This window comes from Anianabacter salinae, from assembly GCF_019061145.1.
Classification (GTDB): domain Bacteria; phylum Pseudomonadota; class Alphaproteobacteria; order Rhodobacterales; family Rhodobacteraceae; genus Anianibacter; species Anianibacter salinarum.
In genome coordinates this window covers 56,538-168,136 of record NZ_JAHQZS010000005.1, presented here as the reverse complement: position 1 = coordinate 168,136, position 111,599 = coordinate 56,538, and the positions used below count along the sequence as shown (strand labels likewise).

The following is a 111,599-nucleotide window of genomic DNA, read 5'->3' as shown; positions in this document are numbered from 1 at the left end:
ACCCCATGCCTTCGATGGTGGGCGTGATGATCTCGGCCAGGCGCCGGTCGATGGCGGCTTTCGCGATAAGGTCTGACATGGTTGCCTTGTGTTGAGGCACAAAAAAACGGGCGCGCGGCCCGTCATACTGATCCGGTGGAGCCTTCGGGGGTGGAGACCGACGCGCCGCTGTTGAGGTGGATATACGCACGGCGCCCCGAGTCTGCAAGGGCCTTGTCGGCGCCGATCAGGCAGACCACCAGCGTTCGGCCAGACGCGCATCGTCCAGCCGGTGCAGCGCGCCGATCTGATCGGGGCGCACCAGCGTCGGCCGCGCCGCCCCGGTGAACGGCGTGAAGACGGGAATCACCACGTTGCCCTCATCCGCGATCTCCTGCTGTGCCTGCGCGTAAAGGGCCTGCCGCGCGCCGGTGTCGAGCGTTTCCCGCGCCGCAGACAGCAGCGCGGTCAGCCTCGCATCCGACCAGCCACCGATATTCAGCGCGCTGCCCGCCCCATGCGCCGCAGACAGGATCCAGTCCTCGGTCGGGCGCCCGGCCCATTGCACCGCCAACCAGTCCGCCCCGTCGTCATCGGCGACGATCCTGATCCCCGCAGCGCGCGCAGCGGCGGCATAACTGTCCACCACGGGCCCCAAATCCTCGGGCGCCGCGACTTTCAGCGTCAAGGACGACAGGCCAGCCTGCCGCAGATTATACCTCGCGCGGTCCGGGTCATACGGGGGCGGCACGATGCCTGCGGCGAAGGGATTGAGCGGCCCGACGGGATGGTCAGCACCAAGGCTGCCCCGCCCGCCGAACACGTCCCGCAACATCGCGGGCCGGTCCACGGCGTATTTCAGCGCGCGGCGCAAATCAGGGTTCGCAAACGGCCCGGCATCGGTGCGCATGGTAAATGCGACATGGCCATTGCCCGCCGCCTCGAACGTCTGGACACCAGCGCTTCGCAGCCGGGCCGCGTCGGCGGGGGGCACATCCGGGATCACATCGACGCGCCCCGCCTGCAACGCCGCAATGCGGTCAGGCGCGCCGTTCATCACCGAAAGGTCGATCGCGTCGAACCACCCGGCCTGCCCGTCCTTGTAATGCGCCTGAACCCGCCGCGCCTGAAGACGTTGCCCGGGCACGAAATGCTCGACCCGGTAAAGCCCGGTGCCGATGCCCTGCTCCATCGCCTCGGCGATCTGCCCTGCGGGGTAGATCAACAGGTGATGATCCGACATCAGGTAGGGGAAATCGGCGTTCGGCTGCGACAGAGTGAACTGCACATGGGTCTTGCCCAGCGCCCGGATCGAGCGGACCTGCGCCATGATCGGCTGCGCAGGCGATCCGGCGGCCTTGTGCAGCTTCAGCGACGCTACAACATCTGCCGGTCCGAACGGCTTGCCGTTATGGAACGCCACGCCCTCGCGCAGCGCGAAGGTCCAGACGCGGGCATCGGCGCTGGCCTGCCACCCGGTCGCCAGCTCACCCTTGAGGGTGCCATCCGCCGCGACCTCGGTCAGGGTGTCGAACACCATGCCGATCCCGGCGACCAGCATGAACAGGTCCGGCGTCTGCCGCGTGTCCCAGGTCTGCACGCTGCCCGGCAGCGCCATGCGCAGCCGTCCGCCCTGGCGCGGCTGCGCGCGCAGCGGAAACCCGGTCGCCGCCAGCATGGACGCGGCAACACCGCTTCCGATCAGGCCACGTCGGCTTATCCGGGATCGCATGGCGCTTGTCATAGGCAAGACCTGCACATGGGGATGGCCGGGATCAAGGGCACCGGATCAGGCCAGACGCCGCATCGCGGCGTCGGCGCGATAACGGTCCATCGCGCGCACCAACTCGGCGCTGATCCCTGGTTCGGACAGGGCGTGGCCCGCCTTGGCGACGACGCGGATATCGGAACCCGGCCAGACCTTGTGCAGCGCAAAGGCCGACGTCGGCGGGCAGATCATGTCATAGCGGCCCTGCACGATGATCCCGGGCACATTGCGCAAGGCGCCCGCGTTCTTCAGGATCCAGCCGTCTTCCTCGAGGAACCCGGCATTGGTGAAGTAGTGGTTCTCTAGCCGGGCAAAGGCGCGCGCGTACTCCGCCGGGCTTTCGCCGCCCCCCGCGCCAGTGTTCTCAATTGAGGCGAGCGTGTTTTCCCAGGCAGCCCAGGCGCGGGCAAAGCGGGTCTCCTGCACCAGATCGCCCGAAAACAGGCGGCGGTGATAGGCGGCGATGAAATCGGTCTGCTCATCCTCGGGCACAAGGCTGGTGAAGCGCGCCCAGACGTCCGGCCAGAACTTGCCCGCGCCGCCGCCATAGAACCAGTCAAGCTCGGCCTGCGTCATCAGGAACACGCCGCGCAACACCAGCGCAGCGGCGCGGTCCGGGTGGCTGATGCCGTAGATCAGCGCCAGCGTGGCGCCCCAGCTTCCGCCAAAGACCATCCAGCGCTCGATGCCCAGCGTGGTGCGGATCGCCTCGATGTCACGCACAAGATGCCATGTCGTATTGGCCTCGACGCTGGCATGCGGACGCGACCGGCCACAGCCGCGCTGGTCGAACAGGATCACGCGGTAATGCGAGGGGTCGAAATAGCGCCGCATCGCAGGGCTGCAGCCGCCGCCGGGGCCGCCGTGCAGCACCACAACCGGCACGCCATTCGGGTTGCCGCACTGTTCCACATAGATCCGGTGCCCATCGCCAACGTCCAGCATCCGCTGGTCGAATGGGTCGATCGGCGGGTAAAGAAACTCTGCGGCGTTTTTTCTATCTGCGAGCCGGTCCATATCACTCCTATATAACGCCGGAGCGCGCGCCGCCACGGGCGGTCACACGAAATTATCAGGAGACGCAGAATGTCCCAGTCCGCGACGACAATCGACCCCGCCGAAGTCGCAAAATTCGAAGCGATGGCCGCCGAATGGTGGGACCCGACCGGCAAGTTCAAGCCGCTGCACCTGATGAACCCCTGTCGTCTTGACTATATCACCCGCCAGATCGAAGCCGAGTTCGACCGCGATCTGACCACGGATCGCCCCTTTGCGGGGTTGCGCATCCTCGATATCGGCTGCGGCGGCGGCCTGTTGTCGGAACCCATGGCGCGGCTGGGTGCCGAGGTGGTGGGCGCAGATGCCGCACCCCGCAACATCCCCGTCGCGCAATTGCACGCCGAACAGTCCGGCCTGACCATCGACTACCGCCACACCACCGCCGAGGCGCTGGCCGACGCGGGCGAGCAGTTCGATGTCGTGCTGAACATGGAAGTGGTCGAGCATGTCTCGGACCCGCTGGCCTACCTGACCGCCTGCCGCAAACTGCTGAAACCGGGCGGGCTGATGACCTGCTCGACGATCAACCGCAACGCCAAGAGCTTTGTCATGGCGATTGTGGGCGCCGAATGGGTCATGCGCTGGCTGCCCAAGGGCACCCATGACTGGAACAAGTTCATCACGCCGGACGAGCTGTTTGACCTTCTGCGCAACGCCGGTCTGGACCCAGTGGACCGCAAGGGGTTCGTCTTCAACCCGGTCAGTTGGAGCTGGTCGGTGTCGGACCGCGATCTGTCGGTGAACTACGTCACCACGTCGCTGAAGCCGCGTTAACCCGGCTCTCCGAACTGGGCGCGTAATTCGCGCAGCACGCGCAGGGCAAGGCGCACGGTGTCGGGGCCAAGCTTTTCAACCGCCTCGCCCAGCACCGGAGCGACGGCCTCGAGCGCCTGATCGCGCGCGGCGCGCCCCGCAGGGCTGACCGAGACGAACTTGCGCCGCGCATCGTCCCAGTCGGGCCGGATATGGACATATCCCGCCCATTCCAGCCGCGACAGCGTGTTGGTCATCGCCCCGCGCGTGACGTTGAAGGTGCGCGCCAGTTGCGCCGGGGTCTTTTCCTCGCCCGACCGCGCCAAGAGGTTCAGCACCGAGAAATGGCTAAGCTCCATCCCCTTCGGGAGGGCACGCGACACGCGGTTGCGGGCAAGCTGGTCCGCCATGAACAGCTCGCTGAACAGCGCAGCGCTCAGGCTGTCGGTCTGCTCGCTCATCGGTTTGGAGTGTCGGGTTCGGGCGGCGCATAGGCGCGGTCATGGTCCAGCGACGGAACACGGGCGCGGGCCTGCCGCACGGCGTCAAGATCGAGGTCCACAAGCGTCACACCAGGCGCTTCTCCGGCTTGCGCCAGAACCTCGCCCCACGGGGCGACGGCAAGGCTGTGGCCATAGGTGCTGCGCGTCTTGCCCCGGCTCGCCTTGTGCTCACCGGTCTGGGCAGGGGCCAGCACGAAAGCCCCGGTCTCGATGGCGCGCGCGCGCAGCAGCGGCTCCCAATGGGCGGCGCCGGTGACGGGCGAGAAGGCGGACGGAACGGTCATGATCTCGGCACCGGCGCGGGCAAGATCGCGGTAGAGATGCGGAAACCGCATGTCATAGCACACCGTCATGCCAATCACGCCGATCGATGTCCACACGACGACGGCCCTGTCGCCCGGCCGATACCCCTTTGATTCGCGGTAGGATTCCGTTTCCGAGATCTCGACGTCGAACATGTGGATCTTGTCATACCGCGCAAGAATGCCGCCGTCAGGCCCGATCAGGAACGACCGGTTTGCGAAACGACCATCGGCGTCATCCGTCTTGAGAGCGAGCGAGCCGATCAGGATGTGCACGCCGTGCCGCGCCGCCGCGTTGCGCAGTCCCTTGAGCGTGCGGTCCTCATCCTCGGTCGCCAGAACCTCGATCTGCCGGGTGCGGCTGGTGGACACGCAATTCGTCACCTCTGGCGTCATCACCAGATCGACACCGCATTGCGCCGCCGCGTCGACCATGCCCAGCGTCACGGGCAGATTGGCCGCCGGATCGTCCGACGCGCACAGTTGAAGAAGCGCGGCGCGCGTCACTCGGCGGTCAGCAGCGGGTCAAGCTTTCCCGACTGCTCCAGCGCATACAGCTCGTCACATCCGCCGACATGGGTGTCGCCGACAAAGATCTGCGGCACCGTGTGCCGACCATGGGCGCGCGACATCATAGCCTGCCGCCGCGACGGATCGCGCGACACGTCGACCTCGGCATAGGCGACGCCCTTCTTGTCGAGCAGCCGCTTGGCCATCATGCAGAAGCCGCAGGTTGGGGTGGTGTAGATTTCGACCGATTTCATCGCCCTGATCCTTTTGCCGTGGATCATAGGGATTTAGTCATCCTTCGCAACGCGCGCCATGACCGCGATGGCAACCGGGCCTGACCCTGATGCAAGGCAGACCTCGGCGGCAGCTGCAAGCGTCGCCCCCGACGTCATCACGTCGTCGACCAGAAGGATCGGGCGCCCGTTCAGCCGCGGCGCACGGTCGGGTCGCAGGCGCATGGACCCGGCCAGGTTGGCGAATCGCGCGTCGCGGCTCAGCCCGTCCTGGATCGGCGTTGCGCGGGGCCGGATCAGCGCCAGCGGATCGACCTCTGCGCCCGTTTCCCGCCCGAGCGCACGCGCGATCAGCGCCGCCTGATTGTAGCGGCGTGCGATCCGGCGCCGCCAATGGGCGGGCACCGGCAGGATGAGCGTATCCGGTGCCAGCCGCCCCTGCAGGCGCACGGCAAGCCAGCGTGCGGCGGGACGCGCCAGATCGGTCCGGTCGCCATGCTTGAGCGCAAGGACCAGCTTGCGCCCGGTATCGCGGTACAGCATCGCGGCCACACCAAAGCTCCATGGCCGCGCGATGGTCAGGCAGTCGTCGCAATGTTCCTCTGCCGTGCTGTCGCCGGGCAGCGGGACGCCGCAGGTGCGGCAGGTCAGCCCGGCGATGAACGGCGTGTCGCGCCAGCACGCGGCACACAGCGCGAAATCCTCCCCCACAAGACCGCCGCAGGACAGGCAGCGCGGCGGAAACGCGAGGGCGACGAGGCTTTGCAATCCCATGGCATCCCCTTACATACGCGCCGATGACCGATCCCGTCCCCCTGACCGACCGGCTGGCGCTGAACCGGCACCGCGCGCGCGCCTTGTCGATGGCCGATCCGGCTCTGTTCCTGCATGAACAGGCGGCGGACGATGTTCAGGAAAGACTGGATTTCGTTAACCGGCGGTTTACGGACGCCGCCGTCGTCACGCCTTTTCCTCAGGTCTGGACGCCACGTCTTGCAGATGCACGCATGGTTCCTGACGACGAAACGCTCGATCTGCCCGTGGCCGCGCATGATCTTGTCGTGCACGGCATGGCCCTCCATTGGGCGAACGACCCCATCGGCCAGCTGATCCAGTGCAGGCGCGCGTTGCGGCCTGATGGCTTTTTCCTTGCGACTTTTCTAGGAGGCGAGACCCTGTCCGACCTGCGCACCTGCCTTGCAGAGGCAGAGGCGTCCGTGACGGGCGGGCTGTCGCCGCGTGTCGCGCCGATGGCGGACCTGCGCTCTGCCGGGGCGCTTTTGCAGCGGGCCGGATTCAGCCTGCCCGTCGCAGACAGCACCACAACGACCGTCAGCTATGACACGCCCTTTCACCTGATGCGCGACCTGCGCGCGATGGGCGAGACGAACGCCCTTGCCGCGCGGCACAAGGCCCCCGCCCGCCGCGCCGTGTTCGCCGAGGCCACCAAGCTTTACACGGACAGGCATTGCGATTCGGACGGCCGCGTGATCGCAAGGTTCGAGACGATCGTCCTGACCGGATGGGCGCCCGACGACAGCCAGCCAAAGCCGCTGCGCCCCGGTTCGGCAACGACCCGGTTGGCCGACGCGCTGTCCACCGATGAACGCCCGCTGCGCGATGACGCAGCCCCCGGCGATTGACCACAGAGTAATTGCCTATATGTCCAACGCAACCTTCGACAGACCTCACAAGACCGGGACCGACGCCATGCTGGATGCCAAATCGGGGACGGGCGTGTCCCTTGCGGATGCGCGCTGTCCTGCCCATGCGCCCGCCGATCACCCGAAGATCGCCCCGGCCAAGGTCGGAATCCTGCTGGCGAACCTCGGAACGCCCGACAACTACGACTACTGGTCGATGCGCCGTTACCTGAACGAATTCCTGTCGGATCGCAGGGTGATCGACTACAGCCCGTGGATATGGCAACCGCTTCTGCAGCTCATCATCCTGACCAAGCGGCCGTTCTCGTCCGGCGCCAACTACAAGTCGATCTGGAATCACGACAAGGGCGAGAGCCCGCTGATGACGATCACCAAGGACCAGACCGCGAAGATCAAGGACCGCATGGCGGCGCGCTATGGCAGCGATGTCATGGTCGATTTCTGCATGCGCTACGGCAATCCCTCGACCGAATCGAAGGTGCGCGCGATGATCGAGGCGGGGTGTCAGAAGATCCTCTTCTTCCCGCTGTATCCGCAATACGCGGGCGCAACCTCGGCCACGGCGAACGACCAGTTCTTCCGGGCGCTGATGAAGGAGAAATGGCAGCCGCCGGTGCGGATCGTGCCGCCCTATTTCGACGATCCGGTCTATATCGACGCGCTCGCGCAGTCGGTGGAACGTGCCTACGACCGGATGGAGGACAAGCCGGACATCCTGGTGACGTCCTACCACGGCGTGCCCAAGCGCTACCTGATGGAAGGCGACCCCTACCATTGCCAGTGCCAGAAGACGACGCGCCTGCTGAAAGAGCGGCTTGGCTGGGAGGATGAGCGCATCACGACGACGTTCCAGTCGCGCTTTGGCCCCGAGGAATGGCTGCAGCCCTACACTGTCGAGGAAGTCGCGCGGCTGGCGGAACAGGGCAAGAGGAAGATCGCGGTGATCGCGCCTGCCTTCTCGGCCGACTGCATCGAGACGCTGGAAGAGATCAACGAAGAGATTCGCGAAAGCTTTGAGCACGCCGGCGGTGAGCAGTTCACCTACATCCCCTGCCTCAACGATGACGACGCGCATGTCGCCGCGCTGTCGGGCGTGATCGAGCGCAATCTCAAGGGTTGGCTGGACTAGGTCTTCGCCAAGTCCTTAATTCACAAAGAAAAACGGCGGTGAATTGCTTCACCGCCGTTTTCCGTTCTCCCGAAGGAGAGATATCAGCGTGCGATGGCTGCGGCTGCGACTGCCAGAACGAGCAGGGCAACGACAAGGCCGGGTGCCGACGAAGAAGCGGTTTCTTCGACAACGATCTGCGGCTCCATGACGGGTGCTTCGTAGCCGCCAGCGAATGCGGTCGAAGTGGTCAGTGCGAGAGCGGCAGCGAGTGCAACTTTTTTCATGTTAACCTCCGGTTAGGCCCGATGGACATACCTATCACGGGCTGTGACTGTACCTGGTATCTTCCGTATACATAGCGCCATTCTGCCGATGCAAACGTCGAACACGGGTTCAAACGCAAACTGGCCCCAACGTCGTCAAATTAGCAACACTTGCGTGCCGACCTTTGCCATTCCGAAAAGCTCGGCGATGTGCTCGTTGTAAAGCCCGATGCAACCGTTCGATGATCGGCGGCCGATCTTGCGCGTGTCATGCGTGCCGTGGATGCGGTAATACGTCCACGACAGGTACAGCGCATGCGTGCCCAGCGGGTTGTCCGGGCCGGGGCCGACAAAGTCCGGCCACGCGGGATTGCGCTTTTTCATCGCAGGTGTGGGCCGCCAGGACGGGCCTTCCACCTTCTGCACCACCGATGTGCGGCCACGACGGGTCATGTCCTCGGTCAGCGGCACGCTGGTCGGGAACAGCTTGTAGATGGTCTGATCCTCGTTCCAGTAGTGCAGCGCGCGGCTTTGCACATCGACGAGAATCGCACCGTTGCGCAGATTCGAGAAATACGGCTGCCATTCCAGAGCCCGGAAGCTGGAAATGTTGTGCCGGGCCGTCGCGGAAAGATCGCCCTCGAACTCGATCGTCCCGGCGCCGGTCACGCCACCGTCCTGCGCGAACGCAGGAGCAGAGATCGCAGCGGCCCCGGCAGCAAGGAAGCCACGGCGGCTAAGGCCAGAGAATTTGTCTTGCGTCATTGGTCGCATCCCGGAAGCTTTGATTGTTGCCATTTTATTGCGTAAATGCCTCAGTCGCAAATCAAACCAGCGTGGTTCCGCCGATCCCGGCCTGTGGCGTTTCGCCCGGTCGCTTCAACGGTATAGTCGCGCTGGATTCGCTAAGGGCAAACTTACTCATGAAACGACTTTCGCTTGCCGTAACGGCACTTGCACTTCTGGTCTCGGCTTGCGGTCCGACGGTGACAGAGCCTCGGCTTGGCCCGGACGGCAAGCCGTTGCCGCAGGTGTATCGCCTTGGATTCGGGGAACAATCCCGCGTGCAGTTCCGGATGCTTGACGCCGTAAACGCGCTCCGGGCGTCGAACGGGCTGACGCAAGTCCAGCTGAGTGCAGAGTTGAATGCAGCCGCCGCGACCCACTCCCGCGACATGGCCGTGCAGAACCGCCCCTGGCACTTCGGCTCTGACGGATCGTCGCCCGTCGACCGGGTTCGCCGCGTCGGATACAATGGTCGCCTTGAAGGTGAAGCGATTTCCGAGACCTTCGAGACCGAGCTCGAGACGCTCGGCGCCTGGATGAACGAGACTGCCACGCGCGAAGTGATTCTCGACCCCGACGCGAACGACATGGGGTTCGACTATTTCCAAGAAGACGGCGGCAAGATCTGGTGGACTCTGGTGATGGGCTCGCAGCGCGCGCCGCAAGCGGTGTCAGAAGCGACGCCTGCCGTAACCTTCGGCCAAGGCTGACGCCTCTAAGGCTGACTTTGGCGCCGATCGTTATGGATAGATGTCGATCGGCGTGCCGTCCCGCACCATCGCATAGATCCACTCGATCTCTTTGTTCGAGACCGCGATGCATCCCCAGGTCCAGTCGCGTGGCTTGTCGGGCCGCGCTTCGCCGTGGATGAAGATGTCTCCGCCCGGCGAGCGACCGGCGGCGCGGGCGACCTCGACATCGACCGGATTGGGATAGGAAATGCCGATCGACAGGTGGAACGCCGAGTTCGGATTGCGGCGGTCGATGTAATAGGTACCTTCCGGCGTGCGACCGTCACCTTCGAACGCCTTGTGACCGTCGGGCGCGAATCCCAGCCCGATGTCGTAATCCTTGAGCACCTTGTAATGGTGCATCAGGAACAACTTTCGATCCTCCTTGAAGACGAGGACGCGCGTGACCTCTGGGCCGCGATAGGTCTTGAACTTGGATGGAGCGCACGCCGTGATGCCCAGCAGCAGCACGACAGCCAGAAGAAGTTTGATTGACCGCATTGTCCCCTGCCCGACAGGCGCCATTGTTTTGCCGACCTTTTACCGCAAAAATGGGCGTCAGAACAGCCGCTTGATTACGGCTCGGCAGGGCGACACCGTCACACGCGCGTGATCCGTGCCACCAGCTCGACATGGGGCGACCAGCGAAACTGGTCCACGACGTCGATCCAGTCGATCCGGTATCCCGCCGACACCAGACGTCGCGCGTCGCGGGCAAAGGTGACGGGATTGCAGGACACCGCCGCGACGACAGGCACATCGGACGCGGCAATCTGGTCCATCTGCGCCTCGGCCCCCGCACGCGGCGGGTCGATCACCACGGCATCATACCCGGCCAACTCGTCCGGCAGCAGCGGCCTGCGGAACAGATCGCGCTTTTCCTGCCTGATCGTGCGCAGCCCTTGCGCCTTGCGCCACGCGGTTTCGAGCGCGGCCAAAAGCGCGGCATCGCCCTCGACAGCAAGAACCTCGGCGCCGCGCGACAGCGGCAGCGCGAAGGTGCCGCACCCCGCAAACAGGTCGACGATTCGGCGGGCGGGGCCGACGGCTTCCTCCACGGCACGCCGCAGCGCGTCTTCGCCCTCGACAGTCGCCTGCAGAAACGCGCCCGGAGGCGGAACGACGGCTATGCCGTCCATCGACTGCACCGGCGGCGCACGTTCCGCGATCCATTCGCCGTCCCAGGTCAGGCGGGCCAGGCCGTGCTTGCCCACCTCCACCGCAAGCGCGGCACGCAGCGGGCCGTCAAGCGGCTTGCCGCCCCACACGGCGATATCCGCGCCCAGGTCGGACCATGTGATGGCAAAGCCAAGCTCGGCCTTCCGGCTGCCGCCAAGGATCGTCAGCCCCTCAAGCACCGGGCGCAGCGCGACGATCTGCGGCAGCAACAAAGTGCAGCCGGGAATATCCACGATCACGTCCGAGGCGCGGGCATGAAACCCCACCAGCGCGCCCTTCTTGGTGCGGCGCCCCGACAGCGTGGCCCGGCGACGCGACGCAGGCGGCGAGGTGTGGACGCCGCGAATCGGCGCATCGAGCCCCTGCGCGGCCAGCGCCGTGCACACCACTTCCGCCTTCCAGTCCGCGACAAAGCCATCCGAGGCATGTTGAAGCGCGCAGCCGCCGCAGGTCTTGAAGTGCCCGCACGGCGGGGAAACCCGTTGCGGGGAAGGCGTGACGATTCGCGGCGAAGGCATGCGGTCGCCGTCGATCTCGCCTGCGACCCTCTCACCCGGCAGGGTCAGGGGCACGAAAACGGGACCAGAGGCGATGCCGTCCCCCAGATGCCCCAGCCGTTCGATCGTCAGGTCTGTCACTCGGCCGCCTCGGTCAATCCGATGAAGCCACCCGACTGCCGGTCCCAGTAGCGGGCGTAAAGACCGCGCTTGGCCAGCAGCTCTCGGTGGGTGCCTTCCTCGACGATCCGCCCTTCGTCCAGAACCACGATCCGGTCCATCCGGGCAATCGTGGACAGCCGGTGCGCGACGGCCAGCACGGTCTTGCCCTCCATCACCTCGTCCAGCGCCACCTGGATTTCGGCCTCCACCTCGGAATCGAGCGCGCTTGTCGCCTCGTCCAGCACGAGGATCGGGGCATCCTTGAGAATGGCACGGGCCAGCGCGATGCGCTGGCGCTGCCCGCCCGACAGCTTGACCCCCCGCTCACCCAGATGCGCGGCATAGCCGGTGCGACCCTTGAAATCCTTCAGACCCAGGATGAACTCATGCGCCCGGGCGCGTTCCGCGGCGGTGACCATTTCTTCCTCGGTCGCGTCGGGGCGGCCATACAGGATGTTCTCGCGCGCCGAGCGGTTGAACATCGCGGTTTCCTGCGTGACCATGCCGATCTGCCGCCGCAGGCTTTCCTGCGTGACGCTGGCGATGTCGTGCCCGTCGATGCGAATGGTGCCTTTCTCGGCGTCATAGAGCCGCAACAGCAGCGCAACGAGGGTCGATTTCCCGGCGCCCGATGCACCGACAACGCCCAGTTTTTCGCCCTTGGCCACAGTCAGGTCGATGTCGTCGATGCCGCCGCTTTCCCTGCCATAGGTAAAGGTTACGCGATCGAAATGAACCTCGCCCGCGCTGGGCAGATCGACGGCATCTGGCGCATCGACCAGCGTATGCGGCGGCGTCAGCGTCTTCATGCCATCCTCGACCTCGCCGACATTGGCGTAGACCGCCATCAGGGTGAAGCTCACCCAGCCCGTCATTTGCGCGATGCGGATGGAAATGGCGCCGGACGCGGCGATATCGCCGGGGCTCGCCAATCCGCGCGACCAAAGGAACAGCGTCCCGCCGATCAGCATGACCGGAAGAATGCCAGCCACCGCCATCAGCGCAAAGCGAAAGCCCGCCGCCATCCAGCCGAAGGCAAGCGCGCGGTCACGGAACGTCGACATCGCGCCCAGCGCCGCGCGATCCTCGTGGTCGGCATGGGCGAACAGCTTGACCGTCTTGATGTTGGTCACAGTATCGACGACCTGGCCCGACACCATGGCCCGCGCCCCCGCCCGTGCCATCGACCGCGTGCGCACGCGCGGCATGAACCAGCGAATCATCCACAGATACCCCACCAGCCAGACAGCCAGCGACAGGGCGATCCAGCCGTTGATCGAGGTCAGCAGAACCGTCGAGGCCACCAGCGACGCCAGCGCAAAGGCGACGACGTTTATCATCTCGTTCGTCACCTCGGTGACGGCACGGGCGGTCTGCATCTGCTTTTGCGCGATCCGGCCCGCGAAATCGTCGTCGAAGAAGGTCACGGCCTGCCCCAGCGTCCAGCGGTGCAGCCGCGACAGGACCAGCGGGTTGAGGTTGGGCACAACGACGATCGAGTTCGCGGCAGAGGACAAGCCAAAGGCGATGGGGCGCAGGATCAGGAAGAAGGCGGTGACGCCCGCCACGAGGCCCCAGTTGGTGCTGAAGAAACTCGCGGGCGAGCCAGACCCCACAGCCGCGTCGATGACGATGCCCAGCAGCATCGCCGTCATCACCTCAAGCGTGCCCGCCACTGCCGAAATGGCGGCAGCCACCCAAAGCACAGGCATCGCCCCGCCAAGGCACCACAAGAAGAACGCGCCCAGCGTGCGCGGTGGCGGACCGTCAGCGGGACGGAAAGCGTCGATCAGATTTCCAAGTTTCATGAATCCTCGCCGGGCGCTGCATGCCCCGTGTCCGGTTCGATATAGCGTTCAAGGCGTTGAGGCAAAAACTGCCCCTGCGTCATTGGTCCTTTGCCGCTGCGCGCGCCAGCAGCGTGTCCCGGTCGAGCGTGAAGCCGGACGCGATCCAGTCGTCTTCAAGCTGCCGCAACCGGTCGCCCAGCGCCTTGCCGGTCCAGTCCGGCATCAGGTCCGCCGCCTCTATGGGAAACCGGGCCTTGGCGCCCTGTGCGATGTCCTCGGCCATGCGCGCCGGGAGCGGCGCCTCGTACAGCGCGGACCGCACAAGAATCGCGTCGCGGGCCAGATCGGCGCCGTGACGATAGGCGATGTCCGCTGTCCCCGTCTCGCCCAGCGCCATGTCTCGCACCAGCGACAGGCGCCGCGCATCGTCCTTCGACAACCGCAACCTGTCCACCGCACCTTCGCCGCCGAGGCTCGCAAGACGTCGGATCGCGTCCGGCACGGCCCCGACCGCGCCTTCCAGATGGACAAGGATTGGCAAGGCGCGCGACGACGCCCCGGGCAGGACCGGCAACAGACAGCCTGCCATCTCCATCGCGGCGAGGGATGGGGCGGGATCGGGCGCGGCCATCAGCTTGCGCATCTCGTGGCCGATCCGTTCGCGCGAAAGCGTCTCTATCCCGGCTGAACGCGCGGCGCAGGCGGCCAATCCTTCGGCGTCCAGTCCGGCAGACGGATCGCCATACCAGGCATGGAACCGAAAGAAGCGCAGGATGCGCAGGTAATCCTCGCGGATGCGCGCCTCTGCGTCGTCAATGAACCGCAACCGCCGCGCGGCCAGATCGTCCAGTCCCTGCCCCAGCGGGTCGATCACCGAGCCGTCAGGCCGCGCATAAAGCGCGTTCATGGTGAAATCGCGCCTGCGCGCATCCTCGGCCACATCACCGGTAAAGGCGACGACGGCGCGGCGACCATCGGTTTCCACGTCGCGCCGGAAGGTCGTGACCTCGTGCGGGACACCATCCGACACCACCGTCACCGTGCCGTGGTCCACACCGGTCGGAACCGGCTTCAGGCCCGCGGCGGTCGCCAGGGCCATGACACGGTCCGGCAGGGCATCCGTGGCGATGTCGATATCGTCCACCGGCGCGTCCAGAAGCGCGTTGCGAACGCAGCCGCCCACGAAGAGCGCGGCGTGCCCCCCTGCGGCCAGAATGTCGCACACTGCCCGCGTCTCGGGCCGCTGCATCCAGTCGGCCACGATCCGGGTCATGGCGCCATCCGGTCGGCCAGACCACGCAGGATACGCGCCGTGGCGCCCCAGATGTAATAGGGTCCCCAGGGCACGGTAAAGTAATACCGCCGCTGTCCACGCCAACGGCGCGATTGCACAAGGAAATTGGCTGGATCAACCAGATGGGCCAGCGGAACCTCGAACACCTCTTCGACCTCGCCCGCCTCGGGAATCGGGGTGAACGGCGCTGTCACCCGGGCGACCACTGGCGTCACCTTGAACCCGGTCACGGTCTCATGCGGCGCCATGGTGCCCAGAACCTCGACCGACCCGCGCGGCAAGGCGACTTCTTCCTCGGCCTCGCGCAGGGCGGCCGCGACGGCATCGGCATCGCCGGGATCGACCTTGCCGCCCGGAAACGCGATCTGACCCGGATGATGCTTGAGCGCCGAAGACCGTTTGGTCAGGATCACGCGCGGCGGATCGCCGACGATTGCGACCAGCACGCCCGCCTCGCGCAGCACCCGTCCCTCGGGCAGAACGACCTCGGGATTCAGGTCGAAATCGGACGACGCCGGTCGATCTTCGCCCAGCGCCGCAACGATCCTTCTGCGCCAGTCCGGCGCGCTATCCGTCGTCACCCGGAGCCTCCACCCCGTCAACGCCAAGCGTCGCGGGGTCAAACTCGTAATGTGCGCCGCAGAACTGGCAATCAGCGGTAACGATGCCGTCCTCGGTGACCATCGTCGCGATGTCCTCGGACGAATAGATCGACAGGCTTTCGCGGACCTTTTCCGCCGCACAGGTGCACCCGAACGCGACAGGCTGCGCATCGTAGACGCGCGGTCCTTCCTCGTGGAACAGCCGCACCAGCAACTCGGTCGGCGCGACCTGCGGGCCGATCAGCTCGAGCTCATCCGCGGTGTCGAGCAGCATGTTCGCGCGGTTCCAGTTCTCGTGCTCATCGCCGTCAAGGATATCCTCGGCCTCCAGCAGGCCGCCCTCGCCCGACCCGCCGCCGCTTGCGAAGGGCGATGCCTTGGGCATGTGTTGCAGCATCACGCCGCCCGCCCGCCACGCGGCGGGATCGCCGGGCGACTGCGCCTCGCCAAAGCTGAGCGCAAAGCGCGTGGGCAGCTGTTCGGACTGCGCGAAATAGGTCTGCGCGCAGTCGGAAAGGCTGGAGCCGGAGAGCGGCGTGATCCCCTGATACGGCATCATGCCCTGTCCCTGGTCGATCAGGATGGTGAAATATCCACCGTCGATCTGCTGGAACGGGGTCTTGGCAGGATCGAGTTTGTCCTGATCGAAGGCGGCATAGGCGCGGATGCGCGCAGGCTCTCCCTCGGCGGCGGGGGCGTAGTAGTCCGTCGCGATCAGCCGGATCGCGCCGCTACCCCGCACCTGGATCGACAGCCGCCAGCGCAGCTTGATCGTCTGGCCGATCAGCGCGGTCAGAAGCGCGGTTTCCGCCACCAGCGCCTCGACGGCGGGCGGATAGTTGTGCTGCTCCAGCACCTTTTCCAGAACTCCGTCAAGCCGCGCGACGCGACCCCGGATGTCCGAGCGGTCGAGTTGAAAGGGCAGGACGGTGTCATCCCACGCGATACGGGCACTGAGGCTCATGGGCACTTCTCAAGCTGTCTGGATTGGCATACCGCAGCCATATATGTGCGGCAACCGAGGCTGAAAGGGGGTCTACATGATCCGGCGCTATGGCGAGCCACCCGTGAAAGGTCAACGCTACTCCCACCGGCCCGGCGTGTATGCCGTGCTTTTGCGGGGGCGCAGCCTGCTTGTGACCCATCAGGCCGACCCCGATGACGAGTTCCAGCTTCCGGGCGGCGGCGTCGATCCGGGCGAACAGCCGCTGGCCGCCCTGCACCGCGAGGTGTTCGAGGAAACCGGCTGGTCCATGGGCAAACCGGTGCGCCTGGGGGCCTTTCGCCGCTTTGCCTACATGCCGGAGTACGACCGCTGGGCGGAAAAGCTGTGCACCATCTACCTTGCCCGTCCGTTGCGTGACCTTGGCCCGCCAACGGAACCCGGTCACACCGCGCTTTGGATGCCGATCGAGGTGGCGTGCGACAGGCTGGACAATGCAGGCGACCGCGCCTTCGTGCGTCAGGTCGCGTCGGCCCTGTAGTCGAACAGCACCGCCGAGACGTCGTCTTCAAAGCCGGCTGCGCCCGACCAGCGTTCCAGATCCCAAAGCAGCGCGTGCAGGAAACTGTCCCCGTCCAGCGCACGGTTTCTGCGCACCGCCGCCGCCAACCGGGCGTCGGAAAGCTGCGTGCCCGTCCTGTCCGCGACCTCTGACAGCCCGTCCGAAATCAGAAGCAGCCTGTCTCCGTCCTGCAGCGTGGTGTCGACTCGGTCCAGAAGCGGGGTGTCGAACAAGCCAAGCGGCTGACCCCCGGCACCCGGACGTTCCAGCACACCTGACCGGCGATGCAGGATCGGATGCGGTTGACCGGCCTGCACGAGGCACAGCCGGGCCGATGCAAAATCAAAACGCGCCATGATGAAGGTGCAATACAGATCGCTGTCGATCTCGGTCAGCATCAGGTCATTGAGCCGCGCCGCCACCTCGTCCGGGGCGCGCAGGCGGGTGCCGCCGGGGCCCGGCACAAGCGCGATGTTCTGATCGGCGCCCTTGCCCGACAGATAGCCCGCCAGCCGCGCCGTCATGAGGGCCGATGCGATGCCATGCCCCGACACGTCGATGGCATAAAGCGCGATCTCGGGGCCATCCGATTCGATCACGCCCACAAGGTCACCGCCGACATGGCCCGAAGGATGCAGCAACAGCGTCACCTCAGACGCGCCAATCCGGCGGTTCCGCCGCCGCACCAGCGATTGCTGCAATTTGCGCGCCTCGATCAGATCGCGTTCGATCACGGCATGAAGCGCCTCGGCTTCGGCCAGGGTGGTGGCCAGCAGCGCGTTCTTTTCGGACAACTGCCGTTCCATTCGAATGACACGCTCTCCGGCGCGGAGGCGCGCGCGCAGTTCGCCGCCATTGACCGGCTTGGTCAGGAAATCGTCCGCGCCCTTGTCGAGCCCTTCGGCCACGTCTGCCTTGCCGGATTTCGACGTCAGAAGAAGCGCATAGCCATAGCGCCCCACGGTCTCGGCGCGCCAGGCATGGATCAGGTCGGGGCCGCTGATGCCGGGCATCATCCAGTCGCTGATCAGGATATCCACGGGCTCGGCCCGGCATAGCGCAAGCGCCGCCTCTCCGCTTCCGGCCTCAAGCACGCGGTAACCCTCGCGCAGCAGCGCGCCGGTCAGAAGCCTGCGCTGAAGTCGGCTGTCATCGACGACGAGCACGGTCAGCGCATCGCCGACCGCCGCCTGTATGGCTGGCTGGTTCATTGTCTCACCCTCACGCGGAAGCCTTGGAGGACAAGCCTTGATGAAAACTGAAGCCTCGAATGCGACCGAAATCGCCGCTCCGGGTTAATCCCGAGGCAAGAGATGACAGCCACTCTGGCGCGGGGGTGCGATTTTGGCTGGGTGACAGGATGATTGACTGGACGCGCGTGAATGACCTGCGCTTCGAGATCGGGGAAGACGGGTTCCCCGAAGTCGTCGAGTTGTTCCTTGAAGAAGTCGAAGAAGTGATGGCGCGGCTCCTGTCCGCCGGGGACGCGGCGGACGAGGATCTTCACTTTCTAAAGGGCTCTGCCCTCAACCTCGGCTTTGCAGAGCTTGCGCGCCTTTGCGACACAGGCACGGGCACTGTGGCCGATCTGGCCGCCTGCTATGACCAATCGAAGGCGGAATTTCTGGCGAAGGCCGGGCTGTTGGCCGCCTAGAGAACGAACTCCGCCACCGTCTCGTCCGACGTGATGTCGCGGTAGGCAAAGCCTGCGGCGTCCATCTTGGCGAACAACGCGGGGAACGCGGCGGCGTCCTTGGTCTCGATCCCGATCAGGACCGTGCCGAAGTTGCGCGCCGATTTCTTGAGGTATTCGAACCGGGCGATGTCGTCGTCCGGCCCGAGCATGTCGAGGAAATCGCGCAAGGCACCGGGACGCTGCGGCAGGCGCAGCAGGAAATATTTCTTGAGGCCCGCGAACCGCTGCGCACGTTCCTTCACCTCTGGCAGGCGTTCGAAATCGAAATTGCCGCCCGATGTCACGCAGACCACCCGCTTGCCCGCGATCTGCGGGCGCAGCGCCTCGAGCACGTCGACCGCCAGCGCGCCCGCAGGTTCCAGCACGATCCCTTCCACGTTCAGCACCGACAGGATGGTGACGCAGATACGGTCCTCGGGGGCCAGAAGCACCCGTTCACGCGGCACACCCGACAGCCGCGCAAAGGTGCGCGCGCCGATCCGCGCGACCGACGCGCCATCGACGAAGGTGTCGACCTTGGGCAGCGTCACCGGCGCGCCTGCAGCCAAAGCCGCAGTAAGGCTGGCGCCGCCTTCGGGTTCCACGAACCAGAACTCGGTCTCGGGCGATACATCGCGGAAGTAGCTGAGCACGCCCGCCGACAACCCGCCGCCACCCACGGGCAGGATCACCACATCGGGCGCGCCGTCCATCTGCGCCAGCATCTCGACCGCGACCGAAGCCTGTCCCTCGATCACGTCCTCATCGTCGAAGGGCGACAGGAAATGCGCGCCAACCTCGGCGCAATGGTCCTGCGCGGCGGCGAGGGTCTGGTCGAAATAGTCACCGACCAGCCGCACCTCGACATGATCGCCGCCAAACATCCGGGTCTTGTCGATCTTCTGCTGCGGCGTCGTCACCGGCATGAAGATCACGCCGCGCGTTCCGAAATGGCGGCAGTTCCACGCCACGCCCTGCGCATGGTTTCCCGCACTGGCGCAGACAAAGACGTCCTGCGAGGGATCGGCATCCAGCACCTTGCGCATGGCGTTGAAGGCGCCGCGGATCTTGTAGGACCGCACCGGCGTCAGATCCTCGCGCTTGAGCCAGATGTCAGCGCCGTGCAGCCCGGACAGATGGTCGTTGCGCATCAGCGGCGTCGCGTCGAACACGGCGCGCATGGCGGCTTCGGCGGCTCGCGCCTTTTGCGGGAAATCGGTCATGGGCTTGGCTAGCAGGCGGCGCGTCATCCGCCAAGCCTAGTCGGGCGCGACCAGATGCGCCCTGAGCCGTTCGCGCACCGCCGGGGGGATCGCGGCGGACTTGCGCGTTTCGGGATCAAAGAACACCTCGACCAGATCATAGGTGGCGTGCAGATCGCCGGTGTCGGCGTGGAACATCCGCAGATGGAGCGTCGCCGATTTCGATCCGACCCGCGTGCAACAGCCGTCGATGCGGATCAGATCGCCCGCGACCAGTTCCTTGATGAAGTTCGTCGTCGCCTGCGCGGATACGGTGTGAACGCCGTGTTCGGGGATCATCACGGAATACGGCAGCCCAAGTAGGGTCCACATATGATAGCTCGCGTCGTCGAAGAACGGCGCGTAGTGGCGCACGTTCATGTGGCCGAAATGGTCGTGGTGCCACGGATGCACCACGCCCCTGAAACATTCGATCCGCTCGCCCATGTCCGGCCCTCCCTGCACTGCAAAACCAACCAGCCCGCGCCTCCGACTGCAAGCCCGCCTTGCCGTGCCCCCGCGCAAACGATATGCCGCCGGGCGAACAATCCGGAGCGTCCAATGTCCGCACCCAAGAAAGTCGTCCTCGCCTATTCGGGCGGTCTTGATACATCGATCATCCTGAAATGGCTGCAAACCGAGTATGGGTGCGAGGTCGTGACCTTTACCGCCGACCTTGGCCAGGGCGAGGAACTGGAACCTGCCCGCGCCAAAGCCGAGATGATGGGCGCCACCGGCATCTATATCGAGGACCTGCGCGAGGAATTCGTGCGCGACTTCGTGTTCCCGATGTTCCGCGCCAATGCGCTGTATGAGGGGCTGTATCTGCTGGGCACGTCCATCGCGCGCCCCTTGATTTCCAAGCGGCTGGTCGAGATCGCGGCCGAGACTGGCGCAGATGCCGTGGCGCATGGCGCGACCGGCAAGGGCAACGATCAGGTGCGGTTCGAACTGGCGGCCTATGCGCTCAACCCCGACATCAAGGTGATCGCGCCCTGGCGGCTGTGGGACCTGACCAGCCGGACCAAGCTGATCGACTTCGCCGAGAAGAACCAGATCCCGATCGCCAAGGACAAGCGCGGCGAAGCGCCGTTCTCGGTCGATGCGAACCTTCTGCACACCTCGTCCGAGGGCAAGGTGCTGGAAGACCCCGCTATTGATGCGCCGGCCTACGTCTACCAGCGCACCACCGACCCCGAAAACGCGCCCGATACCCCCGAATACGTCGAGATCGGGTTCGAGCGCGGGGATGCCGTATCGATCAATGGCGAGGCGATGTCGCCCGCCACGATCCTGACCAAGCTGAACGAACTGGGCGGCAAGCACGGCATCGGGCGTCTCGATCTGGTCGAGGGACGGTTTGTCGGGATGAAATCGCGCGGCATCTACGAGACGCCCGGCGGCACCCTGCTGCTTGAGGCCCATCGCGGGATCGAGCAGATCACGCTCGACCGCGGCGCGGCGCATCTCAAGGACGAGCTGATGCCGAAATACGCCGAACTGATCTACAACGGCTTCTGGTTCTCGCCAGAGCGCGAGATGCTGCAGGCGCTGATCGACCGCAGCCAAGAGCATGTGACCGGCACGGTGCGGCTCAAGCTCTACAAGGGTCTGGCCCGCACCGTTGGCCGCTGGTCGGATGCGTCGCTTTATTCCGAGGCGCATGTGACGTTCGAGGACGACGCAGGCGCATACGACCAGAAGGACGCGGCGGGCTTTATCCAGCTCAATGCGCTGCGGCTCAAGCTGTTGGCGGCGCGCAAGCGGCGGTTGGGCAAGTAGACCGTGACACTGGACGAAATTGCCGGAAAATTTCAGCGGGGGCTCAACAAGCGCCCGCTGGGTACGAGCGTGAAGTTCGATTGCGGCGAGGACGGCGCGATCACGGTAGACCATGACACCGCGCGGGTGGCAGATGAAGACGCGGCCTGCACGATCCGCATATCGCGCGGGAACCTCGAAAAGCTGATCGCGGGCGACCTGAACCCGATGACTGCCTTCGCGATGGGCAAGATCAAGGTCTCGGGCGATATGTCGGTGGCGCTGAAGCTGAGCCAGCTTCTGGGCTAGACCTTGCGTCGCAGAAACGCCTCGTGCGTCATGACCTTTGCCAGCGCGCGGCGGCGAAAGTCGATGTGCACGATCCGCCGGGTCTCGTTCACGCCGGACACGCGGCGGAAGAAGAACGAATGTTCGGTGAAATTGCCGGGTTCCATGATCCAGCGCACGATACTGGCGGTCAGCCCCTTGTAGGGCGCGATCATGTCGACGATCCAGAGGTTGTCGCCGGAATGCCAATCCTCGGGCGCCAGTGGCATGCCCTTCACCAGCCGCCTTGCCGCGTCGTCAGACAGCCAGCCCCATGTATACATTCCGCGCGGCACCTCGTCGAAGCGGAAGATGCGGAATTGTCCAAGGTGCACCGGCGGCTCGATATAGCTGCGCAGGGTGCCAAGCGGCATCTGGGTGTGGCGCGGGCTGCGAAAGGCGAGGAACAGAAGATCGCCGAACACGCGAAGCTGCTCCTCGCTCGGGGCTTCGACCGGGGGCAGCGCAAGCCCGTTCTGGTCGATCAGCCCCGTCATCCAACTTGTTCCAGCGAAGACACGGCGCCCCCCGCGTTGTCCTGCTCCAGCAGAACGTGAGCCTCCCAGGGGCGCAGGGCGATGCGCGCCGTCTTGCCATATCCATCGGGCCGCGCCAGTTGCGGGAACAACAGGACAAGCTCTTCGCGCACCTCTTCGTCCAGTTCCGACATCGAATAGACGCCGGGATGGAAGCTTTCGGTCGGAAGGCCCTCGGTCAGGATGATCTGGTGTGTGTCGAACAGGACATGGAAATACTCGACCGTGACCGCGCGGCTGTCCCGCCGGATGGTCTTGTCGTTCACAAGCGCCTTTGCGGGCGCCAGCACCTCAGGCTCTCCGAACAGCAGTTCCGCCCGCCAGTCGCTCAGAAGGATGCGGTGGTTGGGCGACACCGCAAGCGTCCGGCGCGGCAGCCCTTTGCCCAGCGCCTCGGCCTGTATCACGATCGGGCGCAACGTGTCGCTCTGGCGCAATTCCTCGGCGCTGACCTTGCGCGATCCAATCCAGCGCACCGGCTCGAACGCGCCATCCTTCGTCCGCACCAGATCCCCGATGCGCAAGAGTTCGACCGGAACCTCGCCGCGCTCCGTCTCGATCCGGGTGCCGCGCGTGACACAGATGAGGATGTTGACGGTGACCGTGTCGGTATAGCTGGTGCCGCCGTCCGTCCCCTGAACCGAGAACCGGTAGATCTGGTCGGTTCCGCTTTGGATCACGGCGGTGCGGTTTACGGTGAAGGTGTAGGTGCCCGTCGAGGTGTTGAAGCCAAGCGTGCCGAACGCGCCGCCTTCCAGGGTCGTGAAGACATACGGACTGCTGGATTCGCGCACGCCCCCAAATGTCCCGACCATCGAGAAATCACCCGTCACCGTCGAGGCTGACGGATCGGTCAGATCAAGCGTAAATGCCCATGCGTTCAGGCCTCCGGACGGATTGCCGGAGACGTCTTGTAGGTTGTAACCCATTGTCTTGCCTGCTCGATGCGCCAGTTTCGGCGCGTTATTTGGCGCAGGTTAACCCGAAACTCCGGTTGACCCAAGGTAAAATATCCACAGGCGCGGCTGGTTCGAACCAAGCAAGACATGAAAAGGCCCCGCTTCCGGGGAGGGGAAGCGGGGCCGCCGCGCGTGGGATGAGGTGCGGGACAGAAGCGCGCGGACCGCGATGCGGTTACTGACTAAAGTCTCGCGCACCGCCCCCGGTTCCCGCCCTGCAGAAAAATTTTCAGCGCGCGGCGTAAAGCGTTTCATAGAAGGGCATCGCCTGCGCGACATGATCGGCAAGCAGCCCCTCGACGGGAGGCAGCGACCGGTCTTCAGCCTCGAATCCGGTGCTTTGATGCACTTGCCCGTACCAGACGGGCGCCCAGACCCCGTCATCGGGATGGCCGCCCGCAGGCCAGCGCAGCATGCGGTCGGAGAACGCTAGCCCGATCCGGTCGCACAGCGCGCCCAGCGCCGCCTCTGGGTCCGCCTTGATATCGGCGGCATCCACGACGATCGGGCGCTTGCCGCCCGCGACAAGCAGGTCGAACAAGTCTGCCTGCTGGCGAAAGCCAAGCTCGTCAAAACTCGGATGCTCGCGCTTCTTGGCGAAACTGGCGACGACACGGGCGGGATGCCGGATCAGGAAGACATTGGTCAGCCCCATGATCCAGTCGCGGGGGATGTCCGGCAGCATGTGCTGAGCCATGTGTTTCTGGTAGAAATGCGCCTTGCCCCACGGCACGGGGCCGATCAGCCGCTCGATCACCTTGCCTGCATCCGGTTCCCCGGCCGCCATGATACTGTCTCGCATGGGATGCGGCAGGCCCGTGCGTGTCAGGTAGCTGGAATAGAATGGCTCGTCCCAGACCGCGACATCGCCGCGCGCTGCGAAGGAATACATCAACGCGGTCGACAGGTTGCGGGGACCGGACCAGACGGCAAGATGCATCAGGATGTCTCCGCTTCCACCAGCGCCTTGTACAGATCGCGGATACGTGCGGTGACCGGGCCAAGCGTTCCGTCTCCGATCTGCCGCCCGTCGATTTCCGCAACGGGCGTCTGCGCGCCGAAGGTGCCTGTCAGGAACGCCTCGTCCGCGCCGTAGGCATCGACCAGCGAGAAATTGCGCTCGAACACCGGAATTCCGTTCGCGTGGCACAGGTCTATCACCTTCTGACGCGTGATCCCGTTCATGCAGTAATCGCCGGTCGAGGTCCAAACGGCGCCCTTGCGGACAATGAAGAAATTGCAGCTGTTCGTCGTGTTCACGAAGCCGTGGACATCCAGCATCAGCGCCTCGTCCGCGCCAGCCTTCTCGGCCGCGATGCAGGCGAGGATGCAGTTCAGCTTGGAATGGCTGTTCAGCTTGGGATCCTGCGTCATCGGCAGCCCGCGCAAGTGTGGCACGGTGGCCAGCCGGATCGGGCGCGGCAGAACGGGCCTCGAGTGCTCCATGATGATGACCATCGTCGGCCCCTGGCGCGACAGCGACGGGTGCTGGAACGGGCGCGCCTTGACGCCCCGCGTCACCATCAGGCGCGCATGGGCATCGCTTGTCATGCCATTGGCCGCACGCGTCGCCTCCAGTGCGGCGATGACGCCTGCCCTGTCCATCCTCAGGTCAAGGTCGATGGCCTTGGCCGCTTCGAACAGGCGGTCCATGTGATCGTCCAGGAACGCCCAGCGCCCGTTGTGAAGCCGCAGACCCTCCCACACGCCGTCGCCCAGCATGAAGCCGGAATCGAACACGCTGACCACGGCATCGACGCGCGGAACGACGCGACCGTCTACATAGATCAGCACATGATTGTTGCGCGGATCGTCTTCGGCCTGATGGGCAGTCACTTCGATATCATTCGTCATGCCGGTGACGCTAGACGCGGACCTCTGCCTGTCCAAGCGATAACCGCCCGTCACCAACGCGTGACATCCGATTGCAGTGGATTGCCCGCCGCCGGAGACCTGCCCATGCTCTGCGCAACATCCTTGAGGAGGAGATCCAATGTCCATTCGCACATCGCTTGCCCGCCCCGCCGCCCTGATCGCCGCGCTTGCGGCCGGTCTGGCCCTGCAAACCACCGAAACGAACGCCGCACCGATCGAGACGGCGCTGGTTGCAGGCGGCTGCTTCTGGTGCGTCGAGGCCGATTTCGAGAAGGTCAACGGCGTGCAGGAGGTCGTGTCGGGCTTTGCCGGGGGCACCGTGGCGAACCCGACCTACAAGCAGGTGACGGGCGGCGGGACCGGGCATTACGAGGTCGCCGAGATCCGCTATGACCCCGATGTGGTCAGCTACGCGCAACTGATGCAGCTTTTCTTTCGCTCGGTCGATCCGACCGATGCAGGCGGCCAGTTCTGCGACCGTGGCGAAAGCTATCGCACCGCGATCTTCGCGGACGGTCCTGAAGAACGCCAGATCGCCGAGCAGGCCAAGGCCGCCGCACAGGCCGAGCTTGGGCAGCAGATCGTGACGCCGGTCCTGGAGGATGCGCCGTTCTACGCCGCTGACAGCTATCATCAGGATTACTACAAGAGCGAGGACCTGATCCTGACCCGCTTTGGGCCACGGTCCAAGGCATCGGCCTACAAGCTGTATCGCAACGCCTGCGGCCGCGACGACCGGGTGCGCGCGCTTTGGGGCAATGACGCGCCGTTTGTCGGATCGTCTTCCTGACGCTCTGAATACTTTTTGAGATTAGAGGCCCCGGCACGACGCCGGGGCCTTTTTCGTCTCTATTTCACCTTGCAGGCCGCAAGCCGCGCCATGTTCAGGATGTCGCCCACGGTCGAGACCGTCGAACAGATCTGGATCGGCTTGTCGACGCCGGACAGGATCGGGCCGATCACCGTGGCCCCCGCCATTTCCTGCATCAGCTTGACCGAGATCGACGCGGAATGCCGGGCGGGCACGACAAGGATGTTCGCCGGACCGGTCAGACGCTGGAACGGATAATTCGCCATCGCGTCGCGGTTCAGGGCCACATCGACCGCCATCTCGCCCTCGTACTCGAAATCGACGCCGCGCCGGTCCAGAACCAGCGGCGCGCGGTGCATTTTCTCCGCGCGCTCGGATTTTGGATAGCCGAAGGTCGAAAAGCTGACGAAGGCCACGCGCGGCTCCAGCCCCAGGTCGCGCGCGACGGCGGCGGCTTGGGTGGCGATGGTGGCCAGATCCTCTTCATCCGGCCATTCATGCACCAGAGTGTCGGCGATCAGCACGATGCGCCCCTTGTGCAGGATCGCAGTCACGCCGACCGCGCCATCCTCTGGCCGGATGTCGAATACGTGGTTTATCAGCTCCAGCACATGCGCCGATTTCCGGGTCGCGCCAGTAATCATCGCGTCGCCGTCCCCGCGCGCCAGCATCAGCGCCGCAAAGACATGGCGATCACGGGTCGCAAGGCGGTGGATGTCGCGCGCATCGAACCCGCGCCGCTGCATCCGTGCATAAAGCTGTTCCTTGTAGACCTCCATGTGCGGAGAGATCGCTGCATTGACGATCTCGATCTCGCGGTGCGCCTCCGCCAGCCCGGCGGTCGCCAGCTTTTCTTTCACGTCCGCCTCTCGGCCCACGACAACCGCCTGCCCCAACCCGGCGCGCACATAGGCGACGGCGGCGCGCAGAACGCGGGGATCGTCGCCTTCGGCAAAGATCATGCGGGCCTGCGCCTGCTTGGCGCGGGCGTTGATCGACTGAAGGATCGACGCGGTGGGGTCCATCCGTTCGCGAAGCCGCTGTTCGTAGCCGTCCATGTCGACGATGGGCCGACGGGCGACCCCGGTGTCCATCCCAGCCCGCGCCACGGCGGGGGGAATCCGGTGGATCAGGCGGGGATCGAAGGGCGCGGGGATGATGTAGTCGCGCCCGAAGGCCAGTTTGCGCCCATAGGCCATGGCGACCTCGTCCGGCACGTCCTCTCGGGCCAAAGCGGCCAAGGCCTCGGCGCAGGCGATCTTCATCTCGTCGTTGATCGCGCGGGCGTGGATATCGAGAGCACCGCGAAACAGGTAGGGAAAGCCCAGGACGTTGTTGACCTGGTTGGGATAGTCCGAGCGCCCGGTGGCGACGATGGCATCGGGCCGCACCTCATGCGCGTCTTCGGGGGTGATTTCGGGGTCGGGATTCGCCATGGCGAAAATCACCGGGTTCTCGGCCATGCCCTTGACCATGTCCTGCGTGACGGCGCCGCGCACGGAAACACCCAGAAAGACGTCGGCATCCTTCATCGCCTCTTCCAGCGTGCGCGCCTCGGTCACGATGGCATGGGCTGATTTCCACTGGTTCATGCCCTCTGTGCGGCCCTGCCAGATCACGCCCTTGGTGTCGCAGACGATGCAGTTGTCATGCCGCGCGCCCATGCGTTTCAAGAGTTCGATACAGGCGATCCCGGCGGCCCCCGCGCCGTTCAGCACGATCTTGCAATCTTCGATCTTCTTGCCCGACAGGTGCAGCGCGTTGATAAGACCGGCGGCGCAGATCACGGCGGTGCCGTGCTGGTCGTCATGGAAGACGGGGATGTCCATCTCTTCCTTGAGGCGCTGCTCGATGATGAAGCACTCGGGCGCCTTGATGTCTTCAAGGTTGATGCCGCCGAACGTCGGGCCCATCAGCTTGACCGCCGCGCAGAAGGCGTCGGGGTCTTCGGTGTCCAGCTCGATGTCGATGGAATTGACGTCGGCAAAGCGTTTGAACAGCACCGCCTTGCCTTCCATCACCGGCTTGGATCCTAGCGCGCCAAGGTTGCCAAGGCCCAGAACGGCGGTGCCGTTCGAGATCACGGCGACAAGATTGCCCTTGTTGGTGTAGTCGTAGGCCAGTTCGGGGTTGGCGGCGATATCCTCGCACGGGACCGCGACACCGGGGGAATAGGCCAGCGACAGGTCGCGCTGGCTGGTCATCGGCACGGTGGCGTTCACTTCCCACTTGCCGGGCGTCGGCTCCATGTGAAAGCGCAGCGCTTCTTCACGCGTGAATCGCGGTGTGGCCATCGGTGTCCCTCCCCTGACGGACGTTCAGGTGTAGCGAGGCGGCGGCGTCCACTCAACCGAATCGTTTGGCAGAGGGCCTTTTGCGCGCGGGGCGCCCCCGATAAGGTCCACCGCACGAACGCACCCGGGGGACACAGTGACCGTCGCAACCGACACCGTCACGCCGATGATGGCGCAATATCTGGAGATCAAGGCAGAGCACGAGGCTGCGCTGCTGTTCTACCGGATGGGCGATTTCTACGAGATGTTCTTTGACGACGCGGTTGCGGCTGCCGGGGCGCTGGACATCGCGCTGACGAAACGCGGCAAGCATCAGGGCGAGGATATCCCGATGTGCGGTGTGCCGGTGCATTCCGCCGAGGGCTACCTGCTGACGCTGATCCGCAAGGGGTTTCGCGTAGCCGTCTGCGAGCAGATGGAAGACCCCGCCGAGGCGAAGAAGCGCGGATCGAAGTCTGTGGTGAAGCGCGGGGTGGTGCGGCTGGTCACGCCTGGCACGCTGACCGAAGAATCGCTGCTGGAAGCACGCCGCCACAATTTCCTCGCCGCCTGGGCCGAGGTCCGCGACGAAGGCGCGCTGGCCTGGGTCGATATCTCGACCGGCGAGTTTCGCGTGGTGCCCTGCCCGCTGTCGCGCCTGTCGCCGGAACTGGCGCGCCTTGCCCCGCGCGAGGTGCTGGTGAGCGAGGCGAAAGAGGCTGACTGCGCCGAAATAGTGACTGATCTGGGGGCCGCGCTGACGCCCCTGTCGCGGGGCAGTTTCGATTCCGCTTCTGCCGAGGGGCGGCTGACAGCGCTGTTTCACGTGGAAACGCTGGACGCCTACGGCAGCTTTTCGCGCGCTGAAGTGGCGGCGATGGGGGCGGTCGCCGACTATCTCGACCTGACGCAAAAGGGCAAGCTGCCGCTGCTGCGCCCGCCGGTGAAAGAGGCGACAGGCGGCACGGTTCAGATCGACGCAGCGACGCGGCGGAACCTTGAGCTGACGCAGGCGCTTTCGGGCGGGCGCGAGGGATCGCTGATCGCTGCGATCGACCGCACGGTGACGTCGGGCGGAGCGCGGCTTCTGGAACGGCGGCTGTCGTCGCCCTCACGCGATCTGAACGTGATCCGGGGGCGGATCGACGCGGTGGCGTGGCTGGTCGAGGATGCGCGGACGCGCTCCGACCTGCGCGAGGCGCTGCGCCGGGTGCCTGACATCGACCGTGCCCTGTCGCGGCTGGCGCTCGACCGGGGCGGACCACGCGACCTGGCGGCGATCCGTGCGGGGCTGACACAGGCCGGCCTCCTCTCTGACCGCATCGGGGCGGATGCGTCGCAGATGATCGCAGAGGCCAAGGCCGCTCTGACTGGGCACGAGGCGCTGCTGCAGTTGCTTGGCGAAGCGCTGGTTGCCGAGCCCCCAATGCTGGTGCGTGACGGCGGGTTCATCGCGGTGGGATATGACGCCGACCTCGACGAGGTGCGCACCCTGCGCGACGAGGGACGCGGGGTCGTGGCACGGATGCAGGCCGACTATGCCCGTGACACCGGGATCGGCGCGCTGAAGATCAAGCACAACAACGTGCTGGGCTATTTCATCGAAGTCACCGCCACTCACGCCGAGCGGATGCTGTCGCCACCGTTGAACGAGCGGTTCATTCATCGCCAGACGACAGCAAATGCCGTGCGCTTCACCACCGTCGATCTGTCGGACCTTGAAACGCGGATTCTGAACGCCGGAAACCGGGCGCAAGAGATTGAAAAGCGTCTCTATGACACCCTGAAAGCCGAGATTGTGGCACATGCTGCCGGGATCGGCGCCGCTGCCCGTGCGCTGGCAGAGATCGACCTGGCCGCCGCGCTGGCCGACCTTGCATCGGGCGAGAACTGGTGTCGCCCGCAGGTCGATGACAGCCGCGCCTTCGAAATCGTCGCCGGGCGTCACCCGGTGGTGGAACGCGCGCTGAAACGGCAGGCGGGGACGCCCTTTGTTGCGAACGACTGCGATCTGGGGGCAGAGGATGGCGCCGCGATCCGGCTGCTGACCGGGCCGAACATGGCGGGCAAATCGACCTACCTGCGCCAGAACGCGCTGATCGCCCTTCTGGCACAGATGGGCAGCTATGTGCCCGCCGCCAGCGCACATATCGGCATGGTGTCGCAACTGTTCAGCCGGGTCGGCGCAGCGGACGATCTGGCGCGCGGCCGATCGACCTTCATGGTCGAGATGGTCGAGACAGCGGCGATCCTGAACCAGGCGGACGCGCGGGCACTGGTGATCCTCGACGAGATCGGGCGCGGCACCGCAACCTACGACGGCCTCTCGATCGCCTGGGCAACGCTTGAGCATCTGCACGACGTCAACGGGTGCCGCGCGCTGTTCGCAACGCATTACCATGAACTGACGCGGCTTTCTGACCGTCTTGCGGGCGTCGAGAATGCCACGGTCGCCGTCAAGGAGTGGGAAGGCGACGTGATCTTTCTGCATGAGGTGCGCAAGGGCGCGGCGGATCGCAGTTATGGCGTGCAGGTCGCGCGTCTTGCAGGCCTGCCAACCGCCGTGGTCGAGCGCGCGCGGGTGGTGCTGGATGCGCTGGAAAAGGGTGAACGCGAAGGCGGCAAGAAGGCGGCGGTGATCGACGATCTTCCCCTGTTCTCGGCCATGGCGACCGCGTGGCAGCCTGCCGCCCCGGCCAGCAAGGGACCGACGCCGCTTGAGGAGCGGATGACCAGCATCCTGCCCGACGAGCTGACGCCGAAGCAGGCGCTGGACCTGATCTACGAATTGAAGGGGATCGCAGGGGAGTGATGGCGCCCCGACCATGGCCGGGGCGGTGTTTCACGTGGATCAGCCAGCGGTGTTGGAGCTGACCCCAACCTGCGCCGGCCGCAAAAGCCGGTCGTGGATCATGAAACCGTCCTGCGTGACCTGAATGATCTCGCCGACCTTGGTGCCGGGGACCGGAGCCTCGAACATCGCTTCGTGCTGCTGCGGATCGAACTTGTCACCGACTTGCGGTGCAACAGGCTCGATTCCGTGCTTCTTGAACACGTTCACGATCTCTCGCATCGTCAACTCGATGCCTTCGAACAAAGGCGTCTTCCGCTGCTGGTCATCGGCGGCCTGCACCGCGCGCTTCAGGTTGTCGTAGACCGGCAGGATGTCGCGTGCGAGCTTGGAGCCGCCGTAGTTCTCGGCCTCGCGCCGGTCGCGGTCGGCCCGCTTGCGCGAATTTTCGGCATCGGCCAGCGCCCGCATCAGACGGTCGCGCAGATCGTCACGCTCTGCTTCCAGCGCCGCGATCTCGTCGGCGGCGTCGGTATCGGCCATGATGTCGATCTGATCGTCACCGTCCTCGGACAGGTCGATCTCGCCGTCGACATACTCGTTCTGCTTCGGTTCAGCCATTCCTTACCCTTTGTTTCCGGACGACAGCAGTCTGCCCACCAGCTGAGCGGTGTAGTCGACGATGGGCACGACGCGGCCATAGTTGAGGCGCGTTGGCCCGATCACACCGACCGCACCGATAATCTTACGGTCTGCGTTCATATATGGGCTTACCACCAGAGAGGAACCCGAAAGTGAAAAAAGCTTGTTCTCGGAGCCGATGAAGATGCGCACGCCCTCGCCGCCCTCGGTGAGTTCCAGAAACTCGGCGATATCGCGCTTTTTCTCGAGATCGTCGAACAGCTCTCGGATGCGTTCAAGGTCTTCGGAGTCGGTCGAGGCCAGAAGGTTGGACCGGCCCCGGACGATCAGCCGCTCGGACCGTTCGCCCTCGTCATGCCAGATCGCTAGACCGGATTCGACAAGCGCGCTGGCAAGAACGTCGAGTTCCTGACGGCGCGTCGCGATCTCGCGCTCGATCAGACCGCGCAGGTCACCCAGCTCTCGCCCCTGAGCCAGCGCATTGATGAAATTCGCCGCCTCACGCATTGACGACGGGGTCTGCCCCGGGGGCGGCGTGAACACGCGGTTCTCGACATGGCCATCGGCGAACACCAGCACGACAAGCGCGCGTTCGGGCGAAAGAGAGACGAATTCGATATGGCGGATCGGCGCCTCGTGCTTGGGCGACAACACCAGGCTCGCGCCCTTGGTCATGCCCGACAGCGCCGATCCGATCCGGTCGAACAGCGACGACGGATCGTTGTCGCGGGTGCCAAGCGTGGCGTCGATCTTCTGACGATCCTCGCCGTCCAGCTCTCCGACCTCCAGAAGGCCATCGACGAACATGCGCAGACCCAGTTCCGTCGGGATGCGCCCGGCGGAAATATGCGGCGAATCGAGCAGGCCCAGATATTCGAGATCCTGCATCACGTTGCGGATCGTCGCCGCCGACACCTTCTGATCCATGCTGCGGGTCAGGGTGCGCGACCCGACCGGATCGCCGGAATCGAGATAGCCTTCGACCACGCGCCGAAACACCTCGCGGCTGCGGTCGTTCATTTCGGCAAGTATTCTGGAGCGGTCTTCCATCATGGTCGATCCAAGAGGCCAAAGCGCACTTAACGGACCCTTCGACCTGCCGTCAATCGGGGTTGCACCGAGGCCGGTCGCAGGTCTAAGTCCGCCCCGACATCAGAAAGGTTTTTCATGCGTCCGTCGAAGCGAGACTTAAGTGAAATGCGCGCGGTTTCAATTGAAACCGGCGTCACGAAACACGCCGAAGGGTCCTGCATGATCCGCATCGGCGACACCCACGTCCTGTGCACCGCCTCTCTGGAAGAGCGCGTGCCGCCGTTCCTGAAGAACAGCGGGCTGGGTTGGGTGACAGCCGAATACGGCATGCTGCCGCGCGCCACGACGACCCGGATGCAGCGCGAGGCCAAGCGCGGCCAGTCCGGGCGCACGCAGGAAATCCAGCGCTTGATCGGCCGCGCCCTGCGCGCCGGTGTCGACCGCGTCGCGCTGGGCGAGCGGCAGATCAGCATCGACTGCGACGTGATCCAGGCGGACGGGGGCACACGCTGCGCGTCGATCACCGGCGGCTGGGTCGCGCTGCGACTTGCCGTGAACAGGTTGATGAAGGCCGGAGACATCGTGAGCGACCCGCTCGTCGATCCGGTGGCCGCCGTGTCCTGCGGCATCTACGCGGGCCAGCCCATCCTTGACCTCGACTATCCCGAGGACAGCGAGGCGGGCGTCGATGGCAACTTCGTGATGACCGGATCGGGGCGCCTGGTGGAAGTGCAGATGTCAGCCGAGGGCGCGACATTCTCGGCGGACGAGATGTCAGAGCTGCTGGCGCTGGCGCAGAAGGGTTGCGCGGATCTGGTCGCGGTGCAGAAAGCCGCGGTCGCCTGATGCGGCGGCTGGCCGGGGAAAAGCTGGTGCTTGCGTCGCACAACGCGGGCAAGCTGCGCGAAATCCGCGCCCTGCTGGAGCCCTATGGCTGCGTCGTCGTCTCTGCGGGCGAGCTTGGGTTGGCCGAACCGGACGAGACCGAGGACACCTTCGCCGGAAACGCCCGGATCAAGGCGCATTTCGCTGCCCGGGAAAGCGGTTTGCCCGCCGTGTCGGACGATAGCGGTATCATGGTCGATGCGCTGGGCGGCGATCCGGGCGTCTACACCGCCGACTGGGCCGAGACACCGCAGGGACGCAACTTTCCGATGGCGATGGAGAAGGTCTGGACCCTGCTGGAAGAGCGCGCCGCACCCGAACCGAGGACAGCGCGGTTCTGCTGCACCCTCTGCGTCGCATGGCCCGATGGCGAGGATGCGCTGTTCGAAGGCCAGGTGGCCGGGCGGATCGTCTGGCCGATGCGGGGCGAGCTTGGCTTCGGTTTCGACCCGGTGTTCCTGCCCGACGGCGAGACAGAGACCTTCGGCGAAATGGATCCCGCGAAGAAACACGCGATGAGCCACCGTGCAGACGCCTTCGCCAAGCTGGTGGCGGCCTGTCTTGCGTGACGCGGACCAAGGCGCCGGGTTCGGCCTTTATGTCCACTGGCCATTCTGCCAGGCGAAATGCCCCTACTGCGACTTCAACAGCCACGTCGTCTCGGCAATCGACCAAGCGCGCTGGAAGGCTGCCTACGTCTCGGAAATCCGCCGCATTGCCGGGCTGACCGGCCCGCGCGTGCTGGACACGATCTTTTTCGGCGGTGGCACGCCCAGCCTGATGGACCCGGATGTGGTGGCCGCCGTGATCGACACGGCGCGCGAGGTCTGGGCACCGTCGAACGACATGGAAATCACGCTTGAGGCGAACCCGACGTCGGTTGAGGCAGCGCGCTTCGCAGCTTACCGCGACGCGGGCGTGAACCGGGTTTCCATGGGGATACAGTCACTGAACGATGCTGATCTCAAGGCACTTGGCCGCCTGCACAGCGTGGCCGAGGCGCGCAAGGCATTCGGCATTGCCCGCGACTGCTTTGACCGGGTCAGCTTTGATCTGATCTATGCGCGGCAAAACCAGACCCTGGACGGCTGGAAGCTAGAGTTGACCGAGGCCTTGGACATGGCGGCGGATCACCTGTCGCTGTACCAGTTGACGATCGAGGACGGCACGGCCTTTGGTGACCGCTTTCGCCGGGGATTGCTGCGCGGCCTGCCGGACGATGACGCGGGCGCGGACATGTACGAGGCGACACAAGAGCTGTGCAACGCCGCCGGTATGCCCGCCTACGAAGTGTCGAACCATGCCCGTAAAAGTTCGGAATCACGGCATAATATGCTGTACTGGCAGGCGGGCGACTATGCCGGGATCGGCCCCGGGGCGCATGGCCGCCTGACCCTGAACGGCCTGCGCCACGCGACCGACACGCCGTTGCAGCCGACCGACTGGCTGCGGGCGGTGGAGACCGGCGGCACCGGCGATTTGACCGTTCAGCCGGTGGATGGGGCCGAACAGGGTCTGGAATACCTGCTGATGGGCCTGCGGATCACGGGCGGGATCGACCTTGGCCGCTATCGCAGCATGGGCGGCGCACCGCTCGACCGCGCGGGGCTGGAGCGGATGGTGGATGCAGGACTTGTGGAGCAGGAGGCTGGCCGCCTGCGGGTGACCCCACGCGGAAGACCACTGCTTAACGCGGTCCTGCGCGAAATCGCCCCCTAGCCCAGACCGCCCGTCAGACGACCGCAGAGCGAATCCAGCTGTTCCAGATCATTGTAGGTGATGGTCATCTTGCCGCCACCGGGTCCATCCGCATGGTCGATGACCACGCGCATGCCTAGCGCGGCGGACAGATCGCCCTCGAGCGCGCGGGTATCGGCGTCTTTTTCCGTGCGCTGACCCTGGGACGACGGGCGAGCGGGATCGACCGCGCCGCCAGCAGCGGCCTTGGCAAGCCGCTCGGTTTCCCGCACGGACAGGCTGCGGTCCACCACTTGCCGCGCAAGGCTGGCCGGATCGTCCGACGTGATAAGGGCGCGGGCGTGACCGGCGGACAGCTTGCCGTCGCGCAGCAACTGCTGGACCACGTCCGGCAATCCCAGCAGGCGGAGCAGGTTGGCGATGTGGCTGCGGCTCTTGCCGAGGGCCTCGGCCACCTTTTCCTGCGTGTGGCCGAAGCGGTCCATCAACTGCCGGTAGCCCATCGCCTCTTCCAGCGGATTGAGGTCGGCGCGCTGGATGTTCTCGATGATCGCGACTTCGAGGACTTCAGTGTCCGAGAAGTCGCGGATCAGCGCAGGAACCTCGTGCAACTTGGCCATCTGCGCGGCACGCCAGCGGCGTTCGCCCGCGACGATCTCGTAGTCGCCCGAATGTCCGGGACGGGCGCGGAGAATCAGCGGCTGAATGATGCCCTTTTCCCGGATCGAGGCCGCAAGTTCCTCAAGGTTTTCAGGGGTGAAGGACCGGCGGGGCTGTTCAGGATTGGGAAACACCCGCTCGATCGGAACAGCCTGATCCGCACGGCGCGGTGCGGTGGCCGGATCTTGCCCTGCCTCGGGGCGCACGGGGTCAGCAGGCTGCACGTCCGCCATCAGGGCAGAAAGGCCGCGCCCCAGCCTGCGTTCTTTCTTGTCTGACATGGTGTGCCCCCTTTATCCGGTAGTTTGCTCGTAACGTGACACAAGCTCTTGTGCGAGTGCGCGGTAAGCCACGCTTCCTTTCGAGGCCGGATCATAGTCGAGGACCGGCAAAGCAAAGGACGGCGCCTCACTGATGCGCACGTTGCGGGGCACGACTGTCTTGAACACCAGCTCGCCCAGGTTGTCGCGTGCGTCCTGCTCGACCTGCTGCGACAGGTTGTTGCGCTTGTCGTACATGGTCAGGACCACGCCTTCGATCCGAAGGTTCGGATTGGCGGACTGGCGCACTTCTCTGATCGTCAGCAAGAGCTGCGAGAGGCCCTCAAGCGCGAAGAACTCGCTTTGCAACGGCACCATCACGGAATGCGCCGCGACCATCGCGTTGACCGTGAGCAAGCTGAGCGACGGCGGGCAATCGATCAGGATGTAGTCGAAGGCATAGCTGTCGATGGCGGGTTGGCGCAGCGCGTCATGCAGCAGGAAGCTGCGCTTTTCGTTTGCGACCAACTCGATATCGGCAGAGCTGAGATCCGTCGTCGCGGGCGCGATCAGCAGACCATCGACCTTGGTCTTGAGGATCACATCGGCCAGCGGCGCGTCATCAAGAAGAAGGTCATAGGTTGTCAGGGTCCGGTCGTCTGGTTCAATGCCAAGCCCTGTCGAGGCGTTTCCTTGGGGGTCCAGATCCACAAGCAGCACGTTGTAGCCGTCACCGGCCAAGGCTGCGCCAAGATTGATCGCTGTCGTGGTCTTGCCCACACCGCCCTTCTGGTTGGCGACGGCGATGATTCGGGCGGCCTTGGGCCGGATTGGATCAGACACGCGCGATATCCTTGAGTTTCAACACGGCAGACGCCGGATCTGTTAGGCTTGGGGCCTTGTCCAATGTGAAGCGCCAGTTGGCAAGGGCGGCGTCGATCTCTTCCTGATGCCGGGCCCCTTTTGAGAACAGCGCCTCTCCGTCCGGGGCCAAGTGGCGTTCAGCATGGGCCAGAAGCCCTTCAAGCGACGTCAGCGCGCGCGCGGACAGGACGTTAGCGCCGAGTGGTGGCAACATTTCCACCCGTTTTGTGTGGATCGAGACGTCTATGGATGTTTCACGTGAAACAGTCCGCAGGAACGTCGCTTTCCGCATGTCGACCTCAACACAGCTTACCTTAAGGTCTGTCGCCTTCTCTGCAGCCAGCATCGCAACGATCAAGCCAGGAAATCCCCCGCCGCTTCCAAGATCAACCCATTTGCCGGAACGGATTTCCGTCGCCTCCCAAACCGAAAGCGAGTCCATGAAGTGCCGGGACCAACGATCAGCGATAGTTCCCGGAGCAACCAGGTTGATTGAGGGATTCCATTTGCTCAGAAGCCCGGCAAATGCGTCAAAGCGTGAGGCTGTTTCACGTGAAACATCTGCCCGCTCAAGGAAAATGCTGCGCTGATCCTCAGAACTCATGCGATCTTCTGGCGATCTGCTTGCCGCAAACGCGCAAGGATCAGGGTCAACGCCGCAGGCGTGACCCCCTCGACCCGCCCCGCCTGCCCAAGCGTTTCGGGGCGAACAGCATGCAGCTTGGCCTTCAACTCGTTGGAAAGACCGGTGAGCGCATCAAAGTCGAAATCCGCCGGAATTGTATGCCCCTCGTCACGCCGCAACATGGCGACATCGCGTTCCTGACGGTCGATATAATTCGCATAGGTCGCGTCAATGCCAAGCTGAACTCGAATGCCTCGGTCAACCGTCTCAAGCTCGGGTGCGATGGAAACCAGCGCCTCGAATGTTCCGCCGTTCAATGCCAGCACGTCCATTCCGCTACGCCGACTGCCATCAAGGCTTACCTTGAGACCCGTCGCAGCCAATTGCTGCGGCGACACCTGCATCGTCTCAAGAGCAGCACGGCCAGCCGAAAGCTTCTCCATCTTGTCATTGAACCGCCTGCGGCGCGTTTCATTGCAAGCTCCGACATCAAGCGCCAGGGGCGTCAGTCGCTGGTCTGCGTTGTCAGCCCGCAGCGATAGCCGGTACTCGGCGCGCGATGTGAACATCCGGTAGGGCTCGGTAACGCCGCGGGTCACAAGGTCATCGACCATGACGCCGATATAGGCGGTCGCCCGGTCCAGCGTGAACGGGTCCCTTTCCTGCGCAGACAGCGCGGCGTTGAACCCGGCCAGAAGCCCCTGAGCCGCCGCCTCTTCATACCCTGTCGTTCCATTGATCTGACCGGCAAGATACAGACCGGGCACGTCGCGAACTTCCAGCGTCCGGGTCAAGGCGCGGGGATCGACGTAGTCGTACTCGATCGCATAGCCGGGCTGCAGAATGCGAGCCTGTTCCAGCCCGAAAATCGAATGAACATACGCCTCCTGGACCTCGACCGGCAACGACGTCGAGATGCCATTTGGATAAACCGTGTGGTCATCCAGTCCCTCTGGTTCCAGAAATATCTGGTGCGAGGCCTTGTCGGCGAACCGAACCACCTTGTCCTCGATCGACGGGCAGTAGCGCGGGCCGATCCCTTCGATGTGACCGCCATACATCGCGGATCGGTCAAGGTTCTTTCGAATGATCGCATGTGTTGCGTCATTGGTGTGGGTGATCCCGCACGCGACCTGACGCACCTTTGGGCGCGTGTTGAGGAACGAGAACATCACAGGGTCGTCGTCACCCGGTTGCGTTTCCAGCCTGTCCCAGTCGATGCTGCGCCCGTCAAGTCGCGGCGGCGTCCCGGTCTTCAGGCGCCCGAGCGGCAAGGCAAAATCGTCAATTCGTTGTGCAAGCCGCACCGATGGGCGATCACCCATCCGGCCGCCTTCCTTGCGCTCATCGCCGATATGGATGACGCCGCGCAGGAATGTGCCAGTCGTCAGAATAACGGCATGGGAGGGGATGACGCTGCCATCGCCGAGGACAACGCCTGCCACGCGGTCGCCGTCCATGACAAGGTCGACCACCTCGCCCTCGACAATCTCGAGATTCTCTGTCGCGCCCAATTCGCGTTGCATCGCTTCGCGGTAAAGCTTGCGATCCGCCTGGGCGCGGGGCCCTTGCACGGCAGGCCCCTTGCGGCGATTCAAAAGGCGATACTGAATCCCGGCCTCATCCGCGATGCGGCCCATGACGCCATCGAGTGCATCGATCTCCCGGACAAGATGGCCCTTGCCAAGACCGCCGATTGCCGGATTACATGACATCACGCCGATGCTGTTCCGGGTCAGCGTCACCAGCACCGTGCGCGAACCAATGCGCGCAGCTGCGGCAGCGGCCTCTGCACCGGCATGGCCACCCCCGACAACGACGACATCGACTTGCGAATGTTTCACGTGAAACACCCCCTACTTACCAAGACAGAAGCGCGAGAAGATCTCGCCCAACACATGCTCTACATCTACCCGACCCACGAGCGATTCCAGCGCACGAAGCGCAGTGCGAATCTCCTCGGCAACAAGCTCGGTTTCCGCGAACTCGCTAGATAACCTTTCCTGCGCCGATTCCAAAGCCCCAAGTCCCAAAGTCATCGCAATCCGGTGCCTCTCTCGCGTCGCTGTGCCTGCCTGCGCAGCCCGGCTCTCAAGCACCGAAGCGACTGTGGCGATAAGCGCATCAACGCCCTGCCCGGTCTTGCCGGAAATCGCGGCGTGATCGCCTTCGTTCAACACATCGCCCTTGCCCCGCAAAACGATGTCCCCCGGTTGCGCCTCGATCATCGGGGGGCCGCCATCCGTCAGGATCACGCGAAGATCGGCCCGCGCTGCCCGCTCGAGTGCGCGCGCGACACCGATGGCCTCGACGGTATCCTCGGTCTCTCGCAACCCGGCCGTATCCAGCACTGTCACGGGAAGGCCGCCAAGATCCATCCGCACCTCGATCACGTCGCGTGTCGTTCCGGCCACTTCAGAGGTGATCGCGGCATCCCGCCCCGCAAGGGCGTTCAGCAAGGTGGATTTCCCGATATTCGGCGGACCGACGATGGCGACCTCGAACCCGTCGCGCACCCGTTCGGCAATTCCGACACCCGCGATCTCGGCCCTCAGATCGTCCATAACCTGTTGCAAACGCTCAAGAACATCCTGTGTCACATCCACCGGCACCTCTTCATCGGCAAAGTCGATGGTCACCTCGACCAAGGCCGCGGCCTCGATCAAAAGCTTACGCCATTCTTCAACTCGCCCCGCCAAGGCACCCGAAAACACCGCCTGCGCCTGCCGCCTCTGCGCCTCGGTCTCTGCTTCGATCAGATCGGACAGGCCTTCCACCTGCGCCAGGTCCAGCCTCTCGTTCTCGAGCGCGCGGCGCGTGAATTCGCCAGGCTCGGCGATGCGAAAGCCGGGAATGGCGGACAGACGCGCGAGGATCGCGGACAGGATCGCAGGGCTTCCGTGGGTCTGCAGCTCGACAACATCCTCACCGGTAAAGCTGCGCCCTGCGCCGAACTTCAGGACAAGCGCCTCGTCGAGGATGTCGTCGCCATCCCGCAAAATGCGCAGGCTGGCGCGGCGTTGCGGCACGGGCGCGGCGCCAAGAACGGTCAGCGCGTCAAACGCGGCGGGGCCGGAAATGCGGATGACGGCAACGCCCGCTTTTCCGCGCGCCGTCGCCGGTGCAAAGATCGTCTCCATCGCGCCCCTCAGACGCCGGACCCGCCCAGAATCAGGGGATCAGGTGTTCATCGAGTCGAAGAAATCCGCGTTCGTCTTGGTCTGCTTCAGCTTCGAGATCAGGAATTCGATCGCATCCGTGGTGCCCATCGGATTCAGGATGCGCCGCAGCACAAAGGTCTTCTGAAGGTCGCCCTTCTCGATAAGCAGGTCTTCCTTGCGCGTGCCGGACTTGAGAATGTCCATCGCCGGGAACACGCGCTTGTCCGCCACCTTGCGGTCCAGAACGATCTCGGAGTTGCCGGTGCCCTTGAATTCCTCAAAGATCACCTCGTCCATCCGGCTGCCGGTGTCGATCAGCGCCGTCGCGATGATGGTCAGCGATCCGCCTTCCTCGATGTTCCGCGCCGCACCGAAGAATCGCTTGGGCCGTTGCAAGGCGTTCGCGTCCACGCCGCCGGTCAGGACCTTGCCTGACGACGGCACGACCGTGTTGAACGCGCGGCCAAGGCGGGTGATCGAATCCAGCAGGATCACGACATCGCGCTTGTGCTCGACCAGGCGCTTGGCCTTTTCGATGACCATTTCCGATACGGCAACGTGACGCGACGCAGGCTCGTCGAAGGTCGAGGAAATCACCTCGCCTTTCACGCTGCGCTGCATGTCGGTCACTTCCTCGGGGCGTTCGTCGATCAAAAGAACGATCAGATAGATTTCCGGGTGATTGCGTTCGATCGAATTGGCGATGTTCTGCAGCAGCACCGTCTTGCCGGTCCGCGGCGGCGCCACGATGAGCGACCGCTGGCCCTTGCCGATGGGCGCCACCAGATCGATGATCCGCGCAGAACGGTCCTTCGACGTGTGCTCGTCCTCGACTTCCATCTTCAACCGTTCATCGGGATAAAGCGGCGTGAGGTTGTCGAAGTTGATCTTGTGACGCGCTTTCTCGGGATCTTCGAAGTTGATCCGCTCGACGCTGGTCAGCGCGAAATAACGCTCGTTCTCGTTCGGGGCGCGAATGACGCCTTCAACGCTGTCGCCGGTCCGCAACGAAAACTGCCGGATCATGTCGGGCGAGACGTAAATGTCATCGGGACCCGGCAGATAGTTCGCCTCGGGCGAGCGCAGGAACCCGAACCCGTCCTGAAGCACCTCAAGAACGCCGTCGCCGCCGATCTGCCAACCTTCCTCGGCCTGTTCCTTGAGGATGGCGAACATCATGTCGCCCTTCCGCATGGTCGAGGCGTTCTCGATCTCAAGTTCTTCGGCCATCGCCAGAAGATCCTTGGGGCTCTTCGCCTTCAGATCGGCAAGGTTCAAACGTTCTTCGGTCATTGGTCTTCCTCGGACACGCCGACGCGCGGCGGTCTAATGATCGTCAGGGGGAAATCGGCTGGCCGGACGGCTGCTAGGCCGAGGCAGATAAGCCCCGCGCGTGAAAGTGTCAATCGTTTCAGAACGGCTTGACGATGACAGCCACGACGATGACCAGCAGGAACAGCGTCGGAACCTCGTTCATCAGCCGGTATCGGCGGCCGGTCAGCGTCTCACCCTGCCCGGCAAACCTCTTGCGCTGGCCCGCACACCAGCCGTGGAACGCTGTCATTCCGATCACCGCAACCGCCTTGAGCCACGGCCAACCCTCGCTCCAGTCCACGACACCGGGGATCGACACAAGCATCAGGCCGAAGATCCAGGTCACGATCATCGAAGGCGTCATGATCAGCTTGAGAAGCTTGCGCTCCATCGTCTGAAAGAGCGTGTCGGTTTCGGTTCCGCGTGTCACACTCTCGGCGTGATAGACGAACAGCCGTGGAAGATAGAACAACCCCGCCATCCAGGCGATGACCGCGATCACATGAAGCGCCTTGATCCATGGGTAAAGCCCGACCAGAACCGTCATCTCGCGCATCCTTCGCTGTCTGCCTTCTCTTTAAATATATATAGATAAAGAAGGAAGTTGTGTTTGTAGGCCCTGTGGATGATGGGGATTAAACAGGTTTCAGGTGGTTATCCATGGTGTTGATGGGTTGCCGCCGATTGCCAGGCGATTCTGGGGGCAAGTTAAGGCAAGAGGTAAAAATCATAAACAAATCAACTGGTTGATCCCTCATGCCGGTGGATAAACCATGGTATATCTTTTGCCCAACCTGATGCGCGTTCCGACAATCCCCAACGGTGGGTTTCCTGTTCAACAGGTTGATGACAGGGGTGTGAAATCCGCCGGACACGCCCTCTTGTCCCCCGGGGGCAGACCGGGTCATGTCCTCCCCAGCGCCCGCACCGTTTCGTCCCGTCCCTTCTCCACAGAAGTATCGACATGCCCCAACCGCTCCTTCTTGCCTCCGGGTCTGCCATCCGCGCCCAGCTTCTGACCCAGGCGCGCGTTCCGTTCGAGGTTCAGCCCGCACGCATCGACGAAGACGCCATCCGGGCCTCGATGATCGCCGAAGGCGCCCCGCCCCGTGATATCGCCGACGTCCTGGCCGAGCAGAAAGCGCGCCGGGTGGCGATGAAGCACCCGGATCGCCTTGTGCTTGGCAGCGACCAGATCCTGTCTCTGGGCCAGCGGGTGTTCGCCAAGGCCGAGACGCCGGAAGAGCTGCGCGCGCAGCTTGGTGATCTGAACGGACAGCGGCACATGCTACACTCTGGCGCGGTGATCTACGAAGACGGGCGGCCGGTCTGGCGCACGGTCGGCACAGTGCGCATGGTGATGCGCGACTGTTCGGACGGCTTTCTTGACGACTATGTCGCACGCAACTGGGAGGAAGTGCGCCATTCGGTCGGCGGCTACCACCTAGAGGGCGAAGGGGTGCGGCTGTTTCATCGCGTCGAGGGAGATTATTTCTCCGTGCTGGGCCTGCCGCTGCTCGACCTCTTGTCATATCTGACGCTGCGGGGTTTCATCCCCGCATGACCGAGGTATCGCGTATTCCCCTTGCTGGCGTTGTTGGCGCCCCCATTGCCCATTCGCGCAGTCCGGCGCTGCATACCCACTGGCTCAAACGCTACCAGATCGCGGGCGCCTACATTCCGCTTCACGTGGAACAGGACGACCTGGTAGAGGTGATGCGCGCCCTTCCGAAAATGGGGTTCGTCGGCGTGAACATCACGATCCCGCACAAGGAAGCGGTGCTCAACATCGCCGATATCGTGTCCGACCGTGCGGCGGTGATCGGTGCGGCCAATACCATCCAGTTCCGCAAGGACGGCAAGATTCACGCCGACAACACAGACGGGATCGGGTTCATCGAGAACTTGCGCCATTCCGTCCCCGACTGGACCCCGCAGGCCGGGCCAGCCGCCGTTTTCGGTGCTGGCGGCGCCTCTCGGGCGGTGATCCACGCGCTGCTTCAGGCCGGTGTTCCAGAAATCCGCCTGACCAACCGCTCGCGCCCCCGGTCCGATGCGCTGCGGTCAGAGTTCGGGACGCGGGTGATCGTGCACGACTGGGTCAAGGCCGCCAATGTCCTCGACGACGCGGCCACGGTCGTGAACACCACGTCGCTCGGCATGGTCGGAAAGCCTCCGTTCCGGGTGCCTCTCGATGGACTTACCCCCGGCGCGGTCGTCACCGATCTGGTCTATGCCCCGCTCGACACCGAGTTCCTGATCGAAGCGCGCAATCGCGGCTGCCGCACCGTCGATGGGCTTGGAATGCTTCTGCATCAAGGGGTTCCGGGGTTCGAACGGTGGTTCGGCGTGCGTCCGAACGTCGACGACCAGGTCCGCGCCGCCGTGCTTGGCGAATGACGCGGCCGTTTCTTATCGGGCTGACAGGCTCGATTGGCATGGGCAAGTCCACCACGGCCGCGATGTTCGCCAAGCAGGGCGTTGCCGTCTGGGATGCCGACGCGGCTGTCCACCGTCTTTATGCAGCGGGCGGCGATGCCGTCGCTCCCCTCGCCCGCCTGTGTCCCAAGGCTATCGTGGACGGCGCCGTGGATCGCGCGCAACTCAAGGCATGGATCGCACGCGATCCCGCTGCCCTGCCGCAGATCGAGGCGGTGGTTCATCCGCTTGTGGCCAGGGACCGCGCCGATTTCCTTGCCGCCTGCACCGCCGAAATCGCGCTTGTCGATGTGCCGCTTCTGTTCGAGACCGGCGGCGATGCGCATGTCGACATGACGGTGGTCGTCAGCGCCCCCGAGGATGTCCAACGCGCCCGCGTTCTGTCCCGTCCCGGCATGACCGAGGCGCAGCTTGATGCGATCCTGGCCAAACAGATGCCGGACGCCGAGAAACGGGCACGCGCGGACCATGTGATACGGACGACGACGCTTGAGGCCGCAGAGGCCGCCGTGCGAGAGATCGTGACAGAGATACGGGAAAGGCTGACAGATGCGTGAGATCGTGCTCGACACCGAAACCACCGGGCTCGACCCCTCAAGCGGAGATCGCATCGTCGAGATCGGCGCGGTCGAGCTGCACAATCACATGCCGACGGGCCGCACATATCACCAGTATGTCAATCCCGAGCGCGACATGCCGCAAGAAGCGTTCGATGTTCACGGGCTGTCGATCGCCTTTCTGTCCGACAAGCCGGTCTTTGCCCGCATCGGCCAGGGGTTTCTCGATTTCATCGGCGACGCGCATCTGGTGATCCACAATGCCGCCTTCGACATCAAGTTCCTGAACGCAGAACTTGGCTGGTCAGGGCTGCCCCAACTGCAATGGGACCGCGTGGTCGATACGCTCGGCATGGCGAAAAGACGGTTCCCCGGCTCGCCCGTGTCGCTGGATGCGCTGTGCCGGCGTTTCGGCATCGACAATTCCGCGCGCACACTGCACGGCGCCCTGCTTGACTCGCAGATCCTGGCGGAAGTGTATCTCGAGCTTATCGGCGGTCGTCAGCCCGATTTCGCGTTGGGCGCGGACCGGCAAACTGGCGACGGCGCGTCCGACGCCGTGGCCGACTGGCGCCCAAAGCCAAGGCCGAAACCGCTGGCCGACCGTATCACCGAAGAAGAACGCGCCGCCCACGCGAGGTTCGTCGAGAAGCTCGGGGACGGCGCAATCTGGTCTCGTCGGTAATCGTCTAGCGATCAGTTCGGCTTGGCGGCCGCAGCCTGCTGTTGCGCACGCGCTGCCGCCTGCTGGCGATAAAGCTGAACGAAATCAATGTTTTCAAGGTTCAGCGGGGGAAAACCGCCGTCGCGCGTGGCATCCGAGATGATGCGCCGCGCGAACGGGAACAGCATCCGGGGGCATTCGATCAGAAGGAACGGGTGCAACTGGTCTTCCGGCACACCTTCGATCTGGAACAGGCCGCCGTAGTCGAGTTCCAGAAGGAACAGCGTCTGGTCGGTGCCCTTGTTCTTCGAGGTCACGACGTACTTGGTGTAGACCTCGTACTGGTTCTCGGCCGCGCGCTTCTTGGCGTCGAGGTTGACCTGCACCTTGACGTCAGGCGTCACGTCACCCTGGCTGCCCTTTTGCACCAGCACGTTCTCGAACGACATGTCCCGGATGAACTGTCCGAGGATCTGCATCTTGAGCTGCGGTTGCTGCGCTGCTTCGGGTTTCTGATCTTCCGCCGGGGTCTCGTCAGCCATTGTCCTCGCTCCTCAATACGAAATCGGTCGGCGTTCGCTTAGCAGGAAGCGTGTAGGGCCTCAATGCCGCGTCCAGCCAGACCCCTCATGGGTGGGGCGTTTGGGTGGCTCGACCTCGGAATACTCGCCCTCGATGATCGGTCCGCGCGGATCAGAGGGTCGCCCGGGCTGCGGCCTGGGGCCACTGCCGCCCCCCATGTCGAACCGCTTAACCTTCACTCGCGCGCGCAGGTATCGGTAAGCCGCCGCTCGAAACTGCGGGACGAGCAGAAGGAACCCGACCGCGTCGGTGAAGAAGCCAGGCGTCAGCAGCAGCGCGCCGGACACCAGGATCATCGCGCCATGCGCAAGCGGCTCTGCCGGATCCCGCAATTCCGAGAACGAGCTACGCAACTGCGTCAACGCGCGCGCGCCCTGCGCCCGAACCAGAACGGTGCCCAGAACCGCCGTCAGGATCACGATGCCGAGAGTCGGCCACAGCCCGATCAGCCCGCCCACCTGGATGAACAGGGCGATCTCGATCAGGGGAACCAGAAGAAACGCCAGAAACAGCCACATCTCGACACCTATCTTTGCCTTGTGGCGTGGTAGACTTACCACGGCCTTGCACCTACATAGGAAACGATCCGTCGCGTTGCCACCGCGACTCCACGAGGTTCAAATGAGTGACGCCGTGATTCAGCTTCTAGTCCTTGCCGGGATTGCAATCTTTCTGATCCTTCGGCTCAAGAACGTGCTTGGAACCCGAGAAGGGTTTGAAAAGCCGCCTGTGCAGCCACCACAAGGCGCAATGCGCGAAACCGTCGGTCCACGCCGCGACTTCGAGGTCATCGAAGGCGGGCCGGATCATGACATCATCGACTATGTCGATGACGGTTCCAGCGCGGCCAAGGCGCTTGCCGCGATGAAGCTGGTCGAGCCCGAGTTTTCCGTGGGTGAATTCCTGCAAGGTGCACGCGGCGCCTATGAGATGATCCTCATGGGCTTCGAGAACGGCACCATCGACGATCTGATCCCGTTCCTCGACAAGCACGTCTACGAAGGCTTTGCCGACGTGATCCAGTCCCGGCAGGATCAGGGGCTGAGCATCGAGGCGACGTTTGTGGGCATCCGCGACGTGTCGATCACCGATGCCAAGTTCGACCGCGACAGCCAGGAAGGCGAGATCACGGTGCGTTTCGTGGGCGAGTTGACGTCTGTGGTCCGCAACGCCGATGGCGAGATCGTCGAAGGCAACGCCACCGAGATCAAGCGCCAGAAAGACACCTGGACCTTCGCACGGGCCATGGGTGTCGACGATCCGAACTGGAAACTGGTCGCGACCGGGGAATGAAGCGGCTTGCGGCGGCGCTGGGGCTTTTCCTTGCGGGGGCCTTCATGACCGGCCCCGCCGCCGCCGAGGCGACCTATTCCATCCTGCAATTTTCAGAGCTTGAGGGCTGGGAAGACGACGACCACGCAGCGGCGATCCCGGCGTTCCTTGAGACCTGCCGCGATCTGGACGATCCCGATTGGCGTCCACTGTGCGCGATGGCCGCCGAGCAGGAGAACGCCAAGGCCTTTTTCGAGCTGTTCTTTCGCCCCGTCCTGATCTCTGACGGCGATCCCTGCCTGTTCACCGGCTATTTCGAGCCTGAACTGAAGGGATCGCGCAATCGCACCGCCACGTTCCGCTATCCGATCTACCGGGTCCCGCCCGATGTGAACGCGTTCCGCCCCTGGCACACCCGCGAAGACATCGAGAAGGCGGGTGTCCTTCGGGGGCGCGGGCTGGAGCTGGCCTGGGTCGACGATCCGGTCGAGCTTTTCTTTCTTCAGATCCAGGGGTCTGGACGGATCAGGTTCAGCGACGGCAGCGTGATGCGCGTTGGCTATGGCGCCAACAACGGCCATCCCTATCGTTCGGTCGGACAGGAACTGGTGCGGCGCGGCATTTATGCGGCGCATCAGGTGTCGGCGCAGGTGATCCAGAACTGGGTGCGCCGCAACCCCCGCGACGGCACCGACCTTCTGCATTCCAACCCGTCCTTCGTGTTCTTCCGCGAGGTGACGCAGGTTCCGTCCGACAAGGGCCCACTTGGCGCGATGAACCGGTCGATCACGCCGCTGCGCACGGTTGCCGTCGATCCCGCCTATACGCCGCTTGGTGCGCCGGTGTGGATCGAAAAGGGCGGCGAAGGTCCGATGCGCCGATTGATGATCGCGCAGGATACGGGCTCGGCGATCAAGGGCGCGCAGCGCGCCGACATATTCTTTGGCACCGGCACTGCCGCAGGGCGTCTGGCGGGCAAGATTCGCGATCCGGGGCGGATGATCGTCCTTCTGCCGATCCAGCGCGCCTATGCGCTTGCCACAGAGGATACGGGATGACGCGCAAAAGGCCGCGCGTTCTGACCGAGGAAGAACAGGAGTTGTGGCGCCGGGTTCAGCAGGCGACAGACCCTCTGCACCCCAAGCGCACCCGCCAGACCGGGGCGGCCAAGGCCCAAGGCCCCGAAACGGCGCCCCGCAAGCAGCCCCCAGCACTGGAGCCGTTCGAGATCGGCGCCCGCAAGGGCGAGACGACGATCCCGCATGATCTTGCTGCAACGGTGTCTGACGATCTGGGCCAGCGCCCGGTTCGCATGGACCGCAAGAGGTTCGACCGGATGAAGCGGGGCAAGCTGATGCCCGAGGCCCGGCTCGACCTGCACGGCATGACCCTCGACCGAGCGCATCCCGCGCTGATGCACTTCATCCTTGGATCGCAGGCGCGGGGATTGCGGCTGGTGCTGGTCATCACTGGCAAGGGCAAGCCGCGCGACGAAGGCGGTCCGATCCCGACGCGGCTGGGCGTGCTGCGCCATCAGGTGCCGCAATGGCTGCGCCTCGCGCCTATGGCGCAGGCCGTGCTTCAGGTGACAGAGGCGCATTTGCGCCACGGCGGCGGCGGCGCGTTCTACGTCTATCTACGCCGCAACCGTTAACCGCCCCCGCGCCCGCGTGATCCCGACCAGAACCAGCAGGGCGGCCGTGACGAAATAGGCGGCGATGCCATAAAGCTGGTCCTCGAAGATCACGCCGCGGTCGATCAGCACGCCGGTCAACCCCGGCCCGATGGCGGTGCCGAAGACCATGACAGCCGTGGCCAGCGCCTTGATCCCGCCCATGAAGCGCGTGCCGTAGAATTCCGCCCAGAACGCATTCGGAACCGTGCTGTTCGCGCCCTGTGTCAGGCCCATCAGGATCATCGCCCCAGCCGCCATTGCAAGGCTCGACGCCTGCGCCATCACAACAAAGCCCAGCGCCATCGGCAATTGAAACACCGGCATCAACCGTGCGGTGCCCACGCGGTCGATCACCCACCCCGACACGATCATCGAACCGACCGCGCAGGCCGTGAACAGCGGGAACAGCGCCACCAGTTCGACATGCGTCCAGCCCTTGGTTTCGGCAAGGTGCACCTGCTGAAAGAAGAAGGCGGTGGAAAACGCCGCCGGAGCCATCAGGGCGGGCACAAGCAGCCAGAACAGCCAGTGCGACAGCACCCGCTGCCGCGTCCAGTGCACGGCGTCCATGCCGACGGACTGGTTGTCGTTGGCGACCGATTGCGGCGTGCGTTCCAGCCGCAGAAGCCGCGCCAGGACCGGCAACATCGCCAGGATGAACAGGCCCGTGCCAACCCACAGCCAGCGCCACAGCGAGACGGTCAGAAGCGCGACGAAGAACAGGGGCAGGAACGCCTCGCCCAGTGCCACGCCAAGACCGGCGGTCGACAATGCCCGCCCCCGCGTCGCAACGAACCAGCGCGCCATCGACACGACGGCGATATGCACCGTCATTCCCTGCCCCGCGAGGCGCAGCAGGAAGATGGCGATCGGCAGGAACCAGACCGCAGGCGTGAACGCCATCGACAGGCAGGCAAGCGCCAGCAGGATCAGGACCACCTTGCCCAGCGCGCGCGCCCGGTAGTGGTCGGTCAGCCCGCCCGCCCAGACCATGACGATGGCCGAAGCCGTTGTGCCAAGTGTGTAAAGACCGCCCCAGGCGCCATGCGACAGTCCGAACTCATCCCGGATCGCGCCCGCGAACACCGAGATGAAGAACGTCTGACCAAAGCTGGAGCAGAAGGTCAGAAGAACCCCGGCCAGCAGGAAGGGCGCGTTTTCGCGCAGGAAACGGAAATAATTCATCCGCCCTGTTTCGTCGGGTTCAGCGGGAAAGGAAAGCCGTGGCCGTCAGTTCTGAGAGGCCAGCGCCGTGACAGGGGACAGGATGATTTCGGTCGCGCTTTGCACGGTCAGGATCGTGCCCGGAAAGAAACCGGTCCGGCCCGCACTGTCGCCCTGGAACGCGGCCTCGATGTTCCCGGCGGCCGAGAACAGGCTGATCAGGGCAGGCGACGTCGCGGCGGTGAAATGCCCCGCCCCGCGCGAAAACTCGGTGACGTCCACAAGTGTCACGTCGAATTCCTCGATCTCCTCGGCCGATGCGATGTTGCCAAGCCGGTTGCGCTGACCCGTCAGCCGCGCCGAAAGCTGCAGCGCCCGGTCACGCTTGGACACGAAGATGCCGAAGGGGTCGGGCAGATCCTCGATCCGCCGGGCCTGGCTGCGGAAAACGTCGATGTCGAGATCGGGCGAGATCAGGATCGCGCCGCCGATCCGGTCATCGACGCTGCCCGGCCGGGCGATGGACATCTGCCGCAGCGTCTCCATCACGATCAGCGATCCCATCGAATGACCCACGATGACAATCCGGCGCGCGCCCGCAGCCTCGACCTGCTCGATCAGCTTTTCAAGCCCGTCGCGGGCGAACAGCGCGCTGTCCCGGTCATAGGCATAGGCCAGCGCATTGCCTCCGCTTGCCCAGGAATAATGCACCGCAACGCCCTGGAATCCGAAATCGGTGGCCAACTGGGCCAGCCGCAACGTGCCTTCCGCAAAGGTGTTGTTGAAGCCGTGGACAAAGATGATCGCCTCGCGGTCCGCGCCTGTGCGTTCTGCCAGGGCCCGGCGCAAATCGGCGGAAAAAGCCTGCGGCGAGGCATAGCGCCCGGCGCGCGTGGCGATGAACTGCTCTGCCGCGTTCACCTCGTCCAGCGGAAACGGAACGCTGCCCGCCTCACGGTTGGGCGGCACCGAGAAATCGAACCGCGCATAGGACACAGTCTCGCTGCGTTCATTTCCATAGGCGCTGACCGGGTCGACTGCCCGCGTCGTGCCGATGAAGATCGGCCGCACCGACGCAGGCGGCGTCAGGTCACGGTCAACGAAGATCTGCGCCCGCGGCGCACAGGCCGCGAGCGGGATCAACAGAATCAAACAGAAAGAGCGCCACATGGCCGGGGGATCCAATCAGCGTTTGCCAGCCGGACAGGTAGCCCGCGTGTTCCCTTCGATCCAGCGACGATTTCGTGACGTCAAAGGACGTAGCGGCTTAGGTCGGCAGACCGTGTCAGGGCACCCAGATTGTCCTCGACAAAGCCGCCGTCAACCGTGACCGCATCGCCCGAACGATCCGGCGCGGTAAAGCTCAGTTCCTCGAACACACGCTCCATCACGGTGTAAAGCCTGCGCGCGCCAATGTTCTCGACCGACTGGTTCACGTCGGCGGCGATCTTGGCCAGGGCCGCGATGCCGTCGTCGGTAAAGCTGACAGCCACGTTCTCGGTCTGCATCAGGGCCGTATACTGCCGCGTCAAGGCGTTGTCCGTCTCAGTCAGGATGCGCACGAAATCGCCCTCGGTCAGCGCCCGCAACTCGACGCGGATCGGCAGGCGGCCCTGCAGTTCCGGCAACAGGTCGGACGGCTTGGCGATGTGGAACGCGCCAGAAGCGATGAACAGGATATGGTCGGTGCGGACGGGGCCGTGTTTCGTGCTGACGGTCGTGCCTTCGATCAGGGGCAGAAGATCGCGCTGCACGCCTTCGCGGCTGACATCGGCGCCGCGCGCATCGGACCGGGCGCAGACCTTGTCGATCTCGTCGAGAAACACGATGCCGTTCTGCTGCACGGACTCCAGCGCGGTGCGGTTCACCGTCTCGTCGTCCAAGAGCTTGTCGGCCTCTTCCCCGATCAAAAGTTCATAGCTTTCGGCCACCGACAGCTTCTTGCGCACCTTGCGACCGCCGAACGCCTTGCCGAACAGATCGCCAAGGTTCATGCCCCCGCCCATCGGCATGCCGGGCTGTCCCGGTATCTCGAAGGCCTGCATCGGGTTCGACGTGTCGGCGACGTCCAGTTCGATCACCGTATCGTCCAACTCGCCCGCCTTCAGCTTGGCGCGGAACCTCTCGCGCGTGCCGTCGCGCGCGTCGGTCCCGGCGATGGCCTCGATCACGCGGTCCTCGGCGGCCTGGTGCGCGCGCGCCTTGACATCTTCGCGCATATGTTCGCGCGTCTCGGAGATGGCGACATCCACGAGATCACGGATGATCTGTTCCACGTCGCGGCCGACATAGCCGACCTCGGTGAACTTCGTCGCCTCGACCTTGATGAAGGGCGCGCGCGCCAGCTTGGCCAAACGGCGGCTGATCTCTGTCTTGCCGACGCCGGTGGGGCCGATCATTAGGATGTTCTTGGGATACACCTCGTCGCGCAGGTCGTCGCCCAGCTGCTTGCGGCGCCAGCGATTGCGCAAGGCGACGGCCACGGCGCGCTTGGCATCGTTCTGCCCGATGATGAAGCGATCAAGCTCGCTGACGATCTCGCGGGGGGTCAGGTCGGTCATGTGGGTCTCCTAGCCGCCAATCGTCTCGACGGTCAGATTTCCGTTTGTATAGACGCAGATGTCCGCAGCGATCTCCATGGCGCGGCGGGCGATCGCCTCGGCGTCGCGGTCGCTGTCCATCATCGCGCGGGCGGCGGCGAGCGCGTAATTCCCGCCCGATCCGATGGCGGTGACGTCATGCTCGGGTTCCAGCACGTCGCCCGCGCCGGTGATGACATACAGATCGCTGCCATCGGTGACGATCAGCATCGCTTCGAGCTTTTGCAGGTACTTGTCGGTGCGCCAGTCCTTTGCCAACTCGACGCAGGCGCGCTGCAGCTGGCCCGGCGTCGCCTCCAGCTTGGCCTCCAGTCGCTCCAGCAGGGCAAAGGCATCGGCGGTCGATCCGGCGAACCCGGCGACCACGTCGTACCCGCCCGGTGACAGCCGCCGGACCTTGCGCGCAGTGCCCTTGATGACGGTCTGGCCAAGGCTCACCTGCCCGTCGCCCGCGACGACCACCTTGCCGCCCTTGCGGACGCCGATGATCGTGGTGCCGTGCCAGCCCGGAAAGCTGTCGTCTGCCATCTTCGCCTCCAGTTGTCTTCGGGGGACATATGGCGGCGGGGGCGGCAAGGCACAAGGCGCGCTTGCCGGAGCGGCGGCCAAGCGCATAGCGTCGGTCCATGGCTGAACGCACCGTCACGATGTACCTGGATGCGCCGATGCTGGCCTCGGCCCGCGCCGGAAAGCACAATTACATCAACAGGCTGGACAAAGCGTTCAGATCGGTGGGGTTCGATCTGCGTCTAGTGGCGAACTCGGCCGTCGCCCGCGCCGCAAGTCGTCTTGATCCCGGATATGCGCTGTTTCACATGAACGCGCCGGGGCACGACCGCGCCCTGAACACGCGGCGCGCCTATTTCTACCCGTTCTGGCGGATCGAGGCGTCGGCGGATCGCTGGGCCTTCCGGGTTGCCCGCGAAGCCTTCGATCCGGGCGCCGTTGATCCGGACGAGGCTGAACGGTTTGCCGGGTTCTGGCGGAAACGGCTGTTTGGCGAGCTTTCCGTCAACTCGGCGCGGGAAAAGGTCGTCTTCGTCCCTCTGCAAGGCAAGCTGACCGAGCATCGCAGCTTTCAGACCATGTCGCCGCTGGACATGCTGCGGGCGACGCTGGCCGCTCTGCCCGGCCACGAGGTTGTGGCGACCCTGCATCCGGGGGAAACCTACACCGACGCAGAACGCCGTGCGCTGGACGATCTATCCCGCGCCGCGCCGCGGTTCCGCGTAACGGATCAGCCATCCGAAGCGCTGCTTCAAGCCTGCGATCTGGTTGTGACGCAAAACTCGTCGGTTGCCTTGTCGGGGTTCTTTTTCGGCAAGCCCGCCGTCCTGTTCGCGCAGATCGACTTTCACCACATCGCTTTCAACGTCGGCCACTTGGGGGTCGAGGACGCGTTTGCCGGGGCGCTGGACAGCGCGCCGCCCTTCGACCGCTACCTGCACTGGTTCCTGCAAGGCCAGTCGATCAACGCAGGCAAAGAGAATGCCGAAGAGCGTATCCTGTCGTCCGTCCGTCATTGGGGCTGGCAGATGTGAAAAGGGCGGCACCCTGCGGCGCCGCCCCTGCTCAAACCTGCGATCCGAAAGCGATCAGATCGCTTCCTTGATCCAGCCTTCCAGCGCCGCCTTGGGCGCCGCGCCGATCTTGTTCGACACGACTTCGCCGTCCTTGAACATGAACAGCGCCGGAATGCCGCGCACACCCATCTGAGCGGGCGAGTTCGGGTTCTCGTCGACGTTGACCTTCACGATCTTGATCTTGCCGTCGTACTGGACCGAAAGCTCTTCCAGAGCCGGGCCGATCTGCTTGCAGGGGCCGCACCACTCGGCCCAGAAATCCACGACGACGGGAATGTCCGACTGGCGGACCTCGGCGTCGAAGGTGTCGTCGGTGACTGCAACGGTAGCCATGTCTGGCCTCCTGTAAACGAAATGCTCAAGCCGGGAAGGTATGGACGCGTCCGACCAGCGTCAAGATAGGGTGGCGTGCGCCAGCGCAGACACAACCGTTTCTCGCGGCAGGGTCATGAGAGATGCCGTTTGCGTCCACAGGATCGCAGTTTCAACGCGGTGGGCGGGATAAAGCTGCTCCAGCGCCTCGGCGTATGCGCCCATCTGACGCAGCAGGCCCAGGGGCACATCCTCGGGCCTGTCCGGCACGATGGCGTTGGTCTTGAAATCGACGGCCAGAACGCTGTCCCCCGTCACGATCAGCCGGTCGATCGCGCCGTGAATGCGCTGACCGCCCAGCGAGGCAAGGTTGGCGGTGATCCCGACCTCTGCCAGCGCGCCGGGGGCAAAGACGGCCTCCAGCCCCGGTGCCGCGATCACCCGCTCGGCATGGGACAGCAGATCGAGCGCCTCGGCCTCGGTCATGGGCGGGTCTGCCGCCGTCAGAAGCGCCAGCGCGGTGCCACGCCGCGCGTCTTGCGGGACAAGGGGCAAATGTTCCAGCAACAGGTGAATGCGCGACCCGCGCAGCAGGGCCGCCTCGAGATCGGCGCCCTCGCTGTCGCCGGGCAGCGCCTTGGCTCCGCCCAGATCGGATGGTGACAGGGTGTGCGTGTCCACAGCAGGTGCCAGACGTTGCGTTGCCCACACCGGCATCAAAACAGTCTCTGTTTCGGCGGAAACCGGCGCCTTGGTCAGCGGCAGCCCGGTCCAGTCGCCAGTCGCATAGCTCTGGCCGATGCCGTCCGGTGTCACCACCGGCACCGCACCCACGGCGTCCAGTCCGGCCTGCACCTGCTGATACCAGCACTCGCCGGATTTCGGCAGATCGCCCGCGCCGCAAACGATCAGCCACTTCTCGGCACGCGTCATCGCGACATACAGCAGGCGCAACCGTTCCTCGGCCTGGGACGCCCGGATGCGGTCCATCGCTTCGGCGATCTCGGGCGTGACGAAGTCGGCCACCGGCTTCCACGCGGGCCGCCCATTCTCCAGCGTGACTAGCTCGTCCTTGATGTCATTCCGGGCGCTCATCGTGTCGGGCAGGATCACGATGGGCGATTCCAGCCCCTTGGCGCCGTGCACCGTCATCACCCGGATGCGGTCGCCCGCACTGTCGAGCTGTCGCTTGACCTCGACATCCTCGGTCTCGAACCAGCTGAGGAACCCGGTCAGGCTGGGCACTTCCATCCGCTCGTAGGCCAGCGCCTGTGACAGAAGCGCGTCGATGCCGTCCTCTGCCTCGGGGCCAAGCCGCGCAAGCAGACGCCGCCGCCCGTCATGCCGCGTCAGCAGCCGCTCGATCAGGTCATAGGGCCGCAGGTAATCCGCCTGCGCCCGCAGATCCGTCAGGATCGACACGGTTTCGGGGAACCTGTCCGCAGCATCGTAGAGATGCCGCCACAGGTAGAGATCGCCGCGTGTCGTGGCGAGGCGGAACAGCTGATCCTCGGACCAGCCAAACAGGGGCGAGCGCAGGATCGTGGCCAGCGACAGATCGTCCTCAGGCGTGGACAGAAAGGCCAGCACCGCCGCGATGTCGCGCACCGCCAGTTCGGCGCCCAGCTTGAGCCGGTCTGCCCCGGCGATCGGCAGGTTCTTGGCCTTGCAGGCGCGGATGATCTCGGAGAACAGCGCGGACCGCCGCTGCACCAGGATCATGACGTCGCCCGCCCTGACAGGGCGCCGAGTGCCGGACCCTGCCGGGATCGTCTCGCCATCGTCCAGCATCCGGGCGATGCGGGCGGCGATCCGCTCTGCCAGCACCACGTTGGGATCGGTCTGGGACACCCGGTCGACAGGGTCGTACCAGGCGATGTCCTCGCCCGGTTCGGACTTTGGCACCACCGGCCACAGCTCGACCCGGCCCGGCAGCGCGTCGTGAAACGCCCGGTGATTGTCCTCGAAAATCTCGTCGCGCCCGGTCAGCGTCCGGTCGACCGAGCGCAGGACTGCCTCGGACGAGCGGAAGGAATATTCCAGCGTCAGCGATTGCAGGCCCTCTCCGACGGACTGAAGCCGGGTCGCGAAAGCGTCTCTCATCCGGCTGAACTTGCGCGGATCGGCGCCCTGGAACGAATAGATCGACTGCTTTGGATCGCCGACGACAAAGATCGTGCGCCGGGTGTCGCGCGCGCCCTGCCCGGCGGTGAACTCCTGCGCGAGACGCTCGATCACCTGCCATTGTTCGGGGCTGGTATCCTGCGCTTCGTCGACGAGGATATGATCGATGCCACCATCGAGCCGATACAGCACCCAGGCCGCCACCTGCGGATTGTCCAGAAGATCGCGGGTCTTCAGGATCAGATCGTCGAAATCAAGCCAACCGCGGGCCTGCTTTCGCGCGGCGTAGGCGGGCAGGAACACGGCGGCGAACCGGTAGAGCGCAGCGGTGCGGTCGGCGTTGTGCAGCGCGAGGATCGTCGCCCGCTCTGCCTCAACCCGCAGCATCAGCGATTCAAGCGGGTCCGCGATGTCGCCCAGGCCTTCGCTGCAGGCCTTGGTCGGGAAACTGCCGATCTTGGCCGAAAAGGGCGCCTTTGTGCCCGCGCCGGTCAGCAGCACATCGGCAAGACGATGAAACGCCGCCTCGGGGTTGTGGAATGGCACCGCCTCCAGCTTGACGGCGGCCTTCTGGTCGTTGGGGCCACTCGCGCGCAGATGCGGCAGAAGCCTCGCGATCAGGTCCGCCTCTGCGCCCAGGAACACGCGGTTCAGCGCGCGGTCCATCGTCCGGTCGGGGCGCAGCCCGAACCATGCCTTGACCTCGTCCGCATCGACATCGCCGAGCAGCCGGTCGCGCTTGGCCACCACCGTCGCGGTCAGCCGGGACAGGTCGTCGCCGGTATGGTGCCGGATCAGCCCGTCCAGCGCCGCGCGATCCGGACCTTCTGCGATCTGTTCCAGAACCTCGTCCCGCAAAAGCGCGGCGGTGCGGTCGTCCATCTCGGTGAAGTTCGGCGTCACCCCGGCCTCGAGCGGGAAGCGGCGCAGCAATCCGGCGCAGAACGAATGGATCGTCTGGATGCGCAAACCGCCGGGCGTCTCGATGGCGCGGGCAAACAGGCGCCGCGCGCGGGCAAGCTGATCGGCGCCGGGTTTCAGACCCTGTTCCAGCGCAAACAGCGCTTCGGCAAGCTCATTGTCCGGCATCAGCGCCCATGCACCTAGCTGACGGAACAGGCGGTTCTGCATCTCGCTCGCGGCGGCCTTGGTGTAGGTCAGGCACAGCACGTTCTGCGGCTCGACCCCCGACAGAAGCAGGCGCGCCACGCGGTCTGTCAGCACCCGCGTCTTGCCGGACCCGGCATTGGCCGACAGCCAGGTCGAGGCATCGGGATTGGCGGCCTGCACCTGCCGCCGGGTGGCGTCATTCAGGGTCATGGCCAACATCCTCGGGGTGCGGGGGCGTTGCGTCGTCCCATTCGCCATAGCGTGCAAGGTGGTCGAAATCGCTGGAATAGCGCAGGCTTTCCATCGCGCGGCGGGCGGTGAATCCCTGATCGGGGCGGGCATAGGCGGCGATCAGGCGGCGGAACTCGTCGCGCGTCTGCAGCAGATCGTCCGCGCCGAGGTCCTGCGCCGACACCTTGCCGCCAGAGCCAAAGCCGATGTGCGCGATGCGCCCGACCGTCGCGGCATCGACGCCGTCCACCGCGCCCGCCTCGGCCAGAAGCGCCGACAGGTGCAACTGCTTGTCGAACAACGCCATCTGCTTGTCCGTCGGCACGGCACCAGTCTTGTAGTCGTAGATCGCAAGTGTGCCGTCCGCGCGCCTGTCGATGCGGTCGATCTTGCCATAAAGCCGGACACCGTCGATCACCATCGCGGCGCGGCTTTCCTGCGCCAGCGGCACGTCCTCGGCCTGCCGCGCGATCTCGCCCTGCACGAACCAATCCGCGATGCGCTCGATCCGGGCGCGCCATGCCGCGCGGGCGACGGGCCAGGGGGCATGCGCCGCAAGCTCTTCATCCGCGATCCGCAACAGGCGCGCGCGGCCTTCCTCCAGATCGGTGACCGGCCCCTCCTTGACGAAGCGTTCCAGAATGCTGTGCTGGATCGTCCCGCGCAGCGGCGCATCGGGCGATTGCCGGATCGGGTCCAGCGCCTGAAGCGACAGGATGCGGCGCGCATAGATGTCATAGGGATGCCGGATCAGCGTCTGTACCTGCGTGATCGTCAGCTCCGTCAGGCGCATGTGGGCAGGCGGGCGCGGCGCAGGGCGCGGGCTTGGATCCACGCGTTTCTCGGGAGTGTCAAAGGCGCGCGCAAGCGCCACCAGCCGCGCCCCGCGCGCCCGCATCCCGCCCAGCGCCTCGCGGCTTTCGTCCGAAACGCCGCCCATCAGGTTCACCAGCCGGTTGAGCCAGCGCGACGGCACGGTCTGCGCCTCGGCGTCGCGGATCGCGCGGGTCAGGATCACCTCGGGCGCGCAGATCGCCTGCTGGAAGTCATGGGCAGAGAGGCCGATCTGCCGCTCTGGCAGCCGAAGCCCGGCATCCCGCCGCATCCGCCGGTTCAGCCAGGGGTCGGGCGAGGCGGCTTCCGGCCAGACGCCTTCGTTCAGGCCTGCACAAATGACCAGATCGGCGCCCTGCACCCGCGCCTCGAGCGTGCCCCAGATGGCGATGCGGGGATCGGCCTGAACCGGCTCGCGCACCTCGGTCCGTTGCAGGATCGCGTGGAACAGAGACGCATAGTCGGTGGGCGAAAGCGCAGGCCCGTGCCCGGCCTCGCGTTGCAATGCCTCCATCTCGGCCCGTGCGGCCCGGCCAGCGGCAGCCTCCCACAGCGCGCCCGCGCCGGGGGCGCCCGGACCAGCGGCCAAAGCCTCGGCCACCTGCATGTGCTGCGCGACATGGTCCGGCAGCGCACGGGGGCCTGCACCCTCAAGCGGGCGGAGAACCCCGATGCACCAGGCAAGCCACGGCGCGCGGTCCGGCGCCTGCGCCGCCCATTTCGCAAGGCGCCCCGGCTCGGGAAAGGGCATACCCGTGCGCCGCACATGCAGCTCCAGGTCGCGGGTCAGCCGCAGGTGATCGGCGCGCTCTGGATGCCCGCTGCTTGTCAGCGGATGCTTGAGCACGGTCAGCAGCGCCTCGGACGTCAGCCGCTGGCCCATCAGCCCCGCGACATGGCGCAACAGCCGCCCCGGCGGGGTCAGCGGCAACGGCCGTCCCGCACTGTCGTCGGGCAGGATGCCCCAGCGACCCAGCGCCGCCGTCACCTGCCGCGTCAGCGTCCGGTCGGGCGTGATGAGCGCCGCACGTCTGCCTTGCTCTGCCGCATCGCGCAGGGCCACGGCAATGGCGGTCGCCTCTTCGCGCAGGGACGCCGCCTCGATCAGCGTCATCCGTTCGGCGGCGGCGGCGATGCCCGCAAGCGCGGGGCCTTCGGTCATCCATTGGTCCGTGACGGGCGCGGGGCGCAGGGCCAGCGACACAAGCCTGTTGCGGGGCGGCACCGGCGCATCCACTTCGGCCCAGCGGCGCACATCCAGCGGATCAATCCCGGCCCGCGCGCAAAAGGCGGCAAAGCGGTATTGCGGATGATCCTCGCCCGTCAGCGCATCGTGCAGGTTGTCCCACACCGCGCCCGGCTGGTCGAAATCGAAGCCGGGCAACACAACGGCGCCTTGCGGCAGCCCCGCGACGGCCTGCATGAGCAGCGCGGTCGCGCCGCGCGATCCGGTCGATCCCGCGACGATCACGGGATGATCGGGCGGTGCGGCCTGCCATTCGGCGATCTTGCGCTCGATCACGAGCCGCTGGCGCGCCTCGGCGTCCGGCTCTTCGGCGGCGCTTTCCCCGATGAAACGCTCGACCAGCGCGACGAAGGCAAGGCTGTTCTGCCAGTGCCCCGACTGGTCCGACACGTCGAGTGCCCGGATCGCTGCGGGAGACACGCCCTCGCCGTGCATTTCGTCCAGAAGCCGCGCAAGGCTGTCGGCCAGATCGAACAATGCAGCACGCGGCGCAAGATCAGGGCGGGTGTCCAGCAGCCCCGCGACAAGCGTCGCTAGTTCCAGCCTGCGGCGCAGGGGCGGCACGGCGGGCGGCAAACCTGTCATTGCCGCCTCAAGACCCAGATCGGTGACAAGGCGGACGCGCGGCAACAGCCGGGGGGGGCCTGCGTCGAACACCTCGCGGATGCGGCGCTGCATCCGGCGGGTGTTCACGAAAACCTCGGCCCGGGCGAGAGCCTCTGGCGGCGCGTCGCCCAGCCGCGCAATCAACCCCTCGACCAGCGCGCGCGGAAAATCCGTTCCGGGGGCAAGGCCAAAGACGCGCGGTTCCGCCTGCGGGCTAAACATCGGGACGCTCCAGCAGCGATTCGGCCAACTCGATGCTCTCGGGGTGTCCGACATCGCACCAGCGCCCACGATGCACGATCCCGAACAGGCGCCCGTCTTCGATCATCCTGTCCCAGAGCCTGTTCAGGGAGAACACACGGTCGGGGATGTCCCGCAAGCCTTCGGTGCGGATCATCTGCGCGCCCGAGTAGATATGACCCGGCCCGCGCGTCAGCCGCCCGCCGGCATCCATCGCGAAATCGCCCCGTCCTGCATGCCCCAGCGCATCCTCTGGCCGAACCAGCATCAACAGCGCATCCATCCGCGCGGGATCGAACGCGGCACGCAGTGCGGCAAGCGGATTGCCCCCCCTCCAGATCGCGTCGGTATTCAGCGTCAGCACCGGACCCCCGCCCAGCAGCGGCAGGGCGTTGCGCAGCCCGCCGCCGGTGTCGAGGATCTCGGGCGTCTCGAGGATCGTCGTGACGCCCAGTGGCGCAAGATGCACTTCGAGTTGCGGCGCGCGGTAGTGCAGGTTGGCGACGACGCGTCCCGTCTGGCCCGCCGCCAGACCAAGCGCGTGGTCGATCAGCGGACGCCCCGCCACCTCGACCAGTGGCTTGGGCCGATCGTCGGTCAGGGGGCGCATCCGCGTGCCGAACCCGGCCGCAAACAGCATCAGGGATGGTCGATCGTCGCGCATTTCGCCTTCAGGGTCTGCAGGATTGCGGGATTGGGGGCGGGCAGGTCGGACAACACGCGGTCGCGCAGGGCGGCCAGCGACGGATGATCGAGGGACGTGACCAGATGCGACCAGACGCGGGGGATCAGATCGACATAGTGCGGTTTGCCGAAATGCAGCGACAGGCGCGCAAAGACGCCAAGAATGCGCAGGTTGCGCTGCGCGCCAAGCACGGCATAGGCGGCGCGAAAGCTGTCCGGGTCGGCGCCGCTTCGCGCGATCATGCCCGCAAGGGCCGCCTCTTCGGTGTCCGGCGCAAGATCGCGGCGCGCATCCTTCAGAAGCGATACCAGATCATAGGCCGGATGCCCGATCAGCGCGTCCTGAAAATCAAGCTGACCGACACGCGCGGGGCCATCGCGGTGCGGCAGCCAGATCAGGTTCTCGGCGTGGTAGTCGCGCAGGATCAACACCTGGCGCTCCCGCATCATCGGGGCAAGAACAGTCTCTGTTTCAGCCCGAAATGCCGCAAGTGCGGCGGTGTCGACGGAGCCGGTCGCCCCCATCAGATACCAGTCATAGGCCAGCGCGGCCTTGTCGGTCATCAGCGCCACGTCGTACGCGCCGACCCCGCCCGGCAGGGGCGCGGCGTGCAGCGCCAGAAGCGCGTCGACCGCCGCGCGGTACAGCATCGGCTCATCCTGCGGCGCGCGTTCCAGCACGCGGGCGAAGACGTCATCACCAAGGTCTTCAAGCAGCAAGAGCCCCGCTTGCGGGTCTTTGGCAAGGATCTGCGGCGCGGACAGACCGCAGGCCGTCAGGTGCCGCGCGATGGCGACGAAGGGGCGTACATCCTCGCCGCGCTCGGCGGGTGCATCCATCAGGACGGCGCGCTGGTCGCCCAGCCTCAGACGTTCATACCGACGGTTCGATGCATCGCCCGCAAGCAGGCTCCGGGTCGCGGCGCCCCATCCCGCGCGGTCCAGGAACGCCGCCATCACCTCGGCCCGATTACGCATCGAGCGTTGCCAGCATCGGCGCAAGCCGCGCGTGCCAAGTTGCGTCCCCGGTGATGTCGAGCCTCCGGGCGGTGTCTCCGGTGACGGAAAGCTCCAGCCGCAGGGCACCCGGCGGTGCAAGATCGCCCAGACGGTCGGGCCATTCGATCAGGCTGATGCCGGTGTCGAACGCCTCATCCAGCCCCAGTTCGATCACCTCGGCGGGATCGGTCAGACGGTAGAGATCGGCATGCCAGATCTCGACACCACCAGCCTCATAAGTCTGCACAAGCGTGTAGGTCGGCGAGGGCACATCCTCGGCCATTCCCAGCGCCGCTTGCCGGGCCTGGATCACCGCGCGCGCCAGGAATGTCTTGCCCGCGCCGATGGGTCCGGTCAGCAGCAGGCAATCCCCTGCGGCGAGCACGGGCGCCAAGCGACGCGCCAGGTCCTGCGTCGCATCGGTATCGGGCAGGGAAAGGGTGAGGGTGCGGGTTGCCATGCTCCGCACATTGACCGCAGCCGAGGTGGCCTGCAAGCACCGCTCAGGCGGGGATCTTTTGCGGGCGGTCCGACATGGCCGTCGGTGTCACGGGCCGGTCGCCGAAACGCACGCACAAGGCGCCCCCGGTCAGCGGCTGGACGATGCAGCGCAACCCTTGTCCGGCCCGTGTGGTGATATCGAAAGACCAATGGTCGCGGCCCGCCAGTCGTGCGGCAAATCCGTCGCTGTCGGCCCAGACCGGCGAAGGGACGCAAGCCGCCTGCCAGATGGCGCACGCGTCGCGAAGCGTTGTTTCAGTGGCCAGCGACTCAAGCGCCGGATCGCCCCAAAGTTCGGTGAAGGCGCGGTTTGCCGACGCCAGATGCCCCGAGGCCGTGAACACGGCGATCGCATCGTCCAGCGAATCCAGCACAGCATAGCTCAGGTCAAGTTCTGCCCGGAAGCTGCGGGTCAGCCCGATCTCGGAGCTGATGTCTTCGAACAGGAAGGCGACGGAGCCGTTGTCGTGCGGCTGCGCCCTGACACGCAGCGTGCGCCCATCGCCCAGCGGCCACGTCTCGGACAGCGTCTGGCCGGATGCGCCATCCAGATCATTCAGCCGTGCCTTCCAGTCGTGATAGTTCCGCGGTTCGGGCAGCATCTTGATCTCGCGCAGGCGGTCGAGGAACTCGTTGAGGGACGGAAGCGCCACGAGATGCCGCGCATCCATGCCGGTAAGGTCGGTCAGGGCCGGGTTGAACAGGACCAGCCGTTTGCGCGCATCGAAGATCGCAATCCCGACCGACAGTTGCGCAAAGGTGTTCGACAGGGCCAGCTTGAAGGCGCTCAGATGCTCTTGCGCCTGCACGGCGGCATCGTCCGGCCACGCGGTAAGCACCGTTCCGGCGTCTGACGTGGCGGCATGAACCCGGAACCAGAGCACGTCGTCGTTGAACGCCACGCAGACGCGGCTGTCCTGTCCCGTAGGGTTCGGATCGTCGGGGCGCCCGAACAGATGCGGTAATGGCCAAACCGGATCGGGCAGGCCCGTTTGCCGCCGAACCAGATCGAGATAGGCGGCATTTGCCCAGTGGATGCGCCCGTCCCCGCCGACCTGCCAGATCGGCACCGCAGACAGCCGCGCGATGGTGCGAGCCTCTTCCAGCTCTCTCCGGACAAGGCCGTTGCCGACGGCCGGTTTGGCCGCGCAATCCGAGGCATCGGTGATCGAAATGCGCAGGCTGTCCCGAAACGGGGTGACATGGGCGGTGCTGTCGCCCAGCGCTGCGGTCAGCACGCCGCCTTCGGGGTCGGACAGAACCTTGGCAAGTCCCGGAAACCGCGGTTCAAGGGCACCCGCGAGCGTTTGCGGCGTGATCGCTTCGGGCGGGGCGCCGACCAGCATGCAGGCACCGGGAGAGGCATCGACAAGTATACTGTCCCGGAACAGGAACGTCGCACCCGGCTCAAAGGCATCCCCGGCCTTCTGCATCCTTGGGGCAGTCGCGGCGCGCAGGGCGAACAAACCACCTATCAGCCCGCCGAGAACGGGGAGCGCGATGTCCTGAAGATGAGCGACCGGCATGGCGGCCTCCAAAATCCTTAACCTTGGTCAACGATTGTGGATAACCCTTAATTGCCGGTTAATCCTACGCTTCGATCCTCGCATTCTCGCCCAGTGGGCCCCGATCGCTGTCCGGTTGCGCAATCGTGGCGCGTGGCCAGGACAATTCGACGATCGCGCCGGTGCGTTCGCCCGCGCCATCCTCTGCCGGGGCGGACGATGGATCGCTTGCGTTCACAAAGGTCAACTCGCCGCCCGACCTTTCCAGCAGGGTCTTGGCGATGAACAGGCCAAGCCCCATGCCCTCGTATTCAGGCCGCTCGGGCCGGGCGTCGCCTCGGCGGTTGCGCACGAAGGGATCGCCGATCCGCGCAAGGACATTGGCGGGAAAGCCGGGACCGTCATCGACGATCCGCACGGTGACCGTCTGGGCGGTCCAGGACGCATCGACCCAGACGGTGCTTTGCGCAAAGTCCACGGCATTCTGGATCAGGTTGCGCAGCCCGTGGATCACCTCGGGGCGGCGCATGATTACCGGATGCTGCGCGTCTGATCCGTCGCCCGCGCCTGCCGCGAACACGATCTTCTTGCCGCGCTGGGCGTGCGGTTCCGCTGCATCGCGCAGAACGGTCATCAGCGGGGCGTGCCGGATCAGCCGGTCGTCCTTTCCCGCCCGCCCCATCGAGCGCAGGATATCCCGGCAGCGGTCGGCCTGGTCGCGGATCAGGCGGGCATCGTCGCGCAGGTCGGGGTTGTCCGCCAGTTCCTCGGCCATTTCCGAGCTGACCAGCTTGATCGTCGCCAGCGGCGTGCCCAGTTCGTGCGCCGCCGCTGCCACCACGCCGCCAAGGTCGGTCAGTTTCTGTTCGCGGGCCAGCGCCATCTGGGTCGCGGCCAGCGCCTCGGACATCGACGCGATCTCGGATGTGACGCGGCGGGCATAGATCGCCTCGAACACGATGCCGATGACGATGGCGACCCAGAAGCCGAACACGAACAGCGCGGGCATCCTGACGGGGGCCTGCCCGTCGGTCAGCTCAAGATGCCACAGTCCGACAACGGTGATGAGGACGATGGCGACAGCCCCCAGCAGAAGCGTCAGCCTTGCCTGAAGCGCGGTCGCCGAGATGGTGACGGGCGCAAGGATCAGCAGCGCGAAGGGATTGTTGAGCCCGCCGGTGAGGAACAGCAGGAACGCCAGCTGCGCGATGTCGAACAGCAGCATCATCGCCACTTCGCCTTCGCTCAACCGCTTGTTCTCGGGGTAGACGAAGATCGCGACGAGGTTGGCGATGACCGATGCGCCGACCGCAAGATAGCAAAGCCCGGAGTGCAGCTCGATCCCGAACAGGCGTTGCGCGGCGACGATGGCGGCAAGCTGGCCCGCGATGGCGATCCAGCGCAGGACGATCAGCGTGCGCAGGCGCACCCAGTTGCCGCGCCGTTCCTCGATCTGCAGCGTGGCGTCTATGGCGGCCATCACGTTTCCCCAATGCGTCAAACCTGAGCATTGTTAAGCGGCGCCGGACGCGCGATCAATGCGGCCGAACCGACGAAAGGACTCTCCATGACCCGAATGCTAGCGATCCTCGCGGCCACCGTCGCCGTGATCGGTGTCGGAACCGCTTGGTTTCTGGGCCGCGCGCCGCAGGGCGACAACCGTTTTGCCGCCTGCACCGGCGGAACCGTCGCCGGAGGGTCCATCGGCGGCCCGTTCGAGCTGGTGAACGCAAGCGGTGAGACGGTGACGGACGCGGAAGTGATCACCAAGCCAAGCCTGATCTACTTCGGCTATACCTTCTGCCCCGATGTCTGCCCGCTCGACAACCAGCGCAACGCGCTGGCCGTGGATATCCTTGAAGAGCGCGGACATGACGTGCAGCCGGTGTTCATCTCGATCGACCCTGAGCGTGATACGCCGGAAGTCGTGGGCGAATACGCCAGCTACATGCACGAAGACATGATCGGCCTTACCGGCAGCCCCGAGCAGGTCAAGGCCGCCAGCTCGGCCTACCGGACATTCTACAGCAAGCAAGAGGGCGACGACGAATACTACCTCGTCGATCATTCCACCTTTACCTACCTTGTCCTGCCAGAGCAGGGGTTCGTCGAGTTTTTCCGGCGCGACGAAACGCCCGAGGCGATGGCCGAGCGCACGGCGTGCTTTGTCGACGCAGCAAATTGACCGCTTGTGCCGCACGGCCTAGGTTGTCCGGCAATCAAGATGGAACCTGATGGAAGGGCGCGGGATGGCAGAGCAGGACATTGGACCGGACAGATCGCTTCTGCTGGTCGACGACGACGAGCCGTTCCTGCGCCGCCTTGCCAAGGCGATGGAAAAGCGCGGGTTCGAGCCTGAACTGGCCGAGACCGTTGCCGAGGGGAAATCCATCGCCACCGCGCGGCCGCCCGCCTACGCCGTGATCGACCTGCGGCTTGAGGACGGCAACGGCCTCGACGTGGTCGAGGTGCTGCGCGAACGTCGCCCCGACAGCCGCATCGTTGTCCTGACCGGGTATGGAGCGATTGCCACCGCTGTCGCCGCAGTCAAGATCGGCGCGACGGATTATTTGGCCAAGCCCGCCGACGCCAACGACATAACCAATGCGCTGCTGGCTGGGGACGACGCCTTGCCGCCGCCGCCCGAGAACCCGATGAGCGCGGACCGCGTGCGCTGGGAACATATCCAGCGGGTGTACGAGCTGTGCGACCGCAACGTGTCGGAAACCGCGCGGCGGCTGAACATGCACCGGCGGACCCTGCAGCGCATCCTCGCCAAACGCAGCCCGAAGTGAGGCGTCTGGCGCTCGCCCTGCTGCTGGCCGGGTGCGGCGCGCTGCCGGGCGGCGCCCCGGTCCAGCCCGAAACCACCGGCCTGTTCCTTGCTCCGGGCTATCTGCAGCCCAAATCCAGCCCGCTGCGGATCGATTTCGACCGCGCGGAAGAGGGCGTCGTGCCTGCCGTGTCGCGTTTGCTGAAATCCGAACCGGTGTCGCGGACCGTTCAGCCGGACTGCGGCGCGGGGCCGGTGACGGCGCTGCGCTGGGATGGTCTGACGCTCAACTTCCTCGGTCCATCGCTGAAAGGCTGGGTGGCCGACACCCCGCGCTTCGAGACACTGGAGGGCCTGCGCGTCGGGTTTGATCGTGCAGAAGCCGAGGCGCTGGGCGCTACCGGCTTCCGGCAGACCAGCCTTGGCACCGAATTCGAAAGCGGCGGCGTGTTCGGCCTGATCGAGGACGGCAAGATCACGACGCTTTGGTCCGGCGTCACCTGCTTTTTCCGCTAGGTCGGCGCGCGCCTAAAGATCGTAGCGTTTCAGCACCTTGTCGACGATCTGGCCATTGCCCAGCCGGTAGCCTGCGATCCGCCCGTAATCCTCGAAGCCGCGGCTTTGATAGTAGGCCAATCCGCTTTCGTTGTCCGCGCGGATATTGGCGTTGATCCAGGTGTAACCCGCCGCGCGCGCCGCGGCCTCTGTCGCCTTGAACATCGCCGATCCGATGCCAAGCCCGGCGCGTCCGATCCGGGCAAAGCTGGCGATTTCGGCGACGTCCGGGCCGTGTTCCGCATGCGGTTCGATCCACTGGAACCCGACGATCTCGCCGTCTTCGGTCTCTGCGACATGCCAGATCGACCTGGGATCGCGAGTCATGCGGGCCTCGATGTCCGGGGCCGTGACGGGCTCTGTCATCGCCGTCGTGCCGCCTGCCGCGATCAGGGCATTCAGAAGGTCCGCCATCTCGCGGCAATCGAGCGACCCGGCGCGGCGGACATGGATCATCGCATCATCCCCAGAAGCTCGGCATGGCGCCGCGTGTAGTCGTCGCGCGCCTCGCGCGGGGGGCGCAGGTGCAGGGACAGCCCGTCAAGGATCGCCTCGGAAGGTTTGCCAAAGAACTTCGTCGCCTCGGCCTCGGAAAATCCCGCGATGCCGGTGGCTTCCATCCAGGCAGACACCTTGTCGGCCCTCTTGATCTGGGCCTTCACGGTCTTGGGGATCGTCGCGGGCAGGCCAAAGCGCAGGTGAATCGCGGCAGTCAGCCGATCGTCAAGCTCGCCGTAGGATGGCCCGACCGCCGCCTTCACCGGCGAGATCATGTCGCCGATGACGTATTCCGGCGCATCGTGCAGCAGCGCGGCCATCCGCCATTTCACCGGCGCCGCGGGGTTCATCCGGCAAAACAGCGTCTCGACCAGAAGCGAGTGCTCGGCCACCGAATAGGGCCAGTCGCCCCGCGTCTGCCCGTTCCACCGCGCCACGAACGCAAGGCCGTGCGCGATGTCCTCGATCTCGATGTCGACCGGCGTCGGATCAAGCAGGTCAAGCCGCCTGCCCGAGAGCATTCGTTGCCATGCGCGGGGGGGAGGTGCCATGAAACGCGCCCTGTTCAGAAACTGCCCGATACCTCTGCCACGCCCGGCGCGCGGGGTGAAGACGCGATCCTTCCGGTTCTTCAGGCGCGCTGGTCCATGTGCCGCGGCTTTGCGGCGTTGCCGCTAGGGCCTCTGAATGGTAATGGCCTCGCGACCTATACCCGAGGAATGACCGCAATGGCCAAAGACTACGTTGTCAAGGATATCAATCTGGCTGACTACGGCCGGAAGGAACTGAACATCGCCGAAACCGAAATGCCCGGTCTGATGGCGCTGCGTGAAGAGTATGGCAAGGCCAAGCCCCTGTCCGGCGCGCGCATCGTCGGATCGCTGCACATGACGATCCAGACCGCTGTGCTGATCGAGACGCTGGTGGCGCTGGGCGCGGATGTGCGCTGGGCATCGTGCAACATCTTCTCGACCCAGGACCATGCGGCGGCTGCCATTGCGGCGGGCGGAACCCCGGTCTTTGCCGTCAAGGGCCAGACGCTGGAAGAGCATTGGGATTACCTCGACAAGTCCTTCATGTTCGAGGACGGCGCGAACATGATACTCGACGACGGCGGCGACGCGACGCTTTACGTCCTTCTGGGCGCGCGCGCTGAAGCGGGCGAAGACATCATCCCTGTGCCCGAGTCCGAGGAAGAAGCGGTCATCAAGGCGCAGATCAAGAAGCGCATGGAAGCCTCGCCGGGCTGGTTCACCAAGGTCCGCGACGCGATCAAGGGCGTGTCCGAGGAAACGACCACTGGCGTTCACCGCCTCTATGATCTGCACAAGAAGGGCCTTCTGCCCTTCCCCGCGATCAACGTGAACGACAGCGTGACCAAGTCGAAGTTCGACAACAAGTACGGCTGCAAGGAATCGCTGGTCGACGGCATCCGCCGCGCCACGGACACCATGATGGCCGGCAAGGTCGCCGTGGTCATGGGCTACGGCGATGTCGGCAAGGGCTCTGCCGCCTCGCTGCGCGGCGCGGGCGCCCGCGTGAAGGTGACCGAGGTCGATCCGATCTGCGCGCTGCAGGCGGCGATGGACGGCTTCGAGGTCGTTCTGCTGGAAGACGTGGTGTCGTCGGCGGACATCTTCATCACCACCACCGGCAACAAGGACGTGATCCGCATCGAGCACATGCGCGAGATGAAGGACATGGCGATTGTCGGCAACATCGGCCACTTCGACAACGAGATCCAGGTTGCCGCGCTGAAGAACCACAAGTGGACGAACATCAAGGAACAGGTCGACATGATCGAGATGCCGTCAGGGCACCGGATCATCCTGCTGTCCGAAGGCCGCTTGTTGAACCTCGGGAACGCCACGGGCCATCCGTCTTTCGTGATGTCCGCGTCTTTCACCAACCAGGTGCTTGCGCAGATCGAGCTGTGGACCAAGGGCGACGAATACCAGCCCGGCGTCTACATCCTGCCCAAGCATCTGGATGAAAAGGTCGCGCGTTTGCACCTTGGCCGGATCGGCGTCAAGCTGACCGAGCTGAAGAAGGAACAGGCGGACTATATCGGCGTGAACGTCGACGGCCCGTTCAAGCCGGAACACTACCGCTACTGATACCTTTCCGGTCTCGCCGGATCAGACACACAAGAACGGGCGCGCGGGAAGGAGACTTCCGCGCGCCTTTTGCGTGCCGCCTTGCGCCGGTTCGGAACTTTCCTGTTTATCCAAGAATCCGCCTCGCCTACTGTCGCTTCACGCGGCGTCATCCAGGGACAGGAACGCCAGGCGCAGTGAAACGAGGAGATCGAGATGGGCAAGCGGGACGAGTTGATCGTGAAATATGCGGACGACCTGAAGAACAAGTGCGGCATGGCGCCGGACATGGACCTTCTGACCAAGGTGACGATCGGGTGCGGCCCGGCGATCTACAACGACGACGCATCGACCGTGGCGGGCAGCCAGCCGTCGGAACTGGAAACGATCAAGACGAACTTCCTGATGAAGAAGCTGGGGCTTGCCGATGGTCCGCAACTGATGGACGCCATCGATTCCGTGATCGAGACCTATGGCCGGTCCGAGCGGAACAAGTACCGCGCCGTGGTCTACTACATGCTGACCAAGCATTTCGGCAAAGAGTCCGTCTACGGCTGACCCCGGCGCAATCGCCCGGATTTGCCTTTAATCCAAGACATTCGACGTTTGCCCCCGGACCCGGTTCGGGGGTAAGTCATATCCACCGACCAGGACGGTCGGGACCTTTTTCGAACACGTGTGGTGCTGAGGGAGCACGTGGGGTGGCAGAGGGTCCCGGTGCGTGCGTCGGGGCCCTCTGTTCGTATCAGAACAGACCCAGGATCAGGCCGATGATGCCCGGTCCAAGGATCGAATATCCTCCGTCAATCACCGTCAGCCGCGCCGGACGCATGGCATAGGCATAGTTCATCGCCACCCATGGCGTGATGAAGAACGCCCCGACGCCAAGGCCCGAAACGAATCCCGCAACCGGCGTCTCGATCCCCGATGTCGCGAACACGTGGCGCATCATCCCGGCCACAAGGATCATCGCCACGCCGGAGACCACGAACGGCATCGGCGATCCGTTCCCCTGCGGCTTGCCGTTCGCATCCATCGGAATGCCCGCCGCTTTCATCCAGGGTTTCGCGAATGTCATGTACCACACCGCGCCCATGGCGAAGCCGCCCAGCGCCGCGACCAGAACCGCAACAAAGCCCATCTGCACTCCCTCCTGTGTCAGCAGAACTGCGCGGATGATGCGCGGTGCAGGCCCGTTCGCCAAGCGAATCATGGTGACCCGGCCAAGACGAATTGCGCACGAACCTCACTGTGTGCATTGCGCCATTGGATTCCTTCCGCTACGTCAAATTCGCGTCTTAGTTGAAAGTCAAAGCCATTTCCGGCATCAAGAAAATCCTAGCGGTCATCGGCCTGGGGTATGTCGGCCTGCCACTTGCGGCCGAATTTGCGAAATCCCGCGCGGTCATCGGATTTGACGTGAACCCTGCACGCATTGCCGAACTGCGCGACGGCCACGACAGCACCCGCGAAGTCGATCCGGGCGAGCTTGCAGCGGCCCACCACCTTGTCCTGACATCGGATGAAGCCGACCTTGTTGCGGCGGATATCCTGATCGTGGCGGTTCCGACCCCGATCGACCGCGCCAAGCGTCCTGATCTGACGTTGATCGAACGCGCCTCCGAGTCGGCGGGCCGTGCCCTGCGCCCCGGCAACATCGTGATCTACGAAAGCACTGTCTTTCCGGTTTGCACGCGGAACACCTGCGTTCCGATCCTTGAATGGGTGTCCGGCCTGCGGTTCAACGAGGATTTCTTCGTCGGCTACAGCCCCGAGCGGATCAATCCCGGCGACAAGGCGCATCGGCTGACCACCATCGTCAAGGTCACATCCGGATCGACGCCCGAGACCGCCGACGAGATCGACGCGCTTTATGGGTCGATCGTTACTGCAGGCACGCACAAGGCCGCGTCCATCGAGGTCGCGGAGGCTGCAAAGGTGATCGAGAACACCCAGCGTGACGTGAACATCGCGCTGATGAACGAGCTGGCGGTGATCTTTCACAAGCTGGACCTCGACACGGCCGAAGTGCTGGCCGCCGCGCGGACCAAGTGGAATTTCCTGCCATTCACGCCGGGGCTTGTGGGCGGCCACTGCATCGGTGTCGATCCCTACTACCTGACCCACCGCGCGCAGGAGGTCGGTCATCACCCCGAGGTCATCCTGTCTGGCCGCCGCATCAACGACGCGATGGGCCGCCATGTGGCCGATCGACTGGCGCGCACCATGATGCACCGCGCGTTCCCTGTCGTCGGCAGCCGCATCCTTGTGATGGGTCTGACGTTCAAGGAAAACTGCCCGGATCTGCGCAACAGCCGGGTGATCGACGTGATCGAGGCGCTGCGGGACTACAACGCGCAGGTCGATGTCTGGGACAGCTGGGCCGACGGCGCCGAGGCGCGGCGAGAATTCGGGTTCGACATGCTGACCGGCCCGCCCGAGGCCGGGCAATACGACGCCATTCTTCTCGCGGTGCCGCACCGCGACTTCGTGGCGATGGGCGCCGAGGCGCTGCGCGCCTTTGGACGAGAGGGCGCGGTGTTGTTCGACCTCAAGTCCGCGTTCGACAAGAGCGCCAGCGACGGACGTCTGTAGCGATGGCCTCGCGCCTGCGCTCACTTGTCCTGGGCCGGAATCTGGCAGGCGTGCTGATCCGCGCGGTTCTGGGCAGCGCGGGGGTTCGGTTGCTTGGAATGGCGGCGACGTTCCTTGTTGGCGTCCAGCTGGCCCGGGCACTTGGGCCGGACGGGTTTGGCGTCTACGGCACCGTGATGGCCATCGTCCTGTTGCTGGCCGTGCCAGCGCAGCTTGCCCTGCCGCAGCTTCTGACGCGGGAGCTGGCCTCTTCGGGCACGCCTGCCTACCGCGCGCGTGCCCGGGCCAGCCTGACGTGGTTTCCGTTGGTGGTGGCGGTCTCGTCGCTGACGCTGACCGCCTTGTGTCTTGCCGCGCTGGCGCTCTGGCCGTGGGATCTGTCTGATGCGATCCGGCGCACGCTGCATTGGGCGGTCTGGCTGGTGCCGCTGACCGCGTTCCTCAATCTGGGGGTCGCGGCGATCCGGGGGTTTCACCATGTCGTCAGCGCGCAAGTCTATGACGCGCTGCTGCGGCCCGCGCTGTTCGCGGCCCTTCTGATCGTCGCAGGCGTGCTTGGCGCCACGATGCGGCCCGAACGGGCCATCGCGCTTCAGGCGCTGGCGGCCATCGTGACGCTGGCCCTGCTGATCGTTCATGCAGCGCGGATCGCTCCGCCTGATCTGATCGCGTCGAAGGGCAAGGCAGAGCCAGGGGCCTGGACCGCCGCCGCGCTTCCGATGACCGGAACCGAGGTGCTGCGGGTGCTGGACGGGCAGTATCCGATCCTTCTGCTGGGTGTGATCGCGTCGCTGCAAGAGGTCGGCCAGTTTCGGGTCGCACTGGCCGCCGCCGGGTTCGTCGGGCTGCCAACGACCCTGATCACGCTGGTTATCATGCCCCATGTCGCGCAGTTCTGGGCTGCGCAGGACAAGGAACGGATGGCCAAGCTTGCGGGCGGTGCCGCGCTCGCCACCTTCCTGAGCGTTCTTCTGATGCTGATCGCCCTTGTGGCGGTAGGGCGTCCGCTGATCGGTCTTCTGTTCGGGCCGGACTATCTTGCCGCCTGGCCACCGCTTGTCCTGATCAGCACCGCGTTCCTGATCAGCGCGGCATTCGGTGCCGTTGCGACCATCCTGAACATGAGCGGCGAGGAACGCACGGTGACGGTCGCTTATGCCGTCAGTCCTGTTGTCGGCGCTGGAACGACGCTTTTGCTGTATCCGGGGCTGGGGCTGTCTGCGGCCGGGGTCGGCCTTATCCTGTCAGAATTGCTCAAGGGCCTGATCTTGGTGCGCCGCGCCCAGAGAGCGCTTGGCGTCGATCCGTCGATCCTTGGGGCGCGGCACATCTTCGGGCACATTGCGGGCGGCAAGCCTCGGAAAGCTGCGGGAGAGTAGGATGCAGCGAACTCTCCGAGCCTCGCTGAAGCCGTGGGTTCCCGCGCCGCTCCGGTCGGTCCTTGGCGCGGTGACGAACATCGCGCGTCGCTCCGCAAGCTGGCTCTACGTCCTGCGCAATGTCAGCGGCGCGGTTGCGCAGGATCGTGCAGCGCTGCGCGCCTCGTTCGCCGCTGCGCCCCGGCACATCCTTACCGACCTTGCGCAATGGCGTGATCCGGTGCTTGCCGTGGATGCGACGCTCGACGTGCGCAGCATGGGGCGCTTTGCCGTGCGCAGCCGGTCCGACGATCTTGGGCATGTTCTTGCGGTGGGGCATCTTGCTATCCTGTCGCTTGTCGAGGCGCGTCTTGCGCCCGGTGACACTGTCGTCGATGCGGGGGCGAACATCGGGGCGTTGACGGTGGCCTTTGCGCGCAAGGTCGGGTCGGCCGGCGCTGTGGTCGCGGTCGAGATGATGCCCGAAACAGCCGCTTGCCTGCGGCGCAACCTGGCGCTGAACAAGGTCGAAGACCGGGTGAGGGTGGTCGAGAGCGCCCTGTCGTCAGTGGCGGGCGAGACGGTGAACGCGCGGGTTCCCGAGGGGCTTTTCGGTCAGGCCAGCATCGCGGACGCCGCCAACGCTGGCCAGGCGGTTCGGCAGATCACGGTGCGGACCACGACGCTGGACGATGTCACTGAAGTGATTGGCGACATCGCGCTTCTCAAGCTCGACCTGGAGGGCGCCGAACCGATGGCGCTGCGCGGTGCCGTCAAGACGTTGCGAAAGACCCGGCTGATCGCCTTTGAAAGCTGGGCAGGAGAGGGCGACGAGACCTCGGCCATGCTGATCGCCGCCGGTTTCGACATCACCCGCCTCGATGCCCGCAACTTCCTTGCCACGCGGCGTGCGCCATGACCGCCCGGACAGTCGCCAAGCGCCTCGCGTGGCACCTGCTGGGGCGGCCTTCCCGTCTTGCGCGGCGCATCGAGGGCCTGCGCGCCGCCGGGCAGATGCCGATCCTGAACCTTCACCGCGTCTCGGACGATCGCAGCAGCAGCTACGGCGCCATCGCGCCCGATCTGTTCGCCGGGTTGGTGGATTGGATGCAGGAACGGTTTACACTGGTGACGTTCCGGGATCTGGCGGACGGCAGGACATGGGCGAAGCCGCCTGCGATCCTGTCCTTTGACGATGGGTACAGGGATTTTCTGGAGACGGTCGATCCCATCCTGTCGGCGCGCGGCGTCGCGGCAAACCTCAATATCGTGCCGCGCGTCGTGGACAGCGGGCGTCCGCCGCTGAACGTGCAGATTCAGGATTTCATCGGGCAGGCGCCCCGTTCCCTTCTGGCCGAAACGCCATTGCCGGGCACCGATGCCGCCTTCCGCACAAGGTCTGACCGCGGCACCCTTGGCCTGCGCGCCTCGGCGGTGCTGAAATCCATGCCTTTCGCAGAACAGGAACGGGCGTTCGCCGCGCTTGTGCCGTTCATGGACAGCCTGGGCGGGTTCCGAACGACACCTGTTCTTGACCTGGCGTCACTCCGCGTCGTAGCGGAGCGTCATGAAATAGGTGCACATTCCCATGACCATGCAACCATGACGGTCGAAACAGCGGCCTACCTTGCCGATGATCTGGACCGCTGCCGCCGATGGTTCGCCGATCATCTGGCCTTTGCCCCGCAGGTCTATGCCTTTCCCAACGGCGCCGCGCACCCGGCGCAGATCGACGCGGTCGCAGGTGCCGGGTATCGCCATGTGCTTCTGGTGGGCGAGCGGACATCCGCGCCGGGGAACCGGGTGCATGGCCGTATCACGATGCATGGCAATGCCCCGCGTGAACTTGCGGCACGGGCGCTTGGCGGTCGCCAGTCATTCGGTCAAGGGACCTAGCCGATGATGTTAGACCCCAACCGCGAGAAATATGAACGGGACGATGTCGTCGCCCACTACGCCGCCCAGTCGAAGCTTCAGGAGCCTGAGGCGTTTCTGTTCGACCGGCATCTGACGCAAGGGATGGCAATTCTCGACATGGGCGTCGGGGGCGGGCGCACCACGCCTTGCCTGTCGAAGGTCGCGGGAACCTATGTCGGCGCGGACTATGCGCAGGGCATGGTCGATGCCTGCAAGGCGCGGTTTCCGGGCCTAAGCTTCGTGCAATGTGATGCCGCCGACATGTCGCAATTCGCGGACGCCAGTTTCGACGCCGTCGTGTTCTCGTTCAACGGGATCGATGTGCTTCCCGGCGATGCCGCACGGCACGCCTGCCTGTCCGAGACTGCACGGGTGCTGAAACCCGGCGGGATCTTCATCCTGTCGTCGCACAACGCGCGGATGGTGCTGAATTGGCCCGACTCCAGGGGCGCGGGCCTAGTCCGCGCGCTGTGGCGCACGGCGCGCGCTGCCGGAATGATGACTGGCACGCTGCGGCGCCGCCTGATCTCTGGCGCGTTCCGGCGCGGCCATGGATATGAGACCGATCCGCTGCACGGCGGCATGACGCATTACATCTCGACGGCCCAGGTGATCGAGGCGCAGTTGCGCGACGCTGGTTTCGAGTTGATCGAGGATCGTCCCTGCAAGGTCACGCTGGCGCGCGCCGCGATCTTCAGCCCGTGGATCTACTATGCCGCCCGGCGCCGGGGATGACATGACCGGCTATCGCAGCATCTTTCTGGACGAGGACTGGGCGCATCAGGCGCACTATGGCTGGCATGTGCTGCACGAGGTGCCCGGCCTGCGCGTCCTGTCGCAGCGGCGTTATGGACTGATCCGTCAGCTGGCGCTGGTCGAAATGAACGGCATCGCGGCCCTGCGCGGTTGGCTGGACAAGACCGCCCGCATGGCCTGGCGCAGCGAAATCGTGATCCATGATTTCTCGGGTTCCTTCGATCCGGCCGATCTGACCGGCCTGGCCTTTGCTCCGGCTGGCAAGGGCGACGCCCTGCTGAACCTCAGGACCATGGTGATCGACCTGCGCCGCGCCGAGGACGAGTTGATGGCGGTGATGTCGTCCGATCATCGCCGCAAGATCCGCAAGGCGGCCAAGGCGGGCGCGACGTTCTCGGCCCGGGACAATCCTGATGCGGACGAGATCACCGAATTCATGGTGCTTCAGAACGCCCTGGCAAGGGAACGCGGGTTCCAGCCTGCCCGGCAAGAGACCGTTGGCAGGATGTATGCCGCAGGCAACGCAACGCTCTACCGCGTCACTCTGGCCGATGAGGTGAGTTGTCTTCACGTCTATCGCACGGCGGGCAAGGCAATCTTCATGCACGGCGCCGCACGCGACCTCGGGTCAAGCGGGATCGGCCAGCTGCTGCACTGGAAGGCGATGCTGGATCTCAAGGCGCGGGGGATCAACTGGTACGATCTTGGCGGCGTGACCGTCTTCGATGACGCGAACGGAATTTACCGGTTCAAGCGCATGTTCGGCGCGGCGCCGGTCGATCTGGGCCGGGAATGGCTGCACCGGGGGCGCGCCGTGCGGACCGCCCGCGCCGCGCGCTCCCTTGCCGGTGCAACCTGATGCGGATCGCGATGATCATCCCCAGCCTCGGGCCGGTGGGCGGGGTCGAAACCCTGTTCATCAGTCTTGCGGGGCAGTTCATCCAGAGCGGCCATGAGGTGGATTTCGTGCTTCGGCAAGAGGTCGGCCCAAGACCGCAATCGGTGCCGCCGGGCGTGCGCGTCATCGTGTTCGGCGTCGAAAGGCTGCGCGACATGGTGTTTCCACTGCGCGCCTATTTCAGGGACGAGCGGCCCGATGCCGTGCTGGTGGCGATGTGGCCGCTGACTTCAATCGTCGTGCTGGCCCATCGGCTTGTGCGCAGCAAGGCGCGGCTGGTGCTGTCGGATCACAACACCCTGTCGCAGCAATATCGGCACAAGTCGCGCCTCGGCGCTGCCCTGATGGGGTGGTCGATCCGGCTGACCTATCCGCTGGCAGATGTCCGGGTCGCGGTGTCGCGCGGCGTGGCGGCTGATCTGGCCAGGTTGTCCGGGCTGCGCGCGGCGGCGTTCAAGGTCATTCACAATGCGCTTTCGATGGACATGCGTGCCGCGACGCCTGACGAGATTGAAACGGCGTGGAGCGGCTATACAGGCAGGCGCATTCTGACCGTCGGGCGGTTCAAGCCCCAGAAGAACCATCCACTTCTGGTGAAGGCTTTTGCCAAGGCGCGGCAGGCTCGCGCGGCCCGGCTTGTGATCCTTGGCACAGGCGAGAGCGAAGACGATACCCGGCAGGCCATAGCTGCGGCGGGTCTGGATGACGACATCCTGATGCCCGGCTTCGCCGACGATCCTGCGCCGTATTATCAGGGTGCCGACCTGTTCGTCCTGTCCTCGGACTACGAAGGCTTTGGCAACGTGATCGTCGAGGCGCTGGCAGAGGGCGTTCCGGTGGTGTCCACCGACTGCCCCTCTGGTCCTGCCGAGATCCTCGAAGACGGCCGCTTTGGCACGCTTGTGCCCGTGGGTGATGCCGAGGCTTTGGCACGTGCCATGATCGAAGCGCTGGATGCGGTCCACGATACCGACGCGCTGCGCGTGCGCGGCCGGTCCTTTACCGTCGATGCTGCGGCTAGGGCCTATCTGCGGCTGATGTCGCCCGACACGCGCGGCGCGCATGGCCCGCATGCCCCCGGAGAGACACCATGATCGAACGTGCCAGAACCGCCTTCTGGTTCGCGCAGCGCCGCAGCCATTGGGCGCAAGCAGTGGAATTGGGATTGCGCAAGCTGCGCCCCGATCATGACGGCGCGGCTGACGCGGCGCGGGCCGCCAACTGGGCCGCAACCCATGCCGTTCCCGTGCCGCAGGCTCTGGCCGCGATCGGACTGGATAACGCTGCCCCCGGGTTCCCCGCGGCTCTGCGGCAAGAGGGTGAACAGCGCGCCAGGGCGTCGCGCGCCGAGATGGGTGGGCCGGGCGATCTTGATCTTCTGCACGCCGCTGTCTCCGCCTCGGGCGCGTGCCGCGTGGTCGAAACCGGCGTCGCCTATGGCTGGTCGAGCCTAGCGATCCTTTCCGCACTCCATGGGCGCGACGGGGCGCGGCTGGTCAGCGTCGACATGCCCTATCCCAAGATGGGGAACGAGGCTTTCGTCGGGATCGTGGTGCCGGAACGCCTGCGCGCGCCCTGGACCCTGATCCGAGAGCCTGACCGGAACGGTCTGCGCAAGGCCCTGTCGCAGCTTGGCGGCGCGGTCGATCTGGCCCATTACGACAGTGACAAAAGCTGGTGGGGCCGTCGCTATGCGTTTCCGCTGATCTGGGATGCGCTGGGGCGCGGCGGCGTGTTCATCTCGGATGACATTCAGGACAACATGGGATTTGCGGCCTTCATCGACGGCGTGAACTGCGCCTTCGCCGTCACGGAATCTGGCGGGAAATTCGTCGGCATCGCGCGAAAGCCGTGAGGACCATCAAGATGACCCGCGCGCTTTACATCACCTATGACGGGGTTCTCGAACCGCTTGGCCAAAGCCAGGTGCTTGGGTATCTCGAAAGGCTGTCGCGCGATCACGACCTTTGGCTGGTATCCTTCGAAAAACCGGCCGACCTGCAGGATGGCGCGCGGCGGGCTGCGTTGGCGGCCCGTCTGGACGGACTTGGCATTCGCTGGACCGCGCTGCGGTATCACAAGCGTCCGAGCGCCATCGCAACGGCGTGGGACATCCTTGCCGGTTTCGCTGTCGGCCTTTGGCTTGTGCTGCGTCACCGTATCGGCGTGCTGCACGCCCGGTCCTATGTTCCCGCCGCGATGGCGCTGCCGATCAAGCGGATCACCGGCGCGCGGTTCCTGTTCGACATGCGCGGCTTCTGGGCGGATGAGCGGACGGACGGCGGCCTTTGGCCCGTGGGCGGTCGGCTCTACAGGGTCACGAAATGGCTCGAGACGCGGTTTCTGCGCGGCGCCGATCATCTGGTGACGTTGACACACGCCTCGGCGCGGGAACTAGCGTCGTTCCCTGCGTTTGCAGGCCGCCCCATGCCGCCGGTGTCGATCATCCCGACCTGCGCCGACCTCGACCGCTTTGCGCTGTCTCCGCCGCCGCCAGCCACGCCGTTTGTGTTCGGCTATGTCGGATCGTTCGGCACCTGGTACATGCTGGACGAGACGATGCTCGCCTTTCGCGCCGTGCTGGCCCGCAGGCCCGAGGCACTGTTCCTGATCGTGAATCGCAACGAACACGACATGATCCGCGCGGCCTATGCCCGCGCCGGGCTGCCGCAGGACCGGCTGGATCTGGTCAGCGCGGCGCATGGCGAGGTCCCGGCACAGATCGCACGGATGCATGTCGCGGCGGCGCTGATCCGTCCCTGTTTCTCGAAGATCGCAAGCGCCCCGACCAAGCTGGCGGAATATCTGGGCTGCGGGGTGCCGTGCCTTGGCAATGTCGGGGTCGGCGACATGGAAGAGATCCTTGAAGGCCGGGGCGTCGGCGTTGCCGTGACCAAGACCGACGAGGCGGCGATCGACGAAGCCGTGGGGCGGCTCCTGGCGCTTGCAGGTCAGCCGGACACGCGCCAGCGCTGCCGCGACGTGGCGGTCGATCTGTTTTCGCTCGCAGATGGCGTGGTAGAGTTCGACGCGATCTATCGCGCGCTGTCCGGTCCGCGCCCCGGCGAGGTGGCGGCATGACCGAAGCGCAGGGCAACCGGCACGAGGACACCGTTCAATCCTTTGGCAGCGAATGGGCGACCTTCGACCAGACAGCGTTGAGCGCCGGGGAAAAGGCCGACCTGTTCGACCGCTATTTCGCGATCTTTCCGCTGGATGCCCTGCCGCCGGATGCGGAAGGCTTCGACATGGGGTGCGGGTCGGGGCGCTGGGCCAGCCTTGTGGCGCCGCATGTGCACCGGCTCAACTGCATCGACCCGGCCGGGGATGCCCTCGATGTGGCGCGGCGCGCGCTGTCGCGGCAGGCCAACGTCGTCTTTCATCACGCCGACACAGACAGTGTCGCGCTGGACCCGGGCAGCCAGGATTTCGGCTATTCCCTGGGTGTGCTGCATCACATCCCCGATACCGCGCGGGCGCTGCGGGCGACCACGCGGCTTTTGAAACCGGGCGCGCCGTTCCTGCTGTATCTCTATTACCGTTTCGACAATCGCCCGGCGTGGTTCCGGGCGATCTGGCATGCCAGCAACCTCTTGCGGCGGGGCATCGCCGCGCTGCCAGAGCGGGCCAAAACCGTGGCCACCGATGTTCTGGCCCTTGCCGTCTACTGGCCGCTGTCCCGCCTTGCGCGCGCGGTCGAGCGGCTCGGCGGCAATCCGGCGCCGATCCCGCTGTCGTTCTATCGCACTTCAAGCGTCTACACCCTGCGCACCGACAGCCGCGACCGCTTTGGCACGCCGCTGGAGCAAAGATTTACCAAGAACGAGATCGCGGCGATGATGGCCGAGGCCGGGCTGGTCGACATCCGGTTCTCGGAGCGCGAGCCCTACTGGGTCGCCGTCGCGCGAAAGGCGGACGCATGACCGCACGCCGCAGGATGCTTGTGCTTTGCCCGTTCCCCCAAGGCGTCGCGGCGGGGCAACGGCTCAAGTACGAGCAGTATTTCGACGATTGGCGCGCGGCGGGCTGGGACATCGACGTGTCGTCCTTCATGGACCCGGCGATGTGGAAGATCACCTACAAGCCTGGCCATCTGGCGGCCAAGGTGGCGGGCACCCTGCGCGGCTATGCGCGGAGGGCGCGCGACCTGCTGCGCATCCCGCGCTACGATCTTGTCTACGTCTTCATGTGGGTGACGCCGTTTGGCGTGTCGCTCGAGGAACGTCTGGTCCGCAGGCTGGCGCGGCGGGTGATCTATGACGTCGAGGACAACATCCTTGTCGAGCAGAGCCTGCCGAAAGAGATGAACCCCAATCCCATCGCGCGGCTGATCAAGGGGCCGGGCAAGGCGCGCTTTCTGATCCGCACGGCGGATCACGTGATTACGTCCTCGCCGTTCCTCAACGACTTCTGCCTTGGCCTGAACAAGCGCCGCGCCTGCACCTACGTAACGTCCTCTGTCGACACCGATGTCTTTCGGCCCGGCCCGCCGCGTGCCGAGGGTTCTGTCGTGATCGGCTGGACCGGCACCTATTCCTCGCGCATCTACCTCGACCTTCTGCGCGGCGTGTTCCAGACGCTTGCGCACAGGGTGACGTTCCGCCTGCGCGTGATCGGCAATTTCGACTACGACCTGCCCGGCGTCGACCTGGAGGTCGTGCGCTGGTCGAAAGACCGAGAGGCCGTGGACATGCAGGCCATCGACATCGGGGTGTATCCGCTGCCGATGGACGACTGGGTTCTGGGCAAGAGCGGGCTGAAGGCGATCCAGTACATGGCGTTCGGCGCGGCCTGCGTTGCAACCGATGTCGGCACCACGCCGATGTTGATCCGGCACGGCGAGAACGGGCTTCTGGTCAGGTCCGAGACGGATTGGCTGGAGGCGCTGGAACGTCTGGTGAAGGACGCGGAGCTTCGGCGCAGGCTGGGGCAGGCGGCCCGCAAGGATGCTGTCGAGAAGTATTCAACACAGGCCATCGCGGCTGACTACCGCGCGGTTCTGCAGGACGTGATGGGACAGGGCAAGTGATCGAGAACAAGCGCATCTACATGGCCGGTGTCGGCGGCATGCTGGGCAAGGCTTTCTACAAGACCTACGGCGCGGCCAATACGCTGCGCTGCACCGACAAGGACGTGAATGCCGAGTGGCTGTCGTTCCTCGACTTCCGGGATGCAGATGCCTACCGCGCCGAAGTGCGGGATTTCGCGCCCGACTACCTGTTCCACATCGGTGCGCACACCAGCCTTGAGTACTGCGAGGACAACCCGGACGACGCCTATGCCACGAATACCCTGCCGGTCGAAACCGCGGTTCATCTGGCGAACGACTTGGACATCCCGCTTTTGTATATCTCGACGGCGGGGATCTTCGATGGCGGGCAGGACACCTATGACGACTGGGATCTGCCGCGCCCTCTTGGGCATTACGCGCGGTCGAAATACATGGGCGAACGCTTTGTCGCCGAAAATTGCCGCAAGCATGTGGTGTGCCGCGCGGGCTGGATGATGGGCGGCGGGCCATCAAGGGACAAGAAGTTCATCCAGAAGTTGATGGCCCAGATCAAGGACGGCAAGACAGAGCTGTTCGTCGTCGACGACAAGCTGGGCACGCCGACCTACACCCTCGATTTCGCACGCAACGCCGGGGCGGTGATCGAAAGCGGGTTCTGGGGGGTCTACAACATGGTGTGCGGCGGCGTGACCGGGCGATTGGAAGTCGCACAGGAGCTGGTGCGCCTGATCGGGCGCGAAGACAGCGTGACCGTCACGCCGGTATCCTCGGGCCACTTCGCCAAGACCTATTTCGCCGCGCGGCCCGCGTCCGAGCGGCTTGTCACCAGAAAGCTGGACTTGCGCGGCCTGAACCAGATGCGCGATTGGCGGGTGTGCCTGTCCGAGTATCTGGACGACGACTATCAGGGCTACCTGTAGGTCCCATGTGCGGGCTGGCCGGATATCTCGACCCGGGGCGCCCGCCTGAACGTGCGGTCCTTGCCGCGATGGGCGAGGCCATCCGCCACCGGGGGCCGGACGGTGACGGGATCTATTGCGACGCCGGTGCCGGATTTGGCGTGGTGCATCGCAGGCTGGCGATCATCGACCTGACGGATGCAGGCGCGCAGCCGATGGTGTCGCACAGCGGGCGTTTCGTGCTCGCCTATAACGGTGAAATCTACAATCACCGGGACCTGCGCGCCGGGTTGCAGGCTTCGGGGCGGGCGCCCGCGTGGCGTGGGCATTCCGATACCGAGACGCTATTGGCGCTGATCGAAGCGCATGGCCTGACTGCCGCGCTGGGCGCCGTCCGGGGCATGTTCGCGCTGGCCCTTTGGGACAGGGAAACCCGCACGCTGACCCTCGCCCGTGACCGCATGGGAGAGAAGCCGCTGTATTTCGGAACGCTCGGCGGCAGGATGGTCTTCGCGTCCGAGTTGTCCGCGCTGGCGGCGCTGCCGGGCGCCGCGCCGTCCATCGACCCGTCCAGTGTCGCCGCCTTGCTGACCTGGGGCTGTATTCCGGCGCCAAGGTCGATCTGGGACGGCATCCGCAAATTGAAACCTGCCCATACCGTGACGGTGGATGCCGCCGGTATCGGCACGCCATCCCCCTACTGGTCGCTGCCTGACGTGGTGCAGGCCACCGCCGCGGACAGAGGCCAGCCGCATGAAGCCCGCGACGCCGAGGATGCGATCGAAGCGCTTCTCACCCGGGCGATCCGCGACCAGTGCCTCAGCGACGTGCCCTTGGGCGCATTCCTGTCGGGCGGGATCGATTCGTCGCTGGTCACGGCCCTGATGGTGGCGGGCGCCTCCGGCCCGGTGCGCACCTATGCGATGGGTTTCGAGACCGCGCGCTTCAACGAAGCGCCCGCCGCCCGCCGGGTTGCCGAACACCTGGGCACCGAACACACCGAGTTCATCGTGACCGAGGCCGACGCGCTGGGTGTCGCGCAAGAGCTGGGCGCGCTGTTCTCGGAACCGTTCGCCGACAGCTCGCAGATCCCGACTGTGCTTCTGTCACGGCTGACACGGACCGGCGTCACGGTGGCCCTGTCCGGCGATGGCGGCGATGAGATGTTCGGCGGCTATAGCCGGCATGTCATGGCGCCACGCCTGTGGGCGAAGGCTGCGCGCCTGCCACCGTCGCTGCGGGGCGGGCTTGGCCGTGTTGGCACGTCCGGTGCCGGGATCGCGCGCCGCATGGCGTCGCGGCCCGCCTTGTCCAGGCTGGCGGAGCGCGCCGGTCTGCCGGTCACCGCGCTGGACCGGATCGGGCATCTGACGGGTGCGCTGGGATCAGCCGGTGATCTGGGCGACTTTTATGCCAATCTTGTCGCGGGTCCCGCCGATGTCCGGGCCTTGCTTCCAGGAGTCGCGCCGCCCGATCCGCCCTGGCCTGATCCGCCCGCCGGGCTGACCGAGGCTGAAGGGCTTATGTTCAGGGACACGAGTTGGTACCTTCCCGAGGATGTTCTCGTGAAGGTGGACCGGAGCACGATGTCGGCGTCGCTTGAAACACGCGCTCCGTTCCTTGATCCGTTGGTGGTCGAAGCGGCCTGGCGCCTGCCGCAATCGGTGAAGATCGACGGCGGGCGCGGCAAGCAGATCCTGCGCCGCATCCTTGCCCGGCATGTGCCAGAGGCCATCGCCGATGGGCCGAAACGCGGGTTCGCGGTGCCGCTGGATGACTGGCTGCGGGGCGCGCTGAGGGACTGGGCGGGCGACCTGATCCTGTCGCAGCGGTTTCTGGACGCCTCAAGCATAGACCGCGCCGCGCTTGAACGACTTTGGGCGCGGCATCAGTCGGGCGCGGTCAATGCGGGCGGCACGATCTGGTCGATCACCATGCTTGCGGCCTGGATGGAGCATTGGCATCGCCCGCACAGGGCCGGGTCATGATCGTTTACTGGTCAATGGTGGCGATCCCGGCGTTCTTTGCACTCGGAGAGCAGCGCGGAACGCGCGACCGCACACTTGAGATCCTTGTCTTCCTGACGCTTGGCGCGCTGTGGTTGATCCTCGCCTTCCGGCAGACGGGCGGCGATTACTCGACCTATCTCATCCTGTTCCACCAGCTTGCGGAACAGCCTCTCTATGTCGCCATGTTCTGGACCGAGCCGCTGTACGGGCTGCTCAACTGGACGATGGCGCAGGCGGGGCTTGGCATGTCGTGCGTCAACGGCGCGTGCTCGCTGATCTTCTTCTACGGGCTGTGGCGGTTCGTCCGTATCCAGCCTTATCCCTATCTCGTCCTGTCCCTGTCGGTGCCCTACCTCGTGATAGTGGTCGCGATGGGCTACACCCGTCAGGGCGTTGCGACCGGGCTTATCATGCTGGGCCTCTGTTTTCTGATGGAACGGCGGCTTTTGCCCTTTGTGCTCAGCGTGGTCGCCGCGACGGGATTTCACAGTTCCGCCGCGATCGCGCTTCCGCTCTTGCTGTTGGCAGACCTCGAATTCCGCTCGAAGCTGCTGGAACGGATGACAAAGCTGGCCACGGTGCTGATCGGCCTGGCCGGTCTCTTGCAATCCGTCGCGGCGCAGTTCGGTGACTACGTCGAATTCTATGTCGAATCGGATCGCTACCAGTCCGGGGGCGCCGTGCTGCGGGCCTCGGTGACAGCGGCTGCCGCGCTCGCCTTTGTCTTCTACAGATCGGATTGGAAGGCGGAGTTCAGGGATTACCGCATCTTCTACGGGTTCTCGATTGTCGCGCTGGCGATGATCCCGCTCGCCTTTATCCAAAGCACGGCCGCCGACCGGATCGGTCTATACCTGATCCCCTACCAGATCGCCGTCTTCGGCAGACTGCCCGTCCTGCAGCGCGCCGGGTTCGACGCCACGTTGATGAAGCTGGGGGTCCTGCTGGCCTACCTGCTGTATTTCTTCACCTGGTTGCACCTTGGATCGTTCTCGCAGCTGCTTTGGGTGCCATACAGATCGGAATTGTTCTGAATGGTCGCCCTGCCCGATCCACTTGCCGTCGCGCCCCCGCACGGCACCACGTTGGCGGATGATCTGCGCAACCCGACGCTGGTGTCGTTTCTGGATATGGCGCGCTGGGTCGCTGCTGCCGTCGTCTTCGTCAGCCATCTGCGCGGCCCCCTGTTTCTAGGCTATGGCGATATCGCCGCAGAGGTCGGACCCGGCATCAAGATCTGGTATTTCGTCACCGGGCTTCACGCCGAGGCGGTGATCGTCTTCTTCGTGCTCAGCGGCTTTCTGGTGGGCGGCGTCGCTCTGGGCCGGGTTAGGACAGGGCGCTTCGATGCGCCCGACTACGCCGCCGCACGCATCGCGCGCCTGTTCGTGCCGTTTTTGCCTGCCGTCGCCCTGACCCTTTTGCTGGACAGCATCGGCGCACATGCCCTTTCCGCAAGCGGCTTCTGGGATCACAGCCATCCAATGCTGGCCGAAAAGATCGCAACCGCGCCCTTCGAGACACTGCTCGACCTGCGCACGGTGCTTGGCAACGTGGCGATGCTTCAGACGATCGTCGTCGAACCCATTGGATCGAACCAGCCGCTGTGGACGATCTCGCTGGAATTCTGGTTCTACGCGGTGTTCGGCGTCCTGGCGCTTGGCCTTGCCACGTCCGCAGCGCCAAGATGGGCGCTAGTGGCAGTCTCTGCCGTCATGGCTGTCGTGCTTGGGACGGTGTTCCTTGTGTATTTCGCGCTTTGGGCCATCGGCGCGCTTCTGGCGCTGGTCGGCAGGCCTCGCCGCATCCCGTGGCTGGCCGCGTTTCTGCTTTTCTTAGGTATCGTTGCCGCGGCCCGCCTGTTCCAGTCGGTGACGGACGCAGGCGAGGGGCTGCGCACGGCCAAGAACATCGTCGTCGCGCTGAGCTTCGCCTTGCTTCTGGCCTGCACCCGGGGCCGGCAGCTTTGGCTGATCGAGCGGTTTGGGCCGCTGAATCGCTGGCTCGCCGACTTCTCCTACAGCCTCTACCTTGTCCACTACCCGGTGATGCTGTTCGTGCTGGCCATCCTGTCCGAAGTGTTTGGACTGACCGCGATCCGCAACGGCTACCATCCGAACGATCCGCAGGGGTTGGTCGTCTATGCGGGAGTCTTAGTCGCCGTCTACGCGGTGGCATGGGGCTTTGCCCAGATGACCGAACGGCGGACCGCGCCGGTGCGCGCGGCGTTGCGCAAACGGCTGCGGTTTGGCAAGGGACACAGGGGCGCAGTCACGGGATCGGAACCATGAAGATCGAAGACACCAGCCTTCCCGGCGTGCGGATCATCACGCCTGCGCGGTTCGGCGACGAACGGGGGTATTTCTCCGAGACGTGGAACAGGCGGCGCATGGCCGACGCGGGACTTGATCTCGACTGGGTTCAGGACAACGAGTCCCTGTCGCGCCCCATCGGCACCTTGCGCGGGCTGCACTATCAGGCGCCGCCCCATGCGCAGGACAAGCTGGTGCGCGTGATCGCGGGCGTGATCCTTGACGTGGCGGTCGATGCCCGGCAAGGCAGCCCGACCTTTGGCCGCAGCGTCGCGGTAGAGTTGAGCGCCGAGAATGGTCGCCAGCTTCTGGTGCCCAAGGGCTTTCTGCACGGCCTTGTCACCCGCGCGCCCGACACCGTCGTCGCCTACAAGTGCTCGGACTACTACGACAAGGCCAGCGATGGCGCGGTGCATTTCGCCTCTGCGGCGCTGGGCATCGACTGGGGGATCGCATCGCAGGGCGCGGTGATGTCGGACAAGGACGCCGCCGCCCCGGACTGGGACGACTGGACCAGCCCTTTCAGCTACGAGGCGGCACAATGAAGATCGTCGTCACCGGAGGCGCGGGATTCATCGGATCGGCGGTGGTGCGGCTGGCCGTGTCGCGCGGGCACGAGGTGGTGAACCTCGATGCGCTGACCTATGCGGCGTGCCTCGAAAACGTCGCCAGCGTGTCGGGCAGCCCGCTGTATCAGTTCGTTCAGGCCGACATCCGCGACCGCGCCGCTCTGGATGCGCTGTTCAGCGCGCATCGCCCGGACGCCGTGCTGCACCTGGCCGCCGAAAGCCATGTTGACCGGTCCATTGACGGCCCCGGCGCCTTTATCGACACCAACGTCACCGGCACCTACACCTTGCTTGAAGCGGCGCGCGCGTGGTGGACGGCGGCGGGCAAGCCTGCGGCGTTCAGGTTTCACCATGTCTCGACCGACGAGGTGTATGGCAGCCTCGGCGCATCGGGCAAGTTCACCGAAGCCAGCCCGTACGACCCGCGATCGCCCTATTCCGCGTCCAAGGCAGCCTCGGACCACCTGGTGCGCGCCTGGCACGAGACCTACGGCCTGCCGATCCTTCTGACCAACTGCTCGAACAACTATGGCCCCTACCATTTCCCGGAAAAGCTGATCCCGGTGGTGATCCTCAATGCTCTGGCGGGGCAGCCGATTCCTGTCTACGGCACCGGCGACAACGTGCGCGATTGGCTGTTCGTCGAGGATCACGCCGACGCGCTGCTGACGGTGCTGGACAAGGGGACGGTCGGGCGCAGCTACAACATCGGCGGCGAGAACGAGGCGCGGAACATCGATCTGGTGCGGATGATCTGCGCGATCCTTGACGATCTGCGCCCGTCCGATGCCCCGCATGATCGGCTGATTACCTTCGTCGCGGACCGGCCGGGGCACGACAAGCGCTATGCGATCGACCCTGCGCGCATCCGGGACGAACTTGGCTGGCGGCCCTCTGTCACGCTGGAACAGGGGCTGCGGCGCACCGTGGTCTGGTATCTGTCGAACGAGTCGTGGTGGCGTCCGCTTCTGGCGCGCGGCGGGGTCGGGCAAAGGTTGGGAGTGACCGCATGAAGGTTCTGGTGCTTGGCAAATCGGGCCAGGTCGCGCGCGAACTCGCCGCGCTGTCTGGCGGCGCCGTGCAGGTCGATTGCATGGGCCGCGACGAGGCCGACCTGACCACCGGCGACGGTGTTGCCGAAGCCGAGCGCCGCTTGTCCAAGGGGTATGACGCCGTGGTGAATGCCGCCGCCTTCACCGCTGTGGACCGCGCCGAGACCGAGCAGGACGCCGCAACGATGCTGAACGTGATCGCCCCCAGTGCGCTGTCCCGTGCCGCGCACCGGGCGGGCGTGCCCTTTGTCCATATCTCGACCGATTACGTCTTTCCGGGCACCGGCGACGCCCCCTGGACCGAGACCGACCGCGTCGTGCCGCTCAACACCTATGGCCGCAGCAAGGCGTCGGGCGAGGAGACGGTGCTGGGCAGCATGGCGCCCTGCGCGATCCTGCGCACGTCCTGGGTGTTCTCGGCGCATGGATCGAACTTCGTCAAGACGATGCTGCGCCTGTCCGAGACAAAGGATGCGCTGTCGGTGGTGTCGGACCAGATCGGCGGGCCGACACCGGCGCGCGCCATCGCCGAGGCCAGCGTCCGGATCGCATCGCGCCTGCGGGTCGATCCGGGACTGTCGGGCGTCTACCATTTCGCCGGGGCGCCGGACGTCAGCTGGGCCGATTTCGCGCGCGAGGTCTTTCGCCAGGCTGGCCGCAGCGTTCAGGTGACAGACATTCCAACGGCCGAATACCCGACACCCGCGGCGCGCCCGCTCAATTCCCGTCTGGACTGCGGCAAGATCGAAGCCGCGTTCGGCATCGCGCGGCCGGACTGGAAGGCCGGGCTTGCCGATGTTCTGGCTACGTTGGGGGCGAAGGCATGACCGCGATGGCGCGCAAGGGCATCATTCTGGCGGGCGGTTCGGGCACGCGGCTGTTCCCGATCACCATGGGCGTCTCGAAGCAGCTTTTGCCGATCTACGACAAACCGATGATCTATTATCCGCTGAGCGTCCTGATGCTGGGCGGCATCCGCGAGATCGCGGTCATCACCACGCCCGAGGATCAGGACCAGTTCCGCCGGCTTCTTGGTGATGGCAGCCAATGGGGTCTTGCGCTGAGCTACATCGCGCAGCCGTCGCCGGACGGTCTGGCGCAGGCCTATCTTCTGGCACGCGATTTCCTGAACGGCGCGCCGTCGGCGATGGTGCTCGGGGACAACATCTTTTTCGGGCACGGCCTGCCCGAGCTGTTGGCCGAGGCTGACGCACGGGACAGCGGCGGCACGGTCTTTGGCTACCATGTCAACGATCCGCAGCGGTATGGCGTCGTGGATTTCGGCGCGGACGGCACGGTGCGTCAGATCGTGGAAAAACCGGATGTCCCGCCGTCGAACTATGCGGTGACGGGGCTCTACTACCTTGATGGCAACGCGCCGGATCGCGCCGCCGCCGTGCGTCCGTCGGACAGGGGCGAACTGGAGATCACGGATCTTCTGGCCAGCTATCTTGCCGACGGGTCGTTGGACGTGCGGCGCATGGGGCGGGGCTATGCCTGGCTCGACACGGGCACCCATGCCAGCCTGCTGGACGCGGGCAACTTTGTGCGCACCCTGACCGAACGGCAGGGGCTTCAGACCGGCTGCCCGGATGAGATCGCCTATGCGCAAGGCTGGATTGACCGCGACCAGCTGCGCGCCCGGGCAGAGGCCTTTGCCAAGAACGACTATGGCGCCTACCTGTTCCGCATCGTCGGGGACTGACGTTTGCGCGTCCTTCTCACCGTCAACGCGATGTGGAACCTCGCGCATTTCCGTGCGGGCCTGATCCGGGCGATGGTGGACGACGGGCACGAGGTGGTCACGCTGGCGCCCTTCGACGGGAACGAGGCGCGGGTCGCCGCGCTTGGCGCCCGGGCGGTGGATCTTGCGATGGATCGCAAGGGCCTGTCACCTCTGCGGGACGCGGCGCTGATCGGGCGGTTTGCAGGGCATTTCCGCCGGATCGCGCCTGATGCGATCCTCAGCTTCACGATCAAGAACAACGTCTATGGCGGGCTTGCCGCGCGGCTGACCAGAACGCCGTTTCTTCCGAACGTCACCGGGCTGGGCACCGCTTTCCTGTCCGGCAAGGCTGTGCAGACCGTCGCCGAGACGCTTCACCGCGCAGGGTTCGCTCGTGCGCCAAGCGTCTTCTTCCAGAACCCCGAGGACGCGGCGCTTTTTCGCGACAGGCGACTTGTGCGCGAAGATCAGGTGCGGGTGCTGCCGGGGTCGGGGATCGACCTTGACCATTTCCGGGCGCAGCCGCTGCCCGACAGGGCCGGTGCACCAAGGTTCCTGATGATCTCGCGCCCGCTGCGCGACAAGGGCGTCGAGGAGTTTGTCGAGGCTGCGCGGATGGTGAAAGCGCGCCACGCGGAAACCGTGTTCCAGCTTCTTGGACCGCTGGATGCGGAGAACCGTAGCGCCGTCGCGCCTGACGTGGTCGCCGGTTGGGCGCGTGAGGGCGTGATCGAGCATCTTGGCCAAAGGGACGACGTGCGCCCGGCCATCGCCGCCGCCGATTGCGTCGTTCTTCCGTCCTACCGTGAGGGCCTGCCTCGGTCGTTGCTGGAAGGCTCTGCGATGGCGCGACCGCTGATCGCCACCGATGTTCCTGGATGCCGCACCGTTGTCGACGACGGGACGACCGGTTTACTGTGCGACCCGCGGAGTGCGAAGTCGTTGGCCGATGCGATGGAACGGATCATCCAGATGGGCCACGAAGACCGCGTGCGCATGGGGCAGGCCGGACGGCAGAAGATCGAAAGCCGGTTCAGAGAGACTGTCGTGATCGCGGAGTATCGCAGTTGTCTGTCCCGGCTCTGACGCGGCGCGTCATTTCCCGTAGTAGTCGCGGAACCACGTCACGAAGATGTCGATGCCGTCGCGGATGTCTGTTTGCGGGCGATAGCCGGTCAGCGACTGCAAGAGGTTCGCATCCGCCCAGGTCGCGGGCACGTCGCCCATCTGCATGCCCATGAAATTCCTGATGGCGGGCTTGCCAAGCCGCTCTTCGATCGCCTCGACGAAGTCCATCAGGCGCACCTTGTCGGAGTTGCCGATGTTCACGACCCGGTAGGGCGCGGCAGGGGACAGGCTGTCGCCCTCGGCGATGTCGTCGCGGCTGGCCGGGCGCACCGGCGGCGTGTCGATCAGAAGGCGGATGCCGCGCACCAGGTCGCCGACATAGGTGAAATCGCGGTACATCTCGCCATGGTTGTAGATGTCGATGGGCCGACCGTCGAGGATCGCATCCACGAACTTGAACAGGGCAAGGTCCGGGCGGCCCCAGGGGCCATAGACGGTGAAGAACCGGAACATCGTCGTCGGCAGGTTCCACAGATGCGCATAGGAATGCGCCATGCTCTCGTTCGCCTTTTTGGTGGCGGCGTAGATCGTCAGTTGCGTGTCGGCCTTTTCCGTTTCGATGAACGGCATCTCCTCGTTTGCGCCGTAAACGGATGAGGTGGATGCCATCAAGAGGTGCTGCACCGCCAACTCGCGCGCAAGCTCCATCACGTTGAACGTCCCGACGACGTTGGATTCGATATAGGACCGTGGATTTTCAAGGCTGTAGCGCACACCGGCCTGCGCCGCGAGATGCACGATCACGTCCGGCTCGAAGCCTTTGACGGCTTCCGACAGCTTGTCCATATCCTCGAGCCGCCCCTCGGTTGCGGCGAAAGACGGCGACTGCAGCAGCATCTGGTGCCGCCGCTGCTTCAGCGTGACGTCGTAGTAATCCGTCATGCCGTCATAGCCGTGAACGGCGAACCCTTCGTCCAGCAACAGCTTGGCCAGGTGAAACCCGATGAATCCGGCCGTGCCGGTGATGAAGACGCGTTTCAAGATGCCGCTCCGTTGTGTCCGAACGAGTGGATAGCCCGAAAACCTCGATGCGCCAAGGAGCCCCTGCCAAGAGTGGCTTCAAGTCGTTTACATCCGGCATTTTTCATTTTCTGGTTGTTTTAAAATTACGTTGAGTAAACTGTAGCTCATCATGCGCTTAAAGGCCGCTCGTCGCAGCGACCTTGCGCGTCAAATGGGCTGATCGGGCGAATGCGAGCTATCCCAAGAGATTTCCCGCTTGGTCCGGCAGCTATCGCCCTGCTCGTTGCCGTGGCGATGTGCTTGTGCATCCTGGTCGCGCGCCGCAGCATGCGCGCCGCGCCGATCCGTCGAGGTCAGGACATTCGCGCCCGGCAAGCGATGCATCATCGCCCGACATCGCGGCTTGGTGGCCTTGCCGTGTTCGGGGGCTGGCTGACCTGCCTGCCGTTCCTCGATCCCGCTGTTCAGGCGGTGTCGGTTCGGCTGGCCCTGTCGGCCTTCCCGGTCATTGTAGCGGGCCTCGCCGAGGATCTTGGTCACGATGTCTCGCCGCGCCGAAGACTGCTGGCCGCTGGGATCTCGGGGCTGGTGGCGGCCTTTCTGTTCGGCCTCTGGTTGCCCAAGGTGGATGTGCCCGTTGGCGACGCGTTGTTCGCCTTTGCGCCGTTTGCGATCCTGTTCACCGTGTTCTGCACGTCCGGTGTCAGCCATGCCTTCAACCTGATCGACGGAATGCACGGACTGGCCGCAGGCACGGCGATCATCGGCGCGGTCGGCCTGTCTGCGGTCGCGGTTCAGTCCGGTCAGCCGGACATAGCTGCGTCCGTTCTGGTGATCGCCGCCGCAACCTTGGGGTTCCTCGCGATCAATTATCCATTCGGGCTCGTGTTTCTGGGTGATGCCGGGGCCTATTCGATCGGCCATGTGCTGGCGTGGGTGTCCATCCTGATCCTTGCGCGCGACCTTGATGCGACTGCCTGGGCCATGGTCCTTGTCCTGTTCTGGCCGGTCGCCGATACCTGCTTTGCGATGTATCGCCGCTGGAAGAACTCCCAGCGCGCCGACCAGCCGGACCGACTGCATCATCATCAGGTCGTCCTGCGGATGCTGGAGATCAGAGTGATTGGCCGGGACCGGAGACATCTGGCAAACCCGGTCGCGACACTGGTCCTGCTTCCGTTCATTGCCATGCCAACTTTGGCAGGGGTCTTGCTGTGGAACAATCCGGCGTGGGCCTTTGCTGCGCTGGTCGTTTTTGCAGCGCTTTTCGTGGTGTCCTACCGCCTTGTCATCGGACTTGCACAGCGCCGACCAGCGGGGCGCGCAAGCCTTGGCAAAGAGGCAGATCGCCCGCCCGCCATCATGCCGGGGGAATAAAGCGTGGTGTCCGGGCACCACAACCGAGTCGCGATGTCATCAGGCGATATTCAATCAGGGCTTATTGCCCTAGTCATGCTTGGAAAAAGAACAATCGGCATCAGGGGCAGTCGATAGATGCGTCTTGTCATCGCAGGTCTGGTCTGTGTGACGTGCTCTGCCTTGGCAGCGGCGGCGAACGAGGCGCTGTCTCGACCGACATACAACACCTACGGCTTGCCCGGCCTGATCGACATGCCAAGCGCCGAAAGCGCGCCTGACGCGGAACTTGCCGTTTCCGACAGCTATTTCGCCGGAACCAACCGCACGACGCTGTCTTTCCAGATCCTGCCGCGCCTGACGGGCAGTTTTCGCTATTCCCAGATTGCCAACTACCTGGCCCCCGGATCGCCGTTGTTCGACCGTTCGTTCGACCTGCGGTTCCGGTTCCTCGACGAGGGACGGTATCGCCCGGCAATGGCGGTCGGCCTGCGCGACTTCATCGGAACTGGCGCCTATGCGTCGGAATACATCGTCGCGACCAAGCACATCGGCGACCGGGTCAAGGTCACGGCGGGCCTTGGCTGGGGCAGGTTGTCGTCGAACGGCGGCTTCTCGAACCCGCTGTCCGTCTTCGGATCGGGATTTGACACGCGCCCGGTGCGCGGCGTGGGCCTTGGCGGCACGGTCGTGGCCAACACCTGGTTCCGCGGTCCTGCGGCGGCCTTTGGCGGCATCGAGTGGCAGGCGACGGACCGGCTTTCGTTCAAGGCCGAGTATTCGTCGGACGCCTATACCAAGGAGCGCTCGGACGGTCTGTTCGCCTACAATTCGCCCTTCAACTTCGGCGTCAGCTACGATGTGACCGACAAGCTGAACGTCGGTGCGAACTATCTTTATGGCAACACCGTCGGCATTCAGGCGACCTTTACATTCAATCCCAAGCACCCCTCGAAATACACCGGCAGCGTCGGCCCGGCGCCCGCGCCTGTGATGGTGCGCCCGTCCGGCAGCGCAGCGGACCTGGGATGGACCCAGCAGGTGGATGCGGCGGAGATCCTAGAGCGGAACCTGTCCCTGACTCTGGCCAGCGACGGGATGGAGCTTGAAGGCTTCTCGGTCGATGCCCGCACCGTGCGCGTCCGCGTGCGCAATGACCGCTTTCTGCACGAGGCACAGTTCATTGGCCGTGTCGCGCGCGTTCTGACGAACCTGATGCCCGCATCGGTCGAAAGTTTCGTGATCGTCCCGGTGACCGGGAATGGCACGCCCACCTCGGTCGTGGCCATTGCGCGCAGCGACATGGAAGAGCTGGAATTTGCACCTGACGGGTCGTGGCAAAGCTATGCCCGGGCCGAGGTTTCGGATGCTTACGGCGTCGCCGGGTCGATCCCGCGTGTCGGGTCCGCCTTTCCCAAGTTCACCTACGGTTTTGGTCCCTATGTCGCCGCGTCGCTGTTCGACCCGACCAGCCCGGTGCGCGCCGACCTCGGCATCCAGGCAAGTGCACGCTACGAGCCGCGCCCCGGCCTAGTGATGTCGGGGCAGGTGCGCAAGCGCCTTGTCGGCAACCGCAGCGGGCTGATCCCGTCGAATTCGGTGATCCAGCGGGTGCGGTCCGATGCGAACATCTATGCCGCGCAGGGTGATCCTGCGATCACCCACCTGACCATCGCGCAGTATTTCCGCCCTGGCCCTGATCTGTATGGTCGGGTGACGGCCGGGTATCTTGAACCGATGTACGGTGGTGTCTCGGCCGAGCTGCTGTGGAAGCCGGTGGACAGTCGCTGGGCGTTCGGCGCCGAGGTGAACTATGCCCAGCAGCGCGATTTCGACCAGCTTTTCGGCTTCCAGAATTACTGTGTCGTGACCGGCCATGCCTCGGCCTACTATGACATGGGCAACGGATTTCATTTCCAGGTGAATGCCGGGCGTTATCTGGCAGGCGACTGGGGTGCGACCCTGATCGTGGACCGCGAGTTCGACAACGGCATCTCGATCGGGGCCTTCGCCACCCTGACGGACGTTCCGTTCAGCCAGTTCGGCGAGGGGTCGTTCGACAAGGGCCTGCGCATCACCATTCCCCTTGCGGTGCTGACGGGCCGTCCGTCCCGCACCGAGATCAGCCGCGACATCCGGCCGGTTCTTCGGGACGGCGGCGCGCGGCTGGAAGTCGACGGGCGCCTTTACGACAGCGTCCGCGACTACCACGAGCCGGAGCTCGAGGACGGCTGGGGACGGTTCTGGAGATGACACGCGCGCTGATATCCCTTCTGGCCTGTCTGGTCATCGCGTCCTGCGGATCGAGCGGTGGCGGCGTGGCCGGCATGGCGATCGGTGCGGCGCGCGGTCTTGTGGGCGCCAATCCCAAGCCTGCGGACCTGCGCAAGACGCTCACGCCCGAGGTGATCGCCTCGCTTCCGGGCTCCGTGATGCTGATCGAGCTGCCAGAGCGCGGCGCCCAGGCCGGTGTCCTGAGGGTGACTCAGAACGGGCCCAACGTGACGTGGGCAGGGCAGGATGGCAGCACGGTGGCGTTCAACGACGGAATCCTGACCGCCACGCGCGGACTGGGAAGCGATCTGATGTCCGCCGACCTGCGCGATGTCGTGGCCGCCGTCTATGGCAACGGCACCGAGGCGGTGCGCATCCACCGCCATCTCGACGGCGAGGATCAGATCTATTCACGGTCTTTCGTCTGTCGGTATTCCGCCGCCTCCGGGCAGCGGGCAAAGGTGCTGACAGGGGACTTCGAGGCGACGCTTGTGCGCGAAAACTGCGCGAGTTCGGATATCGAGATCGACAACCTCTACTGGATCGACGGCAGCGGGGTCGTCCGCAAATCGAAGCAGTGGGTTGGCCCTGATGCCGGATACATGCTGACAGAGCTGCTCAAGGGATAGGCCTTGCGCGCAATGTGTGAAGAAAAAGGCACTTACTCGCGTCAAGCTTGTCCGACATGATTGCTCAACGCGTGAAGTCGACGTCGGGTAAAGCTGAAACTGTTTAACTTTCGGTCGGAGATCATGATGAAGAAATTCGCAGCACTTGGCCTTGCAGCCGCGCTGGTCGCCGCAACCGGCACCTCGGCGTTGGCCCAGCAGACAGTCCAGCCCATCAATCCCAACGTCTCGACGCAAACGCAGCTTGTCGCGCTTGGCGCACTGACGCCGGGCGCCATCGTCCTTGGCACGATCATCGTCGCGGGCGTCATCTATGCCATCGTCGATTCCGGCAGCCAGACGAACCCGTAATCCGGGATTTCGAATGCAGATAGGAAAGAGGCGAACCTGCATCAGGTTCGCCTCTTTCTACATTAAGATGTGGCTTGGCGACGCCCGACCCGGTTAGGTAGAGCAGAACGTCATCACGAACGTATTGGCTCGGGGGCAGAGCATGCTGAAACACGGAGTGATCGGGGTGGCGCTTCTTGCGCTTGCCGGGTGCGGTGTCGCCTACATTTCACCGTCCGTCCAGGAAACCGCCGGAACCGACGCCAAGGTCCGCGTGGTCAAACTGACGCCCGAGACGGTTCTGGTCGCCAACCGGTCCACCTATCGTCCCAGCACGCTGCCTTCGGTGTTCTACGCGAATGCCGGAACGGGCGGCGGGCTTCGCGGTGCGGGCGCGGTGCCCGACCCGGCCTATGAGCCCGAAGCGCGCCCCGGCAGCATCCAGACCCGCGTTCCGCAGGAACCGCCGCGCGGTCCCTACGAGATCGGCATCGGCGACGTGCTGCTTCTGGCGACCCCCGCCGGTTCCACCTCGGTCGAGGAGCTGACCGGCCTGCTGGCCGCCCAGAACCGCCGCCAAGGCTATACGGTGCAGGATGACGGGACCATCGCCATTCCTGACGTCGGCCGCGTCGATGTCGCCGGCATGACGCTGGAACAGGCGGAAGGTGAGATTTTCCAGGCGCTTGTCCAGAACCAGATCGACCCGACCTTCAGCCTTGAAGTCGCCGAGTTCAATTCCCGCCGCGTGGCCGTGGGCGGCGCCGTGCGCCAGCCGACGGTCGTGCCGATCCAGCTGACTCCCCTTTACCTCGATGAGGCGCTGATCGTCGCTGGCGGCACGCAGGTCACCGACGAGGACTTTGCGTCGATCCGGCTGTATCGGGACGGAACGATCTACCAGATCGCGCTGTCCGAATTCCAGTCGCGGCCTGACTTGCAGCGTCTGCGTCTTGTCGACGGCGACAGCGTCTTCGTGGACACCAGCTATCAGATCGACCGCGCCGCAGCGTATTTCCAGCAACAGCTTCAGATCGCCGAATTCCGGCAGGCCTCCAGAAACGCCGCCCTTGCGCAGTTGGAGACCGAGGTCTCGCTCCGCCGGGCTGCCCTGGAAGAAGAGCGTTCCAACTTCGAACGTCGTCTTTCCGCAGATGGAGTCGACCGGGACTATGTCTACGTCGTGGGCGAGTTGGTGTCGCAGAACCGCTTTGTTCTTCCCTTCGATCAATCCGTGTCACTTGCGGACGCCTTGTATGACGAGGGTGGCTTCGAGGTCGAGAATGCCAATCCCGGGCAGATCTACGTCCTGCGCGGATCGACCGAGCCGTCCGAATTCGGCGCGGTGACGGCCTGGCACCTGGACGCGCGCAACGCGGTGAACTTTGTCCTGGCCACCCGGATGGAGCTTCGCCCGAACGACGTGATCTTTGTCGCCGAACAGCCGATCACCAAGTGGAACCGCGCCATTTCGCAATCCATCCCGTCGCTGTTCACGTCGGTGGCTGCGGCGGCCCGGTGACCTTGTGGTGGCCGGGCAGATCGTTGCGGCGGTCATTCCCTGCTATCGCGTGCGGGACCGTCTCGGCGCTGTGCTGGCCGCGATAGGCCCGGAATGCGACCTGATCTACGTTGTCGACGATCACTGTCCCGAAGAAAGTTTCCGATCGGCCGACACGACCAGGGACCCCCGCCTCAGGATCGTTCGGCGTGAAGTGAATGGCGGGGTGGGCGCTGCGGCTCTCGATGGCATGACCAGGGCCCTGCAGGACGGTGCGGCCATCCTCGTCAAGCTGGACGGGGACGGACAGATGAACCCCGCAGACATCGCAAGGTTGATCCGGCCCATCGTCGAAGGCCGCGCGGATTTCGTGAAGGGCAACCGCTTCTCCGACCCGCGCAACATGGGGGGCATGCCCGCCGGCCGGTTGATCGGCAACATTCTCTTGTCCTTCGCTGCGAAGGCGTCGACGGGCTACTGGAACCTGTTCGACCCGACGAACGGGTTCTTCGCGATCCATGCCATGGTCTTCGCCATGCTTCCGAAGGACCGGATCGCCCGTCGGTATTTCTTCGAGAGCGATCTGCTGTATCGCCTTGGAACGCTCCGGGCCTGCGTCATCGAGATTCCCGTCCGTCCGGTCTATGCAGACGAGCAAAGCAGCCTGCGCCCTGTCCGGCAGATCCTGCCCTTCGCTGCTGGCCACATCCGCAACGCCGGGAAGCGGATCGCCTACGCCTATTTCCTGCGGAACTTCGGCCCGGCGTCCATCCTGCTGGTTGTGGGTCTCCTTCTCACCGGGTTCGGCATCCTCTTCGGGCTGTCCGAATGGGTTTCGGGGATCAGAGCTGCAGAGTTCGCCTCGGCCGGAACGGTCATGCTGGCGGCGCTTCCCGTCATCATCGGAGTTCAGTGTCTGCTGGCCTTCCTGATCCTCGACACCCTGTCGATGCCCAGGCATCCGATCCACAGGGACCTATGACGCGGGATCGGATCAGATGGATCGCACCCCTTCTGGCAGCCGCGACGACGCTTGCCGCCGCGACCGTGCTGATCGCGCTTCGCGGCATCATCTTTTCCCCCGACTCGGGGGCGTACGACGACGCGTCGACGGCGCTTCTCGCGGTTGGACTTGACTATGCCGCCTGGTTGCAAGGCGACCTTGGCTTGCACTACGCAGGGTTTGTCACGGCCCTCGCGCTGTTGAAGATCGCCTTCGGCACGGGGTGGAGCACGGCACTCATCGTTCTCAACCTGATCGCTCTGGCCACAGCGGCCCTTGCCGTCAGCCGGACGATTGCGGGACTGCAAGTTCCGTCTCCTTTTGTGCTACTCTCGGTCATTGCGGTCGCGGGGCTCTACGATGTCGTGCAATGGGCGCCCTACGCCCTGTCGGACCCGGTCTTCATCGCCGCGGTGACGGTGTGCGCCTGCATCGCCGGAACGTCGGGATCGTGGCGGGGGCAACACCTCGCCGCATTCGCGGCGGCCGCTGTCGTCGGCGTTGCCTGGCGTCCGACCGGTGTGGTCTTGCTGGGATACCTGCTTGTCCTGCCCTTGGTCCTGCCGCGATTGTCGTCACCCTCGCCGAGAGTGCGGCGAATGACGCTGGGTGCAATGATCTTGCTGTCCGTCGTGGCCTTCGCAATCTTCGCCGCGGTGATGCAGGACATCACCCTGTTGCCGGACCAGGCGCGCCCGTTCATGGAGAGCATGGTCAAGCATTACTACGACGCCGGTGAAGTCGTCTATGACCGACCCGCGACCTATCATTCGCCCCCGTCCGGGTATCTCGATTACCTGCTTCTGGTGTTCGATCGCTGGCTTCATTTCTTCTGGGTGACGGCCGAGGGGCATTCGGTTGCCCATGTCGTCTATGGCCTCGCGGTGCGTGCGCCGATCATGGTCCTGGCGGCGCTCGCCGTGACGAGGCTTGCATCGGCACGCCCGATCGAACGGGACGACGCTCACCTGATCGCATCCGTCCTGTGTCTGGTCTGGGTCTTCTCGTCCGCGCACGGTATGCTGCAGGTGGATTACGACTGGCGCTACCGGGCGCCCGTCATGCCGTCGATGGCCTGCCTCGCGCTGCTTATGCTGGGGCGCTGCCTGTGGCGGCGTCAGGCGTTGTAGTAATTCTTGCCGTAGGCGGCATAGGCCCCATAGCGTTCGCCGTAGCCATAGGCCTTCATCCGGCGCGGGTTGATCTGGTTCAGAACGATCCCGCTGACCCTGAGGTTCACAGACTCGAACAGGCGCAGGCCTTCGGTCACTTGCGTGCGTGACGTGCTGTCCCATTTGACCGAGTAGAGGATCGCGTCGACGCCTTGTCCGATCACGCGCGCATCGGGCACCACAAGCACCGGCGGCGTGTCGATGATGATGACATCATAGAAGTCCCGGCACTTGGTCAGGAACCGCGTGAACGCATCGGACGAGAACACGTCGGCCGCGTTCACCTTGGATTTCTCGCCGATCAGGATGTCGCACCGCAATGCTTGGTTGTACTGCACAACCTCGTCCAGCTCGGCAGCCCCCGACAGGACGGCCAGAAGCCCGCGTTCCCGGTCGATCTCGAAATACTCACTGAACACTCGGCGCCTGATATCGCCCTCGATCAGAAGGACGCGCTTGCCGAGGCCCGCGAAGTTCTGCGCAAGAGTCAGCGACAGGGTCGTCTTGCCCTCGCCCGGAACCGACGACGTCGACATGATTACCTGCGGCGGTTGATCCACGTTGGACAACATCACCGACGTGCGCAGATTGCGGATCGCCTCGGCTGCGGGCGAACTCGGTTTCTCCGAGATGTAGTCCAGCACCTTGTCGCGCTTTGAGGCCGGGATAAGAGGCACCTGGCCCATAACTGTCAGGCCGATCTGCCGTTCCAGATCCTCGGCGGTGCGATAGGTGTTCTGCAACAGCTCGCGCCCCAGAACGATGGCGCCGCCCGCAAGAAGCCCCAGCAGGATCGCCAACAACTGGATGCGCGCGGCGTTGGGCGATGCGGGCGCGCGGGGCACGATGGCTTGCGACAAGACGCGGCTGTCGGCCTGCTGCGAGCCCTGTTGCACGGAAATTTCCTTGAGGCGCGTCAGAAAGCTTTCGTAGATCAGGCCGTTCGCCTCGACTTCGCGGCGCAGCTGTTCCTGCGTCACGAGGTCGTTCGACTGGTCCGCGATCTGCGCCTCGATGTCGGTGATCGACGCGGCAAGCGATGCAGCCTGGCCTTCATCACGCTCGACCGAGCCTTGAAGGCTCGCGACGATCTGGTCGTATCGGGCGAGAAAGGTAGCACGCTCGTTGGCGCTCATGGAACCGGCGCCCGCCCCGAAGATCCGGTCGAGCGTCCGGTCTCCCGCTACGGACCGCATCATGTCGATGTCGCCCGCATCCCGCGCTTGGGACAACTCGGCCAGCCGCATGTTGGCGGCCACGACGGTCGCATTGGCCTCGTTTGTCCTGTCGCGCAAGTCCTTCACGCGGCGGTTCAACGCCTCAAGCGCCTCTGCACTGACAAGATTGGTCGACGACATGAAGGTCTTGAGCCCCTGTTCCGAGGCTTCAAGCTCGTCGCGCAACTGCGAAACGCGTTGGCTCAGCCAGGCCGTCGCCTGTTCGGTGGCGTTGAACTTGAGGTCGATCTGATCCTGCACGTAGCCATTGGCCAGCGCATTGGCGAGCCCCGAGGCCATCGCCGGATCGGGCGACCGTGCGTTGATTAGGAAGACGAAGCTGCGGTTGATGTCGGAAATCGAGAACCGCGCACGCACCGCATTCACGGCGCGTTCGAATTCGGCGTCGGGGTCCGGCTCTGCCGCTGCTGCGGAAACCTCGTCCGCCCCGAAGATCAACGCCTCGGCCCAGGCGCGCGGCGCGGACACCAGCGTTGGCGCCGAGGGTTCGGCAAGGCGAGGGTTGAACTCTGGCGACTGGGTCAGGTCCATCATTCGAACGACGCGCTCCATCAGGGCGCGGGACCGCATCACTTCCATCTCGGTGTTGATTGCGCGTTGATCGCCGGAGAGGCCGCCGATCACGCCTTCAAGGTCGGTCACGGTCTGCGTTCGGGTGTTCATCAAGGCGACGGTCGACGATGCCGAATAGATCGGTGTGATCGTCGCGACATACCAGCGGCCTGCCACGAGGGTCAGTGCAGTCGCTATGACGATAATCCATTTTCCGCGCCAAAGAGTCCGCAGCAGTTGTGCCAGAGACAATTCGTCTTGCGCGCCGGATGTTTTTCCTCGGACGTCCTGCGCAGGATCGGTGTCGCTGCGTCGCAGGAAATCTCTTTGTAACATGTTTCCGGCTTCGCAACTGATCCAGGTTGTAAGCTTTTCTCACACTGCGTTCTGCGAAGCAATGTTCAGCCCAAGTGCGGGCCGGGTTTCCAGAGCCGGGAATGCATCCTAGATACAGGTCATGTTCAGATTCCTGAAACGTGCTGGAACAGCATCAGACCCCAGAGAAGTCTGGCCCGTTCCTCAACCGGACGGGCCGCTTTATGCCGTCGGCGATATTCACGGACAGGCAGACCTTCTAGAGCGGATGATCGTCATGCTGGACGAAGACATGCGCGCGCGCGGGCTTGGCGCGGCACAGGTGGTTTTCCTTGGCGACTATATCGACAGGGGCGACAGGTCGGGTGACGTTCTGTTTCGGCTGATGGATCTTGCGGATCAGTTTCCGGACAACGTTGTCTGTCTTCGCGGAAACCACGAACAGATGATGCTGGATTTTCTGAACGATCCCGAAGGCAAAGGGCCGCGCTGGCTGCGCAATGGCGGGTTGCAGACCATGGCAAGCCTCGACGTGCCGGATGTGTCCGAGAGGATGGGACCCAACAGCTTGCGCGAGGCGGCTGCGACGTTGTCCCGGCGGCTGACCCCTGCGGGCGTCGCTTGGTTGAACGGCCTGCGGTTCAGCTATCTGTCGGGCAACGTCGCCTGCATTCACGCCGCCCTCGACCCGGACAAGGGGCTGAAGGCGCAGGATGATGACACCCTGATCTGGGGACACCCGCAGTTCGGGAAGAAAGATCGCGATGATGGATTGTGGGCCGTGCACGGGCACACTGTGGTCGATGATCCGGTCGCCCTGCGCGGCCGCGTCGCGGTGGATACTGGCGCCTATTTCTCTGGTCGCCTGACCGCTGCCGCGCTGTTCCCGGGCCAGCCGGCCCGGTTCATCACGGCGTCGCTCTAACGGCAGTTGCCCGGAAACACGGCTTCCGTTCTTCCCAGAAGACGATAGGCGACCAGCCCCGCCCATTCGCGGGTGGCCGTGGCAAGGTCCAGCCAATGCGGTGCAAGGTTCCAGGCCATGCGATGCCGGAACGCGCCGGTCCTGAAATCGACCGGGTAGGGGATCAACGCCCATCCTCCCGCGCAGAAGGTCCCGACGCTGCGCGGCATGTGAAACGCGCTTGTCACCAAAAGCCAGTCGCCCGTCGGCGCGCCGGTGGCGTCGATCAGGTTGCGGGCGTTCTGGGCGGTGTTGTTCGCCTCTGTGTCGATCGTGATCCGGTCAGGTGCAATTCCCGCAGAAACCAGCACGTCCCGCGCGACATCCGCCTCGGAGGGATAGAGCGCGTTTCGCCGCCATGTGCGTCCCGTCAAGAGAACACGGGCCTCGGGATAGCGGGTCGCCAGCCCGATGGCCGCGACGATCCGCTCGCCTGCGCCATTCAGGACAGGCTGGCCCCAGACATTGGACAGAGCAACGTCTTCGGGCCCGCCAAGCACCACGATGCCTGTCGGTGCCTCGGTCAGGACGGGCACGTTGAATCGCGTCTCGAGCGGACGCAGAAGAACGTCACCCACGGGGACATACCCGACCAGCACGACAAAGCCGAAGCATCCCGCGACCAGCAGGGCGGCGCTGCGGCGCCGGTTCCGCAAGATCGCGATCAGCGCGAGCAGCAGTACCCCCGCCAGCCAGGTTTCGGGGCGCACCAGAAGATGAACGATGTCGCTCGCCAGATCGTGGATCATCTATCGGTCATTCCTGTCAGCGAGGGCTGCACCGCCTATGCCTTGGTCTGTCCCAACTCGCAGACGATCCGCCATTCGTCATCCGTCACCGGCTGCACCGATAGCCTTGAATTGTTGACCAGCACCATTTCCTTGAGCCGCGCGTCACTCTTGCACATGTCCAGCGTCACCGGGCGGGTAAAGGGACGTATGGCCTTGATGTCGACGCACTCCCAGCGGTCGTCGTCCGTGCTGCTGTCGGGATGCGCTTCGGCGATGACCTCGGCGATGCCCACGACGGCCTTTTCGCTTTGGGAATGGTAGAAGAACCCCAGGTCGCCCAGTTTCATCTCGCGCATGAAGTTGCGGGCCTGGTAGTTGCGCACGCCGTCCCATTCCTCGCCCGCGTCGCCGCGCGCCACCTGATCGTCCCAGCTCCAGGTCGAGGGTTCGGATTTGAAAAGCCAGTAGGCCATGGTTGGGTCACTCCGCTTTGAGGGGCCGCGACAGCAGGCGGTCGATCGCATCGTCCACCGTTATATCGCCCTGGCAAAGCGCCGCCACCGCCTGCGTCACCGGCAGGTCCATGGACTGTCTGCGCGCCATGCCTGCAAGCGCGCTGGCGGTTGCGATGCCTTCTGTCGTCTCGGCCGCCTCGACGCTGCCTTGTGCGCCAAGGCGCAGGCCAAAGCGGTAGTTGCGCGATTTCTCGGAGGTGCAGGTCAGCGCCAGGTCGCCGAAGCCCGACAGACCCGCCAAGGTCTCGGCCTGCCCGCCCAGCGCCAGCGCGTGGCGTGTCATTTCGGCAAAGCCGCGCGTCATCAACGCGGCGCGGGCGCTTTCGCCAAGGCCCGCACCCATCGCCGTGCCGCAACCGATGGCGATGACGTTCTTCATCGCGCCGCCCAGCGCCACGCCGGTCAGATCGTCGCTGGTGTAGAGGCGCAGCGCAGGGGTGGACAGGCGTTCCTGAAGGGCGCGGGCGTCGCCCGTGACGGCAAGGGTCAGGGCGGTCGGCAGGCGCAGCGCGATGTCGGCGGCAAAGCTTGGCCCGGACAGCAGCGCAGGTGTGGCATCCGGCACCGCCTCGGCAAGGATCTCATGCGGCAGGCGCCCGGTGTTCAGGTCGATGCCCTTGCAGCAGGCGACCAGGATCTTGCCTTGCAAAAGCGCCGCCTCGCGGGTGGCGAACGTCGCAAGCTGTTGCATCGGCAGGGCCAGAAGCAAGGTCGAGGCGGATGCGGCGTGCCTCAGGTCTGCCGTGACCTTCACACTGGTCGGCAGCGTCGCCCCGGGCAGCCGAGGGCTTTCGCGCGTGGTGGCCACGTCCTCCATCGCTTGCGCATCCCGGCCCCAAAGCGTCACGTCCGCGCGCGCATGGCCCAGCGCGATCGCGAGTGCGGTGCCGAAAGCGCCAGCCCCCAGGATCGCAACGCCGCTCATGCCTTGGCCCCGCGTTTGCCGCTGCCCAGCATCGCGGGCGCCGCGTTGTCGAGCGGCCAGCGCGGCCGCGCGGCCAGCGTCATGCCGTCGTCGGCGGGACCAAGGCGCAGCCGTTCGATCCCGGCCCAGGCGATCATCGCGGCGTTGTCGGTGCACAGCGCAAGCGGCGGCGCGGTGAAACCGACACCGTGCTCGCTTGCAAGGCGCTGCAGGGCCGACCGGATCGCGCCGTTCGCCGCGACGCCGCCTGCAACCGCGATGGTCGGGGTCTTGGGCGTCTGCGCCAGATACAGCGCCAGCGCGCGGCGGGTCTTTTCTTCCAGCACATCGGCGACGGCGCGCTGAAACCCGGCGCAGAGATCGGCACGATCCACCTCGAACAGCCCGCCCTGCGCGGCGATCAGCTTGTCGCGTTCCCGCAGAAGCGCGGTCTTGAGCCCGGAAAAGGACATGTCGCAGCCCGGACGGTCGAGCAGCGGGCGCGGGAAGGCAAAGCGCGCCGCATCGCCAGCCCGCGCCGCCGCTTCGACGGCAGGGCCACCGGGCTGCGGCAGCCCCAGCAGCTTGGCGGTCTTGTCGAATGCCTCGCCCGGGGCGTCGTCGATGGTGCCGCCAAGGCGGGTGAAACGGTCCGGCGCATGGACGATCAGGAACTGGCAGTGCCCGCCCGACACCAGAAGCATCAGGTAGGGAAACGCCAGCCTGTCGGTCAGGCGCGGCGTTAGCGCATGGCCCGCAAGGTGGTTCACCCCGACCAGCGGCAACCCGGTTCCGGCGGCGATGCCCTTGGCGCACATCACGCCCGACAGAACCCCGCCGATCAGCCCCGGACCAGCCGTCACGGCGATGGCGTCGATGCCTGCAAGCGTCAGCCCCGCCTCGGCCAGCGCCTGCTCGACACACAGATCCAGCTTTTCGGCATGGGCGCGCGCCGCGATCTCGGGCACCACGCCGCCGAACGCCGCGTGCAGGTCGGTCTGGCTGGACACCACGTTCGACAGGATCTGCGGCGCGTCGCCATCACGCACCACGGCGGCGGCGGTGTCGTCGCAGCTGCTTTCGATGCCAAGGACGGTCAGCGGTCTGTCCATGCGCCTGCCTGTTGTGGGGGACGTGCGCGGGCGTTACCACCGGACCATGCCGCATACAACGCCGGACCCCTTGCGATGACCGACCTTCCCAGCGTGATCGTGACCCGGCCCGAACCCGGAGCGTCGGATTTCGCGGCGGCGTTGCAGTCGCGGATCGCCGGGGCGCAGATCGTCGTCTCGCCGGTTCTGGAGATCGTGTTTCACCAGCATCGGGGCGATCTGTCAGGTTGGGCGCTCTTGCTGTTCACCTCGGCGAATGCCGTGCGCGCGGTGGGGCCGCCCAGGCCCGGCACGCGCGCGCTTTGTGTCGGAGCCGCCACCACAGAGGCGGCGCGCGCTGCGGGCTTTGACGCGGCGATGGGCGGAGAGGATGCCGCCGGTCTGCTGGCTGCCATCCTGCAAGACCCGCCCTCGGGTCCGGTCCTGCACCTGCGCGGCGCCCATGCGCGGGGGGACATCGTTGGGGCACTGTCCCGTGCGGGGATCGCCGCCGAGGATCGCGTTGTCTATGACCAGCAGGAACGGCCTTTGAGTGCAGAGGCAATTGGCACGCTGTCGGGGCCTGCCCGCTGCGTGTTGCCCGTGTTCTCGCCGCGCACCGCGCTGCTTCTGTCGCGCCAGATGCCGGTCCCAGTCGCGCCAATAGACCTGATCGCGATAAGCGACGCGGTGCGCGGTGCATGGCAGGGGCCAGCGCCCCGGCGCCTGATTGTCGCGGATCGCCCTGACATGGCGGCGATGCTTGACGCCACTGCGGCGGCTTGTGCCGACGCTCTGCCTTGAGGCGCAGGCACGCGCGGACTAGGTTTGCAAAGGGCGCAGGCAATCCTCCGCGCCAAGTAGATTCGCAGCAGGGGACATTCGGTGGCGAAACGGACGACATCCGGCAAATCGACGGGCCCCCGTGCGGCCAAGCCGAAACCCGAGGACGAGGTGCAGGACACGTCCGCCGCCGTCGATTCTGGCGACAAGGACGTGGATGCGTCGGAGCCAAAGCCGGATATGGTCGACCCCGCGACGCCGGACGCCGCGCCCACGCCGGATGATGCCGGACAAGAGGAAACCGCGTCCAGCGGCATCCCCCCAATCCAGCGCAGCGAAACTGAGCCAGAGTCGCAGGGCGCAGACCCGGACGCGCCCCGGGAAACGGACGACGCACCGCGGGGCAGCGACCTACCGCCCGCGCCCGCGCAGGAGGGGGCGCCCAGACAATCCGCGCTGCCGATGGTCTTTGGCGGGATGGCCGCCGGTCTTGTCGGCGCGCTTCTGCTCTATGGCGCTGCGATCACCGGGCTTGTCGATCTTGGCAGCCGCGACACCGCCGCGCGCGTCGATGCGCTGGAGGCTGAAATCAGCGATCTGTCAGGCCGGATGGACAATCTGGCCGATACGGTGGCGAGTGTGAGCGACGAGGCCGGACAGATCGCTGAGGATCTGACCGCCTCCGCCGAGTCCCTGCGCGCCGACATCGCTGCCCTGACGCAGCGCCTCGAGGAGATCGAAGTGCAGCCGATCCCCGAGGCCGAGTTGCCGCAAGAGGTGGTGAACGCCTATGAGCGCCGGTTCGCGGACATGCAGGCGGGCCTTGACGCTCGCCTTTCCGAGATCGAAACGGCCGCCGATCGCGCCAGCGAGGTCGAGGCCGCCGCCGAGACCCGGGCGAACGCCGCTGCGGCCCGCGCCGCGCTGGCCGAGGTCAACGGAGCGTTGCAAAGTGGCGGTCCCTTCGCCGCACCGCTGGAGGAAATCGCGGAGCGCACCGATGCCGAGATCCCCGCGATCCTGTCGCAGACTGCGGCCGAGGGCATCCCGTCCGAGGCGGATATCGTAGAGGGTTTCCCGCCCGCTGCCCGCGCGGCGCTGGTTGCGTCGCTGGCGGCCCTGGCCGAAAGCGGCGAGATCGGCGGCCTTCAGGCGTTCATGCGCACGCAATTCGGCGCCCGTTCGCTTGAGCCGCAAGAGGGCGACGATCCCGACGCCGTCCTGTCGCGCGCCGAAGCTGCCGTGCGCGCGGGCGACATAGGCGGCGCCCTGACCGAGATCGAGGCTCTGCCCGATGCCGGGCAGGCCGAACTGGCGGCCTGGGCCGACATGGCCCGACTTCGCCGCGACGCGCTTGCCGCCGCCGACACCCTGTCGCCCGCCCTAAACGAAAGCTGAGGACGTTTCATGCTCTGGTCTCTCATCAAGATCGTCCTGTTTGTCGCGCTGATCGCCGCCGCGACCCTGGCCGCCGGGCGGCTATTGCAGATGGACGGCGGTATCCTGATCTCGTTCGGCGGGACGGAATACAGCCTTGGCGCCCTGCAGGCGGTCATTGCCCTGGCGCTGCTGATGCTGGCGCTCTGGCTGACGCTCAAGCTGGCCAGCTTCCTTGTCGCCTTCCTGCGGTTCCTGAACGGGGACGAGACGGCGATCACCCGCTATTTCGACCGCAACCGCGAGCGAAAGGGCTTCAAGGCGCTGGCCGACGGGCTGATGGCGCTGGCCTCGGGCGAAGGGCGCGAGGCGCTCTATCAGGCCTCCCGCGCCGAGAAATACCTGCGCCGCCCTGACCTGACGAACCTGATATCCGCGCAGGCCGCCGAGATGGCCGGAGACCGCAAGAAGGCGGAAGAGACCTACAAGGCGCTGCTCAAGGATGAACGCACCCGCTTTGTCGGAGTGCGCGGCATTCTCAAGCAGAAGCTGGCCGAGGGCGACACCGAAACGGCGCTGAAGCTGGCGGAAAAGGCCTTCGCGCTGAAGCCCCGGCATGAGGAAACCCAGGACACGCTGCTCAAGCTGCAGGCGGGAAACGAGGATTGGTCCGGTGCGCGCAAGACGCTGTCGGCCAAGCTCAAGCATGGCGCGCTGCCGCGTGACGTGTTCCGCCGCCG

112 protein-coding genes (2 of these 112 cut by a window edge) are annotated in these 111,599 nt (G+C 65.2%); 57 read left to right on the top strand and 55 right to left on the bottom strand.

What is annotated here, in order from left to right; genetic code table 11:
- The 3 genes from rimP to pip all read right to left on the bottom strand — a co-directional run.
- Window positions 1–79: the beginning of a ribosome maturation factor RimP gene (gene rimP, locus KTJ87_RS14285; RefSeq protein ID WP_267139815.1), read on the bottom strand. 512 nt of this gene lie to the left of the window's left edge; only the first 79 of its 591 coding nucleotides appear in the window; its start codon is at window positions 77–79; its stop codon lies off the left edge, out of view.
- A 147-nt stretch (window positions 80–226) separates the two neighbouring features.
- Window positions 227–1,711 (bottom strand): ABC transporter substrate-binding protein, encoded by a 1,485-nt coding sequence (locus tag KTJ87_RS14280; RefSeq protein ID WP_267139814.1) that lies wholly within the window; start codon window positions 1,709–1,711, stop codon window positions 227–229.
- 57 nt (window positions 1,712–1,768) lie between these two features.
- Window positions 1,769–2,764 (bottom strand): prolyl aminopeptidase, encoded by a 996-nt coding sequence (pip, locus tag KTJ87_RS14275; RefSeq protein WP_267139813.1) that lies wholly within the window; start codon window positions 2,762–2,764, stop codon window positions 1,769–1,771.
- 69 nt (window positions 2,765–2,833) lie between these two features.
- On the opposite strand from pip, the gene ubiG reads away from it, so the two are divergent.
- A complete protein-coding gene (gene ubiG / locus KTJ87_RS14270; RefSeq protein WP_267139812.1) occupies window positions 2,834–3,580 on the top strand; it encodes a bifunctional 2-polyprenyl-6-hydroxyphenol methylase/3-demethylubiquinol 3-O-methyltransferase UbiG in 747 nt (248 codons plus the stop codon).
- Here the strand turns inward: ubiG and KTJ87_RS14265 are convergent.
- Genes KTJ87_RS14265 through KTJ87_RS14250 form a run of 4 tightly spaced genes read right to left on the bottom strand, consistent with a single transcriptional unit; the run spans window position 3,577 to window position 5,881 of the window.
- Window positions 3,577–4,020, bottom strand: a complete 444-nt coding sequence (locus KTJ87_RS14265) for a MarR family winged helix-turn-helix transcriptional regulator (RefSeq protein WP_267139811.1) — start codon at window positions 4,018–4,020, stop codon at window positions 3,577–3,579. The genes ubiG and KTJ87_RS14265 overlap by 4 nt on opposite strands.
- Window positions 4,017–4,871, bottom strand: coding sequence for a carbon-nitrogen hydrolase family protein (locus KTJ87_RS14260; RefSeq protein WP_267139810.1), 855 nt, complete (start codon window positions 4,869–4,871; stop codon window positions 4,017–4,019). The genes KTJ87_RS14265 and KTJ87_RS14260 overlap by 4 nt, the downstream gene beginning before the upstream one ends.
- The gene (grxC, locus tag KTJ87_RS14255) at window positions 4,868–5,128 is read right to left on the bottom strand and encodes a glutaredoxin 3 (RefSeq protein ID WP_267139809.1); all 261 of its coding nucleotides are present in this window, start codon (window positions 5,126–5,128) and stop codon (window positions 4,868–4,870) included. The genes KTJ87_RS14260 and grxC overlap by 4 nt, the downstream gene beginning before the upstream one ends.
- Window positions 5,129–5,161: 33 nt before the next feature.
- Window positions 5,162–5,881 carry a ComF family protein gene (locus tag KTJ87_RS14250; protein ID WP_267139808.1) on the bottom strand — a complete coding sequence of 240 codons (720 nt, stop codon included), beginning with the start codon at window positions 5,879–5,881 and terminating at the stop codon, window positions 5,162–5,164.
- Between the two features lie 23 nt (window positions 5,882–5,904).
- Between KTJ87_RS14250 and KTJ87_RS14245 the strand changes: the two genes are divergently transcribed.
- A complete protein-coding gene (locus tag KTJ87_RS14245; protein WP_267139807.1) occupies window positions 5,905–6,750 on the top strand; it encodes a methyltransferase domain-containing protein in 846 nt (281 codons plus the stop codon).
- A gap of 67 nt (window positions 6,751–6,817) precedes the next feature.
- Complete coding sequence (gene hemH, locus KTJ87_RS14240) at window positions 6,818–7,900, top strand: ferrochelatase (RefSeq protein ID WP_267139806.1); 1,083 nt, start codon at window positions 6,818–6,820, stop codon at window positions 7,898–7,900.
- Window positions 7,901–7,983: 83 nt separating this feature from the next.
- Here the strand turns inward: hemH and KTJ87_RS14235 are convergent, their stop codons facing one another.
- On the bottom strand, window positions 7,984–8,166 hold the full coding sequence (locus tag KTJ87_RS14235) for a hypothetical protein (RefSeq protein ID WP_267139805.1): 183 nt from the start codon (window positions 8,164–8,166) through the stop codon (window positions 7,984–7,986).
- A gap of 135 nt (window positions 8,167–8,301) precedes the next feature.
- The gene (locus tag KTJ87_RS14230) at window positions 8,302–8,910 is read right to left on the bottom strand and encodes a L,D-transpeptidase (RefSeq protein WP_267139804.1); all 609 of its coding nucleotides are present in this window, start codon (window positions 8,908–8,910) and stop codon (window positions 8,302–8,304) included.
- A gap of 158 nt (window positions 8,911–9,068) precedes the next feature.
- On the opposite strand from KTJ87_RS14230, the gene dalA reads away from it, so the two are divergent.
- Window positions 9,069–9,641 (top strand): divisome-associated lipoprotein DalA, encoded by a 573-nt coding sequence (gene dalA / locus KTJ87_RS14225; RefSeq protein WP_267139803.1) that lies wholly within the window; start codon window positions 9,069–9,071, stop codon window positions 9,639–9,641.
- A 30-nt stretch (window positions 9,642–9,671) separates the two neighbouring features.
- On the opposite strand, the gene KTJ87_RS14220 is transcribed toward dalA, so the two are convergent.
- From KTJ87_RS14220 to hslO, 6 genes are all read right to left on the bottom strand, one after another.
- The gene (locus tag KTJ87_RS14220) at window positions 9,672–10,163 is read right to left on the bottom strand and encodes a L,D-transpeptidase family protein (protein WP_267139802.1); all 492 of its coding nucleotides are present in this window, start codon (window positions 10,161–10,163) and stop codon (window positions 9,672–9,674) included.
- Between the two features lie 98 nt (window positions 10,164–10,261).
- Window positions 10,262–11,479 (bottom strand): class I SAM-dependent RNA methyltransferase, encoded by a 1,218-nt coding sequence (locus KTJ87_RS14215; protein WP_267139801.1) that lies wholly within the window; start codon window positions 11,477–11,479, stop codon window positions 10,262–10,264.
- A complete protein-coding gene (locus tag KTJ87_RS14210) occupies window positions 11,476–13,308 on the bottom strand; it encodes an ABC transporter ATP-binding protein (RefSeq protein WP_267139800.1) in 1,833 nt (610 codons plus the stop codon). Before KTJ87_RS14210 ends, KTJ87_RS14215 begins: the two co-directional genes overlap by 4 nt.
- A 79-nt stretch (window positions 13,309–13,387) precedes the next feature.
- Window positions 13,388–14,563 carry a CCA tRNA nucleotidyltransferase gene (locus tag KTJ87_RS14205; RefSeq protein WP_267139799.1) on the bottom strand — a complete coding sequence of 392 codons (1,176 nt, stop codon included), beginning with the start codon at window positions 14,561–14,563 and terminating at the stop codon, window positions 13,388–13,390.
- Window positions 14,560–15,165, bottom strand: coding sequence for a CoA pyrophosphatase (locus KTJ87_RS14200; RefSeq protein WP_407650498.1), 606 nt, complete (start codon window positions 15,163–15,165; stop codon window positions 14,560–14,562). Before KTJ87_RS14200 ends, KTJ87_RS14205 begins: the two co-directional genes overlap by 4 nt.
- Complete coding sequence (gene hslO / locus KTJ87_RS14195; RefSeq protein ID WP_267139798.1) at window positions 15,152–16,150, bottom strand: Hsp33 family molecular chaperone HslO; 999 nt, start codon at window positions 16,148–16,150, stop codon at window positions 15,152–15,154. The genes KTJ87_RS14200 and hslO overlap by 14 nt, the downstream gene beginning before the upstream one ends.
- Before the next feature lie 76 nt (window positions 16,151–16,226).
- Between hslO and KTJ87_RS14190 the strand changes: the two genes are divergently transcribed.
- Window positions 16,227–16,670: an NUDIX hydrolase gene (locus KTJ87_RS14190; RefSeq protein WP_267139797.1), complete on the top strand. Its 444-nt coding sequence runs from the start codon at window positions 16,227–16,229 to the stop codon at window positions 16,668–16,670.
- Here KTJ87_RS14190 and KTJ87_RS14185 read toward each other — a convergent pair.
- A complete protein-coding gene (locus KTJ87_RS14185; RefSeq protein WP_267139796.1) occupies window positions 16,649–17,902 on the bottom strand; it encodes a PP2C family protein-serine/threonine phosphatase in 1,254 nt (417 codons plus the stop codon). The two genes, KTJ87_RS14190 and KTJ87_RS14185, sit on opposite strands and share 22 nt — an antisense overlap.
- A gap of 149 nt (window positions 17,903–18,051) precedes the next feature.
- Between KTJ87_RS14185 and KTJ87_RS14180 the strand changes: the two genes are divergently transcribed.
- Window positions 18,052–18,345, top strand: a complete 294-nt coding sequence (locus KTJ87_RS14180; protein ID WP_267139795.1) for an Hpt domain-containing protein — start codon at window positions 18,052–18,054, stop codon at window positions 18,343–18,345.
- Here KTJ87_RS14180 and ilvA read toward each other — a convergent pair.
- Window positions 18,342–19,589, bottom strand: coding sequence for a threonine ammonia-lyase IlvA (gene ilvA, locus KTJ87_RS14175; RefSeq protein WP_267140023.1), 1,248 nt, complete (start codon window positions 19,587–19,589; stop codon window positions 18,342–18,344). The genes KTJ87_RS14180 and ilvA overlap by 4 nt on opposite strands.
- Before the next feature lie 36 nt (window positions 19,590–19,625).
- A complete protein-coding gene (locus KTJ87_RS14170; protein ID WP_267139794.1) occupies window positions 19,626–20,054 on the bottom strand; it encodes an acyl-CoA thioesterase in 429 nt (142 codons plus the stop codon).
- 114 nt (window positions 20,055–20,168) lie between these two features.
- Here KTJ87_RS14170 and KTJ87_RS14165 point away from each other — a divergent pair, with 114 nt between their 5' ends.
- Window positions 20,169–21,389, top strand: a complete 1,221-nt coding sequence (locus KTJ87_RS14165; RefSeq protein WP_267139793.1) for an argininosuccinate synthase — start codon at window positions 20,169–20,171, stop codon at window positions 21,387–21,389.
- Window positions 21,390–21,392: 3 nt separating this feature from the next.
- Window positions 21,393–21,677 (top strand): SCP2 sterol-binding domain-containing protein, encoded by a 285-nt coding sequence (locus tag KTJ87_RS14160; RefSeq protein ID WP_267139792.1) that lies wholly within the window; start codon window positions 21,393–21,395, stop codon window positions 21,675–21,677.
- Here KTJ87_RS14160 and KTJ87_RS14155 read toward each other — a convergent pair.
- The 4 genes from KTJ87_RS14155 to KTJ87_RS14140 all read right to left on the bottom strand — a co-directional run bounded on the left by KTJ87_RS14155 (window position 21,674) and on the right by KTJ87_RS14140 (window position 25,044).
- Window positions 21,674–22,192: a toxin-activating lysine-acyltransferase gene (locus KTJ87_RS14155; RefSeq protein ID WP_267139791.1), complete on the bottom strand. Its 519-nt coding sequence runs from the start codon at window positions 22,190–22,192 to the stop codon at window positions 21,674–21,676. The two genes, KTJ87_RS14160 and KTJ87_RS14155, sit on opposite strands and share 4 nt — an antisense overlap.
- Window positions 22,189–23,160 carry a Hint domain-containing protein gene (locus KTJ87_RS14150; protein ID WP_267139790.1) on the bottom strand — a complete coding sequence of 324 codons (972 nt, stop codon included), beginning with the start codon at window positions 23,158–23,160 and terminating at the stop codon, window positions 22,189–22,191. The genes KTJ87_RS14155 and KTJ87_RS14150 overlap by 4 nt, the downstream gene beginning before the upstream one ends.
- A 259-nt stretch (window positions 23,161–23,419) precedes the next feature.
- Entirely contained in the window at window positions 23,420–24,130 is a 711-nt protein-coding gene (locus tag KTJ87_RS14145) for a sulfotransferase-like domain-containing protein (RefSeq protein WP_267139789.1), read from the bottom strand.
- Complete coding sequence (locus tag KTJ87_RS14140) at window positions 24,130–25,044, bottom strand: D-amino acid aminotransferase (protein WP_267139788.1); 915 nt, start codon at window positions 25,042–25,044, stop codon at window positions 24,130–24,132. The genes KTJ87_RS14145 and KTJ87_RS14140 overlap by 1 nt, the downstream gene beginning before the upstream one ends.
- 139 nt (window positions 25,045–25,183) lie before the next feature.
- On the opposite strand from KTJ87_RS14140, the gene msrA reads away from it, so the two are divergent.
- Window positions 25,184–25,855: a peptide-methionine (S)-S-oxide reductase MsrA gene (msrA, locus tag KTJ87_RS14135; RefSeq protein ID WP_267139787.1), complete on the top strand. Its 672-nt coding sequence runs from the start codon at window positions 25,184–25,186 to the stop codon at window positions 25,853–25,855.
- 59 nt (window positions 25,856–25,914) lie between these two features.
- Here the strand turns inward: msrA and KTJ87_RS14130 are convergent, their stop codons facing one another.
- Window positions 25,915–28,170 (bottom strand): NADP-dependent malic enzyme, encoded by a 2,256-nt coding sequence (locus KTJ87_RS14130; protein WP_267139786.1) that lies wholly within the window; start codon window positions 28,168–28,170, stop codon window positions 25,915–25,917.
- A 166-nt stretch (window positions 28,171–28,336) separates the two neighbouring features.
- On the opposite strand from KTJ87_RS14130, the gene mutS reads away from it, so the two are divergent.
- Window positions 28,337–30,961, top strand: coding sequence for a DNA mismatch repair protein MutS (gene mutS / locus KTJ87_RS14125; protein ID WP_267140022.1), 2,625 nt, complete (start codon window positions 28,337–28,339; stop codon window positions 30,959–30,961).
- Between the two features lie 39 nt (window positions 30,962–31,000).
- On the opposite strand, the gene KTJ87_RS14120 is transcribed toward mutS, so the two are convergent.
- Together KTJ87_RS14120 and hrcA are read right to left on the bottom strand one after the other, a co-directional pair.
- Window positions 31,001–31,561: a nucleotide exchange factor GrpE gene (locus KTJ87_RS14120; RefSeq protein ID WP_267139785.1), complete on the bottom strand. Its 561-nt coding sequence runs from the start codon at window positions 31,559–31,561 to the stop codon at window positions 31,001–31,003.
- Window positions 31,562–31,564: 3 nt separating this feature from the next.
- Window positions 31,565–32,632, bottom strand: coding sequence for a heat-inducible transcriptional repressor HrcA (gene hrcA, locus KTJ87_RS14115; RefSeq protein WP_267140021.1), 1,068 nt, complete (start codon window positions 32,630–32,632; stop codon window positions 31,565–31,567).
- A gap of 117 nt (window positions 32,633–32,749) precedes the next feature.
- Between hrcA and rph the strand changes: the two genes are divergently transcribed.
- The 3 genes from rph to hemW are packed head-to-tail and all read left to right on the top strand — an operon-like array spanning window position 32,750 to window position 35,218.
- Window positions 32,750–33,460, top strand: coding sequence for a ribonuclease PH (gene rph, locus KTJ87_RS14110; RefSeq protein WP_267139784.1), 711 nt, complete (start codon window positions 32,750–32,752; stop codon window positions 33,458–33,460).
- Window positions 33,460–34,068, top strand: a complete 609-nt coding sequence (rdgB, locus tag KTJ87_RS14105; RefSeq protein WP_267139783.1) for an RdgB/HAM1 family non-canonical purine NTP pyrophosphatase — start codon at window positions 33,460–33,462, stop codon at window positions 34,066–34,068. Before rph ends, rdgB begins: the two co-directional genes overlap by 1 nt.
- On the top strand, window positions 34,061–35,218 hold the full coding sequence (gene hemW / locus KTJ87_RS14100; protein ID WP_267139782.1) for a radical SAM family heme chaperone HemW: 1,158 nt from the start codon (window positions 34,061–34,063) through the stop codon (window positions 35,216–35,218). The genes rdgB and hemW overlap by 8 nt, the downstream gene beginning before the upstream one ends.
- Here hemW and KTJ87_RS14095 read toward each other — a convergent pair.
- The 7 genes from KTJ87_RS14095 to hemJ all read right to left on the bottom strand — a co-directional run bounded on the left by KTJ87_RS14095 (window position 35,215) and on the right by hemJ (window position 42,628).
- A complete protein-coding gene (locus tag KTJ87_RS14095) occupies window positions 35,215–36,138 on the bottom strand; it encodes a ParB/RepB/Spo0J family partition protein (RefSeq protein WP_267139781.1) in 924 nt (307 codons plus the stop codon). The two genes, hemW and KTJ87_RS14095, sit on opposite strands and share 4 nt — an antisense overlap.
- A gap of 12 nt (window positions 36,139–36,150) precedes the next feature.
- On the bottom strand, window positions 36,151–36,960 hold the full coding sequence (locus tag KTJ87_RS14090; RefSeq protein ID WP_267139780.1) for a ParA family protein: 810 nt from the start codon (window positions 36,958–36,960) through the stop codon (window positions 36,151–36,153).
- Entirely contained in the window at window positions 36,953–37,585 is a 633-nt protein-coding gene (gene rsmG, locus KTJ87_RS14085) for a 16S rRNA (guanine(527)-N(7))-methyltransferase RsmG (protein ID WP_267139779.1), read from the bottom strand. The genes KTJ87_RS14090 and rsmG overlap by 8 nt, the downstream gene beginning before the upstream one ends.
- Window positions 37,582–39,450: a tRNA uridine-5-carboxymethylaminomethyl(34) synthesis enzyme MnmG gene (mnmG, locus tag KTJ87_RS14080; RefSeq protein WP_267139778.1), complete on the bottom strand. Its 1,869-nt coding sequence runs from the start codon at window positions 39,448–39,450 to the stop codon at window positions 37,582–37,584. The genes rsmG and mnmG overlap by 4 nt, the downstream gene beginning before the upstream one ends.
- A gap of 12 nt (window positions 39,451–39,462) precedes the next feature.
- Window positions 39,463–40,746: a tRNA uridine-5-carboxymethylaminomethyl(34) synthesis GTPase MnmE gene (mnmE, locus tag KTJ87_RS14075; protein WP_267139777.1), complete on the bottom strand. Its 1,284-nt coding sequence runs from the start codon at window positions 40,744–40,746 to the stop codon at window positions 39,463–39,465.
- A gap of 39 nt (window positions 40,747–40,785) precedes the next feature.
- A complete protein-coding gene (rho, locus tag KTJ87_RS14070) occupies window positions 40,786–42,060 on the bottom strand; it encodes a transcription termination factor Rho (RefSeq protein ID WP_267139776.1) in 1,275 nt (424 codons plus the stop codon).
- Between the two features lie 118 nt (window positions 42,061–42,178).
- Window positions 42,179–42,628, bottom strand: a complete 450-nt coding sequence (gene hemJ / locus KTJ87_RS14065) for a protoporphyrinogen oxidase HemJ (protein ID WP_267139775.1) — start codon at window positions 42,626–42,628, stop codon at window positions 42,179–42,181.
- Between the two features lie 417 nt (window positions 42,629–43,045).
- Here hemJ and KTJ87_RS14060 point away from each other — a divergent pair, with 417 nt between their 5' ends.
- Genes KTJ87_RS14060 through dnaQ form a run of 4 tightly spaced genes read left to right on the top strand, consistent with a single transcriptional unit; the run spans window position 43,046 to window position 45,762 of the window.
- Window positions 43,046–43,645 carry a Maf family protein gene (locus KTJ87_RS14060; protein ID WP_267139774.1) on the top strand — a complete coding sequence of 200 codons (600 nt, stop codon included), beginning with the start codon at window positions 43,046–43,048 and terminating at the stop codon, window positions 43,643–43,645.
- Entirely contained in the window at window positions 43,642–44,481 is an 840-nt protein-coding gene (locus tag KTJ87_RS14055; protein ID WP_267139773.1) for a shikimate dehydrogenase, read from the top strand. The genes KTJ87_RS14060 and KTJ87_RS14055 overlap by 4 nt, the downstream gene beginning before the upstream one ends.
- Window positions 44,478–45,077 carry a dephospho-CoA kinase gene (gene coaE / locus KTJ87_RS14050; protein WP_267139772.1) on the top strand — a complete coding sequence of 200 codons (600 nt, stop codon included), beginning with the start codon at window positions 44,478–44,480 and terminating at the stop codon, window positions 45,075–45,077. Before KTJ87_RS14055 ends, coaE begins: the two co-directional genes overlap by 4 nt.
- Complete coding sequence (gene dnaQ, locus KTJ87_RS14045) at window positions 45,070–45,762, top strand: DNA polymerase III subunit epsilon (RefSeq protein ID WP_267139771.1); 693 nt, start codon at window positions 45,070–45,072, stop codon at window positions 45,760–45,762. Before coaE ends, dnaQ begins: the two co-directional genes overlap by 8 nt.
- An 11-nt stretch (window positions 45,763–45,773) precedes the next feature.
- On the opposite strand, the gene secB is transcribed toward dnaQ, so the two are convergent.
- Together secB and KTJ87_RS14035 are read right to left on the bottom strand one after the other, a co-directional pair.
- Window positions 45,774–46,283: a protein-export chaperone SecB gene (gene secB / locus KTJ87_RS14040; RefSeq protein ID WP_267139770.1), complete on the bottom strand. Its 510-nt coding sequence runs from the start codon at window positions 46,281–46,283 to the stop codon at window positions 45,774–45,776.
- A gap of 60 nt (window positions 46,284–46,343) precedes the next feature.
- Window positions 46,344–46,841, bottom strand: a complete 498-nt coding sequence (locus tag KTJ87_RS14035) for an FxsA family protein (RefSeq protein WP_267139769.1) — start codon at window positions 46,839–46,841, stop codon at window positions 46,344–46,346.
- A 103-nt stretch (window positions 46,842–46,944) separates the two neighbouring features.
- On the opposite strand from KTJ87_RS14035, the gene KTJ87_RS14030 reads away from it, so the two are divergent.
- The 3 genes from KTJ87_RS14030 to KTJ87_RS14020 are packed head-to-tail and all read left to right on the top strand — an operon-like array spanning window position 46,945 to window position 49,249.
- A complete protein-coding gene (locus KTJ87_RS14030) occupies window positions 46,945–47,616 on the top strand; it encodes a Tim44/TimA family putative adaptor protein (RefSeq protein WP_267139768.1) in 672 nt (223 codons plus the stop codon).
- Window positions 47,613–48,653, top strand: a complete 1,041-nt coding sequence (mltA, locus tag KTJ87_RS14025; RefSeq protein ID WP_267139767.1) for a murein transglycosylase A — start codon at window positions 47,613–47,615, stop codon at window positions 48,651–48,653. The genes KTJ87_RS14030 and mltA overlap by 4 nt, the downstream gene beginning before the upstream one ends.
- On the top strand, window positions 48,650–49,249 hold the full coding sequence (locus KTJ87_RS14020; RefSeq protein ID WP_267139766.1) for a Smr/MutS family protein: 600 nt from the start codon (window positions 48,650–48,652) through the stop codon (window positions 49,247–49,249). The genes mltA and KTJ87_RS14020 overlap by 4 nt, the downstream gene beginning before the upstream one ends.
- On the opposite strand, the gene KTJ87_RS14015 is transcribed toward KTJ87_RS14020, so the two are convergent.
- The 4 genes from KTJ87_RS14015 to hslV form a co-directional block, all read right to left on the bottom strand.
- Window positions 49,232–50,455, bottom strand: a complete 1,224-nt coding sequence (locus KTJ87_RS14015) for an MFS transporter (RefSeq protein ID WP_267139765.1) — start codon at window positions 50,453–50,455, stop codon at window positions 49,232–49,234. The two genes, KTJ87_RS14020 and KTJ87_RS14015, sit on opposite strands and share 18 nt — an antisense overlap.
- A gap of 45 nt (window positions 50,456–50,500) precedes the next feature.
- On the bottom strand, window positions 50,501–51,577 hold the full coding sequence (locus tag KTJ87_RS14010; protein ID WP_267139764.1) for an alpha/beta hydrolase: 1,077 nt from the start codon (window positions 51,575–51,577) through the stop codon (window positions 50,501–50,503).
- Window positions 51,578–51,684: 107 nt separating this feature from the next.
- Entirely contained in the window at window positions 51,685–52,995 is a 1,311-nt protein-coding gene (gene hslU / locus KTJ87_RS14005) for an ATP-dependent protease ATPase subunit HslU (RefSeq protein WP_267139763.1), read from the bottom strand.
- 9 nt (window positions 52,996–53,004) lie between these two features.
- Entirely contained in the window at window positions 53,005–53,562 is a 558-nt protein-coding gene (gene hslV / locus KTJ87_RS14000) for an ATP-dependent protease subunit HslV (RefSeq protein ID WP_267139762.1), read from the bottom strand.
- A gap of 98 nt (window positions 53,563–53,660) precedes the next feature.
- Here hslV and KTJ87_RS13995 point away from each other — a divergent pair, with 98 nt between their 5' ends.
- A complete protein-coding gene (locus tag KTJ87_RS13995) occupies window positions 53,661–54,575 on the top strand; it encodes a hypothetical protein (RefSeq protein WP_267139761.1) in 915 nt (304 codons plus the stop codon).
- Between the two features lie 54 nt (window positions 54,576–54,629).
- Here the strand turns inward: KTJ87_RS13995 and trxA are convergent, their stop codons facing one another.
- From trxA to regB, 8 genes are all read right to left on the bottom strand, one after another.
- Complete coding sequence (gene trxA, locus KTJ87_RS13990) at window positions 54,630–54,950, bottom strand: thioredoxin (protein ID WP_267139760.1); 321 nt, start codon at window positions 54,948–54,950, stop codon at window positions 54,630–54,632.
- 60 nt (window positions 54,951–55,010) lie between these two features.
- Window positions 55,011–58,373 (bottom strand): double-strand break repair helicase AddA, encoded by a 3,363-nt coding sequence (gene addA / locus KTJ87_RS13985; protein WP_267139759.1) that lies wholly within the window; start codon window positions 58,371–58,373, stop codon window positions 55,011–55,013.
- Window positions 58,360–61,302, bottom strand: coding sequence for a double-strand break repair protein AddB (addB, locus tag KTJ87_RS13980; RefSeq protein WP_267139758.1), 2,943 nt, complete (start codon window positions 61,300–61,302; stop codon window positions 58,360–58,362). Before addB ends, addA begins: the two co-directional genes overlap by 14 nt.
- Window positions 61,295–61,984, bottom strand: coding sequence for a nucleotidyltransferase family protein (locus KTJ87_RS13975; RefSeq protein WP_407650497.1), 690 nt, complete (start codon window positions 61,982–61,984; stop codon window positions 61,295–61,297). The genes addB and KTJ87_RS13975 overlap by 8 nt, the downstream gene beginning before the upstream one ends.
- Window positions 61,960–62,982: an aminoglycoside phosphotransferase family protein gene (locus KTJ87_RS13970; protein ID WP_267139756.1), complete on the bottom strand. Its 1,023-nt coding sequence runs from the start codon at window positions 62,980–62,982 to the stop codon at window positions 61,960–61,962. Before KTJ87_RS13970 ends, KTJ87_RS13975 begins: the two co-directional genes overlap by 25 nt.
- Window positions 62,975–63,463: a tRNA (adenosine(37)-N6)-threonylcarbamoyltransferase complex ATPase subunit type 1 TsaE gene (gene tsaE, locus KTJ87_RS13965; protein ID WP_267139755.1), complete on the bottom strand. Its 489-nt coding sequence runs from the start codon at window positions 63,461–63,463 to the stop codon at window positions 62,975–62,977. The genes KTJ87_RS13970 and tsaE overlap by 8 nt, the downstream gene beginning before the upstream one ends.
- A 43-nt stretch (window positions 63,464–63,506) precedes the next feature.
- On the bottom strand, window positions 63,507–65,030 hold the full coding sequence (locus KTJ87_RS13960; protein WP_267139754.1) for a PAS-domain containing protein: 1,524 nt from the start codon (window positions 65,028–65,030) through the stop codon (window positions 63,507–63,509).
- A 64-nt stretch (window positions 65,031–65,094) separates the two neighbouring features.
- Window positions 65,095–66,489, bottom strand: coding sequence for a sensor histidine kinase RegB (regB, locus tag KTJ87_RS13955; protein WP_267139753.1), 1,395 nt, complete (start codon window positions 66,487–66,489; stop codon window positions 65,095–65,097).
- A gap of 87 nt (window positions 66,490–66,576) precedes the next feature.
- Between regB and KTJ87_RS13950 the strand changes: the two genes are divergently transcribed.
- The 3 genes from KTJ87_RS13950 (at window position 66,577) to KTJ87_RS13940 (ending at window position 68,298) form a co-directional block, all read left to right on the top strand.
- Entirely contained in the window at window positions 66,577–67,194 is a 618-nt protein-coding gene (locus KTJ87_RS13950; RefSeq protein ID WP_267139752.1) for an SCO family protein, read from the top strand.
- A 64-nt stretch (window positions 67,195–67,258) separates the two neighbouring features.
- Window positions 67,259–67,804 (top strand): ActR/PrrA/RegA family redox response regulator transcription factor, encoded by a 546-nt coding sequence (locus tag KTJ87_RS13945; RefSeq protein WP_267139751.1) that lies wholly within the window; start codon window positions 67,259–67,261, stop codon window positions 67,802–67,804.
- On the top strand, window positions 67,801–68,298 hold the full coding sequence (locus KTJ87_RS13940; protein ID WP_267139750.1) for a hypothetical protein: 498 nt from the start codon (window positions 67,801–67,803) through the stop codon (window positions 68,296–68,298). The genes KTJ87_RS13945 and KTJ87_RS13940 overlap by 4 nt, the downstream gene beginning before the upstream one ends.
- Window positions 68,299–68,310: 12 nt before the next feature.
- Here KTJ87_RS13940 and KTJ87_RS13935 read toward each other — a convergent pair whose 3' ends face one another.
- A complete protein-coding gene (locus tag KTJ87_RS13935; RefSeq protein ID WP_267139749.1) occupies window positions 68,311–68,793 on the bottom strand; it encodes a GNAT family N-acetyltransferase in 483 nt (160 codons plus the stop codon).
- Window positions 68,790–69,386: an HD family hydrolase gene (locus tag KTJ87_RS13930; protein WP_267139748.1), complete on the bottom strand. Its 597-nt coding sequence runs from the start codon at window positions 69,384–69,386 to the stop codon at window positions 68,790–68,792. Before KTJ87_RS13930 ends, KTJ87_RS13935 begins: the two co-directional genes overlap by 4 nt.
- A gap of 177 nt (window positions 69,387–69,563) precedes the next feature.
- Here KTJ87_RS13930 and ahcY point away from each other — a divergent pair, with 177 nt between their 5' ends.
- Window positions 69,564–70,952: an adenosylhomocysteinase gene (gene ahcY, locus KTJ87_RS13925; protein ID WP_267139747.1), complete on the top strand. Its 1,389-nt coding sequence runs from the start codon at window positions 69,564–69,566 to the stop codon at window positions 70,950–70,952.
- A 195-nt stretch (window positions 70,953–71,147) separates the two neighbouring features.
- The gene (locus KTJ87_RS13920; RefSeq protein WP_267139746.1) at window positions 71,148–71,489 is read left to right on the top strand and encodes a DUF2853 family protein; all 342 of its coding nucleotides are present in this window, start codon (window positions 71,148–71,150) and stop codon (window positions 71,487–71,489) included.
- A 187-nt stretch (window positions 71,490–71,676) separates the two neighbouring features.
- Here the strand turns inward: KTJ87_RS13920 and KTJ87_RS13915 are convergent, their stop codons facing one another.
- Window positions 71,677–72,072 (bottom strand): DUF1761 domain-containing protein, encoded by a 396-nt coding sequence (locus KTJ87_RS13915; RefSeq protein WP_267139745.1) that lies wholly within the window; start codon window positions 72,070–72,072, stop codon window positions 71,677–71,679.
- A 161-nt stretch (window positions 72,073–72,233) separates the two neighbouring features.
- Between KTJ87_RS13915 and KTJ87_RS13910 the strand changes: the two genes are divergently transcribed.
- The 20 genes from KTJ87_RS13910 to KTJ87_RS13815 are packed head-to-tail and all read left to right on the top strand — an operon-like array spanning window position 72,234 to window position 93,119.
- Window positions 72,234–73,526 carry a nucleotide sugar dehydrogenase gene (locus tag KTJ87_RS13910; RefSeq protein ID WP_323371807.1) on the top strand — a complete coding sequence of 431 codons (1,293 nt, stop codon included), beginning with the start codon at window positions 72,234–72,236 and terminating at the stop codon, window positions 73,524–73,526.
- A 2-nt stretch (window positions 73,527–73,528) separates the two neighbouring features.
- Window positions 73,529–74,905 carry a lipopolysaccharide biosynthesis protein gene (locus KTJ87_RS13905; RefSeq protein ID WP_267139744.1) on the top strand — a complete coding sequence of 459 codons (1,377 nt, stop codon included), beginning with the start codon at window positions 73,529–73,531 and terminating at the stop codon, window positions 74,903–74,905.
- A gap of 1 nt (window position 74,906) precedes the next feature.
- The gene (locus KTJ87_RS13900) at window positions 74,907–75,803 is read left to right on the top strand and encodes an FkbM family methyltransferase (RefSeq protein WP_267139743.1); all 897 of its coding nucleotides are present in this window, start codon (window positions 74,907–74,909) and stop codon (window positions 75,801–75,803) included.
- Window positions 75,800–76,780, top strand: a complete 981-nt coding sequence (locus KTJ87_RS13895) for a polysaccharide deacetylase family protein (protein WP_267139742.1) — start codon at window positions 75,800–75,802, stop codon at window positions 76,778–76,780. Before KTJ87_RS13900 ends, KTJ87_RS13895 begins: the two co-directional genes overlap by 4 nt.
- A 3-nt stretch (window positions 76,781–76,783) precedes the next feature.
- Window positions 76,784–77,536 carry a class I SAM-dependent methyltransferase gene (locus KTJ87_RS13890; protein ID WP_267139741.1) on the top strand — a complete coding sequence of 251 codons (753 nt, stop codon included), beginning with the start codon at window positions 76,784–76,786 and terminating at the stop codon, window positions 77,534–77,536.
- Between the two features lies 1 nt (window position 77,537).
- A complete protein-coding gene (locus tag KTJ87_RS13885) occupies window positions 77,538–78,416 on the top strand; it encodes a GNAT family N-acetyltransferase (RefSeq protein WP_267139740.1) in 879 nt (292 codons plus the stop codon).
- Entirely contained in the window at window positions 78,416–79,549 is a 1,134-nt protein-coding gene (locus tag KTJ87_RS13880) for a glycosyltransferase (RefSeq protein WP_267139739.1), read from the top strand. Before KTJ87_RS13885 ends, KTJ87_RS13880 begins: the two co-directional genes overlap by 1 nt.
- On the top strand, window positions 79,546–80,310 hold the full coding sequence (locus KTJ87_RS13875; RefSeq protein WP_267139738.1) for a class I SAM-dependent methyltransferase: 765 nt from the start codon (window positions 79,546–79,548) through the stop codon (window positions 80,308–80,310). The genes KTJ87_RS13880 and KTJ87_RS13875 overlap by 4 nt, the downstream gene beginning before the upstream one ends.
- An 11-nt stretch (window positions 80,311–80,321) precedes the next feature.
- On the top strand, window positions 80,322–81,536 hold the full coding sequence (locus KTJ87_RS13870) for a glycosyltransferase (protein ID WP_267139737.1): 1,215 nt from the start codon (window positions 80,322–80,324) through the stop codon (window positions 81,534–81,536).
- Window positions 81,533–82,378: a class I SAM-dependent methyltransferase gene (locus KTJ87_RS13865; RefSeq protein ID WP_267139736.1), complete on the top strand. Its 846-nt coding sequence runs from the start codon at window positions 81,533–81,535 to the stop codon at window positions 82,376–82,378. The genes KTJ87_RS13870 and KTJ87_RS13865 overlap by 4 nt, the downstream gene beginning before the upstream one ends.
- A complete protein-coding gene (locus KTJ87_RS13860; protein WP_267139735.1) occupies window positions 82,375–83,484 on the top strand; it encodes a glycosyltransferase family 4 protein in 1,110 nt (369 codons plus the stop codon). Before KTJ87_RS13865 ends, KTJ87_RS13860 begins: the two co-directional genes overlap by 4 nt.
- Window positions 83,481–84,386, top strand: coding sequence for an SDR family oxidoreductase (locus KTJ87_RS13855; RefSeq protein WP_267139734.1), 906 nt, complete (start codon window positions 83,481–83,483; stop codon window positions 84,384–84,386). The genes KTJ87_RS13860 and KTJ87_RS13855 overlap by 4 nt, the downstream gene beginning before the upstream one ends.
- 5 nt (window positions 84,387–84,391) lie before the next feature.
- Entirely contained in the window at window positions 84,392–86,353 is a 1,962-nt protein-coding gene (gene asnB / locus KTJ87_RS13850) for an asparagine synthase (glutamine-hydrolyzing) (RefSeq protein WP_267139733.1), read from the top strand.
- Window positions 86,350–87,408, top strand: a complete 1,059-nt coding sequence (locus KTJ87_RS13845; protein WP_267139732.1) for an EpsG family protein — start codon at window positions 86,350–86,352, stop codon at window positions 87,406–87,408. Before asnB ends, KTJ87_RS13845 begins: the two co-directional genes overlap by 4 nt.
- Window positions 87,409–88,665 (top strand): acyltransferase family protein, encoded by a 1,257-nt coding sequence (locus KTJ87_RS13840; RefSeq protein ID WP_267139731.1) that lies wholly within the window; start codon window positions 87,409–87,411, stop codon window positions 88,663–88,665.
- Complete coding sequence (gene rfbC / locus KTJ87_RS13835) at window positions 88,662–89,231, top strand: dTDP-4-dehydrorhamnose 3,5-epimerase (protein ID WP_267139730.1); 570 nt, start codon at window positions 88,662–88,664, stop codon at window positions 89,229–89,231. The genes KTJ87_RS13840 and rfbC overlap by 4 nt, the downstream gene beginning before the upstream one ends.
- The gene (rfbB, locus tag KTJ87_RS13830; RefSeq protein ID WP_267139729.1) at window positions 89,228–90,268 is read left to right on the top strand and encodes a dTDP-glucose 4,6-dehydratase; all 1,041 of its coding nucleotides are present in this window, start codon (window positions 89,228–89,230) and stop codon (window positions 90,266–90,268) included. Before rfbC ends, rfbB begins: the two co-directional genes overlap by 4 nt.
- Entirely contained in the window at window positions 90,265–91,134 is an 870-nt protein-coding gene (gene rfbD, locus KTJ87_RS13825) for a dTDP-4-dehydrorhamnose reductase (RefSeq protein WP_267139728.1), read from the top strand. The genes rfbB and rfbD overlap by 4 nt, the downstream gene beginning before the upstream one ends.
- Window positions 91,135–91,139: 5 nt before the next feature.
- On the top strand, window positions 91,140–92,012 hold the full coding sequence (rfbA, locus tag KTJ87_RS13820; protein WP_267140019.1) for a glucose-1-phosphate thymidylyltransferase RfbA: 873 nt from the start codon (window positions 91,140–91,142) through the stop codon (window positions 92,010–92,012).
- Between the two features lie 3 nt (window positions 92,013–92,015).
- On the top strand, window positions 92,016–93,119 hold the full coding sequence (locus tag KTJ87_RS13815) for a glycosyltransferase family 4 protein (protein WP_267139727.1): 1,104 nt from the start codon (window positions 92,016–92,018) through the stop codon (window positions 93,117–93,119).
- Between the two features lie 9 nt (window positions 93,120–93,128).
- Here KTJ87_RS13815 and KTJ87_RS13810 read toward each other — a convergent pair whose 3' ends face one another.
- Window positions 93,129–94,142 carry an NAD-dependent epimerase/dehydratase family protein gene (locus KTJ87_RS13810; protein ID WP_267139726.1) on the bottom strand — a complete coding sequence of 338 codons (1,014 nt, stop codon included), beginning with the start codon at window positions 94,140–94,142 and terminating at the stop codon, window positions 93,129–93,131.
- A gap of 210 nt (window positions 94,143–94,352) precedes the next feature.
- On the opposite strand from KTJ87_RS13810, the gene KTJ87_RS13805 reads away from it, so the two are divergent.
- The 7 genes from KTJ87_RS13805 to KTJ87_RS13775 all read left to right on the top strand — a co-directional run bounded on the left by KTJ87_RS13805 (window position 94,353) and on the right by KTJ87_RS13775 (window position 102,347).
- Entirely contained in the window at window positions 94,353–95,501 is a 1,149-nt protein-coding gene (locus tag KTJ87_RS13805; protein ID WP_267139725.1) for an MraY family glycosyltransferase, read from the top strand.
- 117 nt (window positions 95,502–95,618) lie between these two features.
- Entirely contained in the window at window positions 95,619–97,733 is a 2,115-nt protein-coding gene (locus KTJ87_RS13800; RefSeq protein ID WP_267139724.1) for a YjbH domain-containing protein, read from the top strand.
- Entirely contained in the window at window positions 97,730–98,383 is a 654-nt protein-coding gene (locus KTJ87_RS13795; RefSeq protein ID WP_267139723.1) for a YjbF family lipoprotein, read from the top strand. The genes KTJ87_RS13800 and KTJ87_RS13795 overlap by 4 nt, the downstream gene beginning before the upstream one ends.
- 126 nt (window positions 98,384–98,509) lie before the next feature.
- The gene (locus KTJ87_RS13790) at window positions 98,510–98,734 is read left to right on the top strand and encodes a hypothetical protein (protein ID WP_267139722.1); all 225 of its coding nucleotides are present in this window, start codon (window positions 98,510–98,512) and stop codon (window positions 98,732–98,734) included.
- Between the two features lie 142 nt (window positions 98,735–98,876).
- Window positions 98,877–100,235 carry a polysaccharide biosynthesis/export family protein gene (locus KTJ87_RS13785; protein WP_267139721.1) on the top strand — a complete coding sequence of 453 codons (1,359 nt, stop codon included), beginning with the start codon at window positions 98,877–98,879 and terminating at the stop codon, window positions 100,233–100,235.
- Window positions 100,236–100,242: 7 nt separating this feature from the next.
- Window positions 100,243–101,196 carry a glycosyltransferase family 2 protein gene (locus KTJ87_RS13780; RefSeq protein WP_267139720.1) on the top strand — a complete coding sequence of 318 codons (954 nt, stop codon included), beginning with the start codon at window positions 100,243–100,245 and terminating at the stop codon, window positions 101,194–101,196.
- Window positions 101,193–102,347 (top strand): hypothetical protein, encoded by a 1,155-nt coding sequence (locus KTJ87_RS13775; RefSeq protein ID WP_267139719.1) that lies wholly within the window; start codon window positions 101,193–101,195, stop codon window positions 102,345–102,347. Before KTJ87_RS13780 ends, KTJ87_RS13775 begins: the two co-directional genes overlap by 4 nt.
- On the opposite strand, the gene KTJ87_RS13770 is transcribed toward KTJ87_RS13775, so the two are convergent.
- On the bottom strand, window positions 102,335–104,515 hold the full coding sequence (locus KTJ87_RS13770) for a GumC family protein (protein WP_456061972.1): 2,181 nt from the start codon (window positions 104,513–104,515) through the stop codon (window positions 102,335–102,337). The two genes, KTJ87_RS13775 and KTJ87_RS13770, sit on opposite strands and share 13 nt — an antisense overlap.
- A gap of 121 nt (window positions 104,516–104,636) precedes the next feature.
- Between KTJ87_RS13770 and KTJ87_RS13765 the strand changes: the two genes are divergently transcribed.
- The gene (locus KTJ87_RS13765; RefSeq protein WP_267139718.1) at window positions 104,637–105,419 is read left to right on the top strand and encodes a metallophosphoesterase family protein; all 783 of its coding nucleotides are present in this window, start codon (window positions 104,637–104,639) and stop codon (window positions 105,417–105,419) included.
- Here KTJ87_RS13765 and KTJ87_RS13760 read toward each other — a convergent pair.
- The 4 genes from KTJ87_RS13760 to tsaD are packed head-to-tail and all read right to left on the bottom strand — an operon-like array spanning window position 105,416 to window position 108,720.
- Window positions 105,416–106,207 carry a YdcF family protein gene (locus tag KTJ87_RS13760; RefSeq protein ID WP_267139717.1) on the bottom strand — a complete coding sequence of 264 codons (792 nt, stop codon included), beginning with the start codon at window positions 106,205–106,207 and terminating at the stop codon, window positions 105,416–105,418. The genes KTJ87_RS13765 and KTJ87_RS13760 overlap by 4 nt on opposite strands.
- A 35-nt stretch (window positions 106,208–106,242) precedes the next feature.
- Window positions 106,243–106,662 carry an EVE domain-containing protein gene (locus KTJ87_RS13755; RefSeq protein WP_267139716.1) on the bottom strand — a complete coding sequence of 140 codons (420 nt, stop codon included), beginning with the start codon at window positions 106,660–106,662 and terminating at the stop codon, window positions 106,243–106,245.
- 7 nt (window positions 106,663–106,669) lie between these two features.
- Window positions 106,670–107,629: an NAD(P)H-dependent glycerol-3-phosphate dehydrogenase gene (locus tag KTJ87_RS13750; protein WP_267139715.1), complete on the bottom strand. Its 960-nt coding sequence runs from the start codon at window positions 107,627–107,629 to the stop codon at window positions 106,670–106,672.
- Complete coding sequence (tsaD, locus tag KTJ87_RS13745; RefSeq protein ID WP_267139714.1) at window positions 107,626–108,720, bottom strand: tRNA (adenosine(37)-N6)-threonylcarbamoyltransferase complex transferase subunit TsaD; 1,095 nt, start codon at window positions 108,718–108,720, stop codon at window positions 107,626–107,628. The genes KTJ87_RS13750 and tsaD overlap by 4 nt, the downstream gene beginning before the upstream one ends.
- A 75-nt stretch (window positions 108,721–108,795) precedes the next feature.
- Between tsaD and KTJ87_RS13740 the strand changes: the two genes are divergently transcribed.
- From KTJ87_RS13740 to KTJ87_RS13730, 3 genes are all read left to right on the top strand, one after another.
- Entirely contained in the window at window positions 108,796–109,503 is a 708-nt protein-coding gene (locus tag KTJ87_RS13740) for a uroporphyrinogen-III synthase (RefSeq protein WP_267139713.1), read from the top strand.
- Window positions 109,504–109,584: 81 nt separating this feature from the next.
- Window positions 109,585–110,880 carry a COG4223 family protein gene (locus KTJ87_RS13735; RefSeq protein WP_267139712.1) on the top strand — a complete coding sequence of 432 codons (1,296 nt, stop codon included), beginning with the start codon at window positions 109,585–109,587 and terminating at the stop codon, window positions 110,878–110,880.
- Window positions 110,881–110,889: 9 nt separating this feature from the next.
- Window positions 110,890–111,599 carry the 5' end (the start) of a heme biosynthesis protein HemY gene (locus KTJ87_RS13730; RefSeq protein WP_267139711.1) on the top strand. 826 nt of this gene lie beyond the right edge of the window, so the window shows 710 of its 1,536 coding nt (coding positions 1–710); it begins with the start codon at window positions 110,890–110,892; the stop codon falls past the right edge of the window.

Coding starts and splice junctions, on each gene's coding strand:
- KTJ87_RS14235 (WP_267139805.1), bottom strand. CDS start 8,166: ATGAAAAAAGTTGCACTCGCTGCCGCTCTCGCACTGACCACTTCGACC.
- KTJ87_RS14155 (WP_267139791.1), bottom strand. CDS start 22,192: ATGACGGGGCTGATCGACCAGAACGGGCTTGCGCTGCCCCCGGTCGAA.
- KTJ87_RS13740 (WP_267139713.1), top strand. CDS start 108,796: ATGACCGACCTTCCCAGCGTGATCGTGACCCGGCCCGAACCCGGAGCG.
- KTJ87_RS14145 (WP_267139789.1), bottom strand. CDS start 24,130: ATGCATCTTGCCGTCTGGTCCGGTCCCCGCAACCTGTCGACCGCGTTG.
- rfbB (WP_267139729.1), top strand. CDS start 89,228: ATGAAGATCGTCGTCACCGGAGGCGCGGGATTCATCGGATCGGCGGTG.
- KTJ87_RS13975 (WP_407650497.1), bottom strand. CDS start 61,984: ATGCGCGACGATCGACCATCCCTGATGCTGTTTGCGGCCGGGTTCGGC.
- KTJ87_RS13765 (WP_267139718.1), top strand. CDS start 104,637: ATGTTCAGATTCCTGAAACGTGCTGGAACAGCATCAGACCCCAGAGAA.
- KTJ87_RS13920 (WP_267139746.1), top strand. CDS start 71,148: ATGGGCAAGCGGGACGAGTTGATCGTGAAATATGCGGACGACCTGAAG.
- KTJ87_RS13755 (WP_267139716.1), bottom strand. CDS start 106,662: ATGGCCTACTGGCTTTTCAAATCCGAACCCTCGACCTGGAGCTGGGAC.
- KTJ87_RS13775 (WP_267139719.1), top strand. CDS start 101,193: ATGACGCGGGATCGGATCAGATGGATCGCACCCCTTCTGGCAGCCGCG.
- KTJ87_RS13890 (WP_267139741.1), top strand. CDS start 76,784: ATGATGTTAGACCCCAACCGCGAGAAATATGAACGGGACGATGTCGTC.
- KTJ87_RS13875 (WP_267139738.1), top strand. CDS start 79,546: ATGATCGAACGTGCCAGAACCGCCTTCTGGTTCGCGCAGCGCCGCAGC.
- KTJ87_RS13785 (WP_267139721.1), top strand. CDS start 98,877: ATGCTGAAACACGGAGTGATCGGGGTGGCGCTTCTTGCGCTTGCCGGG.
- trxA (WP_267139760.1), bottom strand. CDS start 54,950: ATGGCTACCGTTGCAGTCACCGACGACACCTTCGACGCCGAGGTCCGC.
- hslV (WP_267139762.1), bottom strand. CDS start 53,562: ATGGCAGACGACAGCTTTCCGGGCTGGCACGGCACCACGATCATCGGC.
- KTJ87_RS13790 (WP_267139722.1), top strand. CDS start 98,510: ATGAAGAAATTCGCAGCACTTGGCCTTGCAGCCGCGCTGGTCGCCGCA.
- hrcA (WP_267140021.1), bottom strand. CDS start 32,632: ATGGAAGACCGCTCCAGAATACTTGCCGAAATGAACGACCGCAGCCGC.
- KTJ87_RS14210 (WP_267139800.1), bottom strand. CDS start 13,308: ATGAAACTTGGAAATCTGATCGACGCTTTCCGTCCCGCTGACGGTCCG.
- mutS (WP_267140022.1), top strand. CDS start 28,337: ATGATGGCGCAATATCTGGAGATCAAGGCAGAGCACGAGGCTGCGCTG.
- hslO (WP_267139798.1), bottom strand. CDS start 16,150: ATGAGCCTCAGTGCCCGTATCGCGTGGGATGACACCGTCCTGCCCTTT.
- KTJ87_RS14190 (WP_267139797.1), top strand. CDS start 16,227: ATGATCCGGCGCTATGGCGAGCCACCCGTGAAAGGTCAACGCTACTCC.
- rsmG (WP_267139779.1), bottom strand. CDS start 37,585: ATGAGTTCTGAGGATCAGCGCAGCATTTTCCTTGAGCGGGCAGATGTT.
- KTJ87_RS14230 (WP_267139804.1), bottom strand. CDS start 8,910: ATGACGCAAGACAAATTCTCTGGCCTTAGCCGCCGTGGCTTCCTTGCT.
- KTJ87_RS13805 (WP_267139725.1), top strand. CDS start 94,353: ATGCGAGCTATCCCAAGAGATTTCCCGCTTGGTCCGGCAGCTATCGCC.
- KTJ87_RS14095 (WP_267139781.1), bottom strand. CDS start 36,138: ATGTCAGACAAGAAAGAACGCAGGCTGGGGCGCGGCCTTTCTGCCCTG.
- rfbA (WP_267140019.1), top strand. CDS start 91,140: ATGGCGCGCAAGGGCATCATTCTGGCGGGCGGTTCGGGCACGCGGCTG.
- KTJ87_RS13885 (WP_267139740.1), top strand. CDS start 77,538: ATGACCGGCTATCGCAGCATCTTTCTGGACGAGGACTGGGCGCATCAG.
- KTJ87_RS14150 (WP_267139790.1), bottom strand. CDS start 23,160: ATGGGTTACAACCTACAAGACGTCTCCGGCAATCCGTCCGGAGGCCTG.
- KTJ87_RS14165 (WP_267139793.1), top strand. CDS start 20,169: ATGTCCGCACCCAAGAAAGTCGTCCTCGCCTATTCGGGCGGTCTTGAT.
- KTJ87_RS14170 (WP_267139794.1), bottom strand. CDS start 20,054: ATGGGCGAGCGGATCGAATGTTTCAGGGGCGTGGTGCATCCGTGGCAC.
- hslU (WP_267139763.1), bottom strand. CDS start 52,995: ATGACCGACCTGACCCCCCGCGAGATCGTCAGCGAGCTTGATCGCTTC.
- KTJ87_RS14265 (WP_267139811.1), bottom strand. CDS start 4,020: ATGAGCGAGCAGACCGACAGCCTGAGCGCTGCGCTGTTCAGCGAGCTG.
- KTJ87_RS13945 (WP_267139751.1), top strand. CDS start 67,259: ATGGCAGAGCAGGACATTGGACCGGACAGATCGCTTCTGCTGGTCGAC.
- addA (WP_267139759.1), bottom strand. CDS start 58,373: ATGACCCTGAATGACGCCACCCGGCGGCAGGTGCAGGCCGCCAATCCC.
- KTJ87_RS14055 (WP_267139773.1), top strand. CDS start 43,642: ATGACCGAGGTATCGCGTATTCCCCTTGCTGGCGTTGTTGGCGCCCCC.
- asnB (WP_267139733.1), top strand. CDS start 84,392: ATGTGCGGGCTGGCCGGATATCTCGACCCGGGGCGCCCGCCTGAACGT.
- KTJ87_RS13995 (WP_267139761.1), top strand. CDS start 53,661: ATGGCTGAACGCACCGTCACGATGTACCTGGATGCGCCGATGCTGGCC.
- rfbD (WP_267139728.1), top strand. CDS start 90,265: ATGAAGGTTCTGGTGCTTGGCAAATCGGGCCAGGTCGCGCGCGAACTC.
- KTJ87_RS14185 (WP_267139796.1), bottom strand. CDS start 17,902: ATGAACCAGCCAGCCATACAGGCGGCGGTCGGCGATGCGCTGACCGTG.
- KTJ87_RS14245 (WP_267139807.1), top strand. CDS start 5,905: ATGACCGATCCCGTCCCCCTGACCGACCGGCTGGCGCTGAACCGGCAC.
- KTJ87_RS14250 (WP_267139808.1), bottom strand. CDS start 5,881: ATGGGATTGCAAAGCCTCGTCGCCCTCGCGTTTCCGCCGCGCTGCCTG.
- KTJ87_RS13840 (WP_267139731.1), top strand. CDS start 87,409: ATGGTCGCCCTGCCCGATCCACTTGCCGTCGCGCCCCCGCACGGCACC.
- secB (WP_267139770.1), bottom strand. CDS start 46,283: ATGGCTGACGAGACCCCGGCGGAAGATCAGAAACCCGAAGCAGCGCAG.
- KTJ87_RS14015 (WP_267139765.1), bottom strand. CDS start 50,455: ATGAATTATTTCCGTTTCCTGCGCGAAAACGCGCCCTTCCTGCTGGCC.
- KTJ87_RS13800 (WP_267139724.1), top strand. CDS start 95,619: ATGCGTCTTGTCATCGCAGGTCTGGTCTGTGTGACGTGCTCTGCCTTG.
- KTJ87_RS14180 (WP_267139795.1), top strand. CDS start 18,052: ATGATTGACTGGACGCGCGTGAATGACCTGCGCTTCGAGATCGGGGAA.
- ahcY (WP_267139747.1), top strand. CDS start 69,564: ATGGCCAAAGACTACGTTGTCAAGGATATCAATCTGGCTGACTACGGC.
- pip (WP_267139813.1), bottom strand. CDS start 2,764: ATGGACCGGCTCGCAGATAGAAAAAACGCCGCAGAGTTTCTTTACCCG.
- hemJ (WP_267139775.1), bottom strand. CDS start 42,628: ATGACGGTTCTGGTCGGGCTTTACCCATGGATCAAGGCGCTTCATGTG.
- mltA (WP_267139767.1), top strand. CDS start 47,613: ATGAAGCGGCTTGCGGCGGCGCTGGGGCTTTTCCTTGCGGGGGCCTTC.
- KTJ87_RS13930 (WP_267139748.1), bottom strand. CDS start 69,386: ATGGCACCTCCCCCCCGCGCATGGCAACGAATGCTCTCGGGCAGGCGG.
- tsaD (WP_267139714.1), bottom strand. CDS start 108,720: ATGGACAGACCGCTGACCGTCCTTGGCATCGAAAGCAGCTGCGACGAC.
- KTJ87_RS13950 (WP_267139752.1), top strand. CDS start 66,577: ATGACCCGAATGCTAGCGATCCTCGCGGCCACCGTCGCCGTGATCGGT.
- KTJ87_RS13865 (WP_267139736.1), top strand. CDS start 81,533: ATGACCGAAGCGCAGGGCAACCGGCACGAGGACACCGTTCAATCCTTT.
- KTJ87_RS13970 (WP_267139756.1), bottom strand. CDS start 62,982: ATGCGTAATCGGGCCGAGGTGATGGCGGCGTTCCTGGACCGCGCGGGA.
- tsaE (WP_267139755.1), bottom strand. CDS start 63,463: ATGGCAACCCGCACCCTCACCCTTTCCCTGCCCGATACCGATGCGACG.
- KTJ87_RS13960 (WP_267139754.1), bottom strand. CDS start 65,030: ATGCCGGTCGCTCATCTTCAGGACATCGCGCTCCCCGTTCTCGGCGGG.
- regB (WP_267139753.1), bottom strand. CDS start 66,489: ATGGCCGCCATAGACGCCACGCTGCAGATCGAGGAACGGCGCGGCAAC.
- KTJ87_RS14030 (WP_267139768.1), top strand. CDS start 46,945: ATGAGTGACGCCGTGATTCAGCTTCTAGTCCTTGCCGGGATTGCAATC.
- rho (WP_267139776.1), bottom strand. CDS start 42,060: ATGACCGAAGAACGTTTGAACCTTGCCGATCTGAAGGCGAAGAGCCCC.
- rdgB (WP_267139783.1), top strand. CDS start 33,460: ATGCGGCGGCTGGCCGGGGAAAAGCTGGTGCTTGCGTCGCACAACGCG.
- KTJ87_RS13770 (WP_456061972.1), bottom strand. CDS start 104,515: ATGTTACAAAGAGATTTCCTGCGACGCAGCGACACCGATCCTGCGCAG.
- coaE (WP_267139772.1), top strand. CDS start 44,478: ATGACGCGGCCGTTTCTTATCGGGCTGACAGGCTCGATTGGCATGGGC.
- rfbC (WP_267139730.1), top strand. CDS start 88,662: ATGAAGATCGAAGACACCAGCCTTCCCGGCGTGCGGATCATCACGCCT.
- ilvA (WP_267140023.1), bottom strand. CDS start 19,589: ATGACCGATTTCCCGCAAAAGGCGCGAGCCGCCGAAGCCGCCATGCGC.
- KTJ87_RS13860 (WP_267139735.1), top strand. CDS start 82,375: ATGACCGCACGCCGCAGGATGCTTGTGCTTTGCCCGTTCCCCCAAGGC.
- KTJ87_RS13915 (WP_267139745.1), bottom strand. CDS start 72,072: ATGGGCTTTGTTGCGGTTCTGGTCGCGGCGCTGGGCGGCTTCGCCATG.
- addB (WP_267139758.1), bottom strand. CDS start 61,302: ATGTTTAGCCCGCAGGCGGAACCGCGCGTCTTTGGCCTTGCCCCCGGA.
- grxC (WP_267139809.1), bottom strand. CDS start 5,128: ATGAAATCGGTCGAAATCTACACCACCCCAACCTGCGGCTTCTGCATG.
- ubiG (WP_267139812.1), top strand. CDS start 2,834: ATGTCCCAGTCCGCGACGACAATCGACCCCGCCGAAGTCGCAAAATTC.
- msrA (WP_267139787.1), top strand. CDS start 25,184: ATGTCCATTCGCACATCGCTTGCCCGCCCCGCCGCCCTGATCGCCGCG.
- KTJ87_RS14280 (WP_267139814.1), bottom strand. CDS start 1,711: ATGCGATCCCGGATAAGCCGACGTGGCCTGATCGGAAGCGGTGTTGCC.
- KTJ87_RS13760 (WP_267139717.1), bottom strand. CDS start 106,207: ATGATCCACGATCTGGCGAGCGACATCGTTCATCTTCTGGTGCGCCCC.
- rph (WP_267139784.1), top strand. CDS start 32,750: ATGCGTCCGTCGAAGCGAGACTTAAGTGAAATGCGCGCGGTTTCAATT.
- KTJ87_RS14220 (WP_267139802.1), bottom strand. CDS start 10,163: ATGCGGTCAATCAAACTTCTTCTGGCTGTCGTGCTGCTGCTGGGCATC.
- KTJ87_RS13895 (WP_267139742.1), top strand. CDS start 75,800: ATGACCGCCCGGACAGTCGCCAAGCGCCTCGCGTGGCACCTGCTGGGG.
- KTJ87_RS14140 (WP_267139788.1), bottom strand. CDS start 25,044: ATGACGAATGATATCGAAGTGACTGCCCATCAGGCCGAAGACGATCCG.
- KTJ87_RS14120 (WP_267139785.1), bottom strand. CDS start 31,561: ATGGCTGAACCGAAGCAGAACGAGTATGTCGACGGCGAGATCGACCTG.
- KTJ87_RS14060 (WP_267139774.1), top strand. CDS start 43,046: ATGCCCCAACCGCTCCTTCTTGCCTCCGGGTCTGCCATCCGCGCCCAG.
- hemH (WP_267139806.1), top strand. CDS start 6,818: ATGCTGGATGCCAAATCGGGGACGGGCGTGTCCCTTGCGGATGCGCGC.
- KTJ87_RS14130 (WP_267139786.1), bottom strand. CDS start 28,170: ATGGCCACACCGCGATTCACGCGTGAAGAAGCGCTGCGCTTTCACATG.
- KTJ87_RS13870 (WP_267139737.1), top strand. CDS start 80,322: ATGACCCGCGCGCTTTACATCACCTATGACGGGGTTCTCGAACCGCTT.
- mnmE (WP_267139777.1), bottom strand. CDS start 40,746: ATGGAGACGATCTTTGCACCGGCGACGGCGCGCGGAAAAGCGGGCGTT.
- KTJ87_RS14020 (WP_267139766.1), top strand. CDS start 48,650: ATGACGCGCAAAAGGCCGCGCGTTCTGACCGAGGAAGAACAGGAGTTG.
- KTJ87_RS14035 (WP_267139769.1), bottom strand. CDS start 46,841: ATGTGGCTGTTTCTGGCGTTTCTTCTGGTTCCCCTGATCGAGATCGCC.
- KTJ87_RS13750 (WP_267139715.1), bottom strand. CDS start 107,629: ATGAGCGGCGTTGCGATCCTGGGGGCTGGCGCTTTCGGCACCGCACTC.
- KTJ87_RS13935 (WP_267139749.1), bottom strand. CDS start 68,793: ATGATCCATGTCCGCCGCGCCGGGTCGCTCGATTGCCGCGAGATGGCG.
- KTJ87_RS13880 (WP_267139739.1), top strand. CDS start 78,416: ATGCGGATCGCGATGATCATCCCCAGCCTCGGGCCGGTGGGCGGGGTC.
- KTJ87_RS13905 (WP_267139744.1), top strand. CDS start 73,529: ATGGCCTCGCGCCTGCGCTCACTTGTCCTGGGCCGGAATCTGGCAGGC.
- KTJ87_RS13795 (WP_267139723.1), top strand. CDS start 97,730: ATGACACGCGCGCTGATATCCCTTCTGGCCTGTCTGGTCATCGCGTCC.
- KTJ87_RS13845 (WP_267139732.1), top strand. CDS start 86,350: ATGATCGTTTACTGGTCAATGGTGGCGATCCCGGCGTTCTTTGCACTC.
- dalA (WP_267139803.1), top strand. CDS start 9,069: ATGAAACGACTTTCGCTTGCCGTAACGGCACTTGCACTTCTGGTCTCG.
- KTJ87_RS13900 (WP_267139743.1), top strand. CDS start 74,907: ATGCAGCGAACTCTCCGAGCCTCGCTGAAGCCGTGGGTTCCCGCGCCG.
- dnaQ (WP_267139771.1), top strand. CDS start 45,070: ATGCGTGAGATCGTGCTCGACACCGAAACCACCGGGCTCGACCCCTCA.
- KTJ87_RS14205 (WP_267139799.1), bottom strand. CDS start 14,563: ATGACCCGGATCGTGGCCGACTGGATGCAGCGGCCCGAGACGCGGGCA.